Here is a 113,633-nt window from a genome sequence, read left to right as displayed (position 1 = left end):
GCCTTGTATGGGACACGTCACAGCTGTCGGAAAACGCATCAAGGCGTCGAAATGCAAGACGTCTCCTCCCGTCAATCTTCTTTTGTAAATAGTATTTTCACATATGGGGTTGCGTTGCAAGCGTGAACAGGCGAAATTTTGGCTGCTCCCGCGCGCCGAAGCGCAGGCGGGCAGGGGAGAAAAATCATGCGCAAGGATTGTCTGGTCTTTGTCGGCAGCCTGAACCGCGAGGCGCCGTATTTTCAGGGCGCTCGGGGCGTCGGTCTCGGCGTCTACAGCTTTGACGAGGAAACGCTGGAAACCCGAAAACTGGCCGAGACCAATGACGTTGACAATCCGACCTTCCTCTCGGTGACGCTGGATGGCTCGCGGATCTACGCCAACTCGGAAGTGTTCACCTGGCGCGAGGGCACTGTCTCGGCCTACAGCTTCGATCGAGCTTCGGGGACGCTCACCTATCTGAACAAGCAGCCGTCGCTGGGCAGCATCACCGCCCACAACACCATCACCCGCGACGGGACAAAACTGCTGGTCGCCAACTACGGCATGGGCGGGGGCGGTCCGGATCGCGCCGTGGCTGTCTATGGCTTAGAGGAGAGTGGTGCCTTGTCGGCGCCGCTGGCCAGCGTCTCGCATTCCGGGAGCGGCCCGAATGCGGCACGACAGGAACGCTCGCACGCCCACAGCATTACCGAAACCATTACCGGCGGGACAGCCATCGTCGCCGATCTCGGCATCGACCGACTGGTGTCCTACCGGATCGAGCACGATGGCAACCTGACCAAGCTTGGCGAATCCGCCTTGCCGCCGGGCGCCGGCCCGCGCCATCTGGCGCTGCATCCGAACGGGCGTTTCGTCTTCGTCATGAACGAGTTGGATTCGACCATCGCGTCGATGGCGCTGGACGAAGCCTCGGGCAAGCTCACGCTCGTCGACGCCAGGCCAGCGGTGCCGGCCGAAGCGCGCGACAGCAACCATTGCGCCGACATCCAGATCTCGCCGGATGGCCGCTTTGTCTACGGCTCCAACCGCGGCCACGACAGCGTCGTCATCATGGCCGTCGACCAGCAGACCGGTGCGCTGGCCCTGGTCGGCTATGTCCCTTGCGGTGGTGCGACGCCGCGTAACCTGGCGCTGACGCCGTCAGGCGGCCATCTGTTCTCGGCCAACCAGAATGGCGACCGCATCTCGATCTTCGCGCGCGACGCCGAGACCGGCATGCTGACCGACACCGGACGCGCCATCGAGATCGGCACGCCGATGTGCGTCAAGATCGTGCGCTGAACACCCACAACCGCGAAGCCTTGGACAAAATCGCCCGAGGCTCAAGCCTGTTGTATTGCTGAGAGCTTCCAGTTCGAGCCATTCTCACGCACGAATGTCCACAGCTCGGTCGTCTCTGTCGGATGATCATCGTCGCCCGAGACGACCTTGCCGCTGGCCCGTTCGCGCGTCACGTCACGAGACTCGTAGCGCAATGCGGCCGTGGCGTAGTCGCGGTCATCCTCACGCCAGCTTTCAGCGACGTCGGCCTGCAGCAAACTAATGTCCGTCACCTCGTTCCTGACACCTTTCTGGGCATTGTCGGCCAGTTCCTCGGACAGATAGGACACCATTTCGGGAGTCACCGCCCGGCGCAGGGCGGCATGGTCTTCGCGCCCGAATGCTTCCTGGACATCGGTCAGCAACTGCTGGAATGCGTCGAGATCGGTCTGAGCCAGCGTGATCTCATCAGAACCGATGGCCGGAGAGCTTCCGCCCGAACCACCGCCAAAGCCGGGAATTGTGAAGGAGCCTGCAGTCTGCTGCCCTGCCGTTGCGCGGTTCTCAAATCTCGAAGCCTGGGCATTACCGGCACCGGCGAGCGCTGGACCACGCGCCGACTGCGAGCGGAAGAAGCGGATGGCCAGCATGATCGCGCCACCGATGAGCAGGGCCTGAAGCAGGAAACCGAACATGCCGGCCAGGCCGCCGAAGCCCTGGCCGACGAGCAGGCCGACCAGGCCGCCGAGCAGCAGGCCGCGCATCATCGTTCCCCCGAAGCCGCTCATGAAGCCGGGCCTCTGCAGGCCGGCCTGCGGCTGCCGGGCCGCGTTATTCACACCGGTGTTGGGCGTCATCGAACGCTCGACTGGAGCGGTCGGAGCCGGTGCGGTCCTGGTCGGCGGTGCCGATTGGAACGTGCGCATGCCACGACTGCCGAAACTGCCGCCGCGGCGCGCCTCGGCATGGTCTATCGCGACCATCGAAAACGCCAGGAACAGTCCTGCAAAGAGGGCTGCAAATCGGCTTGTACGGGAAGTCATCGGAGATGAACCTTTATCTCTGCGGTTTCGGAAATTTTCAGCCGTCGCCGGGGTGCCGGCGTTATACGGTCAATCGAACAACTCTTCGAAAAATGATTTCTTCCGCTTCGGATAGCGGTGGCCGTGCGAGCGGGAATAATCGTCGTCGCGGCCCTGGCCGTGTTGCGGCTGCGAGAATGCTGCCGGCTGTGGCTGCGGCGCGGGCGCCGCTTCCCTGCCGGAACGCTCGATGATCTTGTCGAGTTCTCCCCGATCAAGCCAGACGCCGCGGCACTGCGGACAGTAGTCGATTTCGATGCCCTGGCGTTCGCTCATCACGAGCGCAACGCGGCAGGAGGGGCAAGTCATGCCAAGGAGAGAAGATGTCATACGGGGCTCCAAACCGAAAAAGATTGAGCCCGCTTGACCGAAAACATGGAAACGAGCCCGTTAAAGCGGTCCGACATCACGATCGCCAAAAGCGACAGTCAGAGGGGCCCGGCCCGCACCGGACAGTTAGGAATGCAGAGCCGCGCCTTCAAGAGCGATATTGCCCTGCAAGAGTGATTTGTTCGCCATCGTTGCTCAGACCGTCACCACGATCTCAGATCGTCACCACGATCTTGCCGAACTGCTCGTTCGATTCCAGATAGCGGTGCGCCTCTACGATCTGGTCGAACGCAAAGGTCCGGTCGATGATCGGCTTTAGAGTCCCAACCTCAAGTCCTTCGAGGATGAACGCCTTGGCGGCCTCCAGCTTCACCGGGTTGCCGGTGATCTCGTGGACGAGGTAGCCGCGCAGTGTCAGCGTCTTGGCCAGCACCGCCGGCAGCGGAAATGGCGTCGGCTCGCGGCTGAGGCCGCCATATTCGATGAGGATGCCGCCACGCGACATCGCCGCCGTCAGCGGCTCGAAGATCGGGCCGCCGATTGCATCCAGCACCACGCGCACGCCTTGCGGTCCGGTGATTTCATTCAGTCGTGCGGCCAGATTCTCTTCCGCCGAGGCAATGACATGTGCCGCGCCAGCGTCGAGCAGAGCCTGCTTCTTGGCCGATGTTCGCGTCACCGCAATCGTCGTCGCGCCGACCCTGTTGGCGGTCTGGATCGCCGCAAGCCCGACGCTGCTCGACGCCGCGGTGATCACCACGTGGTCTCCGCTGCGCAGCCTGGCGATATCGATCAGCGCGCCATAGGCGGTGAGATACTGCATCCAGACCGCCGCTGCCGTCTGCCAGTCGAGCGAGCGCGGATGCCTGACGACAAGTTCGGCGGGATAGGTGGCAAGCTCGCCATAGGCCGGCCAGCGGATCATCGATTGCGGCGGGATGACACTGACGCTGTCGCCTGGCGCGAAATCCCTAACACCTTCGCCCACCGCCTCGATGACGCCGGCAGCTTCGAGGCCAAGCCCGGAGGGCAGCGTCGGCGTCTCGATATAGGAACCCGCGCGCAGCAGCGCTTCGGCGCGATTGAGGCCGAGCGCCTTGACGCGGATTTGAACTTCGCCCGGACCCGGTGGAGGAAGCTCGACATCCTTGATGCGCAGAACCTCGGGGCCACCATGCTGGCGAAAGCGAACTACGCGTGTCATTCGGGTACTCCAAATCATCTGAACCGAATGAGCTATGCAGTCAGGGTTGCCGGGGATAAATGGCTGTAAGGGAAGAACAGTAGAAACCAGGAGTTCCCAATATGGATCGGCTCGAAAGCATGGCCGTGTTCGTCAAGGCCGTCGATCTCGGCTCGTTCACGGCAGCAGCGGTCGCCCTCGACCTGTCTGGGCCAATGGTCGGCAAGCATGTCCGGTTTCTCGAGGAGCGGCTGGGCGTTCGCCTGCTCAACCGGACCACGCGACGGCAGAGCCTGACCGACTTCGGCCGCGCTTACTATGAACGCTGCAGGCTTGTGCTGGCCGAAGCCGAAGCCGCCGATGCGCTCGCCGCCGACCAGTTTTCGGAGCCACGCGGAAAACTGCGCGTCACCATGCCGGCGCATTTCGGTCGCCACTGCGTGACGCCCGTGCTGCTGAAACTCGCCCGGCAATATCCGATGCTGGAACTCGACCTGTCGCTCAGCGACCGCTTCGCCGATCTCGCCGAGGATGGCTATGATCTCGCCATCCGCACCGGCACTCTGGACGAGGCGGGGGTGATTGCGCGTCGCGTCGCGCGCCAGGGCATGGTCGTCTGCGCAGCGCTCTCCTATCTCAGAATTCATGGCGAGCCGCGGCGTATCGAGAATCTCGCCGACCATCAGGCGATTGTCTACCGCCGGCTCGGCCAGGTCGTTCAGCCGTGGCTGTTTGTGCGCGAGGGGCAACCCACGCTCGAGATCACACCAACCGGCCGGCTGCGGCTCGACGATCTCGATGCCATCGCTGACGCGGCCGCCGACGGCATGGGGCTGGCCTGGCTGCCCTGGTGGCTGGTGCGCGAGCGCATTCAGGCCGGCGCGCTGGTGGCGCTGTTGCCGGACCAGCCGCAATATCTCTACGACTGCCACGCGCTTTGGCTGCAGACGCCGCATCTGCCGCTGAAGGTGCGGCTGGCCGTCGATGCGCTGGCGGCTGCCTTGCCGAAGTCGATGGCCCAGCTGTAGCCTCGCAGCCGCTTTCAGTTGAGATCGCGCGGATACTCCTTGACCTCGCTGCGGTCGACGACCACTTCATCTCCGTCATGGGCGGTGATGTAGGTCTCGATCCGCCAGACGTCGCGCAGCGCCCGTACCGTCGCCTTCACCGAAAGACGCACTTGCCAGTCGCCGCGGCCATAGGACTTTTCCCAGGTGCAGGTGCCGACCGCCGAGTTCGGGTCGTCGGGATGAATGGAGAACCGGTCGACATGCTTGGCTGAAACGACGATTCCCGTATGCGGATGCAGCACCGTGCCGCCGTCATTGACGACCTGGTAGACGGTCTCGCCGGTGACCTGGTCCGTCGACACCGAGCGCTGGAAACCGTCGCCCTTGGCCAGCACCTCCTGCTCCATCGGCGTGGCGCTTTCCGCGCCCAAGAAAGCCCCCAGCGTGTCGTCCAGCTTCTGCGGTGGGCGCACCGGCAGGATCAGCCGGCTGTCGCCGCAATGGATCGATAACGTCGCCTGCTCGGCGGTCGGGAAGACGATCGGCCAATGCGATGTCGCCAGTGCCAGCCGGATACGCTCGCCAACCTCGAAACGCTGCCCGCAACAGCGCAGCTTGATGCGCACCGATTCCGCCTGGCCCGGCACCATGGGTGCGATGTCCAGATCATCGTTGCGATGGCTCAGATTGAGGATGCCGTAGCTGACGCGCGAGGCAGCACCTTCCGGGAACACCTGCGACAGCGTGGCGGAGAGAAGCGCGACCGGCTTGTCGGAGGAGAGCTTGACCTCGAATTCCGGGAAGCCAAGGATCTCGACCGCTTCGGTCAACGGCGCGGTCTCGAAGATCAGGACGTTGCCTTCCTCCGTGCGCTGGTCGACCGGTAAAGTCGGCATGACGCCATAACCGCACCAGGCGCCGGAAGACATGCCGGCCGTCTGCGGCGATGAAATTTCCAGGATCGCATCTTCGCCCCTGGCCTCGCTCAGCACATGCGGCGCAAGGTTCAGCACCTTTTCGCCGACGCCGGGCCCCGGCCACGCCGGCTCCGCCACCCAGCGGCCGGGCCGCTCGTCATAGATCGCCGCCGGCCGTGCGGGGTCCTGGATCCAGGCGCGCAGCATCGGCTCGTCGGCAATGCCGGTGTCGATGCCCTTGAGATGCTGATCCCACCAGCGCAGGCACTCCTGCAGGAAGCCGATGCGCGGGCCGGGCATGGCGAAGTGGGGATATTTGTGGCCCCAGGGTCCAATCAGCCCTTTGCGGGGACCGCTGAGCTTTTCCAGCATCCGGAAGATCGGATTGGGATAGCCGTCGGCCCAGCCGCCGACGCCATAGACCGGGATTTCGACATCGGAATAGTCCTCGCAGATCGAGCCGTGCTTGTAGAAATCGTCGCGGCGCTGGTGTTCGAACCAGTCCTGCATCCAGATGCCGTTGCCGTTCAGCCGCTGCTCCCAAAGATCGCGCCAGCGATCGCCGACAATGAGCGGGTCGGGCGGGGTCATGGCGATGGCCCAGGCGGTGGTTCCCCACATCAGATTGTCGCACATCATGGCGCCGCCCAGATAATGCACATCGTCGTTGTAGCGGTCGTCGGTCGAGCAAAGCGAGACGACGGCTTTCAGCGCCGGCGGCCGGCGGGCCGCGACCTGCAGCCCGTTGAAGCCGCCCCAGGAGATGCCGATCATGCCGACGCTTCCCGAACACCAAGGCTGCCGGGCCAGCCATTCGATGACCGCCAGGCAGTCATCCTGTTCCTGCTTCAGGTACTCGCCCTTGCACAGCCCCTCGCTGTCGCCCGAGCCGCGCATATCGACCCGCACGCCGGCATAGCCGTGACCGGCGAAATAGGGATGCGTCAGCGCATCGCGCTCCACCGTTCCGTCGCGCTTGCGATAGGGCAAATATTCGAGGATCGCCGGCACCGGATCGGCCTCGGCGTCTTCCGGCAGCCAGATTCGAGTCGCCAGCTTGACGCCGTCCGGCATCGGAATCCACAGGTTCTCGATCTCGCGGATTTTGCGCGGGAAATCGGTCACGACGCGAATATCTTGCATGGCGGCTCCTCTCGACGCCCCGGCCGACACTTGCGCCGGTGGCGATCCTTACGTGTTCAGCGGGAAATGGCAGGTCAGGCGGCTGTCGCCGACAGCGACCGGGGTAGGGACATCCACCGCGCAACGGCCCTGGGCCTGCGGGCAGCGTGTGTGGAATTCGCAGCCTGAAGGGCGCGCCAGCAGGGACGGAACGTCAGCCGGCAGCGTGATGCGCTGATGCACCCTGTCGGGATCGGGCTCCGGATTGGCGGACAGAAGGGCCGCCGTATAGGGGTGATGCGGCGCGCGGAAGATCGCTTCGGTTTCGCCCTGCTCGACGAAGCGTCCGAGATACATCACCGCCATGCGGTCGGCGATCTGGCGCACGACATGCAGATTGTGGGTGATGATCAGCATCGACAGGCCCATGCGGTCGCGCAGGTCATTGAGCAGGTTCAGCACCTCTCCCTGCACCGAGACGTCGAGGCCGGCTGTCGGCTCGTCGGCGACGACCAGAACCGGGTCCAGCGCGATCGCCCGCGCCACACCGACGCGGCGCGCCTGGCCGCCGGAAAGCTGGTGCGGGTAGCGGTCGGCGAAATCGCGCGGCAGCCCGACCAGTGCAAGAAGTCGTGTGACTTCGGCGTTGAGATCGCGATCCGACAGTCCGTGAATGACGAAAGGCTCCGACAGCAGCGACCGCACGCTGAGCCGCGGCGACAACGATCCGACCGGATCCTGGAACATCATCGGCATGCGCCGCCGCACCGGTTTCATCGCGGCGTTGGACAGGCCCTGCAGTTCCTGCCCTTCAAACAGGATCGTGCCCGCTTTCACGGGCTGAAGACCGTTGAGCGTGCGCGCCAGCGTCGTCTTGCCCGAGCCGGATTCGCCGACCAGCGCGAAGGTGCTGCCTCGTTGAAGCGTGAAGCTGACGCCGGAGACCGCTTCGATCTCGCTGGCCCGCCCGGCAAGCCTGGCGGACAGGCCGCCGACCCGGAACGAGACGCGCAAATCGCTGACACGGAGCAGGTCGGAGCTCATGCGTGCACCCCTTCCAAGGGGATATCCGCATGCCAGCAGCGAGCAATGTGAGCCCCCCCGATAAGGGCTGAGGGAGGCACCGTCAGGCATTGGGCGTCGGCGCGGTCGCAGCGCGGCTGGAAGACGCAGCCGCTCGGCCGGCGGCGCAAATCCGGCAAGGTCCCGGCAATGGTCGGCAGGCGGGCAACCCGCTGCGACAGCCGCGCGGGATCACAGGCCAAAAGCTTCTGCGTGTAAGGATGGCGCGCATCGTGGAAGATCTCCCGAGTCGTGCCGCTCTCCACCACCTCACCGGCATACATCACGATCATCTCGTCGCAGAGTTCGGCAATCACGCCCAGATGATGCGAGATGAACAGCACCGAGCAGCCGATGTCGCGCTGCAGATCCTTGAGCAGTTCGATGGTGGCCACCTCCAGCGTCGCATCGAGCGCAGTTGTCGGCTCGTCGGCGATCAGCAGCGCCGGTTCCATCATCAGCGCCATGGCGATGGCGATGCGCTGCTTCATGCCGCCGGAGAATTCGTGCGGAAACTGCGTCAGCCGGCTTTCCGGATCGGGAATACGAACCTTGCGCAGCATTGCGACCGAGCGCGCATCCTTGTCCCGCTTCGACAGGTTCGAGCGATACTGGATGTCGCGCATCTGACGCCCCACCGACAGCACCGGGTTGAGCGCACCCATCGGGTCCTGGAAAACGGTGGCGATCCTTTGGCCGCGCAGGCCGCGCATCGCGGTCGGGTCGAGCCGGGCAAGGTCCTTGTCGCCCTCGAAGATGATCTCGCCCGACAATATCTCGCCATTGTCGGCGAGCAGGCCGAGAATGGCGTTGATGAGCGTCGATTTCCCGCAGCCGGATTCGCCGACCACGCCGACGCTGCGGTTGGCTGGTACGGAAAAGCTCACCTGCTTCAGCGCCTCCAGCCGCCCGGCCTCGGTGTGGAAGGCGACGCTCAGATTCTTGACCTCGAGAACCGTCATGAGCGCCCCTTCAGCCTGGGATCGAAGAGGTCGCGCAGCGTCTCGCCGAAGAAGGTGAAACCGAGCGTGGTCAGCACGATGGGCAGGCCGCCGGCAATCACGATCCAGTAGGAATCGCGGATGTTGGCGAAGCCGTCATTGAGGATCGCGCCCCAGCTCGGCGTCGGCGGCCGCACGCCTAGCCCGAGGAAGCTCATGCCGGCCTCGATCGCCACCACCACGGGAATGTCCATCGATATCAGGATCAGGATCGGGCCGATGATGTTGGGCAGGATATGGACGCGCAGGATGCGGCCGGCGGTTGCCCCCATCGAGCGCGCCGCCATGACATGTTCGGCCGATTTCAGCACCAGCGTCTGGGTTCGGATGATGCGGGCGTAGCCCGGTACATTGACCAGCATCACCACCAGCACCACCGCGTAGAGCGAGGGGCCGAACAGGGTGACCAGCGTCAGCGCCAGCATGACGGTGGGAAAGCTCTTCACGGCGTCGAAGATCAGCAGCAGCACATTGTCGAGCCAGCGCGGCCCATAGCCTGCGATCAGCCCAAGCACGACGCCGACAACCAGCGACACCGCTGTCGCGCCCAGCGCGATCAAAAGCGCGACGCGTCCGCCATAGAGCACCCGGGTGAGAAGATCGCGGCCGAGATGGTCGGTGCCGAGCAGATGCAGGAGGCTCGGCGAAGCGAAGCGTTGGGCCGGCGATATCTTGCTCGGCGCATAGCTGGTCAGGAGGCTGGCGAAGACCGCCGACAGCACCACCACCGTCACCAGCGTCAGGCCGATCGCGCCGAGCGGCTCGCGCATGATGCGGCGCAAGGTGCGCCATATCATGCCGAGACGGAAGCTGCGGGATGGCAGCTCAGTTGAAACTTGATCTGACACGGGGATCCAAGATACCGACGAGGATGTCGGCTGCTACGTTGACGAGAACGAAGAAGACCGTGGTGACCAGCACGGCTCCGGAGACGATGGGATAGTTGCGCACCGAGATCGCCTCATAGACCAGCTTGCCGATGCCGGGACGGGCAAAGACGATTTCGGCGAAGACGGAAGACGACAGCATGTGGCCGATGCCGACGCCGAGCAAGGTGATGGTCGGCAGCACGGCGATGCGCAGGGCGTAGGTGTAAACGATCCGGTGCTCGGTCAGGCCGAAGGCGCGCGCCGTGCGGATATGGCTGGCCTCGAGCGTCTCCAGCATCGAGGCGCGCACCATGCGCGAGATGTAGCCGATCCAGCCTAGGCCGACCGCCAGCGACGGCAGGATGAGGTGCTGAAGCCGGCTGGCGAGATCGCCCGGTTCGCCGGCGCCGATCGCCGGCAGCCATTGCAGGGCGACCGCAAACACCAGCAGCGAATAGATGGCGACGACGAAGGATGGCACGGCGATCATCGCCACCGACAGCACCCCGATGACCTGATCGACAAAGCCGCCGCGCCGCACCGCTGCGATGCAGCCAAGCGGGATGCCCAGCGCCACCGACCAGGTGATGCCGCCGACCACCAGCGCCAGCGTGAACGGAAGCTGTTCCATCACCACGTCCAGAACTGGCCGATCTGACAGCACCTCGGTGCCGAGATCGCCGCGCAAGACCGATCCGTAGAAATGCAGGAACTGCCGCCAAACCGGCTGGTCGAGGCCCATGCGCACACGTAGCGCCTCCATCATCTCCGGCGTCGCGCGCGGCCCCAGCGCGACGGAGGCCGGGTCGCCGGGAATGAGGTAAACCATGGCGAACATCATCATCATGGCCACGCTGATGATAATGGCGCCAAGCCACAGACGCTTGAGGGCGTAGCGGATCATTTTCGGTACCTGTCGGACGGTCTTTGACGGGGACGAGCCCCGCCCGCCGATATCATGCCGGTTTGAAGTCGGTGAACACGGGTTCGCCGTTCGGCTTCAAGCCGGCCACAAGCGTGTCTCGATTCATGATGCCGGTGACCTCATGCGTCAGGAAAACGTAGTTGCCGTTCTCCTCCATGAGGTCCTGCAGCTTCTTGTAGATGACATCGCGTTTTGCCGGGTCGAGCTCGACCATGCCCTCGGCGTTGAGCTTGTCGAATTCCTCGCTGGAAAAACGCTCCCAGTTCCAGACGCCGATCTGGTCGCGGGTGAACCAGGCGGTGGCCCAGCTCGGGTCCGGCTGCATGGAGAAGCGGCTGATGATCATCTGCAGCTTCTTGTAGTAGTCGCCTTCCTTGGCGCCAAGCGTCCAGAAGGTGCCGCTGTCGTTCTGCTTGATCTCCACAGTGAGACCGACATCCTGCAGGTTCGACTGCACGACCTGCGCCGCGGTCAGCCGCTCGGTCTTGTTGAGGATGTCGAGCGTGATCGTGGTGCCGGCCAGCCCCTCCTTGGCGATCATGTCGCGGGCGCGGTCCGGATCGAAATCGAAGAGGTTCTTCTCGCGATGGCCAGGCAGGCCGGGCGCGATGATGCCGGTAGCGGTTGCCGCGGCGCCGAAATAAGCGGCGTCGACCACCGCCTTGCGATCCACGGCGTACTGCACCGCGCGGCGCATGTTGGGATTGTCGAAAGGCGCAACATCCTGGTTCATGCCGAGCCAGACAAAGGCCAGCGAAGGCTTCTCGACGACGGTCGTCTTTGGCGGCGGTGTCTGCTTCAGCCGCGAGATCGAGGAGACCGCGGTCCAGGTGTAGTCGAGGTCACCCGCCTCATAGCCGAGTTCGGCGGTCTTCTCGTCCTCGATCGGATGGATGTGGATTTCCGCGAAGGCGCCCTGCTCGTACTTCCAGTCGGGATTGCGCACCAGCACGGTGCGCTGCTTGGGCAGCCATTCCTTCAGGATGTAGGGGCCCGACTGGGCCACCGGCTTGACGCCCATCTTGCCACCGAGCTCGGTGATGGCGCGCTTCGACAGGATGGTGCCGGACGGCGTCGGCAAGGTCGACGTCCACAGCGGCGCGAAGGCCTGCTTCAGGTGGATCAGCCCCGACAGCTTGTCCTTGACCTCGACTTCCTTGAGCGTTGCCCAGTCGCCGGAATAGGGGCTCTTGTTGGCGGGGTCGGCGATGCGTTCGATCGAAAACTTGACGTCTTCCGCCGTCATCTGGCCGTAGCCGTCGGTGAAGCCGATATTGTCGCGCAGCTGGAAGGCGACGGTCAGCGGGTCGAGCTGCTTGATCGTTTCCGCCGCCATCGGCCGCCAGCCCCAGCTATCGCCCGGCGTGGTGACAACGAGGCCTGCGAAGATGACGCTGGTGATGTCGCCTTCGGGCGCCGCCAGCCGGAAACAAGGGTCGAGCGTCTGGATGTCGGCGTAGGAGCGCACCTTGAGGATCGGCCCGTCGCTCGACCAGGAAATTTTTGGATTGACCATTGAGGCGAGGCCGAAAGCGCCGGCTCCGGCGAGCAAGCTGCGGCGCGAAAGCCTGGTGTCGGCTAGAATGGACATGCTCTACCCCTCTGCTGTTTTCGTTGTCTTGTTTCCGGCCGTTGGCCATTCTCCAAGCCGGGCCGAATGTACCGGTCCGCTAAAACTGCTAATAATAGACATCTATGTCTAGCGAAAATTTTGCCGGCATGTCCGAATCTTGGATACAGACGATCTTGCGGGAAATCTCGATATCTGATCCGACCCCGCCGCTGCGTCGGCAAGGGCAAGCGGCTAAGCGCGACATGTGATCGCGCACACGGTGCGGCCTGGCCCGCCATTCGGTGGGGCCTGGATCAAGAGCTGGAGCGGAGACGCGCTCTCCGCTACCTTCACTTCCAGATTTCGGCCGCCAGGCGCACGAAATTGCCGCCCAGGACGTTGCGCACGGTCTGCTCGGACTGGCCGCGGCGCAGAAGCACATCCGTCAGTTCGCGCATCTGGCCGGGAGCCGCGTAGGTCGTCGCCCCTTCCGGATATTCGCTCTTGGGCCAGAATTGCGGATTATCGGAAATGATACGGTCGATGCCTTTGACGTCGACGGGGAAGGCGTAGTCCAGCCCGATGCCGACATGATCTGGGCCAGCCAGATCGACAAGATATTCGATGTGGTCGGCCAACCTGTTCGAGTCCGTCCGCCCTTCTCCCAGGAAACGATTGAGCCCAACGATCGCGACGATGCCGCCGGTACGCGCGCAGGCCTTTATCTGCTCGTCGGTGATGTTGCGGCCATGGCCGCACAGGGCCTTGGCGTTCGAGTGCGAGAAGATCACCGGCCGGTTGGAATATTCCATCACCTCCATCGAGGTGCGGTAGCCGGTGTGGGTGACGTCGACAAACATGCCGAGACGGTTCATCTCGTCGATGACCTGGCGGCCGAACGCCGTCAGACCGGTCTCGACATCGTGGCAACCGCCGCCGGCCAGGTTGTTCCTGTTGTAGGCGAACAGGATCTGGCGCACGCCCAGATGGTGATAGAACTCCACCATCTCGATGCGGCCGTCGAGTGCGTTCATGCCCTCGATGTCGAAGCTGATGGCCAGTTTGCCCTCGAGCTTGGCCTTGCGGATTTCCGCGACCGAGGAGACCAGAGTGTAGTGCTCGGGGTTGGCAAGGATCCAGTGGTGGAAATTTGCCAGCGTCCGCACTGTCTGCTCCCAAGGCAACAGATCGAAGCCGACATCGATCGACAGATAGTCGACGCCGGCGTCGCGCCATATCTGCAGATTGTTCAGGTCCGCCGCCGGATCCGGCATGAAGCCGGAATGCGCGTCCCATATGATTTCACTGTCGAAAATGGCCTGGGCGGCAGTCGAAACGCTCACTTTTTCCTCACTCTCTTGGTGACACCAACATAGCGGAAGGCCGGATCAAGCGGCGTTCCGGACGTACGATCCAGATGCAGTGCGCATCAAGTATCAGGCCACAGACACATGTGTCTAGACAGTCCGGAATGAGCCTGTATGGTCGCCGACGCTGCATGTCGCTCCGACCGGATCATCAGCAAAGGGAGACCAGGGATGAGCTCAAACGGCCGCCATGGCGGAGGCGATAGCAGGCATATCGCGGTGATCGGCGGCGGCATCATCGGCTGCAGCGCGGCTTTCCATTTGCTGCGGTCCGGCGTGCGCCGGGTCACGGTCATCGATGCCGGCCAGCCGGGTGCCGCGACCACAAGCGCTGGTGCTGGCTTCGTCTCCCATTGGTCCGCCGGCATGATCCCGCTTGGCGAAGAGGGCCTCCAACTGCAGCAATATGGCCTCGATTTCTATCGCCGGCTGCACGAGGTCGGCGTCGAGATCGGCTATCGGCCGAACGGCACCTTGATCATGGCGCTGACCGAAGATGGGCGCGAACGCTTCGTCCGCCCGGTGCTGGACTCTCCCTATGCGCCGCCGGAAATGCAGGACCTGAACGCCGCGCAGATCGGCCAGAAGATGCAAGGCCTCATCGATCCGGCCCGGGTCCATTCGGCGGCCTACAATCCGCATGGCATCCAGCTCGACACCAAGCTGGCAATGGGTGTGCTGACCGGCCAGATTGGCGAGCTGGGCGGCGTATTCCGCAGCAACACACGCGTGACGGCCGTTCATGATGCCGGCGACCGGGTGACGATCGAGACCGACCAGGGCAGTCTTGAGGCTGACAGTGTCATCGTTGCCGCCGGCGCCTGGAACAACCAGGTCATATCGGGCCTCGGCTGGCAGTTGCCATTGCTGCGCGTTGTCGCAACGCGCATCGTCACCGACGATCGTGGGCTGCCATCGACCATTCCCACGGTCCAGTGCCGCGAATTGCGGCTGTGGCTGCGCGAGACATTCGGCGCCGTCATGTGGGGAACCGGCCGGCACTACAAGCCGCTGTACAAGACGGATGACAGCGAAATTGAGCCCGGCCAGCCGCACAATCTCGAACTGATGCAGGAGACCTCCGAGCAGGAGCTTGCCGAGCTGCAGACGGTGTTCCCGCCGCTACGCGGTTCGACGATCGCGAGCTGGGCACAAGGCGTGCCGTGCTACACGCCTGACAACGGCCTTATCGTCGGCAAGATCCCCGGCAGCGACAATATCGTGGTTGTCGGCGGCGATAATGAGAGCGGCGTCACCCATGGACCGGGGCTGGGCCGGCTCTCCTGCGAACTGGTCCTCGGGCAGACCCCATTCGTTTCCGCGGAGCGGTTCCGTGTCGATCGCTACGCCTCCGATGCCTTCAAGTCGGAAGCCGAAATCGAGGCCGCCATGCCGGCCTGGGGTGCGCGTCATGAGGCGTCGCGGTTTGGCCGCGAGGCCTGATCTGTCAGCTGTCACTGACGCTGACTTGTCAGCTGTCACCGACGCTGACTTGTCAGCTGTCCCCGACGCTGGCTTGTCAGCTGTCGCCGACGCTGCCGAGCAGCGCCAGCACCACCGCCCTGACCACCGGGCCGGCATTCTTCCTCTTGACGATGTGGAAGGAGCCGGCGTGACGACGTGAGGTCTTCGTCAGCCGGACGAGCTGCCCGCGGCGCAGATGTTCGTCGGCAAACCCGGCCCAGGCGAGCGCGGCGCCTCGCCCGGCGATGGTTTCGTGGATCATCGACATGTAGCCGGTGAACCGAGGTCCATCGAGTTTCCGGTCGGTTCCGATCCACGATTGCCAGCTGTCGATCGCGCCCGGCGGCGTCACCTGATGCAGCAGCGGCACTGCCATGAAAGCCTCTGGCTCTTCCGAGGCGAGCGCCGGATAACGCGCCAGGAACGCCGGCGCGCAGACCGGGAACCATTCACCGTCGAGCAGTTTTTCGGTCACGAAGTCGGGCCATTGCCCGGCTTCGCCGAAACGGATCGACAGCGCCACTTCAGGTTGGTCGAAATCCCTGTAGTCGGTGGATGTCTGCAGCAGCACCCGGCCATCGGCAACCTGCGATGTGATGAGGCCGAAGCGCGGCATCAGCCATGCCTGCGCGAAGTCGTGGCTGCAGCCGACCACGAATGTATCGCTGTCGTGCGCGGTCAAATCCTCGACCGCTTGCCTGATGGTGCCGAGACCGTCGCGGATCGCTTCGGCCAGCGTGTTGCCGGCCCCGGTGACGGCGACGCGGTTGCCCTTGCGCGTGAACAGTTCGATCGACAGCTGGCGCTCGAGATTGGCGACATGCCTGCTGACCGCCGATTGGGCGATGTTGAGCTCCTGCGCGGCCAGCGTCAGCCCGCCATGCCTGGCGGCAGCCTCGAAGACGACCATGGCGTTCAGCAGGGGAAGCGATGTCTTGAGGGTTTTCACGATCCGAACCTGCATTCATGCCTTTTCGATATGAAGGTCTATCATTTCTGTATTTGCCGCAAGCCTTTCCGCATCGCACACTCTATCGAAACGTCATCCTAACGCCAGCGAGCAGAAAGGTGTTTGCCGTGCAGGCCTACACACCGAACAGCCAGCCTGTCGACAGAAGCGAGACCGTCAGGCTGATCGACCGGCAACGTCCGGACTGGTCTCTGGAACAGGCCTTCTATGCCGACCCGGCGATCTTCGCGCTGGAACGGGACTTGTGGTTCCCACGCCAATGGATGCTTGTCGCCCATGCCAGCGAGGTGCCTGAAAAGGGCCGCTACATCGTGCGCCAGCTTTTCGACGAGGAGATCATCGTCGTGCGCTTCGGCGACGGCGAGGAGGACATCGCGGCCTACTACAATGTCTGCACCCATCGCGGCTCGCGGCTCTGCGCCAAGGACGGTCGCGGCAAGCTTCTGGTCTGCCCCTATCATGCCTGGTCGTTCAGGCTGACCGGCGAACTAAAGTCACGGCAGGATCTACCGGCAAGCGTCGATGCAGAGGCGCTGGGACTGCACCGCGTGCCCTGCAAGAGTTTCGGCGGCCTCGTGTTCTGCGGCCTCGATGCCAATTCGCTGCCCGACATCCAGCCTGTCGCGGACGGGCTGACCGGCGGCTTGCGCGAAAACGGCCTCGACCGTGCACGCATCGTCGTGCGCAAGAATTACCTGACCAAGGCGAACTGGAAGCTGGTGCTCGAGAACTTCCTCGAATGCTATCACTGCCGGCCGGCTCACCCCGAATATTACCGCGTCAACGGCCACGTCAAAGTGACCGCGACCCGCGACGCCGACAAGGCAGTCGCGTGGCAGGACGAAATCGAGGCCTGGCACAGCGTCATCGGCGATGCCGAGTTCCACAAGGGTGCGTGGCAGGCTGGCGACCTCGACACGATGCCGTTTGCCATGCACCGCAAGCCGATTGGCTCCGGCCGCAACACACTATCCAATACGGGTGAGGGGGTCTCTTGCCTGATGGGCGGTCGTCACGCCTATGATGGTGGCGAAAGCGGCTTCCGCCTCGGACGCCTGTCGTTTGCAAGTGCTGCCAATGACTATGTCACGCTGTTCCAGATGATACCGCGTAGCGCCACGGAAACCGACGTCATCCTGACCTGGCTCGTCGACAAGGATGCTGAAAAAGACATCGACGCCGATGCGATCAGCTGGATGTGGGACGTCACCACAATGCAGGACAAGAAGATCACCGAGGATAATGCCGACGGCATCATGTCGCGCGCTTACCGGCCAGGCCCCTATACGCCGCTGGAAAGCCAGACCTCGTTCTTCGTGCAGACCTATCTGTCGGAACTGCGTTCGCTGATCACCGGCACGCGCGGCGCGCCGATCAGCCAATGGTCTGCGCCGAAGGAACTTTTCGCTTCGCCGAAAGCGGCGAGCTGCAATACGCGCCTCTGACCCGCGGCCGAAGATGCCTCTTTGAGGCGTCGCATTCCGATGCCATATGAAGGTGGCCGACGGAATGTTGCGGGAGACGGTTTATGACCAAAGGTTCGGATCTGTTCGTCGCGGCCCTTGAGAACGAAGGGGTCGAACGGATTTTCGGCATTCCGGGCGAAGAAAATCTCGATATTGTCGAATCCATCCGCCGCTCCTCGATCCAGTTGATCCTGACCCGTCACGAGCAGGCAGCCGCTTTCATGGCCGCCACCTATGGCAGGCTTACCGGAAAGCCGGGTGTGTGTATCACCACGCTTGGCCCAGGCGCGCTCAACCTTTCGACCGGTTCGGCCTATGCGCTGCTCGGCGCGATGCCGATGATCATGATCACCGGCCAGAAGGGCATCCTGTCATCCCGGCAGGCGCGCTTCCAGATCGTCGACATCGTCGCGGCGATGAAGCCGCTGACCAAGCTGTCGCGCCAGATCGTCTCGCCGAAGATGATCCCCTCGCTGGTGCGCGAAGCTTTCCGTGTCGCCCAGGAAGAGCGTCCCGGCCCCGTGCATCTTGAACTGCCGGAAGACATTGCAGCGGCCGAGTGTGAACCGGTAGCACTCGTGCCGACGCACCCGGTCGAACTGCCGCTGGCCAGCCCCGGCGCGCTTGATCGCGCCGCCCGTATGATCCTGGAAGCCAAACGTCCGCTACTGATGTTCGGGGCGGCGGCGTCGCGGCCGCGCGTGACCCCCGATGTCGCGCAGTTCGTGCTGCGCACGCAAATTCCCTACTTCACCACGCAGATGGGCAAGGGAACCGTGCCCGGCGGCACGGAGCTCTATATGGGAACGGCAGCCCTTTCGGAGCGCGACTATGTGCACGAGGCCATCGAGCAGGCCGATCTGATCATCACCATCGGTCACGACACGGTGGAGAAGCCGCCCTTCATCATGGGGGCGAAGGGGCCGAAGGTCATTCATGTCGGCTACCATTCAGCCGACGTCGAGCAGGTCTATTTCCCGCAAGCCGAAATCGTCGGCGACCTCGGGCCTTCGCTGGCGCTGCTGGCCGACCGCATCGAGGGCAAGATCCCCAACGCACAGGCGCTGCTGCCGCTGCGGGAAGGCATTCTGAGCCGGATCGCCGCGCGCGCCACCGAAGATCGCTTCACGCCGCAGCGCATCGTGCATGACGTGCGCGCCGTGATGCCGCCGGACGGGATCCTCGCCCTCGACAACGGCATGTACAAGATCTGGTTCGCGCGCAACTACCGGACGCGCATGGCAAACACGATCCTGCTCGACAATGCGCTGGCCACCATGGGCGCGGGCTTGCCGTCGGCGATGATGGCGGCACTGCTCTATCCGCAGCGCCGTGTCATGGCGATCTGTGGCGACGGTGGCTTCATGATGAACAGCCAGGAACTGGAGACCGCCGTCAGGCTCAAGCTCAACCTCGTCGTCCTGCTGCTCGAAGACCATGCCTACGGCATGATCCGCTGGAAGCAGGCGGTCGATGCGTTCCCGGATTTCGGCATGATCTTCGGCAATCCCGATTTCGTCAAGTATGCCGAGGCCTATGGCGCCAAGGGGACCAGGGTTGCGGAGATCGCCGACTTGCGGCCGGCGCTGGAACAGGCCTTCACCGGCGGCGGCGTGCATCTCGTCGTCGTGCCCATCGACTATTCCGAAAACACCAGGGTGCTTGTCGACGAACTGCGCGAGCGGCTGCCGGCGCCGCAGACGCCCTGACGGCAGCGACAAAGCCGCCGTCAGGATTGCCTGGGCGGAAGAACCTACACCTTGCAGTAAGGCGTGACCGGCGCGATGGTGCCGAAATCCTTGACGATTTCGTAGCCGATGCCGTCGGCCGCCGCCTTGCCCACATAGGAATGGCACAGTGTGTGGTTGTTGGTGGCGTCAACGCGGATCTTGCCTTGCGGTGCGTCGAATTCGATCGACGGCAGCGCCGCCAGCACATCGTCGTCCTTCAGCGATCCGGCCTTCTCGGCGGCCAGCGCGTAGAGATGCAGGCCGTTGTAGCCGGCCTCGCCGATGCCGTTGACCATTTTCTCCTGGCCGAACTTTTCGCGGAAGCTCGAGATGAACTTCTTGTTGACCGGGTTGTCGAGCGCCATCCAGTAGGGCTGCGGCGCGTAGGTCCCTGCCGCGACGCCGGGCGGCAGAGCGTCCTTGTTGAAGACCTCATCGAGCGGCGCGATCAGCGGCTGCTTGATGTCGAAGCTGCGATACTGCTTGAGCTGGGTGACGGCGTCGTTGCCGACCACCATCGACCAGACGACATCGGGCTTCAGCGACTTGATCTTCTGGAAGGCCGGGCCGAAATCGGTGGTGCCGAACGGATAGTAGTCGGCGCCGATGATCTTGCCGCCGGCTTTCTCATAGGCCGCCGTGATCGCCTCGGTCATTTTCTGCGGCCAGGCATAGTCCGAGGCCATGACATAGATCGTCTTGCCGAGGGTCTCGGCCACCCATGGCATCATCGGGTCGACCTGCTGCATCGGGATCGGGCCGGTGGCGACGAAGTAGCGGTTGCATTCGCCGCCCTCGAAATTGGTCGGGTAGAAGAACAGCTTCTTGGCCTTCGATGTCACCGATAGTGTCGCACTGCGCTCCGGCGAAATGATCGTGCCCATGATCACGTCGACCTTGTCTTCGTTGATGAGCTTGCGCGCCTTGTCTATGGAGCCCTTGGTCGTGGTCTGGTTGTCCTCGATGATGAGTTCGACCTGGCGTCCGCCAATGCCGTTGGCGGCGTTGAGTTCGGCGGCGGCCAGCTTGTAGCAATTGAGCAGCGTCTCGCCGAGGATCGCCTGTAGTCCGGTGATCGGGATCGACAGGCCGACCTTGACGGTGTCGGCGGCGCGCAGGATTGACGGCGCGCCGACGATGGCAAAGGCGGCCGCGGCGCCGCCGGATTTCAAGACAGTTCTTCTGCTTATCATTGTTGTGTTCCCTTCCAGTCCCAGACGCGCCCCATGCACGCCCTACAAAGCCAACAGGTCCTTCAGCAGGGTCTCGTCGGCGAACGCCTCCGGCGCGCCTTCATGGACGATCCTGCCCTTCTCCATCACCAGACAACGGTCCGATGCCTTGAGAACGAGATCGAGATTCTGCTCGACCAGAACGATCGCGATGCCACGCTCGCGGGCGATGCGCGGCACCAGTTCGGCGATCGATTGCACGATGTTCGGCTGGATGCCTTCAGAGGGCTCGTCGAGCAGCAGCACCGACGGCAGGCCGCACAATGCGCGGCCGATCGCCAGCATCTGCTGCTGGCCACCCGAAAGCGTGCCGGCGACCTGCGCTTCGCGTTCGCGCAGGATCGGAAAATAGCCGAAGATGTCGGCCGGGATGCCGCCGTCGCCACGGTCCTTGGCGGCGCGGGTGCCGACCTCCAGGTTCTGCCGCACGGTCAGCTGGTTGAAGATCCCGCGCCCCTGTGGCACATGCGCGATGCCTGCGCGCGCCCGGCGGAAAGCCGGCGCGTTGGTAAGGTCCCTGTCGCCGAGAACCACCGCGCCACCGCTCGCCCGCAAGCCGCCGGCGATGACGCGCAGCAGCGTCGTCTTGCCGGCGCCGTTGCGGCCGAGCAGGCCGACGACCTCGCCGGGTGCGACACTGAGGTCGATGCCGTTCAGCACCGGAAGCAGGCCGTAGCCGGCCGAGACCGCAAGTGTCCGCAGCATGGTCAGCGCCTCCCCAGATAGACATCGCGGACCATCTCGTCGGTCTCGATGTCATGGAAAGGGCCGCTGCGCAGCCGGCGTCCCTGGTGCAGCACCAGCGTCTCGCAGTTCAGCGCCCGCACGAAGCGGATGTCGTGCTCGACGGCAACGATCGAGAACTCGCCCTTGAGCCGCAGCAGCATGTCGGCCGTCGCCAGCGTTTCCTGCGGCGTCATGCCGGCGGTAGGCTCATCGAGCAACAGAAGCCTCGGCTCGATTGCCAGCGCCATGCCGATCTCCAGCCATTGCTTCTGGCCGTGCGCGAGTTCGCCGGCCAGTGTGGCGGCGCGGTTGCCGAGCGCGACCAGTTCCAACAGTTCGCCAACCGGCCGGACAGGCGAGGGCGCGCCCCAACGCGCGACTTTCAGATTGTCCTCCACCGAGAGGCTCGGGAAGACGGACGGGATCTGGAATTTTCGCGCAATGCCGAGCCGGGCGATGCGGTGCAGCGGCAGGCCGGCTATGTCGTGGCCGAGGAAGCGCACGCTGCCGCTGGTCGGGCGCAGTGTACCGGTCAGCACATTGAGGAAGGTGCTTTTGCCGGCGCCGTTCGGGCCGATGATGCAGCAGAGTTCCTTGTCGCGTACGGTGAGGTTCAGGGCCTCCAGCGCCTGCAGTCCGCCAAAGCGGATACCGACATTTTCAGCCTGCAGCAGGATGTCGCTCATTGTGCGCGCCTCCCGCCTTTGAACAGGGCTTTCAGTCGCGCGTAGATCGACAGGATGCCGTCCGGCAGGACGAAGACGATGATGACGAAGACGCAGCCGAGCAATAGCGGCCACAGGCTCGGGTTGAAGCTGCTGATGGTCTGCTGCGCACGCTGGATGAAGATGGCGCCGAGCACCGGCCCAAGCAGCGTGCCGCGCCCGCCGACCGCCACCCAGACGATCACCTCCGTCGACAGGAGCAGTCCGGACAGGTCGGGCGCCACCAGTCCTGCCATGCAGACATAGAGCGCGCCGGCAAGTCCGGCGATCGCCGCCGACAGGACGAAAGTAACGAGCAGCCGCAACGGCGCATTGTGGCCGAGCGCGGCCGCCCGGACTTCATTGTCTTGAATGGCGGTCAGCACCGTGCCCCAGCGACCGCGGCTGATCGACCACAGCGCCAGCACCGTCACGGCGACTATGGCCGAGACGAAGATGTAGCTGGGCAGGTCCTGGCTGAGATCGATGTGCAGGCTGCCAAGATCGAACTCGATCGGCGGGATGCCGATCAGGCCGCTGTCGCCGCCGGTGACCGAACTCCACGAAACCGCGGCCTGCTGGCAGATGACGCCCATCGCCAGCGTGACGATGGTGAAATAGCTGCCACGAATGCCGCCGAAGAACAGGAAGTAGCCGATGATAGCGGCGACGAAGGCCGCACCCGCCACCGCACCGATGATGCCGAGCAGGCTTCCGAAGGGGATGGCATCATTGAGCGTAACCAGCGCCATGATGTAGCCGCCGATGCCGAAGAAGGCGGCGTGGCCGAAACACAGGATTCCGGTGCGGCCCCAGAAGAAGTCGAGGCTCGCCGCGAACAGGCCGAAGATCAGCGCGTCGCGGATCACCGTCAGCTGATAGCCGCCGGCAAAGAGCGGATAGACGACCGCGAGCGCCACGCAGATGGCGAAGATCAGCAGCCAGTTGCGGTCGCGGGCGATCATCGCGACGCTCCGTTGAACAGGCCGTTGGGTCGCAGCCGGACAGCGACGATGGCCGCCAGCAGCACGATCGCCTGCGCCAGCGACGGCGAGATCTGATAATTGAGGATGCTGGTCAGCCCGCCGACAAAGACGCTGCCGGCGACGAGGCCGCCGATCGAGCCGACGCCGCCGACGATGACGACGAAGAAGGCGTTGGCGAGATAGTTCACCCCCATCTGCGGCAGCACGATCGCCAGTGGCGCGACCAGTCCGCCGGCAAGCCCGGCGATGGCTGCGCCGAAGGTGAAGGCGATAGCGTAGGTACGCCGCGTGTTGATGCCGACGCCCTCGGCCATCTCGCGGTTCTGGATGACGGTGCGGATGTCGAGGCCGAAGGACGTCCGGCTGATCAGCAGGATGACGCCGAGCAAGGTCAGCATGGCGATGCCGATCAGGATCAGCCGGTAGGCCGGATAGACGGTGAAGACGAGGTCGAGCGTGCCCTCGATCGGCGGCGTCACCGGCTTGGCGCCGAGGCCGAAGGTCAGTTCCAGCCCTTGCTGCAGGATCAGGCTGACGCCCCAGGTGGCGAGCACGGTCGAGACAGGTCTGGAATAGAGATGGCGGATGATGGCGAATTCGAGGATACAGCCGACCACCGCGCCGGCAATGGGCGCCGCGGCCAGGCCCAGCCAGAACGAGCCGCCCATGCTCTGCACGAAATAGACGGCGAAAGCGCCGACCGTGACGAACTCGCCATGCGCCAAATTGGTCACGTTCATCAGCCCGAAGCTGATCGCCAGCCCGAGCCCGACCAGCATCAGGATGCTGATCAGCGTCAGCGCGTTGAGAAGCGTGGTGACGACAAAATCCATCGCGTCAGGCCGCACTGGCGAGACGTTGGCGCAGGCCGGCGAGCAGGCCTTCGGCGGCATCGATCACCGCGGCCTGATGCGACTGCAGATCCTGCCCCGCCCAGTCGTCGATATGCTCCGACAACGGGTCGACCACTTCGGTGCGATGGTTGGCCAGAGTCTCGATGACGGCATGGCCGCAGAACGGTACATAGCCCTCGGAGTAGCCGCCCTCATGGGTCATCATCAGGCGCCCTTGCGAAGTTTCGGCGGCCAGCGCCACCATGCGCGCGGCGAGCCGCCTGAAGCATTCGCTGTTGAGCATCATGCGGCCGAGCGGATCGAAGCCGGACGCGTCGAAACCGGAGGCGACGATGACGAGGTCCGGTCTGTAGGCGCGCAGCGCCGGCGCGACGACGCGGTCGAAGGTCGCTTCATAGGCGCCGGTCCCGCTGCCGGCCGGCAGCGGGATGTTGATGTTGTAGCCTTCACCGGCATCTTTCCCGTTGTCGGCCAGCGCACCGCGCCCGGTCGGGTAGAGATTGTCCTGATGCAGGGAAATGGTCAGCACCGACGGGTCGGAATAGAACACCGTCTCGGTGCCGTTGCCATGGTGCACATCCCAGTCGACCACCGCGGCCCGGCCAAGCAGGCCTTCATGCTGCAGCCGGCGGACAGCGACGCCGATGTTGGAGAACAGGCAGTTGCCCATCGCCTGGTCGGGCTCGGCATGGTGCCCCGGCGGCCGCGCCAGCGCATAGGCATTGTCGACGCGCCCTGTCAGCACGGCGCGCATGGCGGCATAGGTGGTGCCGGCCGACAGCAGGGCGATATCGAAACTGTTGAGACCGATCGGCGCCTGCGGCCCGGCGAAACCGGAGCCCCGCTCGCTGAGCATGCGGATATCGTCGACATGGCGTTGCGTGTGGACGCGCAGCAGGTCCTCGACCGAGACCGGTTCGGGGATGATCGGGACGAGATGGCGCGACAGGCCGCTGACCTGGATGAGGTTGTTCAGCCGGCGCTTCGAACCGGGAGATTCCAGATGGCGGCCGGGTTCCACGAAACGGCCGGGCGGCATCATGTCGGCACTGGAGCCGGTGTCGTGCCACATCAGCTGTTCGTGAAAAACGTAGCCTGTCGCCATCCGCAGCGTCCTCTGAAAACCAGGTGACGCTAGCAGGCTAACGATCATGTGGCCCGACCCGAAAGAGGGGTCGCGCCTGTTATCTATGCCCCTCCTTTCGGAGGGGTATGGGCGCCTGCGGACCCTTGCGCGGCGCGCACGGCCTGGACCCGGTTGGTCACCGCGAGCTTGCCGAAAATGTTCTTCAGGTGCCATTTCACCGTGGTTTCGCTCACCGACAGCGCCAAGGCGATATCGCGATTGGACATGCCCTCGGTGAGATAGCGCAGCAGTTCGGCCTCGCGCTGGGTGAGCTGTTCCTTCTCAGCGGCTGGTGCAGCCAGCTTGCGTGTCGCGACAGGCATTGTCTGCGCGGCGTCGATGATGCGCGTGGCATAGGCTGACAGTGCTGGATCGGTCTTTGCCTGGGCCGCACGCAGCCGCATCAACCCGTCGATAACAGGCCTTCCCTCGTCGACGAAGGAACGGATGAAGCCGGAGGGTTGGGCGAGGCGCAATGCATCGAGGAGATTGCGGTCTGCCTCGCGTTGGTCGTGGGCAGCGCTGGCCGCTTTGGCGTGCAGGATCAGCGCCAATATATGGCGGCGCATGCGCCCGCTGTCTTTCGTGCGCTCCAGCAGCGCCTCGAAAACCTGCGCCGCAGCTGTATAGGATTTCTCGGCCGTCAGCAGGCGGCCTTCGGCGAAGAACTCGAACTCGTTGGCGGTGGTGATGGCCATCGAAGCCTCGGTCCCTTCGCCGCGATGCTCGGTCAGCAGCGCGCGCGCCTCGGCAATACGGTTCTGGTCGAGCAGCACACGTATGCGGTCATGCACGATCATCGATGCCAGGCGGCGATACACCGTGCCGTGTACGCGTTGATAGACGCGCTCCAGCATGTCCAGTGCCGCTTCGGTGCGACCGGTCAGCTGCAGCACGCGGGCATAGGTCGGTACGCTGGCCAGGGGATAGACGATGACCGCCGCGCCTTCGATCTGCGGTCCGAGATTCTCGACCAGGGTCAGCGCCTCGCCCGACGCATTGGTCTCGTAGGCAAGTTCGGCAAGCAGCGTTCCGGCCAAGGCCTCGGCATAGGAGTTTGCACCGATCCGCGCCCTGGCCTCGATGATGGCGTTGCGCAGCAGCCGTTCGGCGGCGGGCAAGCGTCCCGCCGAACGCTCGACGACGGCCATGTAGCAATTGGCGATGGTGACGCCGAGCAGACTGCCGCTTCGCTCATGTGCCCGTCGCGCCGCATCGATCGCGGCGCGCGCACCTTCGAGGTCACCCAGCGCATAGAGATTGTAGCCGATGACATTGGCGGTCGCGCCCTCCATGAACCAGGCATCGGGTGCGATGACGCGCAGCGCCGCAAGGGCTGTGTCGCGCGCCTGATCGAACTGCTCCAGCGTGCTGTAGACGGCAGCGGCGAGAACCACGAGCTCGGCCTCGATCGTCGTGCCGGTCATCGTGCCTGGGTCATTGCTGTCGGTCGGTCCGGTCTCGACCAGCTTGCGCGCATTGCTCAGCGTCTGCTGGGCAATCTCGGGTTGGCTGCTGTGCACCGCCAGCCACAGCACGACGAGCTGCAGCCGGATGCGCTGGTCGATCAGCTTCCTCGGCAGCAGTGCCAGCAACTGGCGTACGTAAAGAAGCTGGCACTGGGCGATGAGGTCGAGCGCGTTGTTCTCGACGAACACCGCCGCGCGGGCCTGGTCGCCAGCGGCGAGCGCGTGGCCGATCGCCTCGGTCAGCATCTTGCGCTCGCCGAACCATTCGGCCGCCGCCAGATGCAGCGGCGCGATCATCTCCGGTTCGCGCCGTTCCATTTCGCGGCTGAGGAAATCGCGGAACAGATGATGGTAGCGGAACCAGCGCCGCTCTTCGTCGAGCGGGACGAGGAACAGGTTGCGCGTTTCGATCTCTGTGATCGCCGCCTCGGCATCGGCCGCCCGCATCACCGCCCGGCAGGCTTCGGCGCTGAAGCGTTCGAAGATCGAGCTGTAGAGCAGGAACTTTGCGATTGCCGGCGGCAGTTCCAGGAACACTTCGCCCATCAGGAAGTCGGCGACGTTGCGGTTGGCGCCGGTGAAGTTGCCGATGACGGTTTCGGGTGCATGTGCGGCACTCAGCGACAGCGAGGCCAGCTGCAGCCCGGCGGCCCATCCTTCGGTGCGCGAGCACAAGGTTTCCACCGTGCCGCTGCTGACGCTCAGGCCCAGCTTCTCGTTGAAGAAGGCTTCGGCCTCGGACGAAGCGAAACGCAGATCGTCGGGCCCGATCTCGAAAACGTCGCCTAGCACCCTGAGCTTGCCGAGTTGCAGGTCGGGCAGGCTGCGCGAGCCGATGACGAAGGCAACGTTTGCCGGCGCCTGCCGGGTCAGGCGCTCCATGAACCGCTTCACCGCCGGCGCCTCGATGGCGTGGTAGTCGTCGAAGAACAAGGTGATGTCGGCCTCGCGCGCCGCGAGGCCCGCCACAAGTGCCGAGAGCACGACATCGAGCTGGGGGATGGGGCTCGACTGGAAGGCTAGGTCGAGTTCCGCCGGGCTCTGCACCAGATGGCGCAGCGCGCCCACCAGATGCGATAGGAAGGCACCTTCGTCATTGTCCGTTGCCTCGCAGGACAGCCATGCTGTCAGCCGGCCGTGGCGCGCGACTTCCGCGGCCCATTGCGCCATCGTCGTCGATTTGCCGAAGCCGGCCGGCGCGGCGAACAGCACGATGCGCGTGTCGATATGGCGCTCCAGCGTCGACAGGATGGTCTCGCGGCGAACCCATCGGCGATGGTGCGGCGACGCTTGGCTGACGGATTGCGGAGCTGCTCTCATCTAGGTCCGCACAACCTGCCGGTTCTGCGGGGAGGCGCGGTTGCCAGTGCCCCGCTCTGCTTCGATCAGCGGAATCTGCGGTGCAACATGGCGCGGCAAGGTTCCCTTGATCCGGGGATCGTCGACGATCTCAAATCCCGTCGCAAAGGGCGCGAACCCGCAGGCGCTGTAGAACCCGATGACGCTGTGATGGTCGAAGCTGCTTGTATGCAGCCAGATACGGTTCGGGTTGAGGCGCCATGCGAGATCCAGTGCGCCAGCCATCAGCCGCTTGCCGAAACCTCGGCCGGTCAGGGAGGGGAACAGGCCGAAATAGGTGATCTCGATCTCGCTGCTGTCGGCGGCGAAGAACTCGACCATGCCGAGATGCGCGCCGGTCTCGTCATGGCCGTAATAGAGATGCTGGCGCGGATCGGCAAAATGCGCCGCGATCTCGGCGTCGGACATTTCGGGGACGCGATCCCACAGCCAGGGCGCGCCGATCTCGAGGAAGATCGCCCGATAGGAAGCGCAGTCGGGCGTCGTGATCCGTGTCATGGCCAAGGGGTGCGCGAGATCGGGCTGCGGCGAGCGCGCCTCCATCCACGTCACCGCATTGGCAAGCTTGCCCGCCGGCAGGCGATGGTAGCCAATGGCGAGATCGGTGATTTCGGCCGGCATCGTGTCTTCGGTGATCAACGCATTCCTCGTCATGTCTTCCAGAGATAGCAGTATCGGCTTGCTGCATCCGATGCCAACTCCCCAAGACCATGGCAGCATCGAACGGCAAGTCCTGGACTGAAAGTTTGGCGCGTATGCCTCTTGCATTTCACAGGAATGGCATATGAGATATGATACACCATCCAGAAGAAAGTGAAATATGATGCCTGAGCGGATTGCGGATGAGGCCATTCTGAGCGCGGTCGATGACGGCTTCGCCCGACAGGTCGCGTTTCTGCAAGACCTCGTGCGGTTTCCATCCCAGCGTGGCGAGGAACATGCCGCACAATCGTTCATGGCGGCTGCCTATGAGGCTAACGGCTATGCGGTCGACATGTGGCGCGTCGATGTCGATGCGATCCGCGACTTGCCCGGTTTTTCACCTGTGGCGGTTTCCTATGATGATGCCTTCAATGTCGTTGCCACGCACACGCCGAGAACCGCGACCGGCCGCTCGCTGATCCTCAACGGCCATATCGATGTCGTGCCGACCGGACCGCTCGACCGCTGGGTGCGCGATCCCTACGACCCGGTGATCGAGGACGGCTGGATGCATGGCCGCGGCGCCGGCGACATGAAGGCCGGCCTGTCCGCCTGCCTCTATGCGCTGACCGCCTTGCGCAGCCTTGGCTATCAGCCGGCCGCGAACGTTTACCTGCAGTCGGTGGTCGAGGAAGAATGCACCGGCAATGGCGCGCTCGCTTGCCTGCAGCGCGGCTACCGCGCCGACGCCGCCTTTATTCCCGAACCGCTGGAGCCGAGATTGATGCGGGCACAGGTCGGTCCGATCTGGTTCCGGGTCGAGGTCGACGGCGACCCGCAGCATGCCTCGGGTGCATTCTCGGCCGGCGCCAATGCCATCGAAAAAGCCTTCATCATCATCCAGGCGCTGAAGCAGCTCGAAATCGTCTGGAACGCGCGCAAGGTCGACGACAAGCATTTCCACGATCATCCGCATCCGATCCGCTTCAACCTCGGCAAGATCGAAGGCGGCGAGTGGACATCGAGCGTTCCGGCGCGCTGTGTCTTCGAGATGCGCGTCGCCACCTATCCCGGCCAGAGGCTCGAAGACGCCAGGGCCGAGCTTGAAGCCTGCATTGCCGACGCGGCGCGTGCCGATCCGTTCCTGGCCAATCGCCCACCGACGATGACCTACAACGGCTTCATGGCCGAGGGCTATGTGCTGGAGGGCGCCGACGAGATGGAAGCCGTGCTGCGCCGCAGCCATACCGCCGTGTGGGGCGAGCCGCTGACGGAACACGTCACATCGGCGACAACCGATGCGCGTTTCTTCGGCCTCTACGCCGACACGCCGGCGATCGTCTACGGCCCGATCTGCCGCATGCCGCATGGCTATGACGAAGCGGTCGATCTCGACTCGGTGCGCAAGGTCACCCAGACGATCGCGCTGTTCATTGCCGACTGGTGCGGCCTCGAACCTGTCGAGGCCAAGCCATGAATACGGCCGTCCCCGATGCGTTCGGCGAAACGCTCGCCGAGGACGCGCCGGATGTCTCGACCGCCGACGCGCTTGCCATCCTGCGCCAGCACTATGGGCTCACCGGCACCGCGCGTCCGCTGCCTGGCGAACGCGACCACAATTTCCATATCCAGACCGATGGCGATGGCGAGTTCGTCCTGAAAATCTCCCATCCGGCGGAAGAGGCCGGCTTCACCGATTTCCAGAACAAGGCGCTCGACCACATCCTTGCGGTCGACCCCACTTTGCCGGTTCCCTCGGTGCGCAAAAGCCTCGAGGGCGAAGCGCAGTTCGCGGTCAGCGTCGCTGGATCGGCGCCGCGCATCATCCGGCTGGTGACCTATCTGCCCGGCCAGTTGCTGTCGCGCTCACCGACTTCCGAGGCGCAGGATCGCAATCTTGGCATCTTCCTCGCCCGCCTTGGCAGGGCGCTGCGCGGCTTCTTCCACCCGGCCGCTGGCAACGACCTGCTCTGGGACATCCGCAAGGTCGCCAAGACACGGCCGATGATGGCGCACATCACCGATCCGAGCCGGCGGGCGACGGTCGAGCGCGCGATCGACTCCTTCGAGGAGCATGCGGCGCCGGTCATCCCCACCCTGCGCGCGCAGATCGTCCACAACGACATGAACTCCTACAATGTGGTGATGGACGCGTCGCGGCCGGAGATCGTCAGCGGCATCCTCGATTTCGGCGACATGATCCATTCACCGCTGATCTGCGACCTCGCCATCGGCGCCGTCTACCGCTGGCCGGCGGAAGGTCATCCGCTTGCGCCGGCGGCGCGCTTTGTCGCCGGCTATCAGTCGGTGCAGCCATTGGAGGCCGAAGAGATCGGCATTCTTTTCGACCTGATCCGTGCCCGACTTGCGCTCATTGTCAACATCGCCAGTTGGCAGGCCGAGCGGTTCCCGGCCAAGCGCGATTACGTGCTGCGCCTCGCCACCGAAGTCTGGGCCTCGCTCACACGGCTGGACGACCTGTCGTCCGCTGATGCTCGCCGCTATTTTCTCGACCATTCCAATCCGGAGTAGATGCTCGTGTCCCTGTCCTCGCCATATCCTTCAAATGCCGACGCGGCTGCATCGGAGCGCGCGCTGCTCGAGCGCCGCGCCAGGCTGCTCGGGCCGACCTACCGCGCCTTCTACCGCAACCCGATTCATCTGGTGCGCGGCAGCGGTGTGTGGCTCTACGATGCCCAGGGCCGCAGATTCCTCGACGCCTATAACAACGTCGCCTCGGTCGGCCACTGCCACCCGCGCGTTGTCGAGGCGCTGTCCGGACAGGCCGCAACGCTCAACACCCACACACGCTATCTCAGCGAGATCATCCTCGATTACGCGGAAAAGCTTCTCGGCACCGTTCCGGCCCATCTCGGCCATGCCATGTTCACCTGCACCGGCAGCGAGGCCAACGATCTCGCCATCCGCATCGCCCAGCATTCCAGCGGCGGCACCGGGGTGATCATCACCGACTTCGCCTATCACGGCGCCACGATCGCGACGGCGCAGCTTTCACCGGCTGCTGTCGGGGCAAAGGGCGTGCCCGCACACCATCGCACCGTGTCGGCGCCGGACACATTCCGCGACCGTGGCCGGGCCGCGCATGATTTCGCTAAAAATGTCGCCGCCGCCATCGAGGACATGCGCACAAAAGGCATCGAGCCGGCGGCGCTGCTTCTCGACTCGGCCTTTTCCAGCGACGGCATCTTCTTTCCCGATGCGGCGGTGATGCGCGAAGCGGCGGATCACGTCAAAAAGGCCGGCGGCATCGTCATTGCCGATGAGGTCCAGTCCGGCTTCGGCCGGCTTGGCCAGGGAATGTGGGGTTTCGCAAACTATGGCATCGAGCCCGACATCGTCACGATGGGCAAGCCGATCGGCGACGGGCATCCGATGGGCGCCGTGCTGGTGCGGCCGCAGCTTGTCGCGTCCTTCGGTTCGAACACCGGCTACTTCAACACATTCGGCGGCAATCCAGTCGCTGCCGCCGTCGGCCTCGCTGTGCTGCAGGTGATCGAAGGTGAAGGACTGATCGAGAATGCGCGCAATGTCGGCGCTTATACGGCTGAGCTGCTGCGCGCCCTGCAGGGCCGGCATGGCGCGGTCGCCGATATCAGGCACAACGGCCTCTATTTCGGCATCGAACTGACGGCGGACGGTGACGAGGCGCTGGCCGCCACCAAGACATCGGCGGTCGTCGACGCCATGCGCGAGGACGGCGTGCTGATCTCGTCCTGCGGTCCGCGCGGCAATGTGCTGAAGATCAGGCCGCCACTGCCGTTTGCCAGGGACAATGCCGAGCAACTGGCCGAGACGCTCGATCGCGCTTTGTCGAACTGGTGATCGGAGCGGGCCGCGCATGCTGAAGCTCGAACATCAAACCCTGAATGACCGCGCCTATGGCGCGCTCAAGCAGGAGTTGATTTCCGGCGGCTTCAGCCCGGGCCAGACACTGGTCATCCGCAAGCTCGCCGAGACGTTCGGCATCTCGACGACACCGATCCGCGAGGCGCTGCAGAGGCTTGTCGCCGAGCGGCTGCTCGAGATGCAGAACAACCGCTCGGTCATCGTGCCGTTGCTGTCCGCGCCTGCCTTCGAGGAGCTGACGCGCATCCGCATCGCCGTCGAGGGACTGGCGGGCGAGATGGCGGCGACCAGGATGAGCGAAAGCGGGCTGGCTGACATACAAGCGACGCTCGCCGGCATGCAGCGTGCCATCGAGGCCGGCGACGCCAGGGCCTATCTCTCGTTGAACGAGGCGTTCCACTTCGCCATCTACCAGCACGCCGGCGCACCGATCCTGCTCAACATGATCCGCGACCTCTGGGGGCGGGTTGGGCCTTATCTCAAGCTGCTGATGCAGGCCGATCGCTACATCCCGCAGTCCAACGACGCGCATCGCAAGATCGTCGCCGCACTGGAGCAGCGCAGCGGTCCCACCGTGCGGATTTTCATAGAAAAGGACATCGCCGTGGCGGCCGCCGTACTATCTGCAAACCTTGACGCTGCCAGGTAGCCGTCGGCCTAGCTCGTCCCGTCCAGCCGGTCGCGCAGCATGCTCCAGCCGAGCAGCATGTTGGGCGCGTGCCGCAGCAAGGCGTGGAACGGGATCGGCGCCGGCGCCGCGAAGGGCAGCGGCAGGTCGCGGGCATCGGTTCCAGCAGCCCAGTCCGCCAGCACCTTGCCCATCGCCGTGGTCATGGCGATGCCGCGGCCGTTGCAGGCGCGGCCGGCGATCAGGCCCGAGCCGAGGTCGATCAGATGCGGCAGGAAATCCGGTTCGACCGCTGCCATTCCCGACCAGCTATAGGCAAGCGGCGGCAGATTGGGCAGATCGAGATGCCGGCCGAGCCTTCGCCAGATCGTCTGCGGTACGCGCGTATCCGCACCGGCGCCAAGGATATGCATGCCGCCGCTGATCAGCCGGTTTTCGGCGTCGAAGCGGAAGGTGAACAGATTGCGCTTGGTGTCGCCGACACCTTGCCCACCGGGAAGCAACCGGCTGCGCACTTCACGAGGCAGCGGCGCTGTTGCGATCTGGAAAACCTTGAGCGGGAAATAGGTTCGCTGCAATGACGGATTGAGGGACCGGCCATAGGCGTTGGTGGCGATCAGCACCTTGCCGGCGCGCACCGAGCCAGATGGCGTTTTCAGCATCCAGCCATCGGCTGTCCGATCAACCGAGGTGACGCGCGTCTGCTCGAAGATCTTCGCGCCGGCCTTCTCCGCCGCATCCGCGAGCCCGCGCGCATAGGCGACCGGATTGAGCACGCCGCCGCAACGATCCATCCAGCCGCCGACATAGCCTGGCACGCCCGTCAGCGTTTCGATTTCCTGCCGATCCAATGTGACTGCCGGCCGGCCACGCTGCGCCCATTGCCCGGCACGTGATTTGACCTTCTCGAAGGCGGCAGGCGAATGCGCCGGCTGGATCCATCCGTTCTGCACGGCGTCGCAGTCGATGCCGTGCTGCCGGATCAGGCGGAAAACCAGGTCGGCGCTGCCGGCGGCGAAATCGATCAGCCTTTCGCCGCGCGACGGTCCGAGATGGGCCAGTATGTCGACTGGATCCATTTTGGCGAAGTTCGGCACGACAAAGCCCGCATTCCTGCCGGTCGCACCCCAGGCGATGAACTCGGCTTCGAGAACGGCGACGGAAAGGCCTTTGCCCGCCGCATGCAGCGCGGTTGAAAGGCCGGAAAAGCCGCCGCCGACGATGGCGAGGTCGACATCGATTCCGCTCTGCAGCGCCGGCCGCTCTCGACGGTTACGGCTGACGGCATGCCAGAGCGAAGCGCCGCGCGCTTCCTGCCGGATCGCGGCATTCATGACGGGGAGATGCTCTTGGCCGTCGCTACCTTCGCCCGCTTGCCAAACCACGGCCGCCGCGGCCTGTCGCCGAGCAGGCCGTTCGGTCGGATCAGCAGGATGACGCAGAGCATGACGCCGATCGCGGCGATCTGCAGTGCGGCGGCGCGCGCCTGCTGTTCCGGCGGGAACAGGATGCTGGTCAGCGTGCCTGATCCGGCCCATATCGCCCACACCAGGATGCTGCCGATGACGGCGCCGAGATTGCTGCCCGAGCCGCCGACGATCAGCATTACCCAGACCTGGAAGGTCAGGATCGGAAGGTAGTTGTCCGGCGCGATGAAGCCGGTGAAATGCGCCTGCAGCGCGCCGGCCAGCGCCATGATGGCGCCGCCGACGGCAAAGGTCTGGACGCGATAGAAACGCGCGCTCTTGCCAAGCGAGATCGCTGCCCGCTCATCCTCACGCAGCGCCTTCAAGACCCGCCCCCATGGGCTGCGCGACAGATGTTCCAAGGCGAGATAGGCGATCAGCGTGACGACCGAGACCACGGCAAGGTTGGAGAAGTTGAACAGCAGCGGCGTCTCGGCAAGCCCGCCGAAGGGGCGCGGGATGAAACCGATGCCGAACGGGCCGCCGGTCAGCTTCTGCGCGTTGAGCGCGACCAGTTGCACGACGACGGCAACACCGAAGGTGGTGATCGCCAGATAGTCGGATCTCAGCCGCAGCGTCGCCATGCCGGTGAGCGCCGCGGCGATGCCGCCGACGACCATGGCGCCGAGCCAGCCGACAAGGATCGGCAGGTCGAAGCCACCCAGCCGCGCGGCGTCGTCGGGAGTGGTCAGCAGCGCCGAGGTGTAGGCGCCGATGGCGACGAAGCCAGCGAGGCCGACATTGAACAGCCCGGTCAGGCCCCATTGCAGATTGAGCCCCAGCGTGACCAGCGAAAAGATCAGCGCGGTGGTCAGGAAGAAGGCGCCGTACCCGAGCAGATCCATCAGCGTTCCCTCACACCAAACAGGCCGATCGGTCGCACGAACAGCACCGCCATCAGGATGATGAAGGAGACGGCGGCGCGCCATTCGGCGCCGATCAATTGCACGGCACTCGCTTCGGCGAGCCCGATGATCAGGCCGCCGAGCACTGCGCCGGGGATGCTGCCGATGCCGCCGAGAATGGCGGCGGCAAACATCGGCAGCAGCATGTCGAAGCCCATGAATGGGCGGATTTGCACCAGAATGCCGATCATCACGCCGGCGACACAGGCCAGCCCCCCGCCGATGACCCAGGTGACGCGCACCACGCTGGCGACATCGATGCCGACGATGCGGGCCAGTGCCGCGTTCTGGCTCAAGGCCTGCATCGAGCGGCCCGTCTGCGTGCGCGTCATCAACAGATGCACGCCGAGCACCAGCACCGCGGTCAGCAGTAGCAGGGCGATCTGGTCGGGCGTGATGCGGATGCCGAAGCCGACCGGCATGGCGATCTGGATTGCCCGGCTGAAATAGGTCGGCCGCGAAGTGAAAGTGAATTCGAGCAAGCTTCTCAGCGCCATCGAGGCGCCGAAGCTCGCCATCACCACGATGATCGCCTGGCCTTGCGAGCGAAGCCGCGAAAACAGCACCTTGTCGAGCAGCAGCGCCAAGAGCGCGGTGAAGGCCATACCGATAGCGAGCGCAACAATGAGCGGCCAGCCGAAGGACAGCGGTGCGATCGGCGCCACCTTGCCGAATGTCGCGCCGATGGCGCTGACGACGGCCAACGTCGCATAGGTTCCCCAGGCCATGAAGTCGCCATGGGCAAAGTTCGAGAAGCGCAGGATCGAATAGGTGAGCGTCACGCCAATGGCGCCGAGGCCGATCATCGAACCCGTCAGCAATCCGTCGACGACAAATTGCAGGCTCATGCCGTGCCTCCTTTCCCTGCCTGAGATGGGCGCTGGCCAAGGTAGAGTTCGGCGACCACCGGATCGTTCCACAGTTCGGATGCAATGCTCTCGTGCCGGTCCTTGCCTTCGACCAGCACATAGGCGCGGTCGCCGATGGCGAGCGCCGCCTTGGCATTCTGCTCGACCAAAAGGATGGTGACGCCGGACTTGCGGATGTTTGCCAGCATCTCGAACACCATCGAGACGAATTTCGGCGACAGGCCGGCCGACGGCTCGTCCAGAACCAGCACTTTGGGGTGGACGATCAGCGCTCGCGCGACGGCCAGCATCTGCCGCTGCCCGCCCGACAAATTGCCGGCGGGGGTGCGGCGCTGGCGGACGAGATCGGGGAAAGCCGAATACATCTCCTCGATACGGCCAGGGATTTCGCGCCGTTCGAGGATGCCACAAGCGACCTTGAGATTGTCCTCGACCGACATCAGCGGAAAGATGTTTTCGGTCTGCGGCACGAAGGCCAGCCCAAGCCGCACCATGGTGTGGGCAGGCGCGGCGGTGATGTCCTTGCCGTCCAGAAACACCGTGCCGCCGGTGATCGGGACGAGGCCGGCGATCGCCTTGATGAAGCTCGACTTGCCGGCGCCGTTGGGGCCGAGCACGACGACGATCTCGCCCTTGGCGACGGTGATCGAGGCGCCGCGCACGATCGGCACGCCGGGCTCGTAGCCGGCTTCGAGGTCGCGGACATCGAGAACGATCTCGCTCATGCCGCGCCTCCGAGATAGGCCTCGATGACGCGCGGGTCGCGAGCGACCTCTTCCGCCGTGCCTTCGCTGAGCAGCTGGCCGCTCGCCATGACCAGGACGCGATGGCAGAGCCGCGTTACCATGTCGATATTGTGCTCGATCAGCAGGAAGGTGATGCCACGCGCGTTGATGTCCCGGATGCGGTCGATGATGACCTCCAGCAGCGTCGCGTTGACGCCGGCCGCCGGTTCGTCGAGCAGGATGATCGCCGGATCGGCCATCATGACGCGGGCGAGTTCGAGCAGCTTGCGCTGGCCGCCGGAAAGCACCCGCGCCGGCTCATGCGCGAGATGAGTGAGGGTGACCAGTTCCAGCAGTTCGAGCGCCTTTGTCCTGGCGGCTCTTTCCTGCGCGGCGACGCGCCATGGCGTGATGAAATTGGCGAGCAGTTTTTCGCCGGCCTGGCCCTGTGCCGCCAGCATGATGTTTTCGATCAGCGTCAGATTGGGCAGTGGGCGCGGGATCTGAAACGTGCGGCCAAGGCCACGGCCGATACGCAAATGCGCGGCTTCGCCCGAGACAGGCGTGCCGTTGAGCAGGATCTCGCCGCTCGTCGGCAGGATGCTGCCGGCGAGCAGGTCGAACATCGTCGTCTTGCCGGCACCATTGGGGCCGATCAAGCCGAGGATTTCTCCCGCTTTGACGTCAAACGAGACATCGTTGACCGCGACAAGGCCGCCGAACCGCCTGACGACATTCCTTGCCGTCAGAACCGGCGCGCGGGTTTCCCCTTGCCGTTTGGTTGCCTCGCTCATCAAACCCTCTGGCCGAAGACGATCGTTGCCGTCTCCTGATTATGATTTGTGATCACACTTGCTTTGATCACGCTATTCGGCTTTAATTTCATCCGCAAGCCGAAAACCGGCCACGAACGGAATTCCATGCAAAAGGCTGCCATCGAAAAGAACAACGAGGCGATCGCGGCCCAGCTTGCGCCAGTCGGGCGCGAAACGGTGCAGGACCGCGTCTATTCCGAACTGCGCCGCGCCCTGATCGGCGGTCTGTTCGAGCCGAGCCAGGTGCTGACCATCCGTGGCCTGGCTGACGCCTTGGTCACCTCGACCATGCCGGTGCGCGAGGCGCTCGGCAGGCTGATCACGGAAAAGGCGCTGGAGGCGCTGCCCAACCGTTCGGTGCGCGTGCCGCCGATCACGCTGGAACGTCTCGACGATCTCTTGCGCGCCCGCATCCTGATCGAGGGCGAGGCGATCGCGCTGGCCGCCGCCCGCATGGGTCCGCGCCAGATCGCCACCATCGAAACCATTCTGGCCGAATGGGACGAGATGCGGGCGCTGAAGCACAAGAAGGACGTCGATCGCGAAGTGACGCTCAACCAGAGCTTTCATTTCGAGATCTACCGTTCCTGCGGCTCGGCGGTGCTGATCCCGATGATCGAGAGCCTGTGGCTGCAATCAGGCCCCTGCATTCGTGTCGCCATCTATGCCTTCTCGGAAGCCGGCGAGGTCGACACAGCCCAATACCACCGCCGCATCGTCACGGCGCTGTCCACGCAGGATGCGCAGGCGGCGCGCGAGTCGCTGGTCGCCGACATCAGCCGACCCTTCACCTTCCTCCGCAGCAAGCTGCAAGCCAATGCCGCGAAGGACCAGACATGACCGCCATCAGGATCACCGAGCCGCGCTCGCAGCTTTCCGTCACGGCCCTGTTGCTGCCCGGGAAAGCGCCGGAAAACGCTGCCTTCCTCTTGGCCTATCTCGGCACGCCACGCGTCGTCCCGGGCATCCACGCGATGTGGACAGGGCCTGAGATTTCCTGTCCGGTTCCATCAGCCGATCTCGAGGGCCAGGCCTATGCCAGGCCGTTGCCGGCCGAGAACGCGACGCTGAACCCGCAGCCGGGCGATATCGTGCTGTCCTACGTGCCGCCACGCATGTGGGGCGGCAATCCCAATGCGATCTTCGACATCGGCCTCTACTACGGGCAGGACGCGCGGCTCCTGTTCCCGATCGGCTGGTTGGCCGGCAGCGTGGTGGCGCAGGTGCGCATCGAAGAGCGCGATCGGTTCGCCGCCGCTTGCGGTGTCATCCGGCGCAACGGCGCCTGCGATGTCACCTTCAGTCTGGTGGAGGCCTGACATGGCCGACGACAGTTTCGAGCTGTTCGACCTTCGCGTCGAGGCGGTCATTCCGGAGGGCAAGCCGATCTATTGCGGCGCCAAGGCCGGCGACTACTTCGAACTCAAGGGCGAGATGCTGTCGATGCCAGCGGGGCAGGGCTTTTCGATCTATTCGCTCGCCGCCGTCTTGCCGCTGCTGGCGGCCAAGCAGCGTCCAACTCATCCGAACGACTGGATGACATCGGACGCCGAGATCGCTTGTCCCGATCCCAATTGCGCCAGCCGGCTGCGGATCGTCAGGGTGGCCAAGCGACGGTTCAGCCACGCCGAGACCACGGCGGTGCCGCTGCCGAAGGAAGATGACCTGACATGACCGCCAAGACCTTCGACCTCGGCCCCGGCTACACCATCTCGCGCGTCATTCGCGGCGGCTGGCAGTTGGCCGGCGGCCACGGCGCCATCGACCGCAGCCAGGCGGTTGCCGATCTGATCGCCACCTTCGATGCCGGCATCTGGACCTATGATTGCGCCGACATCTACACCGGCGTCGAGGAGCTGATCGGCGCCGCGCGCCTGCGGCTGGCAAGCGAGCGCGGTCTCGACGTCGCCGCCCGGATGAAGGTGCACACCAAGCTGGTGCCCGACCTCGAACGGCTGGCCAGCATCAGCCGCGACTATATCAGGGGCATCGTCGACCAGTCATTGCGGCGGCTGAAGACCGAGCGGCTCGATCTCGTTCAGTTCCACTGGTGGGATTATGACCAGCCTCGCTATGTCGAGGCGATGGGCTGGCTCGACGAGCTTCGGCTGGAAGGCAAGGTGCGCAATCTCGGCACCACCAATTTCGATACGCCGCGCCTGGCCGAAATCCTCGCCGCCGGCATCCCGCTGGTCAGCCAGCAACTGCAATATTCCGTGCTCGACCAACGCCCGGGCAACAGCCTGGCGGCACTGGCAAAACAGAACGGCGTCAGCTTCCTCTGTTACGGCTCGGTTGCCGGCGGCTTTCTCAGCGACAAATGGCTCGGGGCGGCCGAGCCCGCCACGCCGCTCGAAAACCGTTCGCTGGTCAAATACAAGCTGATCATCGACGATTTCGGCGGCTGGGACCTGTTTCAGCACCTGCTGCAGGCGCTGAAGGCCGTTGGCGAGCGCCACGGCGTCGACATCGCCACCATCGCCAGCGCCTGGGTGCTGGAGCAGCCGCAAGTGGCGGCCGTCATCGTCGGTGCCCGCAACCAGGCGCACGCCATTGCCAATGCAAAGATCATGGACGTTGCGCTCGATGCCGAGGACCGGGCGCGGATTGCGGCCGTCATCGCGCAAGGCACGAGCCTCGAGGGTGACGTCTACACGCTGGAGCGCGACCGCCATGGCCGTCACGGCTCGATCATGCACTACAACCTCAATGCGGGGAAGAAATGAGCGGCGAGCCCTCCCTGTTTTCACGCGCCAGCGCCGAAATCATCGACCTGCACCGCTTCTTCGTCGACTGGTTCGTCGCTGCGCGCGCCAACACGGTGGACTTCGGCCGCTTCGAACGCGCCATGGGCAAAGACCTCAGCATGGTGGCGCCGGACGGGCAGATTCTCGATCGCGAAGCGGTCGTCGATCATGTCCGCGCAAGCCGCGCTTCCTGCGACGATGGTTTTGCCATTTCGATCGAGGACATCCAGCCCGGCTGGCAGGACGCCGATACGATCGTCGTCCTTTATGTCGAAGCGCAGCTGCGCGCAGGCAAGCACAGCCGCCGCCAGTCGAGCGCCGTCTTCACCACCAGTTCATCGGCGCCCAACGGCGTCGAATGGCGACATCTGCATGAGACCTGGCTGCAGGTGCCGGAACGCTGAACAGGCTCCAGAATTCGAATACAGTCGAGTAACGAAAGGGGAACAACAATGACAAAGACGATACTCCAACTCACCACCGCGCTCGCCCTCGTCACGATGGCGGGTGCCGCGCAGGCAGCCGATTGCAAGATCACCGTTGGCCTCGTCATGGAGCTGACCGGCCCGGCCGGCGAATATGGCCAGGCCGGCGCCAAGTCGGTCGAGATGGCCTTCCGCGACATCAACGGAGCCGGCGGTGTGCGCGGCTGCGATCTCGTCACCGACACGCGCGACAGCCAGAGCCAGGGCAACATCGCGGTCGATGCCGCCACCCAGCTCGTTCAGGTCAAGAAGGTGCCGGTCATCATCGGCGGTATCATCTCGTCTGTGTCGATCCCGATCCTGACCTCCGTCACCGCGCCAGCCAAGATCGTCCAGGTCTCGCCGGCTTCGTCCTCGCCGACGCTGACGGCGCTCGGCCGCGACGGCAAGACCAACGGCATCTTCTTCCGCACCATCACCTCGGATGCGCTGCAGGGCGTCGCCGCCGCCAAATACGCCGTCGACAAGGGCTTCAAGAAACTATCGATCATCCACGTCAACAACGATTTCGGCGTCAACATGGTGGCCGAATTCTCGCGGGCCTACAAAGCGCTCGGTGGCACCATCGTCTCCGACACGCCTTACAACGAAAAGCAGTCGAGCTATGCCTCGGAAGTCACGGCGGCGATGGCCGGCGAGCCGGACGGGCTCTATCTCGTCAGCACGCCGGTCGACGGTGCAACGGTCGCTCGTACCTGGATCTCGCAGGGCGGCGTGCAGAAATTCCTGCTCAATGACGGCATGAACAGCCCGGACTTCATCGAATCCGTCGGCGCCGATTATCTGAAGGAAGCCTACGGCACGTCTTCCGGCACCAGCCCGACGGCCTCGACGGAGTATTTCACCAAGAACTACAAGGAATTCTCCGGCATCGAACCGACCAATCCGGCGGCCGACCGTTCCTATGACGCCGGCGCGATTGTTGGCCTCGCCATCGCCATTGCCGGCTCCGAGGATCCGGCCAAGATCAAGGACGCGATGTACAAGGCGGTCGATCCGGCCGGCACGCCGATCTTTGCCGGCAAGGAAGAGTTCGCCAAGGCACTTGGCCTGATCAAGGACGGCAAGCCGATCCGCTATGAAGGCGTCATCGGCCCGGTTGCCTTCGACAAATATGGCGACATCACCGGCCCGTTTCGGCTGTGGAAGATCGTCGACGGCAAGGTGGCGACGGATGGTGAAATGACCACCGACGATGTCGACGCCTTGCAAGCCAAGCTTCAGTAAGCATCATTCCGTTTGGTCCGGCATCGATTGTGTCAGCATCGATGCCGGACCAAGAATATGGCTGCCTCATTGCGGCGCTCCTGCCCGGCACTCAAGTCCGTTCGGTCGCAACTTGCCTAGGGATGAGAAAGCGGGCGGCGAGCACGCAGAGCAGCACGGTGAACATCAGGATCAGCGCTACCAGCGCATTGATGTCAGGTGAGAAGCCAAGCCGCATCATTGCCCACAGCCTGACCGGCAGCGTGCTCTGGGTACCTGTGACCAGGATCGTGATCATCGTCTCGTCGAACGACAGCGCGAAGGCCAGGATGGCGCCGCCAACCATGGCGCTCGACAGGTTCGGCAGGATAATGCGCCAGAACGTTTGCCAGCCCGTGGCACCGAGATCGTAGGACGCGTCGACCAGCGTGCGGCTCATCGACTGCAGCCGCATCAGCACCGTGCGGTAGACGATCGCCAGCACGAAAACCGTATGCCCGATGACGACCGTCAGCAGCGAGCGTTCGAGGCCGATTTCGCGGAAGAAGATCAGCAGCGCGAGGCCGCTGATGATCGGCGGCATCAGGAACGGCAGGAAGATGATGAACTGCAGCAGCGAGCGCCCGGAACGCCGGCCATGATAATAGAGCGCCAGCAGCGTTCCGCTGACCACCGACAGGATGACGGTGCAGACGCCGACGATCAGCGTGGTGCGCAAGGCGGTCAATATGTCGTGATTTTCGGCCAGCGCCACATAAGTCGCAAGGGTCGGCGACGACCAGTCGACGGAGCCATGCGAAATGGTGAAGAACGACGACACGATCGGCACGAACAGCGGGCTGTAGAGCAGCACCGCAACCAGTGTCGTGATCGCGGCCAGAAAGATCGTCGACAGTCGGGGCAGGGCGCTCATACCGAAATCCCCCGGTTGCGTCCGAAGCGTTCGCCGATGAGGATTGCCGCGATCACCACGACGGCCAGCGCCACCGACAGCGCCGCGCCGAACGGCCAGTTATAGGCCGTGCCGAACTGGCTGTAGAGGATGCGGCCGAAGGTGAAGCCGCTGATCCCGCCGACCATTTGCGGCGTCAGGAAATCGCCGATCGCCAGCACGAAGACGAAGCTCGCCGCCGAAGCGACGCCGGGCAGGCTGAGCGGCAAGGTGATGCGCAGGAAGGTCTGCAAGCCGCTCGCGCCGAGATCGTCGGACGCACGCAGCAACACCTGCGGAATTCGCTCCAGCGACAGGAAGATAGGCAGGATGGCGAACGGGATAAGCAGCAGCGTCAGCGTTAGCAGGATGGCGTTCATGTTGAACACGAAAAGCGTCGACGGCTCCTGCAGGATGCCAAGTGTCACCAGCGCCTTGTTGAGAAAGCCGTTGAGGCCCAGGATGCTGCGGATCGCATAGATCTTGATGACGTAGCTCATCAGCAACGGCACCAGCAGCAGCATCAGCAAGGCGTAGCGCCAGCGGCCTTTCAGCGTCGTCAGGAAGTAGGCTGCGGGATAGGCAAGCAGGATGCAGATGATGGCCACCGACACGCACAGCACGATGGTGTTCCAGAACACCGGCAGAAAGACCGGGTCGGTGAAGAACCTGACATAGTTGCCCAGCGACAAGCTGTAGACGATCGTGCCCTGGTCGACGCTGAAGAAACTGTAGCCGAGGAAGATCGCCAGCGGCACCAGGACGAAGACCACCGGCAAGGCAAACGCCAGCACCGTCACCAGCAGCGACAACCGTCTTTCCGCAGGCAGCGTCGAGTCGGCTTTGCTCATGCCAGCACCAGATGGCCTTCATGCGGCGCAAACGAAAGCGAGACAGTCTCGCCGGATTTGAGCGCGCTGCCGTCGACGCGGCTAGGCACGCGCAGCCGCAAGCGTTGCGCGGCATTGTCGGCGCCGGCCATGATGGTGGCGACGGTCGACGAGCCGGCAAAGGCCATGTCGGAGATCGTGCCGGAAAAATGGTTGTCGGTGTCCTTTGCATCCGCAAGATGCAAGGCTTCTGGACGGAATGCGGCGTAAGCGCTGGCGCCATCCGTTGCGGCCTTCAAGTGCGGCTGGTCGCTGATCGAGCAGACCAGGCGGCCGAGCGTCGTCTCGATCGATCGCAGCTCGCCCTGGACCGGTCCGAGTTTTCCGGCCACCAGATTGTTCTCGCCGAAGAAACGCGCGGCGAATTCGCAATTCGGTCTGTAGTAAAGGTCGTGCGGCGTGCCGAGCTGGCGGATATGGCCGGCCTCCATGACACAGATCCGGTCGGCCATGCCGATGGCTTCTTCCTGGTCGTGGGTGACGAACAGGAAGGTGGTCTTGATCTCGCGCTGGATGGACTTCAGGAACACCTGCATCTGCCGGCGCAGTTCGAGGTCGAGCGCCGCCAGCGGCTCATCGAGCAGGATCAGGCGTGGCTGGCAGATCAGCGCACGGGCAAGCGCGACGCGCTGGCGCTGGCCGCCGGAGAGCTGCGCGGGAAAGCGGTCGGCGAAACGGCCGAGTTGGACCAGGTCCAGCGCTTCCGCGACACGGCGCGCGATTTCCTTGCGCTGGATATGTCGAACCGAAAGCCCGTAGCCGACATTGCCCGAAACGGTCAGGTGCGGGAACAGCGCATAGTCCTGGAACACGGTGTTGAACGGACGCCGGTTGATCGGCATGCGGCTGATGTCTTGCCCATCCAAGCGGATCTCGCCCGACGTCAGCGGTTCCAGCCCGCCGATCAGCCGCAGCACCGTGGTCTTGCCGGAGCCGGATGGTCCAAGAACGGTGAGGAACTCACCGTCCCGGATCGACAGGTCGATGTCGTGCAGCACGGGGACCGTGCCGTAGGATTTCGAGACGGACCGCAGCGTCAAGAGGTCGGTGTTCTGGTTCATGAAATACTCTCGCTTACGCTTCGGCGGTCCGGAACTCCGGACCGCCGGGTCCTTCCAAGTCATGGTGCGGAAAGATCAGGGCGTCGCCTTGACCTCGTTCCACATGTCCGACCGCTTGAGCGGGTCCTCGACATTGTTGAGCCAGACCAGCTTGTCGTTGCCGCCGGCGCTGCCGGTTTCCGTCACTGTGTTGCCGAAGCCGGTGCGCTCGGAAAGCTCGCCGCCGACCTTCTTGCTCAGCATGAAGTCGATCCATTTCTCGGCTGCCGCATTGTCACGGACACCCTTGGAAATGACCCAGTTGTCGAGCCAGGCGAGCGCGCCCTCGCTTGGATTGACGTAGGCGACATGGGCGCCGATCTTCTGCAGCGCCTTGACCTGCTGCTGGCCGTAATTGGCCCAGATCAGGGCCACGTCATTGTTCTGGTAGATCTGCTGCGCCTCGTCGGCGGTGGTGTAGAAGCTCAGCACGTTGCGCTTGAGTTCGACCAGCTTGGCCTTGACCGCAGCCATCTGCTCTTCGTTGAGGTTGAACGGATCCTTGTAGCCGAGCGTCAGTGCGGTGAACGAGAAATTGTGCTCGCCATTGTCATAAGCCAGCACCTTGCCCTTGTAGGCCGGGTCCCACAGAACCGACATCGAGGTCGGCGCCGGCTTGACCTTGTCGGTGTCGTAGATCAGGCCGATGGAGTCGAAGCAGAACGGAATGCCGTAGACCTTGCCGTCCTTGGTGACGCCGCTGACCGCCGTCAGGTCGCGGAAGCGCGGCAGCACTTCTTTCTGGTTGGCGAGCTTCGTGACGTCGATTGGCGACACCAGGTCGGCCTTGATGTAACGCTGCAACTGGGCGGTGTTGACGGCGAAGACGTCGAAGTCCTGGCCTTCGCTACCCTTGATCTTGGCCCAGATCTCGTCGTCGCTGCCGATGAAGACGACATCGACGCCGATGCCGGTCGCGGCGGTGAAGTCCTTGACCCAGTCGGCATCGGCGTAGCCGTCCCAGGCCAGTACCCGAAGGTTCGCGGCGAGCGCCGCCGATGTCATCAGGCCGATGCCGAGCCCGATTGTCGCTAGTTTTAGAAACGCTTTCTTCAGTCCCATTTTTAATCTCCCATTGTCGTTCTGGTGGACCGTAATTTTCGGGCCTGCGCCGTCACAGCTGGGTAACAGCGACCAGTCCCTCGTCCGGCACCGACACCATCCGGTTGCGCAGTGGCTTGCCGAATGTCTGTGCCTGGATTTCATACTCGTCGCCGGAAGCCGTCTTGACGCCGGAGGCGTAGCTCATCACCGCCGCGCCGAAGAAATAGGCGTGCAGGTCGCCCGCCCTGCGGTGCATCGGGTAGCGGAAATGGAAGTGTTCGAGATTGGCGATCGAGTGCGACATGTGCGCTTCGCCCGACAGGAACTCCTGCTCCCAGATGACAGTGCCGTCGCGCAGGATGCGCGAATGGCCGCGCACTTCTTCGGGCAGGTCGCCGATCAGCAATTCCGGCCCGATCGAGCAGGAGCGCAGCTTGGAATGGGCGAGGTAGAGGTAGTTCTCGCCCTCCGTCACATGGTCGGAATATTCGTTGCCGAGCGCATAGCCGATGCGATAGGGGCGGCCGTCCGGCCCATTGAGATAGAGGCCGACGATCTCGGCCTCTTCGGCACCGGCTTTCGCGAATGCCGGCATCGGCAGCGGTGCGCCGGGCGGCACAACGCATGTGCCGACGCCCTTGAAGAACCACTCTGGCTGAATCCCGATCTTGCCGGCGCCAGGCTTGCCGCCCTCCAGCCCCATGCGGAAGATTTTCAAGGAATCGGATTCGTCGGCACCTTCGCCATGGGTCAGGACATGCATCTGGTTGCGCGCGGCGGCGCTTCCGGTGTGGGTCAGGCCGGTCCCGGTGACCAGGAAGCGGGCCGGTTCCGGATGGTCGACCGGAGCGAGCACCTGGCCATCGCGCAACAGTTGGTCGTAATCGATTTTCGCCGCGCCGGTCCGCTTCTCGACCAGCGCCGCGATGGAGGCGCCTTGGGCGATTGCCGCCTCGGCGAGTTCCAGCACGGAGCTGGTCTTGTCGAGCGGGTGCAGGTGATTGCCGTCGTCGGAGACGCGGCCGACCCGTCTGCTGCCGTCGGCCATTTTGAACTGAACAAGACGCATGAACTAACCTTCTTCCTTTGAAACCGTACGGGTCACACCCAGCCCGCATCGACGATGAACTGCTGGCTCGTGCACATGCGGCTGTCGTCGGCGGCGAGGAACAGCGCCATGCGCGCGATGTCGGAGGGTTGCAGCCGGTCGGGCAGGCACTGCCTTTCCGCGATCTGGCGTTCGCCGGCCGGGTTCAGCCACAGCCGCATCTGGCGCTCTGTCATCACCCATCCCGGCACCATGCAGTTGACGCGGATGCGTTCGGGGCCGAGTTCGCGAGCCAGCGCCCGCGTCATGCCGTAAACAGCCGCTTTCGCGGTGACATAGGCTGGGCAATCCGGATCGCCGACCATCCAGGTGATGGAGCCGAAATTGATGATCGAGCCGCCGCCCAGCGCGCTCATCTGCGGACGCACCGCCTGCGCCGCGAAGAACTGGTGGCGCAAATTGACCGCCATGCGGTCGTCCCAGTAGGCAACCGTCACGTCCTTGGTCTGGTGACGGTCGTCATTGCCGGCATTGTTGCATAGCGCCTGGATCGGGCCGTTGTGCCGCATCGCCTGCACGGTTGCCGCCTGCAACTCTTCGACGTTGCGCAGGTCGCAGGGAATGAACAGCGGCGCGGCATGTCCCTCGGCCGCGATCGCGTCGACCAGGCGTTGGGATGGTTCTTCGGCCATGTCGACGAAGGCGACGCGGCTGCCTTGCGCGCAGAAATGGCGCACCAGGCTTTCGCCGATGCCACTGCCGCCGCCGGTTATGAAGACGCTGCGGCCCTTGAGGCTTGGATAGATCGCATAGCCGATTTCATCCGTCATCGCGCGCCTCTCTAGTGCGAATGCCGAGGAATGCCGGCATCGCGCCGGCCGACGAGAAAGTCGAAATCGCAGCCCTTGTCGGCCTGCAGCACGCGCTCGACATAAAGGCTCTGATAGCCGCCTTCCGGCGGTGCCGGCGGCTTCCAGTCACGCCGGCGGATTGCGAGCTCCTCATCCGATACCAACAGCTCCAGCCGGCGGCCGGCGACATCGAGCTCGATAAGATCGCCGTCGCGCACCAGCGCCAGCGCGCCGCCTGCGGCTGCTTCGGGTGCCACATGCAGAACCACGGTGCCGTAGGCGGTGCCGCTCATGCGCGCGTCCGAAATGCGCACCATGTCGGAGACGCCTTGCTTCAGCAGTTTCGCCGGCAGCGGCATGTTGCCGACCTCGGCCATTCCGGGATAACCGCGCGGCCCGCAGTTCTTCAGCACCATCACCGAGGAGGCGTCGATGTCCAGCTCCGGATCGTCGATGCGGGCGTAGTAATGCTCGATGTTTTCGAACACCACCGCCTTGCCGCGATGCTGCATCAGCGCGGGCGTTGCCGCCGACGGCTTGATGACCGCGCCGTCGGGCGCCAGGTTGCCGCGCAGGATCGAGATGCCGCCTTCCTTGGTCAGCGGGTCGCTCAGCGGCCGGATCACCTCGCTGTTGTAGTTGGGCGCGCCGTCGATCAGTTCACCGATGGTCTTGGCGCTGACGGTCATGGCGTCGCGATGAAGAAGCCCCACTTCATCAAGCGACGCCATGACCGCAGCTAGCCCCCCGGCGTAGTAGAAATCTTCCATCAGGAACCGGCCCGACGGCATCAAATCGACAATGGTTGGAACGTCGCGGCCAAGGCGGTCCCAGTCGTCGAGGCTGAGATCGACACCGACCCGGTTGGCGATGGCGATCAGATGCAGCACCGCATTGGTCGAGCCACCGATCGCGCCGTTGACGCGAATGGCGTTCTCGAACGCTTGCCTGGTAAGGATCTGCGCGATCGTCACGTCTCTGCGGACCAGATCGACGATCTGGCGTCCGGCCATCTGGGCGAGCACGCCACGGCGCGAATCCACTGCCGGGATCGCGGCGTTGTCCGGCATGCCGATGCCGAGCGCCTCGACCATGCTGGCCATGGTCGAAGCCGTGCCCATTGTCATGCAGCTGCCCGCAGATCGGCTCTGGCCCTGCTCGGCGGCGAGAAAGTCGGCGACCGGCATGCGGCCGGCCTTCACTTCCTCGGCGAATTTCCAGACATGGGTCCCCGAGCCGATATCCTGTCCGCGGAACTTGCCGTTGAGCATCGGCCCGCCGGAAACGGCGATGGTTGGCAGGTTGCACGACGCGGCACCCATCAGCAGCGCCGGTGTGGTCTTGTCGCAACCGACCAGCAGGATGACGCCATCGATCGGATTGCCGCGGATGGACTCTTCGACATCCATGCTGACCAGATTGCGAAACAGCATGGCGGTAGGGCGCATGTTGCTCTCGCCCAGTGACATGACAGGGAATTCGAGGGGCAGGCCGCCGGCTTCATAGACGCCGCGTTTGACGTGATCGGCCAGCGCCCGCAGATGGGCATTGCATGGGGTCAGTTCCGACCAGGTGTTGCAGATACCGATCACCGGGCGGCCGTCGAAAGCGTCGGCGGGGATGCCCTGGTTCTTCATCCAGCTGCGGTGCATGAAGGCGTTCTTGCCTTCGCCGCCGAACCAGGCCTCGGACCGAAGTTTGCGTTTGGTGTCGGTCACGATGTCTGTTCCCGATTCTGGCGGCGCTTGTTGCGGTTTTCGACGCTGCGGCGCACGTCTTCCTCGGCATTGTCGATGAGCACCAGCAGCGCTTTTTGCGCGCCGGCCGCGTCGCCGGATGCAATCTTTTCGGCCACTTCCCGATGCAGCGGCAAAGAATGGCGCTGCCCGTCCGGATTGTCGTTGGAGAGGCGAAAGCTCATCACCAGTGCGGTTTCGACCAGTGCCGCCAGCGAGCCGATCAGCTCATTGCCGGTCATGCGCAGGATGGTCTGGTGGAACAAGAGGTCAGGCTTGGCGAAACGATCGCCGTCGTCGACGACCGCTTCCATTTCGGCCAGCGCGGCATTGATCTCGGCAATCTGCGCCGGCGTGGCGCGTTGCGCGGCAAGTGCGGCCGACATCGGTTCGATGGCCCGGCGCAGCTCAAACAGCGCCCGGACATCATCGGCGCTGACGCCGCCGGCGTAGCGCCATGACAGGACGTCCGGATCGAGGAAATTCCAGTCGGCACGGGGACGCACCCTTGTGCCGGTCTTCGGCCGCGATTCGACCAGCCCCTTGCCGGCCAGAACCTTGATCGCCTCGCGCAGCACCGTGCGGCTGACTCCCAGCATCTCGCTGGAATCGTCGGCATTGGGCAGCGCCTCGCCGGGCAGGAAATCGCCTTGCACGATGCGCAAACCGATCTGCTCGACGACAGTCGCATGCAGAGCGGTGGAGCCGCTGGAGACCGCCACCGCAACCCTCGACGTGCGCGCCGTGCTGAAAGATTTCTTATTCTTCATACTATTCATATGATATGTCTTATCGGCATTGCGATTGGAGTCAAGGGATGGGGGAGTGCCGATGACAAAGAATTCCGCTGCCGTTGCCGAGCAGCACCAAGAGCTGATCTCGATCAGCGATGGCATTGCGACTGTGGAGATTGCCCCGGCCGCCGGCGGCGCCGTCGCGTCGTATCGCTGGCGGCAAAACGGTTCCGTGGTGGATTGGCTGCGCCCTGCGGATCAGGTGGCGATCAACAGCCGCGATGCTGGCGCCATGGCCTGCTTCCCGCTGGTTCCCTATTCCAATCGCATAAGGGGCGGCCGCTTCGAATTCGCCGGCCGCACCGTCGAACTGCCGACCAGCCCGGACGATCCGCATCATGAGCATGGCCATGGCTGGCGTCGGCCATGGACAGTCGTGCGGCACGAAGCCAGCACCACCGTCCTATCCTACCGCCATGCCGCCGATTCCTGGCCGTGGAGCTATGAAGCAAGGCAAGCGGTCTCGCTGGTCGATGGCGGGCTGGTCATTGCCCTCTCGCTGCGCAACCTCTCGGACGCGCCGATGCCCGCAGGCTTCGGCCTGCATCCCTATTTCCCGTCGACATCGTGGACACATGTCCAGGCGCAGGTATCCGGCATGTGGGAGACCGATGCGAAAATCCTGCCCACCCGGCACGTCCTGCCGCCTGCCGGCTCCAACCCGACCACGGGCTTCGACGTGTCGGAGGCGGACTTCGACACGGTCTTCACCGGATGGTCGCGCCGCGCCCGGATCTCCTGGCCGGAGCATGGACGGCAGCTGGACATCGAAGCCGAGGCGCCGCTCGATTTCCTCGTCCTATATACGCCGCCCGGTGAGCCGTTCTTCTGCGCCGAACCGGTCAGTAACATCACCGATGCCTTCAATCGCAGCGACGCCGGCAACACTGGCTGCATCGTATTGGCACCCGGGCAGATGCGATCCGCAAACGTTCGCTTCATGCCTTCGCGGGAGATCTGATCGCCAGTCTGAGCCGCATCAACTGCTTTGCCTTGCCGCTTCGCGGACGGACTGCAGCAGGATCGAGAAGGCGGGTGAGGGCACCATGTCGGTCCGCATCGTCAGGCCGACCGGTCCCTTGGTCTCCTCGGTGTTGACCGGCAAGGCGACGAAGGCGCCGCTGCCGAGTTCATTGGCAACGACGCCGGCCGAAATGATCCAGACGGCATTGCTCTGCCGCAGGAAGGCGCGGCCGAAGGAGTCCGAGACGGTTTCGATCTCGGTTGCCGGCGCGGTCATGCCGTTGGTGATGAACAGGCGGTCGACAAAGGGACGGATGACCGATTCCCGTGTCGGCATCAGCATCGGGAATTCGTCGAGCCGTGCGAACACATCCTGTCCCGGGTCAAGCAGCGGATGTCCGGCGCGCACCACGAACAGCACCGGTTCGGAATAGAGGTGCTCGAAGAAGAAGCCAGTCATGTTTTCCGGCGCCGCCAGCCGTCCGACGACGAGATCTAGCGTCCTGGTGCGCAACTGCTCGAGCAGCACCGCATTCTCGCCGGTGACGATCTTGATCGCCGCACCGGTGCCCTCTTTGAGGAACAGGCTCATGGCCAGCGGCATCACCCGCGCCGACACCGTCGGCAGCGCGCCGATGCGGATCGGGTGCCGGTTGACCGCTCCGTCCTGGCGGACGGAATCGACGCCTTGCTTGAGCGCCGTGATCGCCGTGCCGGCATGGCGAAGGAAGATCTCGCCGATGCGCGTCAGTCGGATGCCGCGGCCGTCGCGCTCCACCACCGCAACACCCAGCGCCCCTTCCAGCTCGCGCAATGTCTTGGTCACCGCCGGTGGGCTGACATGCAGCAAGTCAGCCGCCCGCGCCACGCTTCCTTGTCGCGCAACTTCCAGGAATGCCTGCAGGTGACGGAACCGGATGCGGCTCTCGGACATGGATTTGATAACCCCTGAGTTAATGAAACGGCGCAAAATATCATTTTACTGAACCAAACGCCTTGTGCAATGTGGAGGCGGAGGACCGAAACCGTGCCATTCCTCACCATCGGCGGCATCACGCTGCACCATCGCCACATCAAGGCGGCCGGCAATGCGCGCCCCATCATATTCATCAATTCACTCGGTACCGACTTCCGGATCTGGGACGAAATTGTCTTGGCGCTCGATGGTGAAATGCCGCTGCTGGTCTACGACAAACGGGGTCACGGGCTGTCCGATATCGGCGACATCAGGTCGATCGATGATCATGTCGATGATCTCTCAGGCCTCATCGATCATTTCGGGTTGAGCAAGGTCGTGCTGTGCGGCCTGTCGGTCGGCGGCATGATCGCGCAGGGGCTCTATGCCAGGCGACCTGAAATCGTCGAAGGCCTGATCCTTTGCGACACGGCGCACAAGATCGGCACGACGGACAGCTGGAACACACGCATAGCGGCGGTCGAAAGCAAGGGCATCCAGGCGATTGCCGATGGCGTGCTCAAAGTGTGGTTCACCCCCGCCTTCCACGCGGCGCGTGTGGCCGAGCTCGACGGCTATTGGAACATGATGACGAGGCAAGCGCTCGCCGGTTACATCGGCACTTGCGCGGCCGTTCGCGACGCGGATTTCACCGATGCTGCACGCCACATCGCGGTGCCGACGCTCTGCGTTGCCGGTGACCAGGATGGCTCGACGCCTCCCGATCTTGTCCGCTCGCTGGCCGACCTGATACCCGGCGCGCGCTTCGAAATCATTCGCGACGCCGGGCACATTCCTTGCGTCGAACAGCCTGAAGCGCTCACCGCCCTGATCCGCGGTTTTATCGCATCGCTTACCCCTGGAGCAGAAACCCATGGATGAGGTCCCCGGCAACGCAGCCAGATATCGCACCGGCCTCGCGGTGCGGCGCTCAGTGCTCGGCGATCGTCATGTCGACCGGGTTGAAATCGCCGCCACCGATTTCGACCAGCCTTTCCAGGAGCTGATCACCGAGGCGGCCTGGGGAACGGTGTGGGCGCGGCCGGGCTTCACCAAGCGTGAGCGTTCGATCGTCACGCTGGCGCTGCTGGCCGCACTCGGCCATGATGAGGAGGTTGCCATGCATGTGCGCGCCACCGTCAAGACCGGTGCCTCGCGCGACGATATCTGCGAGGCGTTCCTGCATGTCGCCATCTATGCCGGCGTGCCGGCCGCCAACCGTGCCTTCAGAATAGCCAAAGACGTGTTTTCGGAAATGGACGGAAGCCAGAATGCCTGCTGAGTCCGGCTCGAACCGGAGGCCCGAGACCGGCGCCTTCTTCCAGCGCGATCGGACCTGGCATCCGCCTGTTCTGACGCCGAATTACAAGACCTCCGTGCTGCGTTCGCCGCAGAAGGCGCCGTTGTCGTTCGACAACACGCTGTCGGAGATTGCAGGCCCGGTCTTCGGTCACGCCATGCTCCGCGAACTCGACGCCGACCTGATCCACAATTTCGCCAGGCCCGGCGAGAGCGCGCTCGGCGAGCGCATCATCGTCTATGGGCGGGTGCTCGACGAACGCGGCGTTGGCGTGCCCGGCGCGCTGCTCGAATTCTGGCAGGCCAATGCCGGCGGTCGCTACCGCCACAAGAAGGACGGCTATCTGGCGCCGCTCGACCCGAATTTTGGCGGCTGCGGCCGCGCTATATCAGGCGAAGATGGCTTCTATGCGTTTCGTACCGTCAAGCCCGGTCCCTATCCCTGGCCGAACGGGCCGAACGACTGGCGTCCTTCGCACATCCATTTCTCGGTCTTCGGCCAGGGTTTCGCGCAGCGGCTGATCACACAGATGTATTTCGAGGGCGACCCGTTGATCTGGCAATGCCCGATCGTGCGCGGCATCCCCGACAAGGCGGCCATCGAAACGCTGATCGCCACACTCGACATGCAGGCGACGATCCCCTTCGACGCGCGCGCCTACAAGTTCGACATCGTGCTGCGCGGGCGCCGCGCGTCGCTGTTCGAAAACAGGCCGGAGGGCAATTGATGGCCCAGTCGCTCGGCCGGCTCAGGGAAAGCCCTTCGCAGACCGCCGGACCCTACGTCCATATCGGGCTGACACCCAATTTCTGCGGCATCGGTGGCGTCTATCCCAGTGATCTCGGCGCGACCATGGTCAACGACAAGACCAGGGGCGAACGCATTGGCCTGCGCATCCGGGTGCTCGACGGCACCGGCACGCCGCTCAAGGATGCGCTGATCGAGATCTGGCAGGCGGATGCGGACGGGCTCTACAATTCGCCGGCCGAATTGCGCGGCACCGCCGATCCGAACTTTTTCGGCTGGGGCCGTTGCGCGACCGACATGGAAACCGGCCTGTGCGCGTTCGAGACGATCAAACCAGGTCGCGTTCCGTTCAGGGATGGAAGCCTGATGGCGCCGCATATCACGCTGTGGATCGTCGCCCGCGGCATCAATCTCGGCCTGCACACTAGGCTGTATTTTTCCGATGAGGAAAAGGCCAATGCTGAAGATCCAATCCTGGCACGCATCGAGCATCGCGTTCGCGTGCCGACGCTGATCGCCGAGCGCCAGGGCGACACCTACGTCTTCGACGTCCATCTCCAGGGGGAGAAGGAAACGGTCTTCTTCGACAGCTGACGATGAGGAGGAGCAGGACATGACGGTATCGCCCTTCGACCATCCGCTGCTCTCTGCCCTTCTCGGCGACGACGAGGCTGCGAGGCATTTTTCCGTCGAGGCGGAAATCGACGCGATGCTGGCCTTCGAACGGGCGCTGGCGCAAGCCGAGGCCGAAACCGGGCTCATCACCAGAGAGGCGGCAGCGGTGATCGTGGCCACACTTGCCACATTCCGGCCTGACACCGCCTTGCTGCGGGCCGGTGTCGCCAGGGACGGCGTCATTGTACCGGAACTGGTGCGCCAGATCAGGGCTGCGGTCGGCGAACCGCATGGCCGGAAAGTGCATTTCGGTGCGACCAGCCAGGATGTCATCGACACCGGCCTGATGCTTCGGCTCAAATCCGTTGTCGAGCATCTCGATCTGCTGTTGACCGAAACCGTCATGCGCCTCGTTTCGCTCGAAGAGCGTTTTGGCGGCAGGGCGCTGACTGGCATGACGCGCATGCAGCAGGCGATTCCGATCAAAGTGCAGGATCGGGTGGCAGCGTGGCGGGCGCCGCTGCAACGGCATCGGGAGAGGCTGTCGGAACAGTCCAGGCGCCTGCTGGTGGTCCAGTTCGGCGGTGCTGCCGGCACGCTGGAAAAGCTAGGCGACAAATGTCCGGCGGTGCGCGCAGCACTAGCCGCAAAGCTTGCCCTTGGCGACGCACCGCAATGGCAGAACCAGCGTGATGCACTCGCCGATTTTGCCGGCCTGATGTCGCTGGTATCAGGCAGCCTCGGCAAGTTCGGCCAGGACATCGCGCTGATGGCGCAAGATGGAACCGAGATCGAGCTTTCCGGCGGCGGCGGCTCGTCGGCCATGCCACACAAGCAGAACCCGGTGAAGGCTGAAGCGCTGGTGGCGCTTGCCCGCTTCAATGCCACGCAGCTTGCCGGCATGCATCACGCGCTCGTGCATGAGCAGGAGCGGTCGGGTGCTGCCTGGACGCTGGAGTGGCTATTATTGCCGCAGATGGTCGTCGCAACGGCCGCGTCGCTGCGCCTTGCCGCTGAGCTGGCCGCGCAGGTCGAAAGTCTCGGCCGCTGATGCGCACGCAAATCGTCATCGTCGGGTCCGGACCGTCCGGCCTGCTGCTTGGGCAACTGCTGGCCGGCATCGGTGTCGAGACGGTCATCCTGGAGCGCGCGAGCCGCGAGCACGTGCTTGGCCGCGTGCGGGCAGGGGTGCTAGAACAGGGCACGGTCGAACTGCTGGAACAGGCCGGCGCGGCGGCAAGGCTGCATGCCGAAGGGCTGCCGCATTCCGGCATCTCGCTCGCCTTCGACGGACGCTTGCATCGCATCGACCTTACCGCACTCGCCGGCGGCAGGCATGTCACCGTCTATGGCCAGACCGAGGTGACGCACGATTTGATGGACAAGCGCGACGCGGCAGGGCTGCCCACGATCTACGAGGCGGCAAACGTTACGCTGCACGATTTTGACGGCAAGGCACCTTTCGTCACCTATGACCGGGATGGGGTCACCCATCGGATCGATTGCGACTTCATTGCCGGCTGTGACGGTTATCACGGCGTCAGCCGCAAATCAGTGCCCGAGCGTGCGCTGAAAACCTTCGAGCGGCAGTATCCGTTCGGCTGGCTCGGCGTGCTTGCCGAAGTGCCGCCGGCCGATCACGAGCTGGTCTATGCCAATCACGAGCGAGGTTTTGCACTGTGCTCGATGCGCTCGACGCATCGCAGCCGCTACTATGTCCAATGCCCGCAGGACGATCGTGTCGAGGCGTGGTCCGACGACCGCTTCTGGGACGAGTTGCGCCGCCGCTTGCCCGAGCAGACAGCCGCAAATGTCGTCACCGGGCCATCCTTCGAGAAATCGATCGCGCCGCTGCGCTCATTCGTTGCCGAGCCGCTGCGTTTCGGCAGGTTGTTCCTGGTCGGCGACGCCGCCCATATCGTACCGCCGACCGGGGCGAAAGGCCTCAACCTCGCCGCCAGCGACGTGCGCTATCTCTTCGCAGGTTTGCGCGACTTCTACGTTGAAAAGTCACATGATGGCATTGACGCCTATTCCGGCAAGGCGCTGGCACGGGTCTGGAAGGCGGTGCGCTTTTCCTGGTGGATGACGACGATGCTGCACCGTTTTCCCGACACCGGCGACTTCGGCCAGCGCATCCAGGAGGCCGAGCTCGACTACCTCGTGCAGTCGCGTGCCGCATCGACCGCGCTTGCCGAGAATTATGTCGGCCTGCCCTACTGAGGGCTGCGGATCATCCGGCGCCTTGTTGCCTGGCAAAATCCAAAAGCATCGGGCGCTGCCCCTTGAGGATTTTCACCTCGGCCTCGGGCAAGGTGAACCAGCCGGCTCGGTCGACTTCCGGGAATTCCTTCAGGGATCCCGACCTTGGCGGCCATTCCATGGTGAAGCTGTTGCTCTTGATGACGGCCACGTCGATGTCGATGGTCGCCTCGACAGACCAGGCCGAGACGATCTTGCCGCCCGGTTGCCTGTAGTCGCCAAGCCGCGCGAAGGTGCCGTCGACCCTGACGCCGAGCTCTTCCTCGGTCTCGCGTTGCGCTGCCGTCAACTCATCCTCGTCCTCGCCGACGAGGCCCTTCGGTATCGACCAGGCACCATCGTCCTTCTTCGCCCAGAACGGTCCACCCGGGTGGACCAGCAACACCCTGAGATCGTCGTGGCTGCGGCGATAGATCAGCAATCCCGCACTGCGTTTTGCCATTTTTGTACGTCCATTTGCGAAGCCGGCAGCCTGCCGATGGTCCTTGAATCGTTGACGCGAACCTTGCACCAGGGGATTGCGACGCTATGTCAGGCACGTCTGCATTGCACCTCACCCGCGAGTCCGGCAATCTGATACCATCGCTTATTTGGCGGCTCGAAGGCTAGGTGACGATGCAACTCGGTCTTATTGGCTACTACAGCGACTTCGTGGTGTATCCGCTGGTGATCGCCGTGCTGGCAGTGGCCGGGCTGCTCGAGGCCGGCGAAGAGAGTGCGCCAGGCTGGATAGGCACTGTCCTCGCCTGTCTCGGCCTCTGGACGCTGATCGAGTATGTGCTGCACAGGTTCGTTCTTCACCATATTCCCTACATCAAGGACCTGCACGACCGTCACCATGTCGAGGAACGCAGTTCGGTGGGCACGCCGACCTGGCTCAGCCTCGGGGTGCATGCACTGGTCGCGTTCCTGCCGGTATGGATGATCTCGGATTTCGCCACCGCGAGCGCGGTGAGCTGCGGGTTGATGCTGGGATATCTCTGGTACATTAGCATCCACCACATGATCCATCACTGGCATCCCGCACATCCGAGCTACCTCTACACCCTCAAGCGCCGTCATGCGGTGCATCACCACATCGAGGAAACGGCCAATTTCGGTGTGACGTCGGCGTTCTGGGATCGCGTTTTCGGCACGGCGCGGCTCTAGTCTGAAGCCAGTTCAGCCTCGGCCGTTCAACGCCTCTTGCCGCGACCGCCGGGTGACTTGGCGCCGCGAGGGCCGCTCTGAACCGGCGTGTTGTTCTGGTTTTCGTCGGACAGTTTTCGCCAGCGGGCAAGGCGCTCGGGATCGAGCGTGCCGGCCTTCAAGGCTGCCTGCACCGCGCAGCCCGGCTCATGCACATGCGTGCAGTCGCGAAACTTGCACAGCGGCGCGAGCTCGGTGATTTCGGCAAACAGCGTGTCGATGCCATGGCCGACGTCGCTGACCTGCAGCGTCCGCATGCCCGGCGTGTCGATCACCCAGCCGCCGCCGGCAATGGCGTGCAGCGATCGCGACGTGGTGGTGTGGCGTCCCTTGGAATCGTGCTCGCGAATGCCCCCGGTCTGTTGCGGCGATTGCTGCGCCGATCCGGCCAGCGTGTTGACCAGCGTCGATTTGCCGACGCCGGAGGAGCCGATCAGCGCCACCGTCTGGCCGACACCGCACCAGGCAGCCAGGACGGTTGCCGAATCCGATGTGCGGGGGTTCAGCATCACGACCGGCAATCCACGCTGCAACGCCGCAGCCTGCCTTGCATATGTCTCGGCGTCTTCAGCGGTATCGGCCTTGGTCAGCAGGATCACCGGCGTCGTTCCGGCTTCATTGGCCAGCGCCAGATAGCGCTCGAGCCTGGCGGGATTGAAGTCGGCATTGCACGAGGTGACGATGAACAGCGTGTCGACATTGGCCGCGGCAAGCTGCGGCACCCTGCCGCCTTGGGTGCGGCGCTCCAGCACCGTCTTGCGGGACAGGCGGCGCTGCACAAGGTGCTCATGGCCAACGACCAGCACCCAATCGCCGACGGCATAGTCACCGGTGTTCGCCTGCGCCGGCAGCGTCAGATCGACTGGCCCTGCCTGGGACAGGCCGGTCAGGCGATCGCGGTGGACGGTGGCGATCCGCGTCGGGACAAGATTGGCTTCGCCGGGCTCGAGCTGGTCGCCGAAAAATTCGGTCCAGCCCAGGCTGGCAAGCGATGGCGTGGAGTGATCCGTCACGGCTTTGACCACGGCGTCACGGACATTGGACGGTATCCCTGGCAGGTGGGGGCGAACGGGTGGGGCGATTTCCAAGCCCGTGTATGGGCGGCATGGCGACATTTGGCAAGCACGCCCGTAGCCGAGGGCTGAGCGGCAAGCTTCTGCAGCCTGTCCTTTGGTCGTCGAACTGACGATGAAGTCGAGGAAACAGCGCCGTCCGAAGGCGTTGGCGGGAAAATGGCGAGCTGCGTCGGTTTTTTCCATGACGCTGTCAGTTTTGAAGCGTTAATAAATAATTTGACGCATGGAATATTTTTTGCGTTCTATTGGAAACTGTGAAAATTGACTGAATAAGTTCAGTCGAGCATTGTCGCATCCGGTCAACGGCCGCATGACTGGCGGCGGGCCGATCGTTGGCAGGGGATCTGGAATATATCGATGGCGGAGAAGACACACCGCACGATGGACGACTTCGCCCAGGCATGTGGCGTGTCGCGGCCGACGCTGTCCAAATATTTCGACGATCCGGCGAGCGTGAAACCGGCGACGCGGGCGCGCATCGAAGCCGCCCTGCGTTCCTCGGACTATCAGCCGAACCTTTTCGCCCGCAATCTCAACCGCAAGCGCACCCGCAACATCGGCATCGTCGTGCCGACGATCACCGATCCGTTCTACGCCGAGATGGTCAGCCGCATCGAATTTCGCTGCCGCGACGAGGGCTACTGGCCGATCGTCATCTCGTCGCATGGCTCGCCAAAGCTGGAAGCGGAGTCGGTCAGGACGCTGCTGTCACTGAAGGTCGCCGGCGCGATCATCGCGCCGCTTGGCCTGGCCTCCGACCGCAGCGTCTTCGACAAGCTCGGGCAGGACATTCCGATCGTCTATTTCGACACCTATATCGAGGGCGACACGCCGTTCGTCGGCAACGACAACAGGCAGAGCGTGTCGACCATCGTCGACTATCTCTGCCGCTCGGGCGAGCCGCCTGCCTATCTCGACATTCCGCATGTCAACCACAACTCCGGCGAACGCCAGGAGAGCTACATCATTGCGATGGAGACCGCCGGGTTCAAGCCGGTCGTCATCGAGGCCGCGCGCGATTACACCTGGGACTTCGAACGCATCGGCTACGAGCAGACGGAAAAAATGCTGGAGGCCGGCACCTTGCCCGGCCGCACCATCCTGTGCGCCAATGATCGTCTCGCCTTTGGCGTGATGGCGGCCGCGTACTCGCGCGGCCTGAAGGTCGGCCGCAGGCCCGATTGCGATCTGCGCGTTGCCGCGCATGACGATCATCCGCTGAGCCGCTACACCTGTCCGGCGCTGACCACCATGGCGCAGGATTTCACCGCCATGGCCGGCCGCAGCGTCGAGATCCTGCTGGCCTTGCTGGACGAGGCCGATCCGCCGAAGCAGGGCATGGCGCGCACGGTCAAGCTTGGTGCCACCCTGGTGATGCGTCAGTCGGCCTGAACGTCAGCGACTTTCTCGAAGTGGCGCCAGGCAGCCACCGCCTCGGCCACCGCTTGCCGGGCAGCGGGAATATGGCGTCCCATCGAGACGAAGCCATGGATCTGGCCCGGCCATTGCCGCAGGATCACTGGCACGCCCGCGGCTTGCAGGCGCGCTGCATAGGCTGTCCCTTCGTCGGCAAGGATGTCGCAGCCGGCAAGCGCGACATATGCCGGCGCGGCGCCGGTGAGATCAGGCGCCAGCAACGGCGAGACGCGCCAGTTCGCGATGTCGTCTGGCGTTCGCACATAGTGGTCGCGGAACCATGCCATGGTCGTTGCGGTGAGCCCGAATCCGTCGCCGAAACGCCGGTAGCTATCCGATGTTTGCCGCGCGTCGGTGTTGGGATAGATCAGGAGCTGCGCCGCAAGCGGAGGCGCAAGCCCTTCGCGGGCGAGCAGCGCCAGTACGGCGGCAAGATTGCCGCCGGCGCTGTCGCCGGCAACGCCGATGCGTCTGATGTCGATGCCGAGATCGGTGGTATTCTCCGCCATGAAGCACAGTGTCGCCAGGCAATCCTCTAACCCGGCGGGAAATTTGTGTTCCGGCGCCAGGCGGTAATCGGGGCAGACAATGACGGCGTTGCCGAGATTGGCCATCAGGCGGCAGATCTCGTCATGGGAATCGAGATTGCCGATGACCCAGCCGCCGCCATGCAGGTAGAGCAGCGCCGGCGCCCCGCTTTGCGGTGCGTCGATGCCGCGATGGACGCGAAGCGCAATAGGCCCGTTCGGCCCGTCGATCTGCTGCTCCAAGGTCGTTGCGACCGGCTCGTGCTCCCCCTGCAGTGTCGGGAACGAGGCGTTGTAGGCAATTCGCGCCACCGCCACGCTGCCGGTCTCGAACGGCTCGCCGCCGGCTGCACGACCAATTTCGAGGACGCGCAGCGCATCCGGATCGAGTGTCATTGTCATATCCTCAGGCCAGCAGGCTGCTCGCCTCGTCCTCGGTCAACAGGGCCGGCTGGACGACATCGCCCGCGATGGCGACCGAGGCCTGTGTTTCACCGGAGCGCAGGATCGCCTCCATGATCTCAAGCACATGCAGGGCAAGGCTGCCGGAGGCACGGGGCGCGTTGTCGGTCTGAAGCGAGCGCACCAGATCGGCGACGCCGAGCATGCGGTAATTGGCGCGGTCGGGCGCGGCATAAGGCCAGTTGCGGGCACCGTAAAGGTCGCCTTCGCTGGCGAAATCCTTCCACTCAGTGCCGCGTTCGGACAGCGACACGGTGCCGCCGAACGTATCGGGGTCAGGCAGCCGCAGCGAGCCCTCCGTGCCGTGCAGTTCGATCGGGTGGTTGGAGTGGCGAAAGACATCCCACGAGGCGCCAAAGGTGACGGTGGCGCCGGAGCGGAACTCGAGCAGCGACAGCACGTTGGTCGGCGTGCCGACCTTGAATGTGGTGTTCTTGAATGGCCCTTCGGCAGTGATCAGCCGCTCCTCCTGGCCGCGCGTCGCCATCGCCATGACGCGTTCGACCGGGCCGAGCAGATTGACCAGCATGGTCAGATAGTAGGGGCCCATGTCGAACACCGGGCCGCCACCCGGCTGGTAGTAGAATTGCGGGTTGGGATGCCAGTGCTCCATGCCGCGGCCCATCATGAAGGCGGTGCCGGTGACCGGGCGGCCGATGGCGCCGTTATCCATCAGCCGGCGGGCGCGGCGCCCGGCTGCACCGAGGAAGGTGTCGGGCGCCGAGCCGAGCAGCAGGCCGCGCGACCGCGCCTCGTCGACCAGCCGCCGTCCATCGGCGGCCGAGGTGGCGAGCGGCTTTTCGGTGAAGACGTGCTTGCCGGCCGAAAGGGCTGAAAACGAAATGTCGAAATGCGCCGCCGGAATGGTCAGGTTGAGGACAAGATCGATCTCGGGGTCAGCCAGCAGTGCATCGACGCCGAGTGCCCGTATGCCATATTCCTTCGCCCGCACTGCCGCCATGTCGGTCGAAATATCGGCGCAGGCGCGCAACTCGATGCCGCTGAAGAGGGCGGCATTGCGCAGATAGGTCATCGAGATATTGCCGCATCCGATGACGCCAATTCCGAGTTTGGTCGTTGATATCCCGTGCATTTTCGATCGTACCTCCCAACGCAGTCATCGTCTGCCGGATCCGCCCAGAGGTAACGGATCGCCTTCGCAAAGGGCAATACAGCATTTTAAATATTGACGCGCGTAAAATTTTTATACAACATGCGAAAATGCTGGCGCGATATCGGGAGGCTGCCAGTCCTGGGAGGAGAAAATGACCGACATGAAAAAACGGCCGACCGCCGATGCGGGTCCCGTGGGTCATGTGCGCATCGGATATTTCCGCCGCGGCCAGGGACCGCGACGGGGTCAGGCATAGATCACCTTGGCCCCGGTCCTATCAAGCTGGCTGCGTATCGGACCCGACAGGCCATCGTCGGTGATCACAACATCGACGCTCGACAGCGAAAAGGCCTTGGAGGTTCCGCTGACGCCCCATTTGCTCGAATCCGCAAGGAGGACAACGCGCCGGGCCATGCGCACGAGGTTTCGCTTCGTTCGCGCCATGTCTTCGTTCACGTCGACCACATCCAGTGACGAGTCAATGGCATGCGCTCCAACAAAAACCTGATGCGCGACCAAGCCGCCGAGAGCCGTGTCGGCATCGGTGATCAGCGTGCTCACCGTGTCTGGATAGACCCGGCCACCGATCATGTGAACGTCGAGCCCGGGCCGATGCATCAGATGCTGCACGATATTCATCGCCGTGGCCGCGACCACGACATTGCTGAGCGGTGGTAACAGCATGGCAACCTGCATCAATGTCGAACCGCCGTCGAAGATGACCGATTGGTTGTCCTCGAACAGTTCTATCGCTGCCCGGGCGATGCGTTTCTTTGCATCGAGGTTGGTTTGCATCCGCCGGGCGAACGCGGCCGTGGTCGAATCTGTGGTCCGCGTCACCGCGCCGCCGCGGGTCTTGGTCAGCAGTCCCTTGCGGTCCAGTATCTCGAGGTCGGAGCGCACCGTGACTTCCGACACGCCAAAATCGTCAGACAGGTCCTTGATGCGAACCTGTCCGCTGCGTTGCACTTCACCCAGGATCGATTGGCGTCTCTGCTCTGACAACATTGCCCTGTCCTTGCCTCCATGCGCCAAGCGATCACCCCGGCTTCGGTTCACTCTACCAAAAATACGCGAATTCGAAAGATTTCGAAAGATTGCATTTATTCTTTCTTTCGCAAACACTGGGTCTAGGATTTTGAAATCAATCGATTGGAGAGTTTTGGACTCATGAGCCTCGGAACCAAGGTGCGCCTGGCGCGCCTCTTCTCACATCCATCGGGCAATCTTTTTGGCGGCGCGGTCGACCACTTTGTCGGCTATGGCGACGTGCGCAAAGGAGGTCTTGCCGACCTGCCGGGCGCGCTTGCACGCGTCATGATGGGCAAACCCGACTACGTCAGCATTCAACCTGGCACCGCGCGCCATCTGTGGCCGCAATACGCGGGCAAGGCTTGCCTGGTGATCCAGGCCGGCTGCTTCACCCCGGACGATCGCATCAGTGAACTGATTGCAACGCCCGAGGATGCGGTGCGCGCTGGCGCCGATGCGTTGGCCGTGGCCATTCCGGTGCGCGGCGCGACCGAGGGCAAATACATACGCTGGCTGACCGATTCAGTGAACGCGGCGGCCCGTTACGGCATGCCGGTGGTGGCGCATATCTACCCTCGCGATTTCACCGACGGGGCAAAAATCGTCTTCACCCCCGACGAGATCGCCTATGCGGCACGCATCGGCTACGAGTCCGGCGTCGACGTGATCAAGATCGGCTACACGGGCGATTTCGAGTCGTTTCGAGAGACCGTTCGGACCTGCCCGGTGCCGGTTGTGATTGCCGGTGGTCCGAAGACCGACACGCTGCTCGGCGCCCTTCAGCAGACGGCGGACGCCATCCGTGCCGGCGCGCGCGGTGCCGTGGTGGGCCGCAATCTCTGGGGGCATGGCGATCCGGAAAAGGCAGCGATTGCCTTTCGGGGTGTCATCCATGACGGCCTTTCGGCGCAAGACGCCTTGGCGAAGGCGGGTGCCTGAACGATGCCCACCGTCCCTTCAATCCTCGGCTTCGGAGCTATTGCGATCGACGACATCGTCTATGTCGATCAGCCGTTGTCGGCGGGCAAGGGGAAGGTTCTGCAAAGTGCCCGAGCTTTCGGGGGAAATGTCGCGACGGCACTTGCCGCCGTCGCGCGGCTCGGCGGAAGCGCCGGGTTCGTCGGATGGCTGGGCAGTGCCGCCGACGATGCCGTGTTGTGCGATCTCGTTGCGAGCGGCGTTGAAACCGCGTTCGCTCCGCGCCACCCGCACGCGCGCCCGGTGCGCTCGCGGATCACCGTCGGTTCGGATGGGGAGCGGTTCATCGCGTATGACGACGAAGCGATGCTGGGCACCGCGCCGGACTTTCCGGACGAGGTTCTCAGCCGCGCGACCGTCCTGATCGTCGATAGTTACGGGATCGGGTCGCTGGATGTCGTGGCTCGGGCTCGCGATCTCGGCCTAGCGATCCTCGGCGATGTCGAATGGAGCCACGGCCCGGCCACCGAGAGACTGATCGGGCTCTGCGACCATCTCATTCTTCCGCTCGGCTTTGCGCGGACCGCCACGGGCCGCCGGTCGCCGGCCGAGATACTCGATGCATTGTGGTTGCCGTCGCGGTCCGCCGTGGTTCTGACGGATGGCGGCAGAGGCGTCTTCTTTCGCGGACGCGACGAGACAGGGCTCTGGCACCTGCCTCCGCACCGGGTTGCCGTCGTCGACTCGACCGGCGCCGGGGACTGCTTTCATGGCGCCTATGCCCTTGCATTGACGCGCGGGGCCGACACTGCGGGCCGGGTCGCATTCGCGGCCGCGGCGGCGGCCCTTTCGATAACGGGGCGGGGCGGGCGCGAGGCGCTTCCGACCGACGCCCAGGTCACGGAACTCCTGGCATCGACGAACGCGCCGTCGGCAGTCGAACTGAAATGTGCGCGGCTCGATACCGGAACATAGCCCGAACTATCCGAGGAAATATTTCGCAGGTGAACGTAAGCCGAGGACAATCATAAAAATCAGTGGCTTAGACTTGTGGAGGGAGGAATATGGCAGAAGTCGTTCTTGAAAATATCTGCAAGACATACGGGAACAATTTTCACGCAATCGACCAATTGAACCTGTCGGTCAAGGACGGTGAGTTTTTGATTCTCGTCGGGCCGTCCGGCTGTGGCAAATCCACCGCGCTGCGGATGATCGCGGGATTGGAGGACGTCACCAGCGGCAGCCTTCGGATCGGCGGAATAGATGTCGTCGACATGCCGCCCAAGGACCGCGACATCGCGATGGTCTTCCAGAGCTACGCCCTCTACCCGCATATGACGGTGTTCGAAAACATCGGCTTTTCGATGCGGTTGGCAGGCAAGCCGAAGGCCGAGCGCAAAAAGCGCGTGGACGAGATCGCCAAAACCCTTCAACTGACGTCTCTGCTGGACAGCAAACCCGCTAACCTTTCAGGCGGACAGCGTCAAAGGGTTGCCATGGGCCGCGCCATGGTGCGCGAGCCGGCAGCCTTTCTCATGGACGAACCCCTTTCCAATCTGGACGCGAAACTGCGTGTTCAAATGCGCGCCGAAATCACCAGTCTGCAAAAGCAGCTCGGCGTAACGACCATATATGTGACCCACGACCAAACCGAAGCCATGACGATGGGCGACAGGGTCGCGGTGTTGAAAGGCGGCGTGCTGCAGCAGGTCGACACACCCAAGAGGCTCTATGAATCGCCGGTGAACGCCTTCGTTGCCGGCTTCATCGGGTCTCCTTCGATGAACCTTTTCGAGGCGACCCTGACGGGTGACGAACTGATGTCCGGCGCCTTGGCCATCCGGCTGCAGGATGCAGCCTTCGTGCGCAGGCCCGGCTTGAGCTCGTATGCGGGTCGCAAGGTCGTGTTCGGGATACGACCGGAGGATCTCTATGACAGCAGCCTCGAATCCGGCCGCAAGTATCAGACGATACCGGCAAAGGTGACCTCGATCGAAGAACTTGGATCCGAACAAATAGTCCATCTCGACATCGACGCGGTCCGGGTGGACTCGGGCGACCCTGACGCGGTGCAGGATTTCGGCCTGGCGTCAAATGCGGTGGCGAAATTCGAACCGACCAGCACAGTCCGCTCCGGCTCGGAAATCAGCTTGGCCCTGGATGATACCAAGCTCCATTTCTTCGATCCGGAGACGCATCTGGCAATCTGAATATCAGCGATAAGACCCGCGGGTGAGGGTGAGGCGCCTGCGTGAGAAGACTTCTGAATAATCAGACGATCGGCCGCATTGTGCGGGCGAATATAAAGAAGGAGGAGAAAATGACGTTTCGTCTTAAACCCGCGATGCTGAAAATAGCCGCGGCCGCATGGTTGCTCGGCGCAACCGGCGCCATGGCGGATACGACGCTGGAATTCACCCAATGGTGGGAGCCCGAATTGCCGGCTGGCTCGCTCAGGGCAATCATGGATGACTTCGAGGCCGCAAATCCAGGAATCAAAGTGACGCTGGTCAGCGGCCCCTACGCGACCACGCGAGACCAGATCTCGGTTGGTGCTGCAACCGGAACGCTCAGCGACGTCGTCGGTCTCGACGGTGCCTGGGTGAACAATCTGAATGCGCAGAGTGCACTCGCCGACATGAATCCGATGATGGATGCGAGCGGTTTCGACAAGAGCCAGGTCGCGGACATCGTCAAGGTGGACGGCAAGGCGGTGATGTTTCCCGTGGCTTCTTTCGTCTATCCGGTCTTCGTGAATTTGGACCTCGCCGCCCAGGCAGGCGTGACCAAGCTGCCGTCGACCCGTGCGGAGTTTCTCGAAGCCGCCAAGAAGATGACGATCGCCGACAAGAACCAGTATGGCTGGGTGCTGCCCCTCTCGCTGCAAACGCCATCCGGCGTCCAGAACGACATGATGTCGTGGGTTTGGGCTTCGGGTCAGTCGATGATGGCGAACGGCAAGCCGGACCTTGAGGGCAAACCGGTGGTGGACATGCTCACCTTCGTCAAATCTCTCAACGACGCCGGAACCATCTCGCCCGGCATCGCCACCAAGACCGAGCAGGAAAAGGTCGAGGAGTTCGTCAACAACCGCGTCGGGATGATGATCGACTCGCTCGCGCATGTGAACCTCATCCGCAAGCGCAATCCCAAGCTGAACTTCGACCTCATCCCGGTCCCGGTCGTGGAAAACTATACCGGCAAGCGCGGCCTTCCCTATGCCTCCTGGGGCATCGGCATCTCTGCGGCTTCGAAACATCAGGAAGAGGCCTGGAAACTCGTCCAATATGTGATGAGTGAAAAGGTGAACGCCAAGCTCGTGTCGCTTGCAAACGCCTTCCCGGGCAACGTCAACGCCAAGCCCGATTTCGTGACCTCGGACAAGGCTTTCGGCAAGGCTTTCGAAATCTTCAAGACCGGTTATCTCGCCAATGAGTTCACGGGCCTGCCGGTGGCAGAAGACCTGATGACCCAGTTCGACGTGCAAGCCCAAAAGATGCTCGCCGGCGAGCAGTCTCCGGAACAAGCAGCCGCCGCCGCTCAGAAGGGCTGGATGGCGAAATTCTGATCGGCCTGTTCCCGTTTGCTGACTTCGACCGGGTGGCCTGGCTTCGGGCAGGCCACCCGGCAACAACGGATCGGCAATTTGAGTGGACCTGTTTTTGAAGCTTACCTTCTCTTGAAGGCTATCCCAAGGTTGGCACATGACCCGGCAAAAGCGCTCCCACCACAAGCTCAAACGAGCGGTCGCACCCTACCTCTATCTGTCGCCTTCGCTGCTCATAATCGGGCTTCTGATGCTGTTGCCGATGGTGACGGTGATTGGCTACTCGTTCCAGAACAGCGCGGTGCTGCGTCGTGACCCATCCTTTGCCGGACTGAAACACTACCAGGCGATCTTCGACGACCCCGTGTTCTGGGCTTCGCTGTGGCACACGCTCTACTTCACATGCATGAGTGTCATTTTCCACATGACCATCGGCATGGCCTTCGCGCTCATGCTGAACAGCGACCGCATCAATCCGACGCTGCGCAACATTCTGCGCGTGCTCTACATACTGCCCTGGCTGTTCACCGCGGTGATTATCGCCGTGATCTGGCGCCTGCTGCTTGAGCCAAACGGTGTCGTGAATAGCATTCTCATGCAGATCGGCATCATCGGTTCCAAAGTCGAATGGTTTTCCTCGCCTGAGACCGCGCTGCACGCCGTCACCTTTGCCAACATCTGGGCGGGCTATCCGCTCTTCATGGTCAGCCTGCTCGCGGGTTTGCAGGGCATTCCCAAGGATTTCTACGAGGCTGCCGATATCGACGGGGCGAAAGCCTACCAGAAGCTGATCTTCATCACCATTCCGCAGCTGATGCCGATCATCATCAGCATCTCGCTGCTCGACTTCATCTGGACCATGCAGGTCTTCCCGTTAATCTGGATAACGACGGGCGGTGGCCCGATCTACTCGACCGAGGTCCTCAGCACCTACACCTACAAGCTGGCGTTTTCGAGCTACAACCTGTCGCAGGCTTCGGCGAGCGCCGTGGTCATCTTGCTGATCTCCCTCGGCCTGACGCTGTTCTATATTCGCTATCAAAAGGCTCGGTAGTCATCATGAGGAAAAGACACACGCCGAAAGACAGGCTGATCACCGTCGCGCTCCATGTAGCGCTTGCAGCGGGGCTCTTTTTCGCGGCATTCCCGATCTACTGGATGCTGAGCAGCTCGTTCAAATCGAATACCGAAATCTTTGCCCTGCCACCAACCATCCTGCCAAAGGCGTTTACGCTGGAAGCGTATGCAGCCATCCTTGGCGACCCGGTAAAGCTGCGCTTCTTCTTCAACAGCTATTTCGTGGCGGGAGCGGTGACCGTGCTGACGGTGCTGATCGCCTTGCTGGCGGCCTACGGGTTCAGCCGCTTCAACTTCCGCGGCAAGGGCATCCTGAACACAATCATCATCAGCACGCAGACGATTCCGCCGATCACACTTTTGATCCCCTTCTTCGGACTTGTCGTCTCATACGGTATCTTCGACACCTACGTCGCACTGATCCTGACTTACCTGGTGTTTACGCTGCCCTACGCGATCCTGCTGATGACGGGATATCTGAACACCTTGCCCCGCGATCTCGATGAAGCCGTGGCTGTCGACGGCGGCAGCAGTTGGACAGCGCTTTGGCGGGTGATCGTCCCGATTTCACTGCCTGGTATCGTGGCGACGTCGGTCTACACCTTCCTGTTGTGCTGGAACGAATTTCTCTTTGCGCTGACGCTGACGAAATCGACGTCCATGCGCACCGTCCCGATCGGCATCCAGCTGTTGATGGGGCAGCATGCCTTCGAATGGAACCAGATGATGGCGATGAGCGTGCTCGGCTCTCTACCGCTCTTGCTCATCTACCTCGTTGCCCAGAGGTACTTCCTCGCCGGCATGACCGCGGGCTCGGTCAAATAGGATGTCCTTCCCATGGCGACGCAGGGTGGCATCAAGCAATAGGCGATATCAAGGAATGAAAGGATGAACGTGAAAGACCTCAAAGTCGGCTGCCAGACCTTCACCTGGGAAATGCTGGGAGACCGGTTCACCGGCGGCCCCGACGATCTGCTGAAGGCGATCTCTGACGGTGGCTATGCCGGCATCGAGATCACCGACACCATGATCGGGCATTATGGCGACAAGCCGGAGGAGTTCGCCGCCGCGCTGAAGGCGTCGGGGCTGACGCTGGTTTCCTTCGCCTTTGGCTCGAACAGCGGCTTCACGCTGAAGGAGAAGGTCAGCGCCGACCTCGAAACCGCCAAGCGCTGGATCGACTTCGCCTCCGCATTTCCTGGCTCGCTGGTGTCGATGGGTTCTGCGACGGTGGTGTCCGACGGTCCGCGCGAGGATAAGTTCGCCATCGCCGCCGAGGTCTACAACAAGGCCGGCGAGATCGGACGCAAGGCGGGCGTCCAGGTTGCCGTGCATCCAAGCTCGCACCACAACACGCTGCTGTTCGACCGCGCCGATTACGACACGATCTTTGCCTTGCTCGACCCCGACCTGGTCGGCTGGGTGCCGGATACCGGCCATATCCTGCGCGGCCACAGGGACATGTCCGATACGCTGCGCACCTACCGTGATCGCATCCGCTACATCCACCTCAAGGACGTCGATGCCAACGGTACCTGGGCCATGCTCGGCAAGGGCGTCTGCGACACGCCTGCGGTCATCGAGATCGCCAACACCGCACCGCGCTTCAACGGCTGGCTGGTGCTGGAGGAAGAATCCGAAACGGCCGCCGCCGATCCCGCCGGCGCGGTCAAGACCAACCGCCAGACAATGCGCAGCTTCGGCGCCTGAAGAACGAGACGATGATCAAGAAACAGGACAGACGCCTCAGGGTCGGCGTGCTCGGCTGCGGCCCCATCGCGCAGTTCGCGCATCTGGAATCCTGCGTCAAGGCCGGCAATGCCGACCTCTACGCCATCTGCGACGCGGCACCCGATCTGCTTGCGCGCATGGGCGCGACCTACGAGCCGCAGAAGATGTATTCCGACTATGAGGCAATGCTCGCCGACCCTGAGCTGGAAGCGGTGATCGTCGCCACCTCGGACGCCTATCATGTGCCGATGTCGATCAGGGCGCTCAACGCCGGCAAGCATGTTCTCTGTGAAAAGCCGATCGGCACCTCGGTTGAGGAAGGCGAGGCGCTGGCCGAAGCGGTCAGGCGCTCGGGCAAGATCCTGCAGGTAGGCCACATGAAGCGCTTCGATCCGGCACTGGAAGAGGCGCGCGACTTCGTTCGCGACGAGATCGGCGAAGTGCTGGCGCTGAAGGCCTGGTACTGCGATTCCACCCATCGCTACACCAACACCGATGCAGTGCAGCCGCTGCCCGTCACCAGCAAGCTCGCGAGGAAGCCGGCAGGAAATCCGAAGGCCGATCTCAGGCAGTATTTCATGCTGGCGCATGGCTCGCATCTCGTCGACACGGCGCGTTTCCTGTGCGGCGATATCGTCGCCGTGCGCGCCCGCCTCAATGAGAAATTCGGCGCCTATTGCTGGTTCGTCGAGACCGAGTTCGCCAGCGGCGCGCTCGGCCACCTCGACCTCACCGTCGCCGTCCGCATGGACTGGCACGAAGGTTTTCAGCTCTATGGCGAGAACGGCTCCGTCATCGCCAGGACATTCAACCCCTGGTACTTCCGCGCCAGCGAGGTCGAGATCTTTCACGAGAAGACTGCCACCGCCCACAAGCCGCTCGGTGCCGACGGTCATTTCTTCCGCCGCCAGTTGGAAGGCCTTGCCGATACGGTGCTGACCGGCGCGCCGATGCGCGGCGCCAATGTCGAGGACGGCATCGCCTCTATCCGCGCCATGGTCGCCATTGCGCGTTCGGTCGAGACTGGTGAGCGGGTCGAGCTTGCCTCGGTTTCGGGGTCGGTCTGATGCGTCTCGGCATTTTCGCCAAGACATTTGCGGGCACCGAGCCGGCCGCCGTGCTGACGGCGGTGCGTCAGGCTGGCTATGAGACGACACAGTTCAATCTCGCTTGCGCCAGCCTGCCGTCGATGCCGGAAGCGGTTCCGGCAAATGCCGTCGCTTCCATCCGCACCGCGGCGCAGTCGAACGGCGTTTCACTCGCAGCACTGTCGGGCACCTACAACATGGCGCATCCCGACAAAGCCGTGCGCGACGATGGCCTTCGGCGTCTCGCCGTCGTCATCGAGGCTGCTGCTGCCCTCGATATCCCGCTGGTCACGCTCTGCACCGGCTCGCGCAACGCTGCCGATCAGTGGGCGTATCACCCCGACAGCGCCACGCCTGCCGCCTGGTCCGACATGGCCGCCGAGATGGAGAAGGCGCTGGCGCTGGCCGAAGATGCCGGCGTCCATCTCGGCATCGAGCCCGAACAGGCCAACATCGTCACCTCGGCCAAGGATGCGACCAGGCTGATCGCCGAGATGGGGTCAAAGCATCTGAAGATCGTGCTCGATCCGGCGAACCTGTTCGAACACGCCACGCCCGGCGAGGCGCGTGCCATCGTTGCCGCAGCGATCGACGAGGCCGCCGGCCACATCGCCATGGCACATGCCAAGGACCGCTTTGGCGACGGCCGCTTTGCCACTGCAGGACAAGGCATCGTCGATTTTCCGGATTTTGTTTCACGGCTGAAGGCAGCGGGCTTCGACGGATCGCTCGTCACCCACGGGCTATCCGCCGACGAAGCCCCCGGCGTCGCAGCCTTTCTGCGGGGGCTCCTCTGATGGGCGCAGCACCCGCGATCCTGCTGCGCGACGATGCCGCACTTCGTGTCTTCGACACGGGGCAGGGATTTCCCATCGTCTTCCAGCATGGCCTCGGCGGTGACGCTGCGCAGGTGGCGCAGAACTTTCCCGATGGCCCGTCATACCGCCGGCTCACCGTCGAATGCCGCGCGCAGGGCGGTTCCGGCGCCGGCACGACGCGGCCCTTTTCGATCGCGATGTTCGCCGATGACGCGCTGGCCGCCGCCGATGCTGCCGGCCTCGATCGTTTCGTCGCCGGCGGCATATCGATGGGCGCGGCCATCGCCTTGCAGCTTGCCGCCCGCCACCCGGACCGGGTCCTGGGTTTGGTCCTTGTTCGTCCTGCCTGGGCTTTCGATGCGGCGCCGCAAAACATGCTCCCCTACGTGGAAGTGGCGGAGCTTATCCGTAGCCATCCACTGGATGAGGCGCGGGATATCTTCGCCGCTTCCGCGACCGCCGCGCGCTTTCGCACCGAGGCGCCGGACAATCTCGCTTCCCTGCTCGGCTTCTTCGCGCGCGACAACGCGGCCGTCTTCGCCGAGGTGATGCAGGCGATCGCAAACGACGGGCCCGGTGTCACGCGGGCAACGGCCGCCGGGCTCGCGCTCCCGACACTCGTCATCGGCAGCGGCATCGATCTCGTCCATCCCTTGGCGACCGCGCGCGAGCTTGCCGGGGCCATCCCCGACGCCGCCTTCGCCGAGGTGACGCCGAAGGCCGCCGACAAGGATCGCCACTTTGCCGAAATCCGCGCCGCCATCGGCGGCTTTCTCGACGGACATTTCAACAATCAGGACCAATCATGACCTCAAAGCCCCTGCCAGGCCCAGCCGCCATTGCCGCATTGCCACGCGATCGTCTGATCGCCGAATTCTCGCTGTGGTCGGCCAACCTCGCCAATTTCGAGAGCGACTTGAAGCGCATCGAACCCCATGTCGACCTTCACCATATCGATGTCGCCGACGGGCATTTTGCCCCGTCCTTCCTGTTCTTCCCCGATCTCGTCGCTCGCATCGCCGGGCTGACGGCGAAACCCATCCATGTCCATCTGATGGTCGATGAAGCAATCGTCGAGGCGCAGACGCGTCAGTTCATTGAGGCCGGCGCCGACATGATCAGCGTCCATGCCGAGAATGGCGAGGCGGGATTGCGCGCCGTTAGGCTGGCGCGTGAACTCGGCGCCGAAGCCGGAATCGTGCTCAGGCTGGAGACACCGGTCGAGACGGTGACGCCTTTCGTCTCCGAGGTCGCCTTCGTCACGCTTCTGGGAACCGCAATCGGCGTCAAGGGCCAGAGCCTCTCCGACAAGGCCTGCGACAGGCTGGGCGCTGCCCGCGCCATCCTGAGAAAGGCCGGCCGCGAGGCGGACGTGGTTCTGGCCGCCGATGGCGGCATCCGCCACGAGACCGTGCCATTGCTGCGTGCCGCCGGAGCCGAGACGGTGGTTCTCGGTTCGCTCGCCTTCAGTGACAAGGATCTCGCCGGCCGCATCGGCTGGCTGCACGGCTTGAAGGTAGCGGCATGACAACAGAAGCCGCCCTTGCGATCGATCTTGGCGGGACGGAGCTTCGTGCCGCCCTGGTCGACCGTGAAGGCAAGATACTGGCATTCGCGGCGGTGCCGACGCAGGCGCAGGCCGGCCCCGATGTGGTGATCGGCCAGATCGAGGCGTTGGCGGCGACTGTCCATGCCGAGGCACCGGCGCTTTCGATCGTCGGCGTCGGCGTTGGCGCGCCGGGACCGCTCGATCCGCTGGCCGGCATCGCCGTCGGTCCGCCGACACTCGCCGGCTGGCTGGACGTACCGCTTGCCGACATCCTCGAACGGCGGCTCGGCCTGCCGGTGCGGCTGGAGAACGACGCCAACGCCGCGGCGCTCGGCGAATGGCGCTTCGGCGCCGGCCATGGCGCTCGCTCGCTGGTCTTCGTCACGGTGTCGACCGGTATCGGCGGTGGTGTCGTCGTCGATGGGCGCATCCTGCATGGCCGCCGTGGCCTTGCCGCCGAGATCGGTCACATGACCATCACCAATGAAGGCGAGCGCTGCGTGTGCGGCGTCGTCGGCTGCTTCGAGGCTATCGCCTCGGGAACAGCACTTGGCCGCCGCGCCACCGCCGCCACGGCGGCCGGAGACGGCTCGGCCTTGCGGCGCCTGTCAGCGGATGCGGAGGTGACCGGCCGCCATGTCGTCGAGGCGGCAAGGCTGAGCGACGCTCTTGCCTCGGCCTTGCTGGAGGAGGAAGCGCGCTGGCTGGGCGTCGGGTTCACCAACCTCCTGCATCTCTATTCGCCCGATGTGCTGGTCGTCGGCGGCGGCATCGCCAATGGGCTCGATCTGATGGCGCCGACCATCGAGGCGACCATCAGGCAGCGGGCCATGCGCGCCTATCGTGACGTGCCGGTCGTTTCGGCGCAGCTCGGCCGCCATGCCGGGCTGGTCGGCGCCGCCAGCCTTGTTCTGTTCGACGACGGGGGCACTTTGGCAGCCCGCAGGCCTGTCGGTCCAAGCACGTTTCCGGACACGCCGCTGAGCAAGACCGGCATCGTTTGACGTTGCGACCTGCATGACAAAGGCCGGAGGCAGCACGCCTCCGGCCTTTTCGCATTGACCGCGCGTGATTACTCGGCGGGAACGATGTCCGCCGGCAGGCTGTCGTCAGCCGTGCCCGCCAGCGCCCTCGCCAGCTTGGCTTCGTCGAGTTCGCCTTCCCAGCGCGCCACCACCAGCGTGGCGACGGCATTGCCGATGAAATTGGTCAGTGCCCGGCACTCCGACATGAAACGGTCGACGCCGAGGATCAGCGCCATGCCGGCAACGGGAACCGCCGGAACCACCGAAAGCGTGGCGGCAAGGGTGATGAAGCCCGCTCCGGTGATGCCGGCGGCTCCCTTGGACGAGAGCATGGCAACCAGCAGCAGCAGGATCTGGTCGCCGATCGACAAATGGATGTTGGTCGCCTGCGCGATGAACAGCGCCGCCAGCGTCATGTAGATGTTGGTGCCGTCGAGGTTGAAGGAATAGCCGGTCGGGATGACCAGTCCGACCACCGAGCGCTTGGCGCCGGCCTTCTCCATCTTTTCCATCAGCGAGGGCAGGGCGGCCTCCGACGAGGAGGTGCCCAGCACCAGCAGCAGCTCTTCCTTGATGTAGCGGATCAGGGACAGGATGGAGAAGCCGTTGTAACGGCAGACCGCGCCCAGCACGACGAACACGAACAGAAACGACGTCACGTAGAAGGTGCCGACCAGCATGGCGAGGTTGATGACCGCGCCAATGCCGTATTTGCCGATGGTGAATGCCATGGCGCCGAAGGCGCCGATAGGGGCGGCCTTCATCAGCACGCTGACCAGCTTGAAGATCGGCGTCGTCAGCGCCTGCAGGAAATTGAGCACGGGCGTGCCCTTGTCGCCAACCAGAGCCAGCGCGACGCCGAACAGCACCGAGAAGAACAGCACCTGCAGGATGTCGCCGTCGGCGAAGGCGCCGACGATGGTCGACGGGATGATGTTCATCAGGAAGCCGGTGACCGACTGGTCGTGCGCCTTGGCGGCGTAAGTGCTGATGGTCGAGGCGTCGAGCGTCGCCGGGTCGATGTTGAAGCCGGCGCCCGGCTGCACGACATTGGCGACGACAAGGCCGATGATCAGCGCCAACGTCGAAAAAGTGAGGAAATAGAGCATCGCCTTGCCGGCGACACGCCCGACCTTCTGCAGGTCGCTCATGCCGGCAATGCCTGTCGTCACGGTCAGGAAGATGACCGGTGCGATGATCATCTTGACCAGCTTGATGAAGGCGTCGCCGAGCGGCTTCATGCTTTCGCCGACGGACGGATAGAAATGGCCGAGCAGGATGCCGACGGTGATCGCGACGAGCACCTGCACGTAGAGTTGGGCATAGAAAGGTTTGCGCTGCGCGGAAGACGCGCCTGAATGGTCTGCGATGTGCATCGAACTCTCCCTGGCCGGATAGGGCGGAATGCACCGCCCTGCGTGACTTCTCCCATCGCGGCGTTCCGGTCGCGCGCCGCTGCCAAGGAGTTTTGCAAGCGCTGTGCCAGTTTGCGGAAAGGCCGGAATCCCGGCAATTCCGCCTTTGCTCGAAGCCATGCGGCGAATGTCTGTGCGGATTTCCGCACAGACAGCGTTTGCCTGGGCGGATTTTCGCATTACACTGACCGCAAGGCTGCGAGCAAAAGGGAGAGGGCAGACGCCGCAAGCAGGCATCGATAGCGAATCCCAGGGGTTTGCCGGCCGTGAGTTGCTGCGCGAGGCAGTGGCCCGGCTGCGCAATGGCCGCTGGCTCGTCGTGGTCGTCTCCCTTGCCGTCCTGGCCGGCGCTATCGCCATCGCCGGGCGCATTGCCTCCGGCCAGGCTGCCGACAATCTGCGCGACACAGCGCTTGCCGCTCTGCCGCTGGCGGCGGGAACCCTGACCGGCGAAATCGAAAAGCAACGCCTGGTTCCACTGGTCCTGGCGCGCGATGATGCTGTGCGCGGCGCTCTGCGCCGGGCCGGGAAAATGAAAGAACAGGCCCTCAACGACAAGCTCAAGGCGATTGCCGGCGACGCCTCGGCGTCCGCCATCTATGTCATCGACACGGCAGGCATCGCGATATCAGCCAGCAATGCCGGCGAACCCACGAGCTTTGTCGGCATCGATTATAATTTCCGTCACTATTTCCAGGAGGCGATGGCCAACGGCGCCGCCAGCCAATATGGACTCGGCACGATCAGCGGCAAGCCTGGGCTCTACCTTGCCAGCCGGGTCGACGATGGCGGCAAGCCGCTTGGCGTCGCGGTGTTGAAGGTCGAGCTCGACGGCGTCGAAGCCAATTGGCGTTCCAGCGGTTTCCTTGTCTTTGTCACCGATGAGCGCGGCGTGGTGCTGGCCACCAGCCAGCCCGACTGGCGGTTTCGTGCGCTGGCACCACTCTCGGCCGAGGCCGTCACCGAAGCCCATGAGCAGCTCCAACTGGCCGATGCCGGCTTCGAGCCGCTGCCGATCCGACGCGGCGCCGGCGATGGCCTCGCGACGATCGACAACGCCGGAAAACCACGCCAGTTCGTCGAGGTGGTGCAGGATCTGCCCGGAGCGGTTCCCGGCTGGCGTCTCTGGCTGCTGACGCCCGCCGATGCTGCTCTCTCCTCCGCCGCCAACACGGCGCGGCTTACCACGCTGCTCGGTCTGCTGCTGACGGGCCTGCTTGCCTACGTGCTGACCCGGCGCCGGCGAACGCGCAGGCTGCGGCAAGAGGCGCTGGCGCGCATGAATGTCGAACTGGAGAGCCGGGTCAGCACGCGAACGGCCGAGCTGACGCGCTCCAACACCGCACTTGCAGGCGAAATCGCCGAGCGTGAGAACGCCGAAGCCAAGGTCCGCCGGCTGCGCGACGATCTCGCCCAGGCCAACCGGCTGTCCATCCTCGGCCAGATCGCGGCCGGCGTGGCGCATGAGATCAACCAGCCGGTCGCCGCGATCCGCACCTATGCCGAGAATGCCGGCCGTTTTCTCGACAGCGGCAAGACCGAACCGGCCAGCGGCAATCTGACGTCGATCGTTTCGATGACCGAGCGCATCGGCGCGATCACCGGCACCTTGCGCACCTTCGCCCGTCGGCCCGGCACTGCTGCCTCGCCACTGCCCGTGCGCGAGGCGATCGACGGTGCGCTGTCGCTGCTGTCCGGTCGCATCCGCGATTCCGGCGTGACCATCGTCAAGCCGCGCGGCAATGCCTCGCCGGCGGTCATGGCCAGCCGCATCCGTCTGGAGCAGATTCTCGTCAATTTGTTGCAGAATGCGCTGGACGCGATGAAGGACCAGCCCGATCCCCGCATCGAGATCGACCTCGCCGAGCGAGACGACAGGGTGCTGATTTCGGTGCGTGACAATGGCCCTGGCCTCGGTCCGGAAGCAGCCGGCAATCTGTTCATGCCGTTCCAGACCACCAAGGAGAAGGGGCTTGGCCTCGGGTTGGTGATTTCGCAGGAGATCGCCCAGGAATTGGGCGGCACGCTGCGGCTCGATCCCGGCAATGGCACAGGCGCATCCTTCACCATCGACTTGAGGCGAATTGAATGATTGAGGGATCAGGGCTGGTGGCGCTCGTCGACGACGACGCGGACCTGCTTCACGCCACCACGCAATTGCTCGAGCTTGCCGGCTTCACCGTGGCCGCGCGCGACGCCGCCGAGGCAGCACTTGCCGTCGTCGACAGGACCTTTGAAGGCGTGGTGGTCAGCGACATCCGCATGCCGGGCATGAATGGGCTGCAGCTGTTCGATCGCATCAAGGCGATCGACCCCGACATACCGGTGATCCTGGTCACCGGGCATGGCGATGTCGATCTCGCCGTGGCCGCCCTCAAGGACGGCGTCTACGATTTCATCCCGAAACCCTATGCCGGCGATCGCCTTGTCGAGGCGCTGAAACGGGCAACGGAAAAGCGGCGGCTGGTGATGGAAAACCGCCGCCTGCGCGAAGCCGCGGCATTGGCCGCAGACGGCCTGCCGCTGATCGGCGAGGCGCCGGCCATCCGGCGGCTGCGCGAGACCTTGCGCCAGATCGCCGACATGGATGTCGATGTGCTGGTCGAGGGGGAAACGGGAACCGGCAAGGAAGTGGTGGCGGACCTCCTTCACCGATGGGGGCGGCGGCGCGCAAAACCCTTCGTCGCGCTGAATTGCGGCGCCCTGCCGGAGACCGTCATCGAGAGCGAGTTGTTCGGCCATGAGGCGGGCGCGTTCACCGGCGCGCAGCGGCGCCGGATCGGCAGCATCGAACATTCCAGCGGCGGCACGCTGTTCCTCGACGAGATCGAATCCATGCCGCCGGCGCTCCAGGTCAAGCTGCTGCGGGTGCTGGAAACGCGCAGCCTCACCCCGCTTGGCTCGAACGAGATCCGGCGCATCGATCTCAGGGTCGTCGCGGCGACCAAGGTCGATCTCGGCCGGCCGGACCAGCGCGGCGATTTTCGCGAGGATCTGTATTTTCGTCTCAACGTGGTGACGCTGCGCATACCGCCCTTGCGCGAACGGCGCGGCGATATCCCGATGCTGTTTGGGCATTTCCTCGGCAAGGCGGCGGAACGGTTCAGCCGGCCTGTCGCGAAGGTGAACGCTGCGGTCAGCGATCATCTCCAGTCGCATGACTGGCCGGGCAATGTGCGCGAGCTTGCCCATTTTGCCGACCGTGTCGCACTCGGTCTTGGCCCTGATGAGGAGACGAAGATGGTTCCCGCGCAATTGCCGGAGCTTGCGGCGACACTGCCCGAACGGGTCGGCCACTATGAGGCGCAGCTCATCCGCGATGCGCTGCGCGACCATGGCGGCGATGTGCGCGGCGCCATCGACGCGCTCGGCGTGCCACGCAAGACCTTCTATGACAAGCTCAAGCGCTACGGCATTGCCGCCTCCGAATTCCGCAATGGCGGCGATCCGGATCCACAACCTGTCTCGGAAAAGCGATGAACACGACACTGGAAACGACGGCAAATCCCTCGCCGGAGGAACTCGCCTTTCTCGGCGAACGTCTGACGGCGTTCAACGACGGCGATGTCGGCGCGTCCGCGAGGAAGGCGCTTGCGGTGTTCGTGCGCGACGAGGAGGGCGCGGTCGTCGCCGGCATTTCGGGCTACACCGCCTGGGGCTGGCTTTATGTGCAGTGGCTGTGGGTCGATGAGCGCCTGCGCGGCCAGCACATGGCCGGCAAGATGCTGGATGCGGCCGAACGGGAAGCCATGGCACGCGGTTGCAACAACGCCTGGATCGACACCTTCAATCCGAACGCGGCGAAGGTCTATCAGCGCCAGGGTTATCAGCCCTTTGGAACACTTGCCGGTTTCCCTATCGGCCGCAGCCGCATCTTTCTACAGAAGAGGCTGGCGTTGGCCTGACCCATCCCGGCGGAACCGGGATGGACTGTCTTCCTGCCTGACCCACAATCCGAACGAAGGTTTGAGGTTATGGTCCGGCGGACCGTTACTCGGCCGGAACCAGGCCTTGGTCTCCCATCGAAATTGCTCTGGTTTCCTTGCGTGCCGACGCACGGGCGAGCACGCTTTGGCGGTTGACGGATCTGCGTTCGGCATCGATGCGGTGGATCAGGATCTCCGCACGCTCGATCGACCCGAGCAGGGCCAGGATCGTGCCGCGTTCGGCGGCACCCGCATTCGGCCCGAGTGCCAGCGTGCGGGCTCGCAACTCCTCGACCTCCGGCAGATCGACATGGCCGGCCGGCATCTGCGGATGCGAGATGCCGTAAGTCGGCAAGATCTCGCGCAATGAGACATCGAGCTTGCTCAGCGCGACGTCGACGATGGCTTGCGCCGGGTTGCTGAACTTCTCGCGCCTGACGCGGCGCGCCACCTGGTGCATCGATTCCGTCAGGGCGGCCGTGAAGTCGGCCTCCTCGATCAGGCTGGCGATCAGATCGAGCTGTTCGTAAGGCAAATCCTCTTTCATCAGCGCGGCCGTGTAGGAACGAATGTCGCGGCTGAGGATGTCGGTCGCCAGATAGTGCTCGCCCGGATCCGACGGCGCGCTCTTGGAAGAGCGCGCGATGTCGAGGAACATGGCGCCGGCCTCCAGATGGCGGGCAGTCTCCTGCTGGACGGCGGGAACAGCCTTGGCAAAATCGCTGGCCAATTTGCGGTCGAGGAACTTTGGCGTCGAGTAATCTTCCGCGTCTTCCGCATCCGTGCGGCCGACACGTGACAGAACCCGTTCGAACACACCGATGAACGGGAACAGCAGCAATGTGTTGAAGACGTTGAAGAAGGTCGAGTAGAGGCCGACTGCGACCGGCACCAGGGGGAAAGTCTCCTTGCCGTCGATGATCACCGGAACGGCCGGATCGCCGCCGAAGAACTGCATGGCCCATCCCAGCACCTGGATGGAGACGAAGAACAGCGGGATGGTGATGCACACGCCGATGATGTTGAACGATATGTGCGCATAGGCGGTCCGCTTGGCATTCTTCGAGAGATTGAGGGAAGCCATCCAGGATGTGATCGTGGTGCCGAGATCGGCGCCGAGCGAGAAGGCGACGGCGGTCGTCCAGTCGAGAATGCCCGCCGCGCCAAGGCCCATGACAATGCCGATCGTCGCCGAGGACGAATGGATCATCGCGGTCACGCCGGCGGCGATGAACACGCATTTGAGCAGGTTGAGATAGGAGTCGGCCGTCAGCGTCTGTAGCAGCGCCATGACTTCGGGCAAGTTGCGCAGCGGGCGCAGGCCGCCGGTCATCAGGTTGAGGCCGTAGAAGATCAGCGCAAAACCCATGCAGGCGAGCGCGATGTTCTTCACTTTTTCGCTTTTGGCGAAGCAATAGACCAGCGAAAACACGCCGGCCAGGATCAGTCCGAGCGGACCGAGCGGCAGCGCGATCAGTCCGTTGCCGAGAGTGGTGCCGATGTTGGCGCCCATGATCACGCTGATCGCCGGCCGCAAGGCGATGACACCGGCATTGACCAGCCCGACGACCATGACGCTCATCGCGGTCGACGACTGGATGACGCCGGTGATCAGCGTTCCCGCCAGAACGCCCTTGATCGGCGTGCCGGCTGCCTTGGCGAGAAAGTCGCGCATCCGGTTGACCGACAGCGCCTGGATGCCGTTTGCCATGAAGTCCAGACCGAGCATGAAGATGCCCAACCCGCCGATCACCGGCACGAGGATGTCCTTGAAGATATCTATGTCCATTTCAGGCAGTCCCCCAACAAGTCGCCACGACGACGCGGTATGAAGTTCAGTTTGCTGCGCAAGGCAGCTTTCGTTCGGGTCAGTTTCCGACCGGCAATTGCCTGGCCCAATACTGTTCGATCTGGCCAACGAGCGCTTTCGGCAGCGGCACATAGCCGAGTGCGGTGGCGTCGCCGGCACCTTGCGCGAAGGCGAGCCGGAAAAGATCATGCACGCGGCGATAGCGATGTTCCGAACGCCCCGAGACCTGAACGACCGCGAACACCGCCGTGCTGATCGGATAGGCGGCGTCTCCGCTGCGATTGGCGAGCGAGGCGAAGAAGTCGGTCGTTTCGCCCCAGACGATCGAGGCTGCTGCTGCTTGCACGCCCTCGGGCTCCGGCGTGACGAACTTGCCGGATTTGTTCTGAACTGCTGCGAAGGGAAGGCCCGCGCGAAACACCTGGCCGTATTCGGCGTAGGCAATCGCCCCCTTGCTCGCAGCCACGGCACGAAGAAGCGCTTGCGTACCTTCCGCGCCTGTCCCGAGCGGCCAGTCAATCAGAGTGTCGGCTCCAAGCTTCGTCTTCCAGTCTTCGCTTGTCGATGACAGAAACTCGGTGAAGACATAGGTTGAGCCCGAACCGTCCTGCCGGTGGATGACGCTGATGGCGAGATCGGGAAGGGCTATGTCGGGATTGAGCGCCCTTATCGCAGGATCGGACCAGAACTTGATCTTGCCCAGATAGATGTCGGCGATCACTGGGCCGGAGAGGCGCAGACCTTGCTCCGGCAGGCCATCGAGATTGGCGACCACCGCGATCCCGCCCATGACAATCGGGAACTGCTGCTGGCCGTTATTGGCGAGATCATCGGGCGGTACCGGAACATCCGTGGCGGCGAAATCCAGCTCGGGCTGCGCAAGCCGCATCAGGCCGGCAAGGGATCCGACCGGTTCATAATCGACGGTCCAGTCCAGCGTGAAGAAGTCGCCGCCGTCGGCGCGCGCAGTCTTGTATGTCGTTGCCCACTTGCCGATGATCGGCGCGGCCAGTGTCGACCCCGCACCGCGAATGGGCTCAGCCCGCGCAGCGGATCCGATCATGGCCCCGATGATTGCAAGGGCGAGCGCAGCTGCCGCCCCCGAAACCGTCGGCCGTGCACCGCGCAATAAGGCTAAACCTGCTGACAACATAAATTGAATCCCAACTATACTGCCGCCGCTATGTAGGCGCGCATCAATGGCCATACGCCTGCGAAATGAGGCGTCAGCTGAAAACAAGATCGCTGTTGTCTTGTATTAATTCTTCTTAACGGTTGGATGACAGTGGGTCCCGGCGGAAAAGCTTTTCGACTATTCCGAGGACCTTTCGACTGCAAAACCTGAACAAAACCCGCATCGCCTGAAAGTCGACCGGGCGGGAAGTCATCCTCAAACACTGAGATAGAGACCATCCCGCTTCCGGGATGGAAGAGGCTCTAACCGGCGAGTTTTCCGCCCTTCATCGGCCGCGGTGCGCCGGTCGTGCTCGGAAAACTGATCGGCAGGCCGCGCAGCACGCGCACCGCCAGGAAGGCAAAACACTCCGCCTCGACCGCATCGCCGCTCCAACCGAGGCTTTCCGCCAGCACCACCTCGACGCCGGCGCGGCTGGCCAGCATTGCCATCATGGTCGGGTTGTGGCGACCACCGCCGCTGACCACCAGCTTTCTAGGCCGGCTTGGTAAGAGGTCGAGTGCCTTGCCGACGGCGCCGGCGGTGAAGGCGGTCAGCAGCGCCGCACCATCCTCGGCATCCAGGCCGTCCGCCATCGCGGCACCGAAGTCGAAACGGTCCAGCGATTTGGGGTAGGGCTTGGTGAGATAGGGGTGCTGCAGCAGCTTGGCGAGCCGCGCCTCGTCCACCTTACCTGAACGGCCAAGCGCGCCGTCGCGGTCCATCTCGCCGAGCCCCTTCGACTTGATGAAATCGTTCAGCGGCGCGTTGGCCGGTCCGGTGTCGAAGGCGACGACATTGTCGGCGCCATCCCACCAGGTGATGTTGGCGACGCCGCCGAGATTGAGTACGGCCACCTCACCATTGGCGCCGGCGCTGCGCATCAGCGCGGTGTGATAGACCGCGGCCAGCGGCGCGCCTTGCCCGCCGGCGCGCATGTCGGCCGAGCGGAAATCGTAAGCGACCTTGGTGCCCAAGATGGCGTGCATCAGCTCGCCATCGCCGAGCTGCCTTGTCTGGCCGAGCCGTCCAACCTGCGGCGCGCGATGCAAAACGGTCTGGCCGTGAAAACCGACGATGCCGATATCGGCCATCGTCATGCCATAGCCTTCGACCAACTCCTTGACGGCCGCCGACTGCGCGCGCGTCAGGGCTTGCTCCGCGGTGCGGAAGATCGCCGGCTCCGGCCCGACGAAATTCCACGCCCGCGCCTCAGTCAGCGTTTCTTCCAGCAGGGAGCGGATCGACGGAGGATAGGGCATCAGCCGATAGGTGCCGAAATCCTCGATCTGCTCGCCATCGGTCTTGATCAGCGCGACGTCGATGTTGCCGTCCAGCACCGTGCCGGTCATCAGGCCGACGCCCCAGATTGGTTCCATAGTCGTTTCCTTGTTGAGCATGATCTTTTCCGAAAACCGTTTCCCACTTTTCGGGACCATGCTCCAGTCCCCATTGATGAGGAATCCGGTTGGCGGGCAAGGTCCAAGCCTTGTCACTGTCGAAATGGCGGTCTCGGTGCTGAAATGCGAGCGGCTTTCGTAGCGCCACAGGCGATGCTGGACCGCGCAACGTCGGTTCTGCAGCCCGTCTGGTTCAACAGCCACCGAGATGCCACCTCTTGCCTGTCAGCCCCGAAGGCGCGACCTTGCCTGATCTGGCGAACGCTTCCGCCGAAATCCGCAAGGGAGAGAAAATCATGACCTCATCCGATGTGGCCGTTATTGCAGGCGCGGGCGCTGGTCTGAGCGCCTCGCTTGCGCGCCTTCTCACCCGGGAAGGCTTTCGCGTGGTTCTGGCCGCCCGCAACGTCGAGAAGCTCAGCGTCCTGGTCGACGAGACCGGTGCCCTGGCCGTCGAGACGGATGTCGCCGACGTTGCATCCGTTGCCAGGCTGTTCGACGCGGCCGACAAGGCCGGCCCGCTGGCGCTTGCGGTGTTCAACGCCAGCGCGCGCACGCGCGGCCCGGTCGCCGAGCTCGATGCCGAAGCGGTCAAACAGGCATTGCTGGTCGGCGCCTATGGCGGCTTCCTGGTCGGCCAGCAGGCGGCGCGCCGGCTGCTGGCGCGGGGTTCCGGATCGATCCTGTTCACCGGCGCCACTGCCAGTGTGAAGGGATTTCCCGGCTCGGCCGGCTTTGCCATGCCGAAATTCGGCTTGCGCGGTCTGGCGCAGTCCATGGCCCGCGAACTCGCCCCGCAGAACATCCACGTCGCGCATTTCATCATCGACGGCCAGATCGAGCCGCCCGGACAGGCGGCCGATCCCGACCGGCCGGACCGCCGCCTGTCGCCGGACGCCATCGCCGAGGCCTATCTCACAACCCATCGCCAGCATCGCAGCGCCTGGAGCTCGGAGCTTGAGTTACGGCCTTGGGTCGAGACGTTTTGACAATCCAGATGATCGCCTAAGGGCCAGCTGATCGCCGGCGGGAAGCAACGCGATCCTTCCCTTGTTTCTTATATATTAGGCAATGCTCATATTTTGTGGCGCTAAGCTGCTTGTCCAATACATAAAAAGGCTCAGTGTAATATATACGTTTGTTTAACGTCGGTTGTGCATGTTGCTGGCTTTCCCGGGTTAATTGAGAACGCGCATGCCGGTTACACGTCGTACACTGCTTGCGGCCGGGAGCAGCGGGTTGCTGATCTCGCAAGCCCGCGCAGCCAGCACTCCGGGTCAGCAGGCGGAGAACGCCCCTCAACCTATCGCGAGCGGCGATGCATTGCGCATCGCAATGCCGGCCTTCGCTTCCAATCCGTTCTTCCCGGCCGACGGCTCGGGGGACGATGGCATAGACATGGAACTGGCCCACGGCATCGCCGCGGCGCTTGGCGTCGAGCCGGTGTTCGACCGATCCGCCGCAACGTTCGACGATATCGTCAGACAGGTCAGTTCCGGACAGGCCGACATGGCGATTGGCAAGCTCAGCCGGACGCTTCAGCGCGGCCGGTCGATCATCTATTCCCGCCCCTATGCCATGCTGCGGCAAGGGCTGATCGCCAACCGCCTCAACCTGGCGCGTATCGCGCAAGGCAAGCCGCCCGAACAGATCGTCCGTGACTTCTCAGGCGATCTTGGCGTGATCGAGGGCTCTTCATTTGCCACCTATGCGGCCACGACCTTCCCGCATGCGCAAATCCACCGCCTGGCAAGCTGGGACCTGATCATCGATGCGATCCGAAACGGGACGATCGACATGGCCTATCGCGATGATTTCGAGATCAAGAAGCTGATGGTCGACGACCCGTCGATGACGGTCGTCGCGCGCTCGATCACGCTGACCGACAAGGTCGATACGATCGCAGTCGGCGTGCGGCCGGACAATCCGCACCTCGCGGCCTTTGTCGATCTCTATCTCGATCTCGCGCGGGGTCAGCAGATTCTCAACACGGATGAGATCATCGCCCGCTATCGCCTGGGGAGCAAAGCCTGACAATGGCCATCTCCGACGTAGCCGGACCCCTGCCTTTCGACTGGCGCCTCGCGGCAAGGCGCATCCTGCGCTCGCCCGTGACGACGATTGTGATGATTGCTGCAGGGATACTGTGCGGCCTCTACTATCCAGACTTTGCCCATGCGATCAGCCCTGTCGCACAACTCTACCTGAATTTCCTCAAGATGGTCGTCCTGCCCTATTTGGTCTCGTCGGTCATCTTCTCCATCACGGCAATGGTCCAGGATCCAAAATCGGTCCGCTACCTCGGCAAGGTGGGCATGGCCGTGCTGGTCGTGTCGTTCCTGGGCGTGCTGGTGAGCGGCACCCTGTCGCTGATCCTGCAGCCGGGCCAGATCGAGAATCCACAGTCGCGCATCGAGCTTGGCGAGTTCATCAATTCGCAAGGCAGCGTGTCCACCGATCTCGCCTTCCCATTCCAGCCACCGCCCTCCAATGGCGATCCCAATGGCGGGCACTCGATCCTGCTCGACCTGGTGCCGAACAACGTCTTCAACGCGCTGGCCTCGGGCCAGACCATCCAGGTTTTGCTGTTCTGCCTGCTTTTCGGGCTCGCGATGGGGAAGATTCCCCAGCCCTCGTCCATGAGCCTGACCCAGGCGCTCAACGCGGTCTACCGGGCCTGCACGGTGCTCACCAACTGGTTCATCTGGGGGTTGCCCTTTGCAACCTTCATCCTGATCGCGGACCAGACCGCGTCGACCGGAACCAAGCCGCTCACGCTGATGGGCGGTTACCTGCTGGTTATGGGTCTTTCCTGCCTCATATTCGTTGCCGGGTCCTTTGCCATTATCGCCATCCGGTCGCGACGAAGCTACTGGACCACGATCAAGACCTGCCAACCCCTTCTCATGGTGGCCATCACCACACGCTCCACGGTCGCCTCGCTGCCGTGGGTCATCAACCTTTTGAGCGAGCGCCTGCGGTTCAGCCTGGTGGTGGTCGAACTGCTCGTGCCGCTGCAGGCGGCATTGCTGCGCACAGGCCCGGCGCTGCTCTACACTTCGGGTGCGCTGTTCATCGCCCAGCTTTACGGCCACCAGCTTGCAGTCTCGGACCTCGTGCTCGTCGGCATCATCTCAGCGCTTCTCGCGCTCACCACCGGCGGCATGGGCAGCCTGCTCATCCTGTCGCAAATGTCCATCGTCTGCGGCTACCTGAAGCTTCCCTTCGAGGCGGCGTTCGTCCTGTTCGTCGCGGTGGATGCAGCCGTCGACACGTTCATGACGCTGGCCAGCGTTTGCACCGTCGCGGCAAGCACGGCAATGATCGCTCCCAGCCACAGGGAGACGACGCAGCCTGAAACCGTCTCGGAGCAGCTCGAAGCCGAGCCCGTGCGATGATCGACGACAGCATCCGTCCCCAGCTCGGCATTATCGGCGGTCTCGGGCCGCTTGCTTCGGCTGATTTCTACTTCAAGCTGACCCGGATGACCCAGGCGCTCAGAGACAACGAACATGTGCCTGCTGTGATCCTCAGTGTCCCGCAGCTGCCCGACAGGACCGAAGCCATCCTTGCCGGCCATGACGGGCCGCTGGCGCCTTTGAAAGCCGCGGTCGCGACGCTCAATGCGCTCGGCGTCGCCTGTATCGCGATGCCGTGCAACACCGCCCACCATTGGTACGGCCAACTGGCGGCGAATTCGCGCGCGGAAATCATCCATATCGGAGATGCTGTGGTGGCGGAGACGCGTCGTAGCCTGGATCAGGGCCGGGTTGCTGTTCTCGCCACCCAAGGCACGCTGGTCTCCGGCTTCTATCAGGACAGGATGTCGGCAGCGGGATTTGAGCTCTGCCTTCCCGCGAACACCAAGTTTCAGGCCTGCGTCGACAGCGCGATCAGCCTCGTCAAGGCGGGTTCGATCACGGATGCGGCGGTTGAAACCGAGCGCGCGCTCGACATCGCGCAAGCGGCCGGCGCCGATGCCGCCCTGCTCGGCTGCACCGAACTGTCGGTGGTGGCCGCCAGCCTCAACGATATCACTGGATTGGTCGTCATCGACAGCAATGCGGCCTTGGCAAGAGCCTGTCTGAACCGACTGGGCTTCGATGCCCAGGAAGCCCGCGGCCTGCCGACCGTATCGCGGCTGCCGGAACATGACCGATCGATGCGCGCCAGCTTGGCCGCACTGGCCTAGCCCTATGGATAGAACCTCATAGCATTTCGGAACCTGTCAGCCCTGGCGCGGCACGCCCTTGGCAAGAAGGTAGACGAGATACGGCCCGCCAAGCAGCGAAGCGAACAGGCCCGCGGGCAGTTCGTAGGGAAAGGCCGCCATGCGCGATAGCCAGTCCGAGACGATCATCAGCAAGGCACCCAGAACCATCGCTCCGGCGAGATGGACGCGTGCGCGCGAAAAGCCGACCAGCTGGGCAAGGTGTGGCGCGATCAGGCCGACGAAGCTCAATGGCCCGACGACCATGGCGGCCAGCGCGGTCAGCAGCGCGGCAACGATGATCAGCATCAGCCGTCCGCCGGCAACCGGCACGCCCAGCCCGCGTGCGCTGTCGGACCCGAGCGGCAGGATGTCCAGCCAGCGGGCGGCAAGGAACAGCGGTAACGTCAGCGGCAACAGGCAAGCGAGCGCCAGCTTTGCATCGAGCGCCGTCGCCTGGCCGGTCGAGCCGCTCAGCCAGCGCAACAGAATGTAGGACTGTGCATTGCCCATGGCGATCGTCGCGGTGATCGCAGCGCTGCACAGCGCGCTCATGGCGATCCCGGCAAGCAGCAGCCGCTCGGCACCGAACTTTGCTCGTGCGGCAAGGGCCAGCATGGCAATCAAGGCTGCCAGTGAGCCCAAGGCTGAGCCGGCGAGCTGCCAGCCGGGACTGGCCGTGGCGCTGACCATCAGCACGGCTGTCAGGCCGGCGCCGGCGCCGGTGCCGACCCCCAGCAATTCGGGGCTTGCCAGCGGGTTGCCGGTGACCCGCTGGATGACGACGCCGGCTGCCGCAAGCATGGCGCCGGCGGCAGCCGCTACGCTGATCCGTGGCGCGCGCCAGGCGGCGAGGTCGGTTAACAGGTCTCCCCCAGCAATAGACCAGCCGTCCGGGCCACGCCCGACGACAAGCGCCACGATGGCAGCGACAAGCGCCAGCGCAAACAGAAGCAGGATGATCAGCCAGGGCCGGCTGGCCTTGCGCGGTGCTGCCCCCTTGGAGCCGAGATGCGGCCATTCGAGAAGGCGCAGCCGTGGCAACAGCCACAGCAGCAGCGGGCCGCCGAGCAGGGCGGTGCCGGCGCCGGTCGGAATGCGTTCGCCACCGGAACCGGCGGCCAGCTGTACCAGCCCGTCCGTCAGCCACAGCAGCACGGCGCCGATCAGCGGCGCGGCGATCAGTTTTTGGCGCAGTGTGCGGGCGCCCGAAAGCGTGGCCAGCGCCGGCGCTGCAAGACCGACGAACCCGATGACGCCAACCTCTGCCGCGACTGACGTCGCCATCCACACGGCAAGCGCGATGATGAGAAAGCGGCTTGAGTGACGGGCGACGCCCAGGCCGCGTGCCGAGGCATCGTCGAGACCAAGGATGGTCAGCGGCCGCAGCAGCATCAATGCGGCAACCGCACCGGCCGCCAGCCTGATCGTCAGCGCGATGGTCGGCTCCCAGTCCTGCTGGACCAGCGATCCGCCACCCCAGATGAACAGCGAAAACAGGTACTCGCCATTGGCGAGGATCAGCGCCGCGCTGACGGAACTGGCGGTCAGCGCCACCATCATCCCGGCGAGCACGACGGAGACCGGTTCCAGCCCGCGCCGCCAGGTCAATGCCAGCACCAGCAGCACCGCGGCGATGCCACCGGCGAAAGCGACCAGGCTTTGCGACCGCTCCATCAGCAGCGGTGCGTAAAGCGAGACGATCGTCATGGCCAGCTGCGCGCCGGCCGAGATGCCAAGCGTCGACGGTTCGGCCAGCGGGTTGCGCAGCACATGCTGCAACAGCAGGCCGGACATGCCGAGCACTGCGCCCGCCAGCACCGCCACCGCGCCGCGCGGCAGCGTGCTGTAGAGCAGGATGACGCGGTCGAGACCGATGCCGCCCGGCAGTGGAGCCGGCCACTGCATGCCGACCCGCCATGCGAACAGGAGCGCTGCCACAGCCGCGAGGAGGCCCCACAGGGCGATTGGCAACAGCGCGGCACTCGTCGCGGCGCGATCGCTTTTAGTGCGCTCAGCCATGGGCCTGCCTGGCAAGGGCGGCTGTCGCCAGACGCGCGAAACGGCGTGCCGATGGCAGGCAGCCAAAGTGGTTGACCGGTTCCAGCACGGCAACGCGGTTCTGACGCACCGCCGGCAGAGCGTTCCACAAGGCATTTGTCGGAAGCGAGCGCCCGACATCCGCCGGCAGTGGCGAAACGATCAGGATCGACGCCTCGGGCACGCGCGCAAGCGCCTCCAGTCCGACGGGTGCCGCCGCGCTGTAGCTCGTCTCGTCGGTCCATGCATTGACCAGGCCGAGACGCGTCAGCACATCGCCGAACATGGAATCGCGACCGAAGGCGCGAAAATGCCTGCTATCACCGAGACTGATGACGAAGACCGGATGCCCGGAAGCGCGGGGCAAGGTGGCGCGCAATCGTGCGATTTCATCGGCGGTCTCGTCGGCGTAGCGCTTCGCCTCGGCCTGCCGCCCCAGCTTTTCGCCAAGCGCCAGCGTCGCCGCCTCGGCGAGCATGTAGGGCGGCACCCCAGCCTCGTACACCGCTTGCGCAAACACCGGTGCGATGCGCTCCAGCATCGGGCGCTGGTATTCATAGAAATTGGAGATCACGATGACATCAGGCGCGACGATGCGCAGCAGTTCGTAATTGGGTGCGCCGCGCAGGCCGAGGTCGGTCACCGATTGGGGCACTCTCGGCTCGACCGCGATCTTGCGGAACTGGATCAGTTCGGTCGCCGCCACCGGCTCGATGCCGAGTGCCAGCAACGTCTCCAGCATGCCCCAGTCGATCGCTGCAACGCGCGGTGTAGCGGCCCTGGCGGCGACCGGTGGCAGCAATGCCGCGGCCGCCAGCGCAAGCACCTGCCGTCTGTTGGGCGGATGGATCATCACTGGTTTGTTTGGCAAGCTGTAACCAAGTCGACTACCAAGTCGTATGCGCCTTCAGCTTGAACGAGCGGCCTTCGCCATAGGAACAGGTCAGCGTCGTCTGGCAGCTCGACACATAAGTCTTGTCGAAGAGGTTGGTGATGTTGAGATCGATCCCCCAGTTCTCCTTCTCGTAGCCGAGTTTCAGATCGGCCAGCGTGACCGCCGGCACTTTGGCCGTGTTCTCATTGTCGGCCCACGAAGAGCCAACATAACGCAGGCCGCCGCCGATCGAGACGCCGTCATACCAGTCGCCGCGGAACGTATAGTCGACCGAGGCGGAAGCCATGACTTCGGGGACGATGAAGGGTGTCTTGCCGATGAGCGCCGGGTTGGCGTCCTTGGTGATGTCGATGTCGTAGGCCGTGAATGCACCCGTGACCCGGAAATCGTCGGTCACGTTCACTTTGCCTTCGAGTTCAACACCGCGAGAGCGCACTTCACCGGTCTGCATCTGCGTGAACAGAGTGACATTGGAAGGGACGTTCTGGCGCGTCAGGTCAAACAGCGACAGGGTGAACAGGCCATCGACAAAGGTCGGTACGTATTTCACGCCAACTTCGTATTGCGTGCCTTCCTCCGGCTTGAACAGATTACCCAACGCGTCGGTGCCGATGATCGGGTTGAAGAAGGTGGCGATGCTGGCATAGGGGGTAACGCCGTTGTCGAATTCGTAGGCCAGTCCTGCTCGCCCGGAGAAATCTCCGACAGTCTGGCTCTGTGAACTGGAGCTGCTGCTGTAGTAGGTCGGACGATTGTCGGCGTCGAGCCAGCCACGGTCGTAGCGGCCGTTCAGCGTCACCAGCCAGCCATCGCCGAAGCGCAACTGGTCCTGGGCATAGAAGCCGAGCTGCTTCTGCGTCAGGTCCTGGTTGAGGTAGCTGACACGTGGCGTCAGTGGCGAGCCGTATACTGGATGGAAAGCGTCGATCGGGTTGTCATAGTTTTCGTCGTAGAGGCCAGACGACTGGACCTGGTCGATGTTGTAGTATTTGAAATCGATGCCGGCGAGTATCGTATGTTCGACAGGACCGGTCACAACCTTGCCTTCGATCTGGTTGTCGACAAGGAAGGTCTTGGCCGTGGTGTCATGGTCGAAATTTATGCGGGCCAGATCGGTGGGCCCTCCGATGGTTGACCAGCCATTCGGATAGACGCTGACCTCATTGATATCGGCGGCGGTGAAGCGGGCGTTGGAGCGCACCGTCCAGTCATTGTCGAATGTGTGTTCGAACTCGTAGCCTATCGAGCCCTGTTCCCGCTTGTAGAGATCGACGCTCGGCTCCGTGAAATTCGCATCCGGGTCGATGCGGCCATAATTCACGCCGTCGACAATGTGGTCCGTCACCGTCCCGCTATAGGGCAGGAAGCTGCCGCCATTGTGGTTCTCGTCGATGTGGCTGTAGTTGGCCAGGATGGTCAGCGTGGTTGCTTCGTCCGGCTTCCACGTAATGCTCGGCGAGATGAAACCGCGCCAGCCATTTTGCAGGTCGCTATAGGTGTCGCCGCCGGCGACCTTGCCCGTCATCCGGTAGCTGACCGCGCCATCCTTGGCGACGTCGCCAATGTCGAAGCCGAGATAGACATTGCCGGCGTCGTTGACGCCGGTTTCGACATAGCGCGTGCGTTCGAAGTCCGGCCGCTTGCTGACATAGTTGACCAGGCCACCGGGATTGCTGCCGCCATAGAGCACGGAGGCAGGCCCCTTCAGCACCTCGATGCGCTCCAACCCGAAGCTGTCGACATAAAAGCCGCCGAAGCCGTAGCTGAACAGCTGCAGCCCATCCATGTAGGTGCCGGTGGCCGTCGCCTGGAAACCACGGATGTACAGCCAGTTGGTGTCGCTGTCGGGGCCGAAGGGCTGCGCGAAGACGCCGGCCGTGTAGCGCAAGGCCTCATCAGCCTTCTGCGCGCCCTGGTCGTCGATCTCTTGACGGCCGACCACCGACACGGATTGCGGGATGTCCTTGATGTCGGTCGCCGTTTTGGAGCCGGTCCTGCTTTTTTTGGCGACGACGCCCTTAACCGGTCCGGTCGCGCCGTCGCCGGCCTCGCCCTCGACCACCACCGGTTCAAGCTGGGTGCTGGTTTGCACCGACTGTGCGAACGCGGCCATTGGCGGGATCATCGCGGCCGCGGCGACGCTGGCCGCCAGAAGCGCCTTCATCCGGTAAGTTCTGCTCATATCTCAACTTATCTGCGGGTCATTGGACGGAATTGGGCAGTTTGTCCATTCTTGTCCAAACGAGGGACATCGCGGTGTGATGTTGCGGAAATGTCACTGGCGACTGGTGCTCCTCATCCAGGCGCCGGGCGTCACGCCGACAATCGACTTGAACACACGCGTCAGGTGCGCCTGGTCGAAAAACCCCGTTGCCTCGGCGATGTCGCCAAGTGAAGCGGCGTCGCGCGCCATCATCGCCTTGGCCCTGTCGACCCGCGCCTGCATCTGCCAGCGATGCGGCGGCACGCCGGTCGCCGCCTTGAAGGCGTGACTCATCGCAGTTTCGGACAGGCCGGTCAGCGCGGCGAGATCGGCAAGCCGGATCCTGTCCAGGCAATGCGCGTCGATGTAGTCGGTGACGAGGCGCAGCTTGCGGCGCGACAGCGGCGACCGCCGCCTGACGGTATCAGGCTGGTCTATCTGGAACAGGCTTGCGAACAAGGCATTGAGCAGACCCTCGCCATAGAGATCATGCAGAGGCCGGTCGCTGCCGCATTCGGCGGCGATCAGGCCGGCGAGCATGGCGATCCGGTCGTCGCGAAACTGGAAGCGCGACATCCGCAAGGCCTCGTGGTCAAGGCTGCGGCCGAAGCGGCGCGTCAGCACTGCGGCGTCGAAATGCAGGTCGAGATGCCGGATCCGCCGCAGCCCCTCGACCCGGCCGCGGATCGGCACGCCGGCCGGTATGTAGGCCATGGAAAAAGCCTGGTCGTGGCGGCGCAATTCGCCCTTGGCGTCTTCGACGAAGAAAGCGCCATCGCCATCCACATCGAGCGCGACGAACAGCCGGGGGTCGGGAGAGACGTAATAGCCTTCGGCCTTGTCACCGCATGAGACATCCCAGAGGTCGGCGACCACGCCGTCCCAGACATGCCATTTCAGGTCGCCAATGACTGAAAAGCCCTCAATCCGGCTTTCCATGCGCGCAACGAAGGTCAAGTCCTGTGATCCCAGCCATAATACATGATAAAAACTATCATGTTTATGCCCGGTTAGCGACCCCACCGCAAGTGCTTTGCGGCTGCTCGAAAATCGGCCGAAACCAATGCCGCTGGGGCCGTCGAGCCTCAAACACTTTCGAGGTATGTCTCGATTTCGAAATCGCTGACATTGAGCGCGAACGTGTTCAATTCCTGGCGTTTGCAGGCAACGAAGGAGTCGCGCAGGATGGCTGGAAAAATCTCCGCCACATGCGTCCCGCTCTCGAAGGCGGCGATCGCGGACGCCCAATCCGGTGGCAGCTTTGCCGGCGGAAGGCCCTGGGCATCGCTGCCGATCGGATCGCCTGGCGACAGCTGTCTTTCAATGCCTGTGAGTGCGGCGCCCAATATGGCCGCGAGCACCAGATAGGGATTGGCGTCGGCTCCCGAAACGCGATGCTCGATACGGCGCGCAGCGGTCGGTCCGCCCGGAATGCGGATCGCGACCATGCGGTTCTCATAGCCCCAGGCGACCGCGGTCGGCGCATAGGATCTCGGGCGCAGCCTGCGGTAGGAATTGAAGTGCGGCGCGAACACCAGCGTGCTCTCGGCCATCGCCGCAAGCAGGCCACCGACCGCATGACGCATGGTCTCCGAGCCCTGGTCGGTGCCGTCGTCGAAGACGTTGCGCCCTTCACCGTCGACCAGGCTGAAATGGACGTGGAAGCCATTGCCGGCGCGGTCGCCATAGGGCTTGGCCATGAAGCAGGCGGCAAAGCCGTGCTTGCGGGCAATGCCCTTCACGGTGCGCTTGAACAGCACCGCATCGTCAGCCGCCCGCAAGGCGTCCGCGACATGGTTCAGATTGATCTCGAACTGGCCGACGCCGTTTTCGGCGATGGCCGTGTCGACGGGAATGCCTTGCGTCCGGCAGGCCTCGTAGACGTCATGGATGAAGGATTCGAAATCGTCGATCTCGTCGATCGACAGCGCCGCGTCGGAATCGAGACGGCGTCCGGTGACCGGCGAGACCGGTCCGACCGGCCGCTGCGATTGCGGATCGACGAGATAAAATTCGAGTTCCGTTGCCGCGACCGGGGTCAGGCCCAAGGCCTTGTAGCGGTCGAGGATGCGGGCCAGCGCCCGTCGCGGATCGCCGAGATAGGGCGCGCCGCTTTCGTCGGCAAGCCAGAGCGGGACTAGTGCTGTCGGATGCGCCGTCCAGGCCACCGGCAGAATGCCGCGCCCCGTCCATTGGCACAGTCCATCGGCATCGCCGGTCGAGAAAACCAGGCTATTGCCTTCGATGTCTTCGCCCCAGACGTCCAGTCCGATCAGCGAAAAAGGCATGCGCAGCTTGCCTTCCAGCGCTTTCCTTGCCTGCTCGACGGGAATACGCTTGCCGCGCATGATGCCGTTGAGGTCGCACACCGCCGCCCTCAGGCTCTGGATGTCGGTCCTGCTTTCAAGCCAGTTCAAAACGTCCGCAATTGCATCGCTCAATTTATAACCTCTGGTTTTTGAAGGTGCCGCAGCCTGACCGGCCGCACTGTCCCTGGTAAAAATAGCTTGTGAGTTTTGGGAAAACAGACTTGGCTGTCGCCAAGCGCTTTTCCTTATTTTTTCAAGTCACTAGCTGGTATGTCGGGAGGCATTTCAAAACCAATTGCGCGATCTGCGGTCGCAACATAGAGGCTGGAGGGCGGAAAGCCAAGCACGAGCCGGTAAACCAGCGCGCAGCCGCTATCGGCGGGAGCGGCGAGCTCTCTGCGGTCAGATCTGGCGCGCGCAGCGCCCGAGCCACGCTGTGCAAAACGGTCATCATAAATCTTGACCTCGCATGCACTTGCACCTCTGGCCGCTGTCTGGCTTTTTGGGGTACCCATCGCAACGGACTGATTCGCATCATGCCGCTCGATTGCAATCTGCCCAAAAGCAGTCTGCGGGTGGGTCGTGAAGCGCGCAATTGACGAAGGAGAAACAGGCATGGCCGAGTTCAAGAAGCCCGAAATCTCCGAGATGAGACCCAAGATCACCGTGATCGGCGTCGGCGGCGGCGGTGGCAATGCCGTAAACAACATGATCGCCGAGCAGCTTCAGGGCACCGAATTCATCGCCGCCAACACCGACGCCCAGGCGCTGACCATGTCGAAGGCGACGCGGCTGATCCAGCTTGGCGCCCACGTTACCGAAGGATTGGGTGCCGGATCGCTTCCCGAGATCGGCCGCGCCGCGGCCGAGGAATCGCTCGACGAGATCATGGACCATCTGGCCGGCACGCATATGTGTTTCGTCACCGCCGGAATGGGCGGCGGCACGGGAACCGGTGCGGCTCCAATCATCGCCCAGGCGGCGCGCAAGGCCGGCATCCTGACGGTTGGTGTCGTCACCAAGCCGTTCGCCTTCGAAGGCCGGCGCCGCATGCAGATGGCCGAAGAGGGCATCGAGCGGCTGCGCGAGAGCGCCGACACGGTGATCGTCATCCCGAACCAGAACCTGTTCAGGATCGCCGATGCCAAGACCACCTTCGCCGATGCGTTCGTCATTGCCGACCGCGTGCTCTATGCCGGCGTCAGCTGCATCACCGACCTCATCGTCAAGGAAGGCCTGATCAATCTCGACTTCGCCGATGTGAAATCCGTGATGCGCGACATGGGCCGCGCCATGATGGGCACCGGTGAGGCCTCCGGCGAGGGTCGGGCGATGAAGGCGGCCGAAGCCGCGATCGCCAACCCGCTGCTCGACGAAGTGTCGATGAAAGGCGCCAAGGGCGTGCTGGTCTCGATATCGGGCGGCAGGGACATGACCCTGTTCGAGGTCGACGAGGCCGCCACCCGCATCCGCGAAGAGGTCTACGAGGATGCCGACATCATCGTTGGCGCCATCTTCGACAAGGGCATGGAAGGCCGCTTCAGGGTCTCGGTCGTGGCGACGGGCCTCGACCGTGCTTTTGGTGCCGAGGATGCCGAAGCCGGCATCGCCCGCGACCACGCCGGTCAGCCGGCGCGGACGCTTCAATAAGTCATATCGCGCGTTTATCCTCGCCAAGAGATAATTTTCTCGGGGGAGACATCGCTGGATAGCAATTGCATTGCCGACGGATCAGATTGACTGGCGCAACTATTGTGTTCAGCTGTATCGATCTCTGTACGGTTGCTGCTACAAGAATCCGTCATAGACGGCCATCTATACTGGCTACCCGTATCGTTCGAGCGACGAGAGGCGCGGCTTGGAATTCGACTTGAAAACCATCGAAGCGCTTGCGCCCGATCAGGCGTCGTTGAGCGCCGCTTCCAGGCTGACCAAGCAATCGAACTGGCCACGACTCGAAAAGAGCGATCAACTGGGGCTCCTCTGGGGGGAATGCCAGGGTTCCGGCTCCAATCCCTACCGTGTGGTCGTCGACACCGGCGACCATGGCTACAAATGCACCTGTCCATCGCGGAAATTTCCCTGCAAGCACACTTTGGCGCTGATGTGGATTGCAGCCACCACGCCGGCCAGTTTTACCGCCGCAGGCTCGACCCCGGAATGGGTGAATGATTGGCTCGGCCGTCGCAGGAAGACCTCGCCGCAGCCGGCTGACCCAGTGCCCGGTGCGGGAGGCAAGAGCATTGGCGAGGCCTCGCGCGACGACGAAAGCGCTGATATCGAGGACGCCGCTGCGGTCGAGCGCCGCGAGGCAGCGCAGCGCAAGCGGACGCTGGATACGCAATCCGCGGTGTCGGCGGCGTTGGATGAGCTGGATCAATGGATCGCTGACCAGTTGCGGCTTGGCCTGGCCGGTTTTGTCGACAACAGCAGTGACCGTTGCCGCCGGATTGCGGCACGGCTGGTCGACATGAAGGCGACAGCGCTTGCCGGCCGCATCGACGAGATTCCGTCACGGCTGATGGGGCTGCGCAGCGAGGAGCGCCCGGACGCGGCGATCCGCGAACTCGGCAAGCTCGTGCTGGTGGCCAAGGCCTGGCGATCGACACCAGGTGACGCCGAACTGAGGCGGCTCGTATCGACGTCCGAAAGCCGTGAGCAGGTTCTGGCCAATCCCGATGCCAAACAGGTCGAAAGCGTCTGGGAGGTGCTTGGCGAGAAGATCGAGTCGCGCCGTGACGGTCTCGTCAGCCATTCGGCCTGGCTCCTCGACCTGAAGAGCGCGAGCCCGCAATTTGCTCTCTTGCTCGATTATTTTCCGGCCTCGGCCGGTCGCCGGTCGAACGCCTTCACACCGGGCGACCGGTTCGATGCCAGGCTGGTCTTTTACCCGGCACGCCAGCCGCTGCGGGCCTTGGTGGCGGACCGCAAGGGCGACGTCCCGACAGGTGAGTGGCCCGATTTCGGCTTTCACACAGCCGATCCGCTGGCGGCGCATGCTGTTCACCAGAACACAGCCCCTTGGCTCACCGATTGTCCTGTCATGCTGCCGCCCGGCGCGATCCTGCTGGACGATCGGGGCGCTGCCTGGTGGCAAGCCGCCGGCGATCCGCATGGTATCGCCTTGCCGATTGCCGACACCGTCAATCCAACGCTGCTTGGGCTGGACCTTATGGCAACGGCAGCACTTTGGAATGGCAGCCGGCTTGACCTGCTGGCGGCGCAAAGCGGTTTCGGAAGGCTTGACCTGTCGTGAACGAGATCGAGCAGACCGGCCTGGCGGCCATGCGCGACTGCTGGATCACCGGCGGGACCACCTTCGACCTGGCTCCGGGCGCGTGGAAGGAGATCGCCGGCAGTGCCAGCCCCGACGAGCGCGAACGCCGGCTGCTGGCGATCGCCGCACAAGCTCTCGACATCGCCTTGCGGCCAGCCGCGCCGAAGACGCTGAAACGCCGCCCGCAATTGCCCGAACTCGCCTTGCCGATGCTGCCGGAACGGCTGCGGCCGCTATTGCGAGCCGCGCTAAAGCATGCCGCCGACACAAGAAGCAAGTCGCGTGTGGTCACGCTCGTCGCCAGCCGCGGCTTCGTGCTGCATCCGATGGACTGGATGCCAGCCGCGTCGGATCAGAGCAGTCCGGACGTTTATGCACCCTGGGTCGACTGGCAGGCAGGCGCGGACGGCGAAAAACCTGCAAGCCAGGAGCATCTGACGGTGGAAAACTGGGATGACTTCTATCCCGCCGCACGCCGCACCGCGCTCGCCGATATGCGCCGCACCGCACCGGCTTCGGCTCGGCAACTGATCGAAACCAAGGCCTCAGGAGAGCCGGCGGAGATCAGGATTGCACTCGTCGACCTGTTGCGCTTCGGCCTGGGCGCCGATGACGTGCCATTCCTGAAGAGCCTCTCCGCAGATCGTTCCGGCAAGCTGCGCGAGCTCGCTGGCCGGTTGCTGGCAAGATTGGGAGAGCACGGCTCGCCAGGCGATGGCGGGCCGGAAGATCCGACGGCCGAACTCGCTGCCTTCATCGCTGAAGGCAAATCCGGCTTCATCCGCCGCCGCACCACCTACACGCCGGCAAAACTCAAATCGCCGGCGCAGGAAAGACGTCGCGCCGAACTGTTCGAGACCTGTAACCTGGTTGACCTCGCCACGCGCTTCGGCACCACCGAATCCGAGTTTATCGGGGCGTGGCAATTCGGCGCCGAGAGCAATGCCGATATCCTTGTTGCCCGAATGGTCGCCGCATCGGGCAGCGACGCCGCGGTGACGCACATGGCGGATACGCTTGTCGCCGAACGTGACAAGCCCGCACTCTTCGTCCTCCACCTCATGGCGCGTCTGGACAGCCGCAGGAAGCGTGTCCTGGTCAGGTCGATCCTGAAGGACACGCAACATCTCGGCGCGCTCAATCTGGCCGAGGGCCTCGAAGCAAGCTGGCTGGAATGGGCCGACCTGACAAACGGCCAGACGCTCGCGGCGCTTCGCTCCGCTGTTGCAGCAAACGATGACGCTGTGAGGCGAGGCGTCGACCAGCTTCTGGAAACGATGGGCTTTCTCGCCACGGCGGCGACGGCGGAGAAATTGATCGGAGACGTTGTTGCGGCCGGTATGGCGCCGTCGGCGCCGTCTCTCGGTCTTCTGCGGCTCAACGCGTCACTGGCCGAGCATTGAACCACATATGATCAATCCGGAGAACAGCAAATGAACGCAGCCATCCGTCTTCCGGTCGAGCAGGCCTATGCCGCCGAATTGCAGGCGCTCTCGCGCAACGACGACCGGCAAAGGCCTGCCGGATGGAGCCTTTCGCCAAAGGCGGTCCTTACCTACCTGCTCGGCGGAAAGGCTGACGACGGGACAGTGATAACCCCCAAATATGTCGGCCGGCGCCGGCTGATGGAAACCGCGGTGGCGACGCTCGCCACCGATCGCGCGCTGTTGCTGCTGGGTGTCCCCGGCACGGCCAAATCCTGGGTGTCGGAACATCTCGCCGCCGCCATCATGGGCGATTCGACCCTGATCGTGCAGTGCACGGCCGGTACCGACGAGAACCAGATCCGCTATGGCTGGAACTACGCACAGCTTCTGGCAAAGGGCCCAAGCCAGGACGCGCTGGTGCCGACGCCGCTCTACCGCGCCATGCAGGACGGCAAGCTTTGCCGCCTCGAGGAGCTGACGCGCATGGGCTCCGATGTGCAGGACACGCTGATCACCGTGCTGTCCGAAAAGATGATGCCGATCCCGGAACTCAACACCTCGATCTACGCGCAGCGCGGCTTCAACATCATCGCCACCGCCAACAACCGCGACAAGGGCGTCAACGAGCTGTCCTCGGCGTTGAAGCGCCGCTTTAACGTCGTCGTACTGCCCTTGCCCGAAGACATGGCGGAGGAAGTGGCGATCGTCTCCAAGCGGGTCGGCGAGATGGCCGGCGGTCTTGACCTTCCGGTACCGAAGAATGTCGGTGAGGAGATCGCGCGAGTGCTGACCATTTTTCGCGAGTTGCGCTCCGGCGCTACAGCCGACGGCAAGGTGACGTTGAAGACGCCGTCCGGTTCGCTGTCCACGGCCGAAGCCATTGCCACCATGGTCGGCGGCCTCAGCCAGGCGGCCTGGTTCGACAGTGGCAAGCTCGGCGCCGAGGGCCTTGCCGCCAGCCTCGTCGGCGCGATCGTCAAGGATCCGGTGCAGGACAAACTGGTGCTGGAAGAATATCTGGAAACCGTGCTCAAGAAGCGGCCAGACTATGCCGGCTACTACGCGGCCTTGAACGCGGCAATCTGACGCCATGGCGCTCAGCGACGTTTCCTATTTCGGCATACGCCATCACGGGCCCGGCTCCGCCGACAGCCTGGTGCAGGCGTTGCAGGAGTTGAAACCGGTCGCCGTGCTGATCGAAGGACCGGCCGACGCCAGCCCGCTGCTGCCGTTGCTGGCCCACCCCGAAATGCAGCCGCCGGTGGCGCTGCTCTGCTATCCCGAAGACGATCCGGCCTCGACAAGCTTCTGGCCCTTCGCCGAATTCTCGCCGGAGTACCAGGCGACGCTCTGGGCCGTCACCAACAATGCGGCAGTGCGCTTCATCGATTTGCCGTCTTCAGCCCGCACTGCGCCGATTGAGGCCGTGGGGGAAACCGATAGCGATGGAACGGAAGCCAACGTCGAAGCTGACTTGGCGCCGCATCTGCGGGATCCGATCGGAACGCTGGCACAAGCTGCCGGCTATGAAGATGGCGAAAGCTGGTGGGCTGATATCATCGAGCAGAACCCTGAACCCGGCCCCATCTTCGCGGCAATAGCCGACGCGATGACGACGTTGCGCGAAGGCGAAGGTCCGCTTGCCGAATTCGAGGCAAAGCGCGAAGCGCATATGCGGCTTGAAATCGCCGCCGCGCGAAAGGAATTCGATGGGCCGATCGCTATCGTTTGCGGTGCCTTCCATGTGCCGGCACTGCAGGCGACGCGACCGCTGAAGGAGGACCAGGCGCTACTCAGAGGGCTCGCCCGCCGCAAAAGCATGATGACCTGGGCGCCGTGGACGGGGCCGCGTCTGGCGCTGGGCTTCGGTTATGGCGCCGGCGTTGTCGCGCCCGGCTGGTGCAAGCATCTGTGGCAGACGCGCGGGCAAGGCGACTCCTCGGTCCTGTGGCTGGCGAAGATCGCGGCGGTCCTGAGGGCCAAGGGGCACATGGTCTCGACCGCCTCGCTGATCGAAGCCGAACGGCTGGCCCGCACGCTGGCTGTGATCCGTGAGCGGCCAAAGCCCGGTTTCGAGGAATTGCGTGACGCCGCCATCGCCGCCCTGTTCAACGGGGAAGCGCTGCTGTGGGCGCTGGTCGAAGCCGAATTGCTTCTGGGAGCGGATGTCGGTGAAATTCCGCCGGACACGCCGCTGGCGCCGCTGATCGAGGACCTGCAGCGCAACCAGAAGGCGGCACGGCTGAAGCCCGAGGCGCTGGAGCGCGAATTGTCGGTCGATCTGCGCAGCGAGAGCGGGCTGTTTCGGTCGACCTTGCTGCATCGGCTGTCCGTGCTTGGCGTGCATTGGGGCAAACTCACCGACAGCGGCCGTAGCCGCGGCACCTTTCGCGAGCGTTGGACGCTGTCGTGGGAACCTGAATATGCCGTTCGACTGGTGGAGAACCTGGTCTACGGACCAACCATCGAAAAGGCGGCCAATGGCCGGCTGATCCAGTTGATCGGCGCGGCAACGTCTCTTGATGCGATGGCCGCACTGGTCCAGGGCGCCATCACGGCAAACCTGTCGGAAGCGTCGATCGCCGGTCTCGCGGCCTTGGAGGAACGGGCAGCCCGCAGCAGCGAATGCCTGGAAATCCTGACATCGGTGCCGCCGCTCGCCGACATCATCCGCTATGGCGAGGCTCGCAAGACGGAAACCGCCCGTCTGTCCGTTCTGCTGGAGCGGCTGATCGTCGAAGGCGGGATCGCGCTCGCCTATGCCGCCCGCGACCTCGATACCCAGGCATCCACGACGCTGGTCGGCGCCGTGCGCAAGGCCGACGAAGCGATCAGTCTGGTCGAGCCTGAACAGGACGTGCTGGACGCCTGGCGCAATGGGCTGGCTGCGGTGCTCGATGGATCGCGCTCGACGGCGCTGGTGGCAGGCTGTGCCGCGCATCTGCTCTACGAAGCCGGCCATCTGTCAGCCGACGCGGCAACCGGTCTGATCGCACGACGTCTGTCTCCAGGAACGCCGGTCACCGAGGCTGCAGGGTTCTTCGAGGGTTTCTTCAGCACTGCCGGCCAACGGCTGATCTACGACGAGGGCCTGCGCGGTGCGGTGGATGCCTGGCTCGCATCCCTCGACGAAGACGCCTTCATTGCGCATCTGCCGTTGCTGCGCCGGGTCTTTTCGCATCTGGACTCGATGGAGCGGCGGCGGCTGATCGAAGCGGTGCTCGGCCGCGCCGCACGCCTGCCGGCCGGACTGACGCCGACCCCGGATGGCGGCGAAGCGTGGCGCCGGCACCTAGAACGGCTTGGACCCCTGCTGAGGAGCGAGGCTGGCAATGGATGACGAGGCCGAAATCAGCGAGCCAATCCAGGCTGGCGACGGACGGGAGCGCCGCTGGCGCCTGGCGATCGGTACTGATGAGGAAACCTCGTCAGCGCTGTCCGACACCGACAAGCGGCTTTCCGCGGCGCTCGATGCGCTTTACGGCGATGGTGCCGGCGATGCGGCTGCCGATCCGCGCAAGCGGCGCGGCGGCCTCGGGCGCTCGGCGCCAAGGGTGGCACAGTGGATGGGCGATATCAGATCGTTCTTTCCCGCACAGGTCGTCCAGATCGTCCAGAAGGATGCCTTCGAACGGCTCAACCTCAAGCAGATGCTGATGGAGCCGGAATTCCTCAAAGCGATCGAGGCCGACGTCAATCTCGTCGCCGACCTGGTTTCGCTGCGCTCGGTCATGCCGGCCAAGACCAAGGACATTGCGCGTACGATCATCGCCGATATCGTCGCCAGGCTGATGCAGCGGCTGGAGCAGAAGACAGCCGAGGCGATACGCGGCGCGGTCGACCGGTCGCAGCGCACCAACCGCCCACGCCAGCGCGACATCGACTGGCCGCGTACGATCTCAGCCAACCTTCGCCATTACCAGCCCGAGCACAAGACCATCGTGCCGGAGAAGCTGGTCGGCTTCATGCGCAAACAGCGAAGGCTGGTCGACCTGGATGAGGTGGTGCTGTGCGTCGACCAGTCGGGCTCGATGGCAAGCTCGGTGATCTACGCCTCCATCTTCGCCGCGGTGATGGCCTCCCTGCCGGTCGTGCGGACCAAGCTTGTCTGCTTCGACACGGCAATCGTCGATCTGACCGAGGAGCTCAGCGATCCTGTCGAAGTCCTGTTCGGCGTGCAGCTGGGCGGCGGCACCGACATCAACCAGGCCGTGGCCTATTGCGCAGACCGCATCGAACGGCCGACCAAGTCACATATGGTGCTGATCACCGACCTTTATGAGGGCGGCAACGGGCAGGAATTGCTGCAGCGGCTTGCTGCACTCGTTCGCTCCGGCGTAAACGTCGTGGTGCTCCTGGCGCTGACCGACCAGGGCAGGCCGGGTTATGACCCGAAGATGGCAGGCTCGGTGGCCGCCCTCGGCATTCCGGTTTTCGCCTGCACGCCGGACCTGTTTCCAGACATGATGGCGGCGGCATTGCGTCGGGAAGATATCGGCGCATGGGCGGCCGGCGCCGATATCAAGCTGGTTCGTGCCGAGGCCGAGACTCCGGAGTAAAACAGCCGTCGCCAGAGCTGCCAGGATGCTTCTGGCAGCTCTGGGATAAATCGCTGGAGCTCAGCCGAACTTCGGGTCGAGGCTGCCCGACTTATAGCGCTTGGCCATTTCGGCGACCGGCAGCGGCTTGATCTTCTGCGCGTTGCCGGCGGTGCCGAACTGTTCGAAGCGCTCCTTGCAGAGCTTGCGCATGGCGGCCATTGCCGGCGTCAGATACTTGCGCGGATCGAACTCGCTCGGGTTCTCGGTCAGCACCTTGCGGATCGCGCCGGTCAGCGCCATGCGGTTGTCGGTGTCGATGTTGATCTTGCGCACACCGTGCTTGATGCCGCGCTGGATCTCCTCGACGGGGACGCCCCAGGTCGGCTTCATCTGGCCACCATACTTGTTGATGATCTCCTGCAGGTCCTCGGGCACGGAGGACGAGCCGTGCATGACCAGATGCATGTTCGGCAGGCGGCGGTGGATCTCCTCGATGACGTTCATGGCCAGCACCGCGCCGTCCGGCTTGCGCGAGAATTTGTAGGCGCCATGGCTGGTGCCCATGGCAACCGCCAGCGCATCGACATGGGTGTCCTTGACGAATTCCACCGCTTGTTCGGGATCGGTCAAAAGCTGGTCGTGGCTGATCGCGCCTTCGACGCCGTGGCCGTCTTCCTGCTCGCCGCCGCCGCTCTCCAGCGAGCCGAGCACGCCGATCTCGCCTTCGACCGACACGCCGCCCCAATGCGCCATGTCGACGACACGCTTGGTGATGCCGGAATTGTAGGCGTAGTCGGCCGGCGTCTTGCCGTCTTCCTTCAGCGACCCGTCCATCATGACCGAGGTGAAGCCGTACTGGATGGCGGTGACGCAGGTGGCTTCGTTGTTGCCATGGTCGAGATGCATGCAGACCGGAATGTCGGGATGGATTTCGACCAGCGCGTCGATCAGCTTGGCCAGCACCACGTCATTGGCATAGGCGCGTGCGCCGCGGCTTGCCTGCAGGATGACCGGCGACTTGGTCTCCTCGGCGGCCTCCATGATGGCGAGGCCCTGTTCCATGTTGTTCATGTTGAAAGCGGGCACGCCGTAGCCGTATTCGGCGGCGTGGTCGAGCAATTGTCTCAGTGTTATGCGAGCCACCCAATAGTCTCCCGTATCTGGTTTCAAGCGCAACGTCGCGGGCCGACCGGTTGCCGGTCGGCCCTTGATGCTTCTGGCGGGATTTCAACGGAACCGCAACCTTCAGAGCTGTTCTCGATCGCAATTCTTGTTGCAGGGCTGAAATCCGGCAGTTTTGGTGACTTAAGCCGCGATCAACTCCCGCGCCGCCAAAAGCTGCACACAGGCATTGGCTGCTTCCTTGCCCTTGACCGTGAAGTGCTCGAAGAAGAAGCGGTGGTGCTCGGCGCTGTCGTGGTAGTTGTGCGGGGTGAGCACCGCCGACAGCACCGGCACGCCGGTCGACAGCTGCACGTTCATCATGCCGTCGAGCACCGCGCTGGCGACGAATTCATGCCGGTAGATGCCGCCATTGACGACAAAAGCGGTGCCGAGGATCGCGGCATAGCGGCCGGTCTGGGCCAGGGTCTTGGCATGCAGGGGAATTTCATAGGCGCCCGGCACGTCGAAGATGTCGACAGTGAAGTGCTCGCCTGCGATGTCGGCCAGTTCAGTCTCGAAGGCCTGTACGCATTGGTCGACGATATCGGCATGCCAGCGCGCGCGGATAACGGCGATGCGAGTCTTTTCGTAGTCTTTATGGGAATGCTGATTCATGGGTCCATCCTTCCGTTTCGAACCAGAATCAGGACGCACGATACGGATTAAGCCCGCGAAAAGCGGGCCGGCTTCCGTTCGTTCTCTTCCATCCGGACTGTAACCGTCGGCTCCGGAATCACACCGGATCTGCTGACCTTTCCGATTTTGCCGGAAAGCGCTCGCGGGCTCAGGCCGAAACCTTTACCGCCGGTGGGGACTTTCACCCCGCCCTGAGAACATTAACGGCTTTGTATGAAAGGGCAGGGCGCTGCTGTCAACCGTGAGAAGGTTGGGCCAAGTTCGTTCGATTATCGCGTGCGCCACGCCGCCGCCGATGCGGCGATCAGCATCAGCAATGCTGCGACCATTGCGCAAGTGGCAAAACCAAAGCTGGAGTAGAGCGGCCCGAAGCTGGTGGTGCCGACGAAGACCGCGAGGTAAGTCACCGCACTGTTCAGGCCCATGATCGTGCCGCGCCGCGACGGATCGAGCGCCGACAGGCGCATCACCAGGACGTTCAGGCCGAAATGATTGGCCAGTCCCCAGATTGCCACCATGGTCAAGGTCAGCCCGAAACTGCCACTCGCCGCGGCCATCGCCACGTAGACGACGGCGACCAGAAGGTAGGCGAACGGCATGACGCGCCGCGCACCCAGTCTGTCGATGACGCCGTCGAGCAGAGCAGCCGTCCCGAAGCCTATGCCGTAGGCAAGCGCCGCCAGGCCATTGGCGCTCACCGGCTGTCCCAGCCCGACATGAAGATGGTCGCCGAGATAGCCATAGACGCCGTAGAACGAAGTCATGAAGGCCGCGCACGCGACCAGCAGCGGCAGGATTCCGGGAATGCCGAGCGCTTCCAGCGGGGCGGGCGCCGGTCCGCCCTTCCTGATGTCGCTGAGCGACGTCGCCGTCAGGCCCATCCATGCAAGGGCCGCAAGCACCGCGACCGCTGTGAAAACGGCGCGCCAATGCACAAGATCGGCAAGCACGGCCGAAAGCGAAACGCCGGCCACCATGCTGAGCGTCCATCCGGTCAGCACGACGCCGATCGTGCCGCTCTCTCTGCCCGGTGGCGCGATGGCTGCGGCGCTGGCATAGATCGCGGGCATGGCGATGCCGGCAGCGATGCCGGCCAGCAGCTGTGCCGCGACCAGCATGATCACCGTGGGTGCAACGGCACTCGCCACCAGCGCCAGTGCCAGCAGCAACAGGGCGCCCTGCAGCATCCGGCGTGCGCCGAGCCGGTCGATGTAGCGGGCCAGGAACAGGGCGCTTGCGGAGGTGCCAAGGCCGAACGCGGCCGCCGCAATCATCACGGCCGGCACGCTGGTTCCGAACGATAAGGCGACAGCCGGTGCAATCGGACCCAGCACAAGCGAGTTCGAGCCGATGACGGCGATGCAGCCCGTCAGCAGATAGGCAAGCGCCGGGATCGGGGCTCTGGCGTCCGTAGTCAATGGTGCAACTTGATCTGTGTTCGACATAACATCATAATCGCCGTATTTCATTCAGTGGCAAACAGGGAATTTCGACATGGATGAAGAAACAGATGGTATTCCGCAGAACAGGACTGCGGCCCGCGACCTCGACGCGATAGACCGAAGAATATTAGGCGTCCTGGTCGATGATGCCACGATCAGCTACGCCGAACTTGGTGATCGCGTGGGCTTGTCGCCACCGGCAGCGCATGAGCGGGTCAAACGGCTCCGGCGCAGCGGCGCCATCCGCAACACGGTCGCCATCATCGATCCCCGGGCGGTGAAAAAGCCTTTGCTTGCCTTTGTCCATATCGACACCAAGGGTTGGGGAAAGACGCCGGAACTGATGGCGGTCTCGCAATATCCCGAGGTCGAGGAGATCCATACCGTCGCCGGGGATACCTGCATGCTGCTGAAGGTCCGCACGGAAGACACCAGGGCACTCGAAGGCCTTTTGGCGCGCCTGTACGAAACGCCGGGGGTCACCTCGACGCGCAGCTATGTGGTTCTATCGACCTATCTGGAGCGGCCGGTGCAGCCGGGCATTACCGAGACATGGCCGACCATGAAGCACATGGCCGAGCCTTTGTACTAGAAGCGAACGGCTACGCCCGCTCGGGAAACATCGCCTTCAGGCCCTCGCGCGAGGCCTTGGCGACACCGCGTTCGGTGATCAGGCCGGTCACCAGCCGCGCCGGCGTCACATCGAAGGCCGGGTTTGCCGCCGGCGTCGTCTCCGGTGAGATGCGCACCTGCGCAATCCCGCCGGCAGCGGTCTTGCCCCAGACCAGCGAGACCTCGTCGGCCGAGCGCTGCTCGATCGGGATCTCGGCCAGTCCGTCATGCACGGTCCAGTCGATGGTCGGCGACGGCAGCGCGACATAGAACGGCACATCATTGTCGGCGGCTGCGAGTGCCTTCAGATAGGTGCCGATCTTGTTGCAGACGTCGCCGTCGGCGGTGGTGCGGTCGGTGCCGACGATGACCATGTCGATCTCGCCGCGCTGCATCAGATGGCCGCCGGCATTGTCGACGATCAGCGTGTGCGGCACGCCGTGCCCGGCCATCTCCCAGGCGGTCAGCTGGGCGCCCTGGTTGCGCGGCCGCGTCTCGTCGACATAGACGTGGACCGGAATGCCGGCCTCCGCCGCCAGATAGATCGGCGCGGTGGCGGTGCCGTAATCGACCGTCGCCAGCCAGCCGGCATTGCAATGGGTCAGGATGTTGACCGGCTCGCCCTTCTGCTTGCGCGCCGCGATCGCCTTGATGATGGCGAGACCGTTCTCGCCGATGGCGCGGTTCAGCTCGACATCCTCATCGGCGATCTCACTGGCGCGCCGATAGGCGGCTGCGGCGCGTCGTTCTGCCGGCAGGGGCCGCAGGAAGCGCCGCATTTCGTCGAGCGCCCAGCGCAGATTGATCGCGGTGGGGCGCGTCTCATGCAGTGTTTCCCAGACCGCATCGAGTGCTGCATCCGACGGATCGTCGGCCATCTGCATGGCGACGCCATAGGCAGCGGTGACGCCGATCAGCGGCGCGCCGCGCACCCACATGTCGCGGATGGCGGTGGCGATGCCGGCAACCGTGCCGATGGTCTCGATGCGGAAATCATGCGGCAGCCAGCGCTGGTCGATGATATCGACCGAACGCCCGTCGTCGCTCAGCCAGATGGTGCGATAGTGGCGGTCGCCGACGTTCAAATGCTGCTCTCCTGTTCGATCAGCGCGGCCAGTTTGTTGACCTCGTCGATGCTGTGGATATGGCGTCGGTTGACGGCGATGTGGCGGCCGAATTTCAGCGCCTTTGCTTCACAACTGGCGCGCAGATCCTCGTCGGCAATCGTCTCGAAATCGGCATTGTGGGCGAGGCCGAGGATGCGCCTGTGCACCTCGATGCCGGCAAAGCCAAGCAGATCGGTCCACATCTGGTGCAGAACATGGTCGAGCGCCTGCTCGGCACCGAGCCTGTCGCCCTGATCCTCGAACAGGCTCTTCTGGTAGAGCATGCCGGTGCGTTCGGTCCGCCATAGATGCGAGAACTCGGCGCGGAACACGCCCCAAGTCTCGGTCGTCACGCCGAGCAGATAGGCGCGCATGGCGTCGCGCTTGCCCTCCTGCTCGTGGCCGCGTTGCGAGAAGAACGACATCCAGAAATTGGCAAGCAGCATGCCGACATCGAAGGCCATCGGGCCGTAGAAGGCGAACTCCGGATCGATCATCCGGGTTTCGCTGTCGGTGACCATGATCGAGCCGGAATGCAGGTCGCCATGCAGCAGCGTTTCGGCATTGGCGGCGAAGATGTGCTTCAGCCGCTGCGCCTCGACCTTGAGGTCGCGGTCGGCGCGCAGTTCGGCGACCAGGCCGTCGAGCTGCGGCGAAGTATGCCGGTTCATCTTGGCGTCGAAATAGGGGTCGGAGAACACCAGGCTCTCGGTGATGTCGCAAAGCTCGACATTGTCGGCGAACAGCGCCAGATCGGCCTTGCGGTCCTTGGCAGCCATATGCAGGTCGGAGCCGCGAAACAGAGTGCGGGCCATGAACAGGCCGATATCCCGGGCAATGTTCGGCAGCTGCCGGCCGTCGATCAGCGCACGGCGCAGGATGATGTGCGGCGGCGCAAGATATTCCATGATGATCAGCGCCTGACGCTCATCGAAATAGTGGATCGCCGGCACCGAGCCCGGCGCGCGTGCCTCTTGCCTGGTCAGCGCGTGATATTCGAAGAAGGAGCGCTTCAAGGGCAATGGCCAGCTGTCGCCGACCAGGCGGACATAGGGCAGGGCCTGCTTGACCACCGCGGCATCGCTGGCGCCCTCGACGATGAACACCAGGTTGAGATTGCCGTCGCCGACCTCGCGGACCTTCCAGGCGCCAGTGTCCTTGCCGATCTTCGCGCACAGCGCCTCGTTGCCGCCAAGGCGCGCAGCCAGGGTTTCGACCGATAGTGCTTCGAACGGCAATTTTTCAGTCATCGTCATCCTCCCGCTTATGCGCTCCGAACGTAACGGACGCATGGCGACCGGGCCAAGCTAGGAAGCGATCTGGCAATTGTCAATCGTGTTGACAATTGCCGATGCAGCCCATAGCGTCATATCAGGGAGGAACGCATGGTCGGTAATGCCGTGTTCCGCGTAGAGGGACTAAGGAAATCCTTTGGCCATAACGAGGTGCTTGGCGGCGTCTCGGTCGAACTGCATGCCGGCGAAGTCACCGTGCTGATGGGCGCCAATGGCGCCGGCAAATCCACCCTCGTCAAGATCATCTCCGGTGTCTACGAACGTGGCGGCGGCAGGATGGCGCTCGCCGAGCAGGATTTTGCACCGAAAACCCCGGCCGAAGCGATCCGCGCCGGCGTCGTCACCGTACACCAGAATATCAACGACGGTGTCGTCGCCGATCTCGACGTCGCCACCAACCTGACGCTGGACCGGCTGAGCGGCAGCGGCGCGCCGACCCTGTTCAATCCAATGCGCGTGCGGCGGGAGGCCAAGGCGGTTGCCGACCGCATGGGGCTGGCCATCGATTTGAAGGCGCGGGTGAGCGATCTTTCGCTGGCCGATCGCCAGATGGTGGCGATTGCCCGCGCGCTGGCGCACAAGCCGAAAGTGCTGATCCTCGACGAGCCGACCTCATCGCTCTCCAGCGCCGAGGCCGACCGGCTGTTCGCGCTGATCGACAGGCTGCGCGAGCAGGGCGTGGCGATCCTCTACATCTCGCATCGCATGTCGGACATCAGGCGGCTGGCCGATCGCATCGTCTCCATGCGTGACGGGATCATCTCAGGCATTTTCGACAAGAAACCGCTCGACTATGAAGGCGCGGTCAACGCCATGCTCGGCC

General features: G+C 63.8%; 104 protein-coding genes and 1 riboswitch (1 of these 105 running past the window's edge). Of the genes, 51 read left to right on the top strand and 53 right to left on the bottom strand.

Features of this window, described 5'->3' with window-relative positions; all coding sequences use genetic code 11:
• The first annotated feature begins 186 nt into the window (after positions 1–186).
• Positions 187–1,284, top strand: coding sequence for a lactonase family protein (locus tag MESCI2_RS0108315; RefSeq protein ID WP_027036175.1), 1,098 nt, complete (start codon positions 187–189; stop codon positions 1,282–1,284).
• A 41-nt stretch (positions 1,285–1,325) separates the two neighbouring features.
• Here MESCI2_RS0108315 and MESCI2_RS0108310 read toward each other — a convergent pair whose 3' ends face one another.
• From MESCI2_RS0108310 to MESCI2_RS0108295, 3 genes are all read right to left on the bottom strand, one after another.
• The gene (locus MESCI2_RS0108310) at positions 1,326–2,306 is read right to left on the bottom strand and encodes a Tim44 domain-containing protein (RefSeq protein ID WP_027036174.1); all 981 of its coding nucleotides are present in this window, start codon (positions 2,304–2,306) and stop codon (positions 1,326–1,328) included.
• A 69-nt stretch (positions 2,307–2,375) separates the two neighbouring features.
• Complete coding sequence (locus MESCI2_RS0108305) at positions 2,376–2,675, bottom strand: zf-TFIIB domain-containing protein (RefSeq protein ID WP_023808853.1); 300 nt, start codon at positions 2,673–2,675, stop codon at positions 2,376–2,378.
• 214 nt (positions 2,676–2,889) lie between these two features.
• Positions 2,890–3,879: a zinc-dependent alcohol dehydrogenase family protein gene (locus MESCI2_RS0108295; RefSeq protein ID WP_027036173.1), complete on the bottom strand. Its 990-nt coding sequence runs from the start codon at positions 3,877–3,879 to the stop codon at positions 2,890–2,892.
• A gap of 101 nt (positions 3,880–3,980) precedes the next feature.
• Here MESCI2_RS0108295 and MESCI2_RS0108290 point away from each other — a divergent pair, with 101 nt between their 5' ends.
• Positions 3,981–4,886, top strand: a complete 906-nt coding sequence (locus MESCI2_RS0108290; RefSeq protein ID WP_027036172.1) for a LysR family transcriptional regulator — start codon at positions 3,981–3,983, stop codon at positions 4,884–4,886.
• Between the two features lie 14 nt (positions 4,887–4,900).
• On the opposite strand, the gene MESCI2_RS0108285 is transcribed toward MESCI2_RS0108290, so the two are convergent.
• From MESCI2_RS0108285 to MESCI2_RS0108255, 7 genes are all read right to left on the bottom strand, one after another.
• Positions 4,901–6,928, bottom strand: coding sequence for a CocE/NonD family hydrolase (locus MESCI2_RS0108285; protein WP_050596501.1), 2,028 nt, complete (start codon positions 6,926–6,928; stop codon positions 4,901–4,903).
• 48 nt (positions 6,929–6,976) lie between these two features.
• A complete protein-coding gene (locus MESCI2_RS0108280; protein ID WP_027036170.1) occupies positions 6,977–7,951 on the bottom strand; it encodes an ABC transporter ATP-binding protein in 975 nt (324 codons plus the stop codon).
• Positions 7,948–8,931: an ABC transporter ATP-binding protein gene (locus MESCI2_RS0108275; RefSeq protein WP_027036169.1), complete on the bottom strand. Its 984-nt coding sequence runs from the start codon at positions 8,929–8,931 to the stop codon at positions 7,948–7,950. The genes MESCI2_RS0108280 and MESCI2_RS0108275 overlap by 4 nt, the downstream gene beginning before the upstream one ends.
• The gene (locus MESCI2_RS0108270) at positions 8,928–9,767 is read right to left on the bottom strand and encodes an ABC transporter permease (RefSeq protein WP_027036168.1); all 840 of its coding nucleotides are present in this window, start codon (positions 9,765–9,767) and stop codon (positions 8,928–8,930) included. The genes MESCI2_RS0108275 and MESCI2_RS0108270 overlap by 4 nt, the downstream gene beginning before the upstream one ends.
• Positions 9,768–9,795: 28 nt before the next feature.
• Positions 9,796–10,743, bottom strand: coding sequence for an ABC transporter permease (locus MESCI2_RS0108265; protein WP_023808846.1), 948 nt, complete (start codon positions 10,741–10,743; stop codon positions 9,796–9,798).
• A gap of 52 nt (positions 10,744–10,795) precedes the next feature.
• Positions 10,796–12,355: an ABC transporter substrate-binding protein gene (locus tag MESCI2_RS0108260; RefSeq protein WP_027036167.1), complete on the bottom strand. Its 1,560-nt coding sequence runs from the start codon at positions 12,353–12,355 to the stop codon at positions 10,796–10,798.
• A 311-nt stretch (positions 12,356–12,666) separates the two neighbouring features.
• Complete coding sequence (locus MESCI2_RS0108255; protein WP_050596499.1) at positions 12,667–13,659, bottom strand: dipeptidase; 993 nt, start codon at positions 13,657–13,659, stop codon at positions 12,667–12,669.
• A gap of 195 nt (positions 13,660–13,854) precedes the next feature.
• Here MESCI2_RS0108255 and MESCI2_RS0108250 point away from each other — a divergent pair, with 195 nt between their 5' ends.
• The gene (locus MESCI2_RS0108250; RefSeq protein WP_027036165.1) at positions 13,855–15,126 is read left to right on the top strand and encodes an NAD(P)/FAD-dependent oxidoreductase; all 1,272 of its coding nucleotides are present in this window, start codon (positions 13,855–13,857) and stop codon (positions 15,124–15,126) included.
• A 76-nt stretch (positions 15,127–15,202) separates the two neighbouring features.
• On the opposite strand, the gene MESCI2_RS01000000134475 is transcribed toward MESCI2_RS0108250, so the two are convergent.
• Positions 15,203–16,111: a LysR family transcriptional regulator gene (locus MESCI2_RS01000000134475; RefSeq protein ID WP_050596498.1), complete on the bottom strand. Its 909-nt coding sequence runs from the start codon at positions 16,109–16,111 to the stop codon at positions 15,203–15,205.
• 113 nt (positions 16,112–16,224) lie between these two features.
• Here MESCI2_RS01000000134475 and MESCI2_RS0108240 point away from each other — a divergent pair, with 113 nt between their 5' ends.
• Together MESCI2_RS0108240 and MESCI2_RS0108235 are read left to right on the top strand one after the other, a co-directional pair.
• A complete protein-coding gene (locus MESCI2_RS0108240; protein ID WP_197031527.1) occupies positions 16,225–17,562 on the top strand; it encodes an aromatic ring-hydroxylating oxygenase subunit alpha in 1,338 nt (445 codons plus the stop codon).
• Between the two features lie 83 nt (positions 17,563–17,645).
• A complete protein-coding gene (locus tag MESCI2_RS0108235; RefSeq protein WP_027036163.1) occupies positions 17,646–19,292 on the top strand; it encodes an acetolactate synthase large subunit in 1,647 nt (548 codons plus the stop codon).
• A gap of 44 nt (positions 19,293–19,336) precedes the next feature.
• Here MESCI2_RS0108235 and MESCI2_RS0108230 read toward each other — a convergent pair whose 3' ends face one another.
• The 8 genes from MESCI2_RS0108230 to MESCI2_RS01000000134470 form a co-directional block, all read right to left on the bottom strand.
• Positions 19,337–20,506 carry a substrate-binding protein gene (locus MESCI2_RS0108230; RefSeq protein WP_027036162.1) on the bottom strand — a complete coding sequence of 390 codons (1,170 nt, stop codon included), beginning with the start codon at positions 20,504–20,506 and terminating at the stop codon, positions 19,337–19,339.
• 42 nt (positions 20,507–20,548) lie between these two features.
• Entirely contained in the window at positions 20,549–21,250 is a 702-nt protein-coding gene (locus tag MESCI2_RS0108225; RefSeq protein ID WP_027036161.1) for an ABC transporter ATP-binding protein, read from the bottom strand.
• A gap of 2 nt (positions 21,251–21,252) precedes the next feature.
• Positions 21,253–21,957: an ATP-binding cassette domain-containing protein gene (locus tag MESCI2_RS0108220; RefSeq protein WP_027036160.1), complete on the bottom strand. Its 705-nt coding sequence runs from the start codon at positions 21,955–21,957 to the stop codon at positions 21,253–21,255.
• Positions 21,954–22,940, bottom strand: a complete 987-nt coding sequence (locus MESCI2_RS0108215; protein ID WP_027036159.1) for a branched-chain amino acid ABC transporter permease — start codon at positions 22,938–22,940, stop codon at positions 21,954–21,956. The genes MESCI2_RS0108220 and MESCI2_RS0108215 overlap by 4 nt, the downstream gene beginning before the upstream one ends.
• Positions 22,937–23,794: an urea ABC transporter permease subunit UrtB gene (urtB, locus tag MESCI2_RS0108210; protein ID WP_027036158.1), complete on the bottom strand. Its 858-nt coding sequence runs from the start codon at positions 23,792–23,794 to the stop codon at positions 22,937–22,939. The genes MESCI2_RS0108215 and urtB overlap by 4 nt, the downstream gene beginning before the upstream one ends.
• Positions 23,795–23,798: 4 nt before the next feature.
• The gene (locus tag MESCI2_RS0108205) at positions 23,799–24,920 is read right to left on the bottom strand and encodes a class II histone deacetylase (RefSeq protein ID WP_027036157.1); all 1,122 of its coding nucleotides are present in this window, start codon (positions 24,918–24,920) and stop codon (positions 23,799–23,801) included.
• Between the two features lie 83 nt (positions 24,921–25,003).
• Positions 25,004–27,730: a LuxR C-terminal-related transcriptional regulator gene (locus MESCI2_RS0108200; protein ID WP_027036156.1), complete on the bottom strand. Its 2,727-nt coding sequence runs from the start codon at positions 27,728–27,730 to the stop codon at positions 25,004–25,006.
• Positions 27,731–28,423 (bottom strand): GNAT family N-acetyltransferase, encoded by a 693-nt coding sequence (locus tag MESCI2_RS01000000134470; RefSeq protein ID WP_081738637.1) that lies wholly within the window; start codon positions 28,421–28,423, stop codon positions 27,731–27,733.
• Between the two features lie 169 nt (positions 28,424–28,592).
• Between MESCI2_RS01000000134470 and MESCI2_RS0108190 the strand changes: the two genes are divergently transcribed.
• From MESCI2_RS0108190 to MESCI2_RS0108175, 4 genes are read left to right on the top strand one after another with little or no spacing between them, the layout of a single operon-like run.
• On the top strand, positions 28,593–29,888 hold the full coding sequence (locus MESCI2_RS0108190) for an ArgE/DapE family deacylase (RefSeq protein WP_027036155.1): 1,296 nt from the start codon (positions 28,593–28,595) through the stop codon (positions 29,886–29,888).
• The gene (locus MESCI2_RS0108185; RefSeq protein ID WP_027036154.1) at positions 29,885–30,943 is read left to right on the top strand and encodes a phosphotransferase; all 1,059 of its coding nucleotides are present in this window, start codon (positions 29,885–29,887) and stop codon (positions 30,941–30,943) included. Before MESCI2_RS0108190 ends, MESCI2_RS0108185 begins: the two co-directional genes overlap by 4 nt.
• Positions 30,944–32,254, top strand: a complete 1,311-nt coding sequence (locus tag MESCI2_RS0108180) for an aspartate aminotransferase family protein (RefSeq protein ID WP_027036153.1) — start codon at positions 30,944–30,946, stop codon at positions 32,252–32,254.
• Positions 32,255–32,270: 16 nt separating this feature from the next.
• Positions 32,271–32,927: a GntR family transcriptional regulator gene (locus MESCI2_RS0108175; RefSeq protein WP_027036152.1), complete on the top strand. Its 657-nt coding sequence runs from the start codon at positions 32,271–32,273 to the stop codon at positions 32,925–32,927.
• A gap of 8 nt (positions 32,928–32,935) precedes the next feature.
• Here MESCI2_RS0108175 and MESCI2_RS0108170 read toward each other — a convergent pair whose 3' ends face one another.
• From MESCI2_RS0108170 to MESCI2_RS0108150, 5 genes are read right to left on the bottom strand one after another with little or no spacing between them, the layout of a single operon-like run.
• A complete protein-coding gene (locus tag MESCI2_RS0108170; RefSeq protein WP_027036151.1) occupies positions 32,936–34,240 on the bottom strand; it encodes an NAD(P)/FAD-dependent oxidoreductase in 1,305 nt (434 codons plus the stop codon).
• Positions 34,237–35,220 carry a branched-chain amino acid ABC transporter permease gene (locus tag MESCI2_RS0108165; RefSeq protein ID WP_027036150.1) on the bottom strand — a complete coding sequence of 328 codons (984 nt, stop codon included), beginning with the start codon at positions 35,218–35,220 and terminating at the stop codon, positions 34,237–34,239. The genes MESCI2_RS0108170 and MESCI2_RS0108165 overlap by 4 nt, the downstream gene beginning before the upstream one ends.
• Positions 35,217–36,125, bottom strand: coding sequence for a branched-chain amino acid ABC transporter permease (locus tag MESCI2_RS0108160; protein WP_027036149.1), 909 nt, complete (start codon positions 36,123–36,125; stop codon positions 35,217–35,219). Before MESCI2_RS0108160 ends, MESCI2_RS0108165 begins: the two co-directional genes overlap by 4 nt.
• On the bottom strand, positions 36,122–36,871 hold the full coding sequence (locus tag MESCI2_RS0108155; RefSeq protein WP_027036148.1) for a branched-chain amino acid ABC transporter ATP-binding protein: 750 nt from the start codon (positions 36,869–36,871) through the stop codon (positions 36,122–36,124). The genes MESCI2_RS0108160 and MESCI2_RS0108155 overlap by 4 nt, the downstream gene beginning before the upstream one ends.
• Entirely contained in the window at positions 36,868–37,665 is a 798-nt protein-coding gene (locus tag MESCI2_RS0108150; protein ID WP_027036147.1) for an ABC transporter ATP-binding protein, read from the bottom strand. Before MESCI2_RS0108150 ends, MESCI2_RS0108155 begins: the two co-directional genes overlap by 4 nt.
• Before the next feature lie 126 nt (positions 37,666–37,791).
• On the opposite strand from MESCI2_RS0108150, the gene MESCI2_RS0108145 reads away from it, so the two are divergent.
• Genes MESCI2_RS0108145 through MESCI2_RS0108120 form a run of 6 tightly spaced genes read left to right on the top strand, consistent with a single transcriptional unit; the run spans position 37,792 to position 42,145 of the window.
• Positions 37,792–38,526: a GntR family transcriptional regulator gene (locus MESCI2_RS0108145; RefSeq protein WP_081738664.1), complete on the top strand. Its 735-nt coding sequence runs from the start codon at positions 37,792–37,794 to the stop codon at positions 38,524–38,526.
• The gene (locus MESCI2_RS0108140) at positions 38,523–39,005 is read left to right on the top strand and encodes a DUF3830 family protein (protein ID WP_027036145.1); all 483 of its coding nucleotides are present in this window, start codon (positions 38,523–38,525) and stop codon (positions 39,003–39,005) included. Before MESCI2_RS0108145 ends, MESCI2_RS0108140 begins: the two co-directional genes overlap by 4 nt.
• A gap of 1 nt (position 39,006) precedes the next feature.
• Positions 39,007–39,360 carry a TIGR04076 family protein gene (locus tag MESCI2_RS0108135; protein WP_027036144.1) on the top strand — a complete coding sequence of 118 codons (354 nt, stop codon included), beginning with the start codon at positions 39,007–39,009 and terminating at the stop codon, positions 39,358–39,360.
• Positions 39,357–40,412, top strand: coding sequence for an aldo/keto reductase (locus tag MESCI2_RS0108130; RefSeq protein ID WP_027036143.1), 1,056 nt, complete (start codon positions 39,357–39,359; stop codon positions 40,410–40,412). Before MESCI2_RS0108135 ends, MESCI2_RS0108130 begins: the two co-directional genes overlap by 4 nt.
• Positions 40,409–40,837: a hypothetical protein gene (locus tag MESCI2_RS0108125; protein ID WP_027036142.1), complete on the top strand. Its 429-nt coding sequence runs from the start codon at positions 40,409–40,411 to the stop codon at positions 40,835–40,837. Before MESCI2_RS0108130 ends, MESCI2_RS0108125 begins: the two co-directional genes overlap by 4 nt.
• Positions 40,838–40,885: 48 nt before the next feature.
• Positions 40,886–42,145, top strand: a complete 1,260-nt coding sequence (locus tag MESCI2_RS0108120; RefSeq protein ID WP_027036141.1) for an ABC transporter substrate-binding protein — start codon at positions 40,886–40,888, stop codon at positions 42,143–42,145.
• A gap of 91 nt (positions 42,146–42,236) precedes the next feature.
• On the opposite strand, the gene MESCI2_RS0108115 is transcribed toward MESCI2_RS0108120, so the two are convergent.
• The 8 genes from MESCI2_RS0108115 to MESCI2_RS0108080 all read right to left on the bottom strand — a co-directional run bounded on the left by MESCI2_RS0108115 (position 42,237) and on the right by MESCI2_RS0108080 (position 50,494).
• Positions 42,237–43,037: an ABC transporter permease gene (locus tag MESCI2_RS0108115; protein ID WP_027036140.1), complete on the bottom strand. Its 801-nt coding sequence runs from the start codon at positions 43,035–43,037 to the stop codon at positions 42,237–42,239.
• Positions 43,034–43,906, bottom strand: coding sequence for an ABC transporter permease (locus tag MESCI2_RS0108110; RefSeq protein WP_027036139.1), 873 nt, complete (start codon positions 43,904–43,906; stop codon positions 43,034–43,036). Before MESCI2_RS0108110 ends, MESCI2_RS0108115 begins: the two co-directional genes overlap by 4 nt.
• Complete coding sequence (locus tag MESCI2_RS0108105) at positions 43,903–45,006, bottom strand: ABC transporter ATP-binding protein (RefSeq protein WP_027036138.1); 1,104 nt, start codon at positions 45,004–45,006, stop codon at positions 43,903–43,905. Before MESCI2_RS0108105 ends, MESCI2_RS0108110 begins: the two co-directional genes overlap by 4 nt.
• A gap of 75 nt (positions 45,007–45,081) precedes the next feature.
• Entirely contained in the window at positions 45,082–46,107 is a 1,026-nt protein-coding gene (locus MESCI2_RS0108100) for an ABC transporter substrate-binding protein (protein WP_027036137.1), read from the bottom strand.
• A gap of 52 nt (positions 46,108–46,159) precedes the next feature.
• Positions 46,160–47,158, bottom strand: a complete 999-nt coding sequence (gene araD1 / locus MESCI2_RS0108095) for an AraD1 family protein (RefSeq protein ID WP_027036136.1) — start codon at positions 47,156–47,158, stop codon at positions 46,160–46,162.
• Between the two features lie 32 nt (positions 47,159–47,190).
• The gene (locus MESCI2_RS0108090) at positions 47,191–47,967 is read right to left on the bottom strand and encodes an SDR family NAD(P)-dependent oxidoreductase (protein ID WP_027036135.1); all 777 of its coding nucleotides are present in this window, start codon (positions 47,965–47,967) and stop codon (positions 47,191–47,193) included.
• A gap of 11 nt (positions 47,968–47,978) precedes the next feature.
• Complete coding sequence (locus MESCI2_RS0108085; protein WP_027036134.1) at positions 47,979–49,706, bottom strand: IlvD/Edd family dehydratase; 1,728 nt, start codon at positions 49,704–49,706, stop codon at positions 47,979–47,981.
• Entirely contained in the window at positions 49,703–50,494 is a 792-nt protein-coding gene (locus MESCI2_RS0108080; protein ID WP_027036133.1) for a FadR/GntR family transcriptional regulator, read from the bottom strand. The genes MESCI2_RS0108085 and MESCI2_RS0108080 overlap by 4 nt, the downstream gene beginning before the upstream one ends.
• Positions 50,495–50,555: 61 nt before the next feature.
• On the opposite strand from MESCI2_RS0108080, the gene MESCI2_RS0108075 reads away from it, so the two are divergent.
• Entirely contained in the window at positions 50,556–51,479 is a 924-nt protein-coding gene (locus MESCI2_RS0108075; RefSeq protein ID WP_027036132.1) for an aldose 1-epimerase, read from the top strand.
• Between the two features lie 18 nt (positions 51,480–51,497).
• Here MESCI2_RS0108075 and pcaQ read toward each other — a convergent pair whose 3' ends face one another.
• Positions 51,498–52,415, bottom strand: a complete 918-nt coding sequence (gene pcaQ, locus MESCI2_RS0108070; RefSeq protein ID WP_027036131.1) for a pca operon transcription factor PcaQ — start codon at positions 52,413–52,415, stop codon at positions 51,498–51,500.
• A 93-nt stretch (positions 52,416–52,508) separates the two neighbouring features.
• On the opposite strand from pcaQ, the gene pcaD reads away from it, so the two are divergent.
• Genes pcaD through pobA form a run of 6 tightly spaced genes read left to right on the top strand, consistent with a single transcriptional unit; the run spans position 52,509 to position 57,321 of the window.
• Positions 52,509–53,318 (top strand): 3-oxoadipate enol-lactonase, encoded by an 810-nt coding sequence (gene pcaD, locus MESCI2_RS0108065; RefSeq protein WP_027036130.1) that lies wholly within the window; start codon positions 52,509–52,511, stop codon positions 53,316–53,318.
• Entirely contained in the window at positions 53,311–53,718 is a 408-nt protein-coding gene (pcaC, locus tag MESCI2_RS0108060; protein WP_027036129.1) for a 4-carboxymuconolactone decarboxylase, read from the top strand. The genes pcaD and pcaC overlap by 8 nt, the downstream gene beginning before the upstream one ends.
• Positions 53,708–54,463, top strand: coding sequence for a protocatechuate 3,4-dioxygenase subunit beta (gene pcaH, locus MESCI2_RS0108055; RefSeq protein ID WP_027036128.1), 756 nt, complete (start codon positions 53,708–53,710; stop codon positions 54,461–54,463). Before pcaC ends, pcaH begins: the two co-directional genes overlap by 11 nt.
• The gene (gene pcaG, locus MESCI2_RS0108050; protein WP_027036127.1) at positions 54,463–55,077 is read left to right on the top strand and encodes a protocatechuate 3,4-dioxygenase subunit alpha; all 615 of its coding nucleotides are present in this window, start codon (positions 54,463–54,465) and stop codon (positions 55,075–55,077) included. The genes pcaH and pcaG overlap by 1 nt, the downstream gene beginning before the upstream one ends.
• A gap of 19 nt (positions 55,078–55,096) precedes the next feature.
• Positions 55,097–56,149 carry a 3-carboxy-cis,cis-muconate cycloisomerase gene (locus MESCI2_RS0108045; protein ID WP_027036126.1) on the top strand — a complete coding sequence of 351 codons (1,053 nt, stop codon included), beginning with the start codon at positions 55,097–55,099 and terminating at the stop codon, positions 56,147–56,149.
• A complete protein-coding gene (pobA, locus tag MESCI2_RS0108040; protein ID WP_027036125.1) occupies positions 56,149–57,321 on the top strand; it encodes a 4-hydroxybenzoate 3-monooxygenase in 1,173 nt (390 codons plus the stop codon). The genes MESCI2_RS0108045 and pobA overlap by 1 nt, the downstream gene beginning before the upstream one ends.
• A gap of 10 nt (positions 57,322–57,331) precedes the next feature.
• On the opposite strand, the gene MESCI2_RS0108035 is transcribed toward pobA, so the two are convergent.
• Positions 57,332–57,802, bottom strand: coding sequence for an NUDIX domain-containing protein (locus MESCI2_RS0108035; protein ID WP_027036124.1), 471 nt, complete (start codon positions 57,800–57,802; stop codon positions 57,332–57,334).
• A gap of 173 nt (positions 57,803–57,975) precedes the next feature.
• On the opposite strand from MESCI2_RS0108035, the gene MESCI2_RS0108030 reads away from it, so the two are divergent.
• Positions 57,976–58,509 (top strand): sterol desaturase family protein, encoded by a 534-nt coding sequence (locus tag MESCI2_RS0108030; protein ID WP_027036123.1) that lies wholly within the window; start codon positions 57,976–57,978, stop codon positions 58,507–58,509.
• Between the two features lie 26 nt (positions 58,510–58,535).
• Here the strand turns inward: MESCI2_RS0108030 and rsgA are convergent, their stop codons facing one another.
• Complete coding sequence (rsgA, locus tag MESCI2_RS0108025) at positions 58,536–59,573, bottom strand: ribosome small subunit-dependent GTPase A (protein ID WP_050596496.1); 1,038 nt, start codon at positions 59,571–59,573, stop codon at positions 58,536–58,538.
• 408 nt (positions 59,574–59,981) lie between these two features.
• Between rsgA and MESCI2_RS0108020 the strand changes: the two genes are divergently transcribed.
• Positions 59,982–61,016 carry a LacI family DNA-binding transcriptional regulator gene (locus MESCI2_RS0108020; protein ID WP_027036121.1) on the top strand — a complete coding sequence of 345 codons (1,035 nt, stop codon included), beginning with the start codon at positions 59,982–59,984 and terminating at the stop codon, positions 61,014–61,016.
• Here MESCI2_RS0108020 and MESCI2_RS0108015 read toward each other — a convergent pair.
• The 3 genes from MESCI2_RS0108015 to MESCI2_RS0108005 all read right to left on the bottom strand — a co-directional run bounded on the left by MESCI2_RS0108015 (position 61,004) and on the right by MESCI2_RS0108005 (position 64,151).
• A complete protein-coding gene (locus MESCI2_RS0108015; protein ID WP_027036120.1) occupies positions 61,004–61,963 on the bottom strand; it encodes an alpha/beta hydrolase in 960 nt (319 codons plus the stop codon). The genes MESCI2_RS0108020 and MESCI2_RS0108015 overlap by 13 nt on opposite strands.
• Positions 61,964–61,973: 10 nt before the next feature.
• Positions 61,974–63,122, bottom strand: a complete 1,149-nt coding sequence (locus tag MESCI2_RS0108010) for a Gfo/Idh/MocA family protein (RefSeq protein WP_027036119.1) — start codon at positions 63,120–63,122, stop codon at positions 61,974–61,976.
• 267 nt (positions 63,123–63,389) lie between these two features.
• A complete protein-coding gene (locus MESCI2_RS0108005) occupies positions 63,390–64,151 on the bottom strand; it encodes a DeoR/GlpR family DNA-binding transcription regulator (protein ID WP_027036118.1) in 762 nt (253 codons plus the stop codon).
• A 162-nt stretch (positions 64,152–64,313) separates the two neighbouring features.
• On the opposite strand from MESCI2_RS0108005, the gene MESCI2_RS0108000 reads away from it, so the two are divergent.
• From MESCI2_RS0108000 to MESCI2_RS0107945, 12 genes are all read left to right on the top strand, one after another.
• Positions 64,314–65,114, top strand: a complete 801-nt coding sequence (locus MESCI2_RS0108000) for a class I fructose-bisphosphate aldolase (RefSeq protein ID WP_027036117.1) — start codon at positions 64,314–64,316, stop codon at positions 65,112–65,114.
• Between the two features lie 3 nt (positions 65,115–65,117).
• Positions 65,118–66,068, top strand: coding sequence for a PfkB family carbohydrate kinase (locus tag MESCI2_RS0107995; protein ID WP_027036116.1), 951 nt, complete (start codon positions 65,118–65,120; stop codon positions 66,066–66,068).
• 89 nt (positions 66,069–66,157) lie between these two features.
• Positions 66,158–67,303, top strand: coding sequence for an ABC transporter ATP-binding protein (locus tag MESCI2_RS0107990; RefSeq protein ID WP_027036115.1), 1,146 nt, complete (start codon positions 66,158–66,160; stop codon positions 67,301–67,303).
• Between the two features lie 110 nt (positions 67,304–67,413).
• Positions 67,414–68,661 (top strand): ABC transporter substrate-binding protein, encoded by a 1,248-nt coding sequence (locus MESCI2_RS0107985; protein ID WP_027036114.1) that lies wholly within the window; start codon positions 67,414–67,416, stop codon positions 68,659–68,661.
• A 136-nt stretch (positions 68,662–68,797) separates the two neighbouring features.
• Positions 68,798–69,694: a carbohydrate ABC transporter permease gene (locus tag MESCI2_RS0107980; RefSeq protein WP_023808791.1), complete on the top strand. Its 897-nt coding sequence runs from the start codon at positions 68,798–68,800 to the stop codon at positions 69,692–69,694.
• Between the two features lie 5 nt (positions 69,695–69,699).
• On the top strand, positions 69,700–70,542 hold the full coding sequence (locus tag MESCI2_RS0107975) for a carbohydrate ABC transporter permease (RefSeq protein WP_027036113.1): 843 nt from the start codon (positions 69,700–69,702) through the stop codon (positions 70,540–70,542).
• A 63-nt stretch (positions 70,543–70,605) separates the two neighbouring features.
• On the top strand, positions 70,606–71,427 hold the full coding sequence (locus tag MESCI2_RS0107970) for a sugar phosphate isomerase/epimerase family protein (protein WP_027036112.1): 822 nt from the start codon (positions 70,606–70,608) through the stop codon (positions 71,425–71,427).
• A gap of 11 nt (positions 71,428–71,438) precedes the next feature.
• The gene (locus MESCI2_RS0107965; protein WP_027036111.1) at positions 71,439–72,515 is read left to right on the top strand and encodes a Gfo/Idh/MocA family protein; all 1,077 of its coding nucleotides are present in this window, start codon (positions 71,439–71,441) and stop codon (positions 72,513–72,515) included.
• Positions 72,515–73,333 (top strand): sugar phosphate isomerase/epimerase family protein, encoded by an 819-nt coding sequence (locus MESCI2_RS0107960; protein WP_027036110.1) that lies wholly within the window; start codon positions 72,515–72,517, stop codon positions 73,331–73,333. The genes MESCI2_RS0107965 and MESCI2_RS0107960 overlap by 1 nt, the downstream gene beginning before the upstream one ends.
• A complete protein-coding gene (locus MESCI2_RS0107955; RefSeq protein ID WP_027036109.1) occupies positions 73,333–74,163 on the top strand; it encodes an alpha/beta fold hydrolase in 831 nt (276 codons plus the stop codon). The genes MESCI2_RS0107960 and MESCI2_RS0107955 overlap by 1 nt, the downstream gene beginning before the upstream one ends.
• On the top strand, positions 74,160–74,882 hold the full coding sequence (locus MESCI2_RS0107950; RefSeq protein WP_027036108.1) for a ribulose-phosphate 3-epimerase: 723 nt from the start codon (positions 74,160–74,162) through the stop codon (positions 74,880–74,882). Before MESCI2_RS0107955 ends, MESCI2_RS0107950 begins: the two co-directional genes overlap by 4 nt.
• Positions 74,879–75,907 (top strand): ROK family protein, encoded by a 1,029-nt coding sequence (locus tag MESCI2_RS0107945; protein WP_027036107.1) that lies wholly within the window; start codon positions 74,879–74,881, stop codon positions 75,905–75,907. The genes MESCI2_RS0107950 and MESCI2_RS0107945 overlap by 4 nt, the downstream gene beginning before the upstream one ends.
• 68 nt (positions 75,908–75,975) lie before the next feature.
• Here MESCI2_RS0107945 and MESCI2_RS0107940 read toward each other — a convergent pair whose 3' ends face one another.
• Positions 75,976–77,304, bottom strand: coding sequence for a dicarboxylate/amino acid:cation symporter (locus MESCI2_RS0107940; protein WP_027036106.1), 1,329 nt, complete (start codon positions 77,302–77,304; stop codon positions 75,976–75,978).
• A gap of 172 nt (positions 77,305–77,476) precedes the next feature.
• Here MESCI2_RS0107940 and MESCI2_RS0107935 point away from each other — a divergent pair, with 172 nt between their 5' ends.
• Genes MESCI2_RS0107935 through MESCI2_RS0107925 form a run of 3 tightly spaced genes read left to right on the top strand, consistent with a single transcriptional unit; the run spans position 77,477 to position 81,248 of the window.
• Positions 77,477–79,435 carry a sensor histidine kinase gene (locus MESCI2_RS0107935; protein ID WP_027036105.1) on the top strand — a complete coding sequence of 653 codons (1,959 nt, stop codon included), beginning with the start codon at positions 77,477–77,479 and terminating at the stop codon, positions 79,433–79,435.
• The gene (locus tag MESCI2_RS0107930; RefSeq protein ID WP_027036104.1) at positions 79,432–80,823 is read left to right on the top strand and encodes a sigma-54-dependent transcriptional regulator; all 1,392 of its coding nucleotides are present in this window, start codon (positions 79,432–79,434) and stop codon (positions 80,821–80,823) included. Before MESCI2_RS0107935 ends, MESCI2_RS0107930 begins: the two co-directional genes overlap by 4 nt.
• Complete coding sequence (locus MESCI2_RS0107925) at positions 80,820–81,248, top strand: GNAT family N-acetyltransferase (RefSeq protein ID WP_027036103.1); 429 nt, start codon at positions 80,820–80,822, stop codon at positions 81,246–81,248. Before MESCI2_RS0107930 ends, MESCI2_RS0107925 begins: the two co-directional genes overlap by 4 nt.
• Before the next feature lie 85 nt (positions 81,249–81,333).
• On the opposite strand, the gene MESCI2_RS0107920 is transcribed toward MESCI2_RS0107925, so the two are convergent.
• The 3 genes from MESCI2_RS0107920 to MESCI2_RS0107910 form a co-directional block, all read right to left on the bottom strand.
• The gene (locus tag MESCI2_RS0107920; protein ID WP_027036102.1) at positions 81,334–83,058 is read right to left on the bottom strand and encodes a Na/Pi cotransporter family protein; all 1,725 of its coding nucleotides are present in this window, start codon (positions 83,056–83,058) and stop codon (positions 81,334–81,336) included.
• A gap of 79 nt (positions 83,059–83,137) precedes the next feature.
• Positions 83,138–84,319, bottom strand: coding sequence for a phosphate ABC transporter substrate-binding protein PstS (gene pstS, locus MESCI2_RS0107915; protein WP_245270258.1), 1,182 nt, complete (start codon positions 84,317–84,319; stop codon positions 83,138–83,140).
• A gap of 197 nt (positions 84,320–84,516) precedes the next feature.
• Positions 84,517–85,632, bottom strand: coding sequence for an anhydro-N-acetylmuramic acid kinase (locus tag MESCI2_RS0107910; protein ID WP_027036100.1), 1,116 nt, complete (start codon positions 85,630–85,632; stop codon positions 84,517–84,519).
• Between the two features lie 317 nt (positions 85,633–85,949).
• On the opposite strand from MESCI2_RS0107910, the gene MESCI2_RS0107900 reads away from it, so the two are divergent.
• The 4 genes from MESCI2_RS0107900 to MESCI2_RS0107885 all read left to right on the top strand — a co-directional run bounded on the left by MESCI2_RS0107900 (position 85,950) and on the right by MESCI2_RS0107885 (position 89,845).
• On the top strand, positions 85,950–86,642 hold the full coding sequence (locus MESCI2_RS0107900; protein ID WP_027036099.1) for an SDR family NAD(P)-dependent oxidoreductase: 693 nt from the start codon (positions 85,950–85,952) through the stop codon (positions 86,640–86,642).
• 205 nt (positions 86,643–86,847) lie between these two features.
• Positions 86,848–87,687, top strand: coding sequence for a substrate-binding periplasmic protein (locus MESCI2_RS0107895; RefSeq protein ID WP_050596495.1), 840 nt, complete (start codon positions 86,848–86,850; stop codon positions 87,685–87,687).
• Positions 87,688–87,689: 2 nt separating this feature from the next.
• Positions 87,690–89,051, top strand: coding sequence for a dicarboxylate/amino acid:cation symporter (locus MESCI2_RS0107890; RefSeq protein ID WP_027036097.1), 1,362 nt, complete (start codon positions 87,690–87,692; stop codon positions 89,049–89,051).
• Positions 89,048–89,845, top strand: a complete 798-nt coding sequence (locus tag MESCI2_RS0107885) for an aspartate/glutamate racemase family protein (protein ID WP_027036096.1) — start codon at positions 89,048–89,050, stop codon at positions 89,843–89,845. The genes MESCI2_RS0107890 and MESCI2_RS0107885 overlap by 4 nt, the downstream gene beginning before the upstream one ends.
• A gap of 36 nt (positions 89,846–89,881) precedes the next feature.
• Here the strand turns inward: MESCI2_RS0107885 and fhuB are convergent, their stop codons facing one another.
• The 6 genes from fhuB to MESCI2_RS1000000137875 form a co-directional block, all read right to left on the bottom strand.
• Positions 89,882–91,885, bottom strand: coding sequence for a Fe(3+)-hydroxamate ABC transporter permease FhuB (gene fhuB / locus MESCI2_RS0107880; protein WP_027036095.1), 2,004 nt, complete (start codon positions 91,883–91,885; stop codon positions 89,882–89,884).
• Complete coding sequence (locus tag MESCI2_RS0107875) at positions 91,878–92,756, bottom strand: iron-siderophore ABC transporter substrate-binding protein (RefSeq protein ID WP_027036094.1); 879 nt, start codon at positions 92,754–92,756, stop codon at positions 91,878–91,880. The genes fhuB and MESCI2_RS0107875 overlap by 8 nt, the downstream gene beginning before the upstream one ends.
• A 34-nt stretch (positions 92,757–92,790) precedes the next feature.
• Positions 92,791–94,980: a TonB-dependent siderophore receptor gene (locus tag MESCI2_RS0107870; RefSeq protein WP_032900492.1), complete on the bottom strand. Its 2,190-nt coding sequence runs from the start codon at positions 94,978–94,980 to the stop codon at positions 92,791–92,793.
• Positions 94,981–95,073: 93 nt separating this feature from the next.
• Positions 95,074–95,958, bottom strand: coding sequence for a helix-turn-helix domain-containing protein (locus MESCI2_RS0107865; RefSeq protein WP_027036092.1), 885 nt, complete (start codon positions 95,956–95,958; stop codon positions 95,074–95,076).
• A 128-nt stretch (positions 95,959–96,086) separates the two neighbouring features.
• Positions 96,087–97,442: a glutamine synthetase family protein gene (locus tag MESCI2_RS0107860; RefSeq protein WP_027036091.1), complete on the bottom strand. Its 1,356-nt coding sequence runs from the start codon at positions 97,440–97,442 to the stop codon at positions 96,087–96,089.
• A gap of 113 nt (positions 97,443–97,555) precedes the next feature.
• Positions 97,556–97,939, bottom strand: coding sequence for a hypothetical protein (locus tag MESCI2_RS1000000137875; RefSeq protein WP_155936594.1), 384 nt, complete (start codon positions 97,937–97,939; stop codon positions 97,556–97,558).
• Here MESCI2_RS1000000137875 and ftsZ point away from each other — a divergent pair.
• The 6 genes from ftsZ to MESCI2_RS0107830 all read left to right on the top strand — a co-directional run bounded on the left by ftsZ (position 97,926) and on the right by MESCI2_RS0107830 (position 106,573).
• Complete coding sequence (gene ftsZ, locus MESCI2_RS0107855) at positions 97,926–98,960, top strand: cell division protein FtsZ (protein WP_027036090.1); 1,035 nt, start codon at positions 97,926–97,928, stop codon at positions 98,958–98,960. The two genes, MESCI2_RS1000000137875 and ftsZ, sit on opposite strands and share 14 nt — an antisense overlap.
• Positions 98,961–99,180: 220 nt before the next feature.
• Positions 99,181–100,566 carry an SWIM zinc finger family protein gene (locus tag MESCI2_RS0107850; RefSeq protein WP_245270257.1) on the top strand — a complete coding sequence of 462 codons (1,386 nt, stop codon included), beginning with the start codon at positions 99,181–99,183 and terminating at the stop codon, positions 100,564–100,566.
• Complete coding sequence (locus MESCI2_RS0107845; protein ID WP_027036088.1) at positions 100,563–101,990, top strand: DUF5691 domain-containing protein; 1,428 nt, start codon at positions 100,563–100,565, stop codon at positions 101,988–101,990. Before MESCI2_RS0107850 ends, MESCI2_RS0107845 begins: the two co-directional genes overlap by 4 nt.
• A 30-nt stretch (positions 101,991–102,020) precedes the next feature.
• Entirely contained in the window at positions 102,021–103,100 is a 1,080-nt protein-coding gene (locus MESCI2_RS0107840; protein ID WP_027036087.1) for an ATP-binding protein, read from the top strand.
• 4 nt (positions 103,101–103,104) lie between these two features.
• A complete protein-coding gene (locus tag MESCI2_RS0107835; protein WP_027036086.1) occupies positions 103,105–105,354 on the top strand; it encodes a DUF5682 family protein in 2,250 nt (749 codons plus the stop codon).
• The gene (locus tag MESCI2_RS0107830; RefSeq protein ID WP_032900489.1) at positions 105,347–106,573 is read left to right on the top strand and encodes a VWA domain-containing protein; all 1,227 of its coding nucleotides are present in this window, start codon (positions 105,347–105,349) and stop codon (positions 106,571–106,573) included. The genes MESCI2_RS0107835 and MESCI2_RS0107830 overlap by 8 nt, the downstream gene beginning before the upstream one ends.
• Positions 106,574–106,633: 60 nt before the next feature.
• On the opposite strand, the gene fba is transcribed toward MESCI2_RS0107830, so the two are convergent.
• The 3 genes from fba to MESCI2_RS0107815 all read right to left on the bottom strand — a co-directional run bounded on the left by fba (position 106,634) and on the right by MESCI2_RS0107815 (position 109,800).
• Positions 106,634–107,698, bottom strand: a complete 1,065-nt coding sequence (gene fba, locus MESCI2_RS0107825; RefSeq protein WP_013532928.1) for a class II fructose-bisphosphate aldolase — start codon at positions 107,696–107,698, stop codon at positions 106,634–106,636.
• Positions 107,699–107,860: 162 nt separating this feature from the next.
• Entirely contained in the window at positions 107,861–108,334 is a 474-nt protein-coding gene (locus tag MESCI2_RS0107820; RefSeq protein WP_027036084.1) for a 6,7-dimethyl-8-ribityllumazine synthase, read from the bottom strand.
• 76 nt (positions 108,335–108,410) lie between these two features.
• A riboswitch (FMN riboswitch) is annotated at positions 108,411–108,558 on the bottom strand.
• A gap of 66 nt (positions 108,559–108,624) precedes the next feature.
• The gene (locus MESCI2_RS0107815) at positions 108,625–109,800 is read right to left on the bottom strand and encodes an MFS transporter (RefSeq protein WP_027036083.1); all 1,176 of its coding nucleotides are present in this window, start codon (positions 109,798–109,800) and stop codon (positions 108,625–108,627) included.
• Between the two features lie 49 nt (positions 109,801–109,849).
• Here MESCI2_RS0107815 and MESCI2_RS0107810 point away from each other — a divergent pair, with 49 nt between their 5' ends.
• Positions 109,850–110,389, top strand: a complete 540-nt coding sequence (locus MESCI2_RS0107810; protein ID WP_027036082.1) for an Lrp/AsnC family transcriptional regulator — start codon at positions 109,850–109,852, stop codon at positions 110,387–110,389.
• Positions 110,390–110,399: 10 nt separating this feature from the next.
• Here the strand turns inward: MESCI2_RS0107810 and mtnA are convergent, their stop codons facing one another.
• Together mtnA and mtnK are read right to left on the bottom strand one after the other, a co-directional pair.
• A complete protein-coding gene (mtnA, locus tag MESCI2_RS0107805; protein ID WP_027036081.1) occupies positions 110,400–111,494 on the bottom strand; it encodes an S-methyl-5-thioribose-1-phosphate isomerase in 1,095 nt (364 codons plus the stop codon).
• Positions 111,491–112,765, bottom strand: a complete 1,275-nt coding sequence (mtnK, locus tag MESCI2_RS0107800; protein WP_027036080.1) for an S-methyl-5-thioribose kinase — start codon at positions 112,763–112,765, stop codon at positions 111,491–111,493. Before mtnK ends, mtnA begins: the two co-directional genes overlap by 4 nt.
• Before the next feature lie 135 nt (positions 112,766–112,900).
• On the opposite strand from mtnK, the gene MESCI2_RS0107795 reads away from it, so the two are divergent.
• Positions 112,901–113,633, top strand: the 5' end (the start) of a protein-coding gene (locus MESCI2_RS0107795; RefSeq protein ID WP_027036079.1) for a sugar ABC transporter ATP-binding protein. Its footprint extends 779 nt past the window's final position; the window shows 733 of its 1,512 coding nt (coding positions 1–733); the start codon lies at positions 112,901–112,903; the stop codon falls past the right edge of the window.

The organism is Mesorhizobium ciceri WSM4083, assembly GCF_000519305.1.
GTDB classification, from domain to species: Bacteria; Pseudomonadota; Alphaproteobacteria; order Rhizobiales; family Rhizobiaceae; genus Mesorhizobium; species Mesorhizobium ciceri_B.
This window is presented reverse-complemented; position numbering and strand designations above follow the sequence as displayed.

Coding starts and splice junctions, on each gene's coding strand:
- MESCI2_RS0108235 (WP_027036163.1), top strand. CDS start 17,646: ATGACCAAAGGTTCGGATCTGTTCGTCGCGGCCCTTGAGAACGAAGGG.
- MESCI2_RS0108130 (WP_027036143.1), top strand. CDS start 39,357: ATGACCGCCAAGACCTTCGACCTCGGCCCCGGCTACACCATCTCGCGC.
- MESCI2_RS0107910 (WP_027036100.1), bottom strand. CDS start 85,632: ATGGAACCAATCTGGGGCGTCGGCCTGATGACCGGCACGGTGCTGGAC.
- MESCI2_RS0107980 (WP_023808791.1), top strand. CDS start 68,798: ATGACCCGGCAAAAGCGCTCCCACCACAAGCTCAAACGAGCGGTCGCA.
- MESCI2_RS0107970 (WP_027036112.1), top strand. CDS start 70,606: ATGAACGTGAAAGACCTCAAAGTCGGCTGCCAGACCTTCACCTGGGAA.
- MESCI2_RS0108075 (WP_027036132.1), top strand. CDS start 50,556: ATGACAAAGAATTCCGCTGCCGTTGCCGAGCAGCACCAAGAGCTGATC.
- MESCI2_RS0108045 (WP_027036126.1), top strand. CDS start 55,097: ATGACGGTATCGCCCTTCGACCATCCGCTGCTCTCTGCCCTTCTCGGC.
- MESCI2_RS0108160 (WP_027036149.1), bottom strand. CDS start 36,125: ATGAGCCTGCAATTTGTCGTCGACGGATTGCTGACGGGTTCGATGATC.
- araD1 (WP_027036136.1), bottom strand. CDS start 47,158: ATGCGTCTTGTTCAGTTCAAAATGGCCGACGGCAGCAGACGGGTCGGC.
- MESCI2_RS0107960 (WP_027036110.1), top strand. CDS start 72,515: ATGCGTCTCGGCATTTTCGCCAAGACATTTGCGGGCACCGAGCCGGCC.
- MESCI2_RS0108015 (WP_027036120.1), bottom strand. CDS start 61,963: ATGACACTCGATCCGGATGCGCTGCGCGTCCTCGAAATTGGTCGTGCA.
- MESCI2_RS0107925 (WP_027036103.1), top strand. CDS start 80,820: ATGAACACGACACTGGAAACGACGGCAAATCCCTCGCCGGAGGAACTC.
- MESCI2_RS0108080 (WP_027036133.1), bottom strand. CDS start 50,494: ATGAAGAATAAGAAATCTTTCAGCACGGCGCGCACGTCGAGGGTTGCG.
- pobA (WP_027036125.1), top strand. CDS start 56,149: ATGCGCACGCAAATCGTCATCGTCGGGTCCGGACCGTCCGGCCTGCTG.
- MESCI2_RS0108260 (WP_027036167.1), bottom strand. CDS start 12,355: ATGTCCATTCTAGCCGACACCAGGCTTTCGCGCCGCAGCTTGCTCGCC.
- MESCI2_RS0108090 (WP_027036135.1), bottom strand. CDS start 47,967: ATGACGGATGAAATCGGCTATGCGATCTATCCAAGCCTCAAGGGCCGC.
- MESCI2_RS0108155 (WP_027036148.1), bottom strand. CDS start 36,871: ATGAGCGAGATCGTTCTCGATGTCCGCGACCTCGAAGCCGGCTACGAG.
- MESCI2_RS0107830 (WP_032900489.1), top strand. CDS start 105,347: ATGGATGACGAGGCCGAAATCAGCGAGCCAATCCAGGCTGGCGACGGA.
- MESCI2_RS0108305 (WP_023808853.1), bottom strand. CDS start 2,675: ATGACATCTTCTCTCCTTGGCATGACTTGCCCCTCCTGCCGCGTTGCG.
- MESCI2_RS0108005 (WP_027036118.1), bottom strand. CDS start 64,151: ATGTTGTCAGAGCAGAGACGCCAATCGATCCTGGGTGAAGTGCAACGC.
- MESCI2_RS0107995 (WP_027036116.1), top strand. CDS start 65,118: ATGCCCACCGTCCCTTCAATCCTCGGCTTCGGAGCTATTGCGATCGAC.
- MESCI2_RS0108180 (WP_027036153.1), top strand. CDS start 30,944: ATGCTCGTGTCCCTGTCCTCGCCATATCCTTCAAATGCCGACGCGGCT.
- MESCI2_RS0107835 (WP_027036086.1), top strand. CDS start 103,105: ATGGCGCTCAGCGACGTTTCCTATTTCGGCATACGCCATCACGGGCCC.
- MESCI2_RS0108105 (WP_027036138.1), bottom strand. CDS start 45,006: ATGAACCAGAACACCGACCTCTTGACGCTGCGGTCCGTCTCGAAATCC.
- fhuB (WP_027036095.1), bottom strand. CDS start 91,885: ATGGCTGAGCGCACTAAAAGCGATCGCGCCGCGACGAGTGCCGCGCTG.
- MESCI2_RS0108115 (WP_027036140.1), bottom strand. CDS start 43,037: ATGAGCGCCCTGCCCCGACTGTCGACGATCTTTCTGGCCGCGATCACG.
- MESCI2_RS01000000134470 (WP_081738637.1), bottom strand. CDS start 28,423: ATGACGAGGAATGCGTTGATCACCGAAGACACGATGCCGGCCGAAATC.
- MESCI2_RS0107955 (WP_027036109.1), top strand. CDS start 73,333: ATGGGCGCAGCACCCGCGATCCTGCTGCGCGACGATGCCGCACTTCGT.
- ftsZ (WP_027036090.1), top strand. CDS start 97,926: ATGGCCGAGTTCAAGAAGCCCGAAATCTCCGAGATGAGACCCAAGATC.
- MESCI2_RS0107890 (WP_027036097.1), top strand. CDS start 87,690: ATGGCCATCTCCGACGTAGCCGGACCCCTGCCTTTCGACTGGCGCCTC.
- MESCI2_RS0107945 (WP_027036107.1), top strand. CDS start 74,879: ATGACAACAGAAGCCGCCCTTGCGATCGATCTTGGCGGGACGGAGCTT.
- MESCI2_RS0108170 (WP_027036151.1), bottom strand. CDS start 34,240: ATGAATGCCGCGATCCGGCAGGAAGCGCGCGGCGCTTCGCTCTGGCAT.
- pcaQ (WP_027036131.1), bottom strand. CDS start 52,415: ATGTCCGAGAGCCGCATCCGGTTCCGTCACCTGCAGGCATTCCTGGAA.
- MESCI2_RS0107815 (WP_027036083.1), bottom strand. CDS start 109,800: ATGTCGAACACAGATCAAGTTGCACCATTGACTACGGACGCCAGAGCC.
- MESCI2_RS0108135 (WP_027036144.1), top strand. CDS start 39,007: ATGGCCGACGACAGTTTCGAGCTGTTCGACCTTCGCGTCGAGGCGGTC.
- MESCI2_RS0108275 (WP_027036169.1), bottom strand. CDS start 8,931: ATGACGGTTCTCGAGGTCAAGAATCTGAGCGTCGCCTTCCACACCGAG.
- MESCI2_RS0107985 (WP_027036114.1), top strand. CDS start 67,414: ATGACGTTTCGTCTTAAACCCGCGATGCTGAAAATAGCCGCGGCCGCA.
- MESCI2_RS0108190 (WP_027036155.1), top strand. CDS start 28,593: ATGCCTGAGCGGATTGCGGATGAGGCCATTCTGAGCGCGGTCGATGAC.
- MESCI2_RS0108175 (WP_027036152.1), top strand. CDS start 32,271: ATGCTGAAGCTCGAACATCAAACCCTGAATGACCGCGCCTATGGCGCG.
- MESCI2_RS0107820 (WP_027036084.1), bottom strand. CDS start 108,334: ATGAATCAGCATTCCCATAAAGACTACGAAAAGACTCGCATCGCCGTT.
- MESCI2_RS0108290 (WP_027036172.1), top strand. CDS start 3,981: ATGGATCGGCTCGAAAGCATGGCCGTGTTCGTCAAGGCCGTCGATCTC.
- MESCI2_RS0108010 (WP_027036119.1), bottom strand. CDS start 63,122: ATGCACGGGATATCAACGACCAAACTCGGAATTGGCGTCATCGGATGC.
- MESCI2_RS0108150 (WP_027036147.1), bottom strand. CDS start 37,665: ATGAGCGAGGCAACCAAACGGCAAGGGGAAACCCGCGCGCCGGTTCTG.
- MESCI2_RS0108265 (WP_023808846.1), bottom strand. CDS start 10,743: ATGATCCGCTACGCCCTCAAGCGTCTGTGGCTTGGCGCCATTATCATC.
- MESCI2_RS0108125 (WP_027036142.1), top strand. CDS start 40,409: ATGAGCGGCGAGCCCTCCCTGTTTTCACGCGCCAGCGCCGAAATCATC.
- MESCI2_RS0108120 (WP_027036141.1), top strand. CDS start 40,886: ATGACAAAGACGATACTCCAACTCACCACCGCGCTCGCCCTCGTCACG.
- MESCI2_RS0108000 (WP_027036117.1), top strand. CDS start 64,314: ATGAGCCTCGGAACCAAGGTGCGCCTGGCGCGCCTCTTCTCACATCCA.
- urtB (WP_027036158.1), bottom strand. CDS start 23,794: ATGGATTTTGTCGTCACCACGCTTCTCAACGCGCTGACGCTGATCAGC.
- MESCI2_RS0107870 (WP_032900492.1), bottom strand. CDS start 94,980: ATGAGCAGAACTTACCGGATGAAGGCGCTTCTGGCGGCCAGCGTCGCC.
- MESCI2_RS0108225 (WP_027036161.1), bottom strand. CDS start 21,250: ATGCTGCGGACACTTGCGGTCTCGGCCGGCTACGGCCTGCTTCCGGTG.
- MESCI2_RS0108295 (WP_027036173.1), bottom strand. CDS start 3,879: ATGACACGCGTAGTTCGCTTTCGCCAGCATGGTGGCCCCGAGGTTCTG.
- MESCI2_RS0107895 (WP_050596495.1), top strand. CDS start 86,848: ATGCCGGTTACACGTCGTACACTGCTTGCGGCCGGGAGCAGCGGGTTG.
- MESCI2_RS0108140 (WP_027036145.1), top strand. CDS start 38,523: ATGACCGCCATCAGGATCACCGAGCCGCGCTCGCAGCTTTCCGTCACG.
- mtnK (WP_027036080.1), bottom strand. CDS start 112,765: ATGACTGAAAAATTGCCGTTCGAAGCACTATCGGTCGAAACCCTGGCT.
- MESCI2_RS0108145 (WP_081738664.1), top strand. CDS start 37,792: ATGCAAAAGGCTGCCATCGAAAAGAACAACGAGGCGATCGCGGCCCAG.
- pcaC (WP_027036129.1), top strand. CDS start 53,311: ATGGATGAGGTCCCCGGCAACGCAGCCAGATATCGCACCGGCCTCGCG.
- MESCI2_RS0108215 (WP_027036159.1), bottom strand. CDS start 22,940: ATGATCGCCCGCGACCGCAACTGGCTGCTGATCTTCGCCATCTGCGTG.
- MESCI2_RS0108250 (WP_027036165.1), top strand. CDS start 13,855: ATGAGCTCAAACGGCCGCCATGGCGGAGGCGATAGCAGGCATATCGCG.
- MESCI2_RS0108230 (WP_027036162.1), bottom strand. CDS start 20,506: ATGATAAGCAGAAGAACTGTCTTGAAATCCGGCGGCGCCGCGGCCGCC.
- MESCI2_RS0108020 (WP_027036121.1), top strand. CDS start 59,982: ATGGCGGAGAAGACACACCGCACGATGGACGACTTCGCCCAGGCATGT.
- MESCI2_RS0107930 (WP_027036104.1), top strand. CDS start 79,432: ATGATTGAGGGATCAGGGCTGGTGGCGCTCGTCGACGACGACGCGGAC.
- MESCI2_RS0107990 (WP_027036115.1), top strand. CDS start 66,158: ATGGCAGAAGTCGTTCTTGAAAATATCTGCAAGACATACGGGAACAAT.
- MESCI2_RS0107885 (WP_027036096.1), top strand. CDS start 89,048: ATGATCGACGACAGCATCCGTCCCCAGCTCGGCATTATCGGCGGTCTC.
- MESCI2_RS0108100 (WP_027036137.1), bottom strand. CDS start 46,107: ATGGGACTGAAGAAAGCGTTTCTAAAACTAGCGACAATCGGGCTCGGC.
- MESCI2_RS0107840 (WP_027036087.1), top strand. CDS start 102,021: ATGAACGCAGCCATCCGTCTTCCGGTCGAGCAGGCCTATGCCGCCGAA.
- MESCI2_RS0107875 (WP_027036094.1), bottom strand. CDS start 92,756: ATGATCCATCCGCCCAACAGACGGCAGGTGCTTGCGCTGGCGGCCGCG.
- MESCI2_RS0107975 (WP_027036113.1), top strand. CDS start 69,700: ATGAGGAAAAGACACACGCCGAAAGACAGGCTGATCACCGTCGCGCTC.
- MESCI2_RS0108030 (WP_027036123.1), top strand. CDS start 57,976: ATGCAACTCGGTCTTATTGGCTACTACAGCGACTTCGTGGTGTATCCG.
- MESCI2_RS0107940 (WP_027036106.1), bottom strand. CDS start 77,304: ATGCACATCGCAGACCATTCAGGCGCGTCTTCCGCGCAGCGCAAACCT.
- MESCI2_RS0108205 (WP_027036157.1), bottom strand. CDS start 24,920: ATGGCGACAGGCTACGTTTTTCACGAACAGCTGATGTGGCACGACACC.
- MESCI2_RS0108200 (WP_027036156.1), bottom strand. CDS start 27,730: ATGAGAGCAGCTCCGCAATCCGTCAGCCAAGCGTCGCCGCACCATCGC.
- MESCI2_RS0108220 (WP_027036160.1), bottom strand. CDS start 21,957: ATGAGCGACATCCTGCTGCAGGCTGAAAATGTCGGTATCCGCTTTGGC.
- MESCI2_RS0108310 (WP_027036174.1), bottom strand. CDS start 2,306: ATGACTTCCCGTACAAGCCGATTTGCAGCCCTCTTTGCAGGACTGTTC.
- MESCI2_RS0108185 (WP_027036154.1), top strand. CDS start 29,885: ATGAATACGGCCGTCCCCGATGCGTTCGGCGAAACGCTCGCCGAGGAC.
- MESCI2_RS0108110 (WP_027036139.1), bottom strand. CDS start 43,906: ATGAGCAAAGCCGACTCGACGCTGCCTGCGGAAAGACGGTTGTCGCTG.
- MESCI2_RS0107950 (WP_027036108.1), top strand. CDS start 74,160: ATGACCTCAAAGCCCCTGCCAGGCCCAGCCGCCATTGCCGCATTGCCA.
- MESCI2_RS0107920 (WP_027036102.1), bottom strand. CDS start 83,058: ATGGACATAGATATCTTCAAGGACATCCTCGTGCCGGTGATCGGCGGG.
- MESCI2_RS0108270 (WP_027036168.1), bottom strand. CDS start 9,767: ATGATATGGCGCACCTTGCGCCGCATCATGCGCGAGCCGCTCGGCGCG.
- MESCI2_RS0107965 (WP_027036111.1), top strand. CDS start 71,439: ATGATCAAGAAACAGGACAGACGCCTCAGGGTCGGCGTGCTCGGCTGC.
- MESCI2_RS0108285 (WP_050596501.1), bottom strand. CDS start 6,928: ATGCAAGATATTCGCGTCGTGACCGATTTCCCGCGCAAAATCCGCGAG.
- MESCI2_RS0107900 (WP_027036099.1), top strand. CDS start 85,950: ATGACCTCATCCGATGTGGCCGTTATTGCAGGCGCGGGCGCTGGTCTG.
- MESCI2_RS01000000134475 (WP_050596498.1), bottom strand. CDS start 16,111: ATGCAGGTTCGGATCGTGAAAACCCTCAAGACATCGCTTCCCCTGCTG.
- MESCI2_RS0108035 (WP_027036124.1), bottom strand. CDS start 57,802: ATGGCAAAACGCAGTGCGGGATTGCTGATCTATCGCCGCAGCCACGAC.
- pcaH (WP_027036128.1), top strand. CDS start 53,708: ATGCCTGCTGAGTCCGGCTCGAACCGGAGGCCCGAGACCGGCGCCTTC.
- MESCI2_RS0108280 (WP_027036170.1), bottom strand. CDS start 7,951: ATGAGCTCCGACCTGCTCCGTGTCAGCGATTTGCGCGTCTCGTTCCGG.
- pcaG (WP_027036127.1), top strand. CDS start 54,463: ATGGCCCAGTCGCTCGGCCGGCTCAGGGAAAGCCCTTCGCAGACCGCC.
- MESCI2_RS0108315 (WP_027036175.1), top strand. CDS start 187: ATGCGCAAGGATTGTCTGGTCTTTGTCGGCAGCCTGAACCGCGAGGCG.
- MESCI2_RS0107810 (WP_027036082.1), top strand. CDS start 109,850: ATGGATGAAGAAACAGATGGTATTCCGCAGAACAGGACTGCGGCCCGC.